At 55.6% G+C, this 115343-nt stretch carries 108 protein-coding genes (2 of these 108 only partly in view); 74 read left to right on the top strand and 34 right to left on the bottom strand.

Annotation, left to right across the window (positions count from 1 at the left end):
* The 8 genes from ABNV41_RS06960 to ABNV41_RS06925 all read left to right on the top strand — a co-directional run.
* Nucleotides 1-651 carry the end of a Ppx/GppA family phosphatase gene (locus ABNV41_RS06960; protein WP_050819526.1) on the top strand. 840 nt of this gene lie to the left of the window's left edge, so 651 of the gene's 1491 nt are visible here — the last part of the coding sequence; its start codon lies beyond the left edge, outside the window; its stop codon occupies nt 649-651.
* Nucleotides 652-821: 170 nt separating this feature from the next.
* Entirely contained in the window at nt 822-3140 is a 2319-nt protein-coding gene (locus ABNV41_RS06955) for an adenylate/guanylate cyclase domain-containing protein (protein WP_050819527.1), read from the top strand.
* Complete coding sequence (locus ABNV41_RS06950; protein WP_349934509.1) at nt 3137-4033, top strand: ABC transporter permease; 897 nt, start codon at nt 3137-3139, stop codon at nt 4031-4033. Before ABNV41_RS06955 ends, ABNV41_RS06950 begins: the two co-directional genes overlap by 4 nt.
* Before the next feature lies 1 nt (nt 4034).
* A complete protein-coding gene (locus ABNV41_RS06945; protein ID WP_003628257.1) occupies nt 4035-4736 on the top strand; it encodes an ABC transporter ATP-binding protein in 702 nt (233 codons plus the stop codon).
* On the top strand, nt 4736-5686 hold the full coding sequence (locus tag ABNV41_RS06940; protein ID WP_050819530.1) for an MlaD family protein: 951 nt from the start codon (nt 4736-4738) through the stop codon (nt 5684-5686). The genes ABNV41_RS06945 and ABNV41_RS06940 overlap by 1 nt, the downstream gene beginning before the upstream one ends.
* On the top strand, nt 5683-6621 hold the full coding sequence (locus tag ABNV41_RS06935) for a hypothetical protein (RefSeq protein WP_050819531.1): 939 nt from the start codon (nt 5683-5685) through the stop codon (nt 6619-6621). Before ABNV41_RS06940 ends, ABNV41_RS06935 begins: the two co-directional genes overlap by 4 nt.
* A gap of 28 nt (nt 6622-6649) precedes the next feature.
* Nucleotides 6650-8026, top strand: coding sequence for a discoidin domain-containing protein (locus ABNV41_RS06930; protein ID WP_349934508.1), 1377 nt, complete (start codon nt 6650-6652; stop codon nt 8024-8026).
* A gap of 122 nt (nt 8027-8148) precedes the next feature.
* A complete protein-coding gene (locus tag ABNV41_RS06925; RefSeq protein ID WP_080986771.1) occupies nt 8149-9183 on the top strand; it encodes an ion channel in 1035 nt (344 codons plus the stop codon).
* A gap of 5 nt (nt 9184-9188) precedes the next feature.
* On the opposite strand, the gene ABNV41_RS06920 is transcribed toward ABNV41_RS06925, so the two are convergent.
* Both ABNV41_RS06920 and ABNV41_RS06915 read right to left on the bottom strand, forming a co-directional pair.
* Nucleotides 9189-11393: an FUSC family protein gene (locus ABNV41_RS06920; protein WP_050819533.1), complete on the bottom strand. Its 2205-nt coding sequence runs from the start codon at nt 11391-11393 to the stop codon at nt 9189-9191.
* 111 nt (nt 11394-11504) lie between these two features.
* The gene (locus tag ABNV41_RS06915) at nt 11505-13691 is read right to left on the bottom strand and encodes an FUSC family protein (protein ID WP_349934507.1); all 2187 of its coding nucleotides are present in this window, start codon (nt 13689-13691) and stop codon (nt 11505-11507) included.
* Nucleotides 13692-13932: 241 nt separating this feature from the next.
* On the opposite strand from ABNV41_RS06915, the gene ABNV41_RS06910 reads away from it, so the two are divergent.
* Together ABNV41_RS06910 and ABNV41_RS06905 are read left to right on the top strand one after the other, a co-directional pair.
* Nucleotides 13933-14307 carry a YidB family protein gene (locus ABNV41_RS06910; RefSeq protein ID WP_050819535.1) on the top strand — a complete coding sequence of 125 codons (375 nt, stop codon included), beginning with the start codon at nt 13933-13935 and terminating at the stop codon, nt 14305-14307.
* A 73-nt stretch (nt 14308-14380) separates the two neighbouring features.
* Nucleotides 14381-14908 (top strand): hypothetical protein, encoded by a 528-nt coding sequence (locus ABNV41_RS06905; RefSeq protein WP_050819536.1) that lies wholly within the window; start codon nt 14381-14383, stop codon nt 14906-14908.
* 28 nt (nt 14909-14936) lie between these two features.
* Here the strand turns inward: ABNV41_RS06905 and ccmI are convergent, their stop codons facing one another.
* Genes ccmI through ABNV41_RS06870 form a run of 7 tightly spaced genes read right to left on the bottom strand, consistent with a single transcriptional unit; the run spans nt 14937 to nt 20212 of the window.
* Entirely contained in the window at nt 14937-15668 is a 732-nt protein-coding gene (gene ccmI / locus ABNV41_RS06900) for a c-type cytochrome biogenesis protein CcmI (RefSeq protein WP_003625194.1), read from the bottom strand.
* Complete coding sequence (locus tag ABNV41_RS06895; RefSeq protein ID WP_050819537.1) at nt 15665-16156, bottom strand: cytochrome c-type biogenesis protein; 492 nt, start codon at nt 16154-16156, stop codon at nt 15665-15667. The genes ccmI and ABNV41_RS06895 overlap by 4 nt, the downstream gene beginning before the upstream one ends.
* The gene (locus ABNV41_RS06890; RefSeq protein ID WP_050819538.1) at nt 16153-16734 is read right to left on the bottom strand and encodes a DsbE family thiol:disulfide interchange protein; all 582 of its coding nucleotides are present in this window, start codon (nt 16732-16734) and stop codon (nt 16153-16155) included. The genes ABNV41_RS06895 and ABNV41_RS06890 overlap by 4 nt, the downstream gene beginning before the upstream one ends.
* The gene (locus ABNV41_RS06885; RefSeq protein ID WP_050819539.1) at nt 16731-18716 is read right to left on the bottom strand and encodes a heme lyase CcmF/NrfE family subunit; all 1986 of its coding nucleotides are present in this window, start codon (nt 18714-18716) and stop codon (nt 16731-16733) included. The genes ABNV41_RS06890 and ABNV41_RS06885 overlap by 4 nt, the downstream gene beginning before the upstream one ends.
* A gap of 37 nt (nt 18717-18753) precedes the next feature.
* Nucleotides 18754-19284: a cytochrome c maturation protein CcmE gene (gene ccmE / locus ABNV41_RS06880; RefSeq protein WP_050819540.1), complete on the bottom strand. Its 531-nt coding sequence runs from the start codon at nt 19282-19284 to the stop codon at nt 18754-18756.
* The gene (locus ABNV41_RS06875; RefSeq protein ID WP_003622625.1) at nt 19281-19442 is read right to left on the bottom strand and encodes a hypothetical protein; all 162 of its coding nucleotides are present in this window, start codon (nt 19440-19442) and stop codon (nt 19281-19283) included. Before ABNV41_RS06875 ends, ccmE begins: the two co-directional genes overlap by 4 nt.
* Entirely contained in the window at nt 19439-20212 is a 774-nt protein-coding gene (locus ABNV41_RS06870; protein ID WP_006116085.1) for a heme ABC transporter permease, read from the bottom strand. Before ABNV41_RS06870 ends, ABNV41_RS06875 begins: the two co-directional genes overlap by 4 nt.
* Nucleotides 20213-20383: 171 nt before the next feature.
* Between ABNV41_RS06870 and ABNV41_RS06865 the strand changes: the two genes are divergently transcribed.
* The gene (locus ABNV41_RS06865; RefSeq protein WP_003622630.1) at nt 20384-20677 is read left to right on the top strand and encodes a YciI family protein; all 294 of its coding nucleotides are present in this window, start codon (nt 20384-20386) and stop codon (nt 20675-20677) included.
* A 2-nt stretch (nt 20678-20679) separates the two neighbouring features.
* Nucleotides 20680-21099, top strand: a complete 420-nt coding sequence (locus tag ABNV41_RS06860; RefSeq protein ID WP_050819541.1) for an EVE domain-containing protein — start codon at nt 20680-20682, stop codon at nt 21097-21099.
* A gap of 108 nt (nt 21100-21207) precedes the next feature.
* Here the strand turns inward: ABNV41_RS06860 and ABNV41_RS06855 are convergent, their stop codons facing one another.
* Both ABNV41_RS06855 and ABNV41_RS06850 read right to left on the bottom strand, forming a co-directional pair.
* On the bottom strand, nt 21208-21543 hold the full coding sequence (locus ABNV41_RS06855; RefSeq protein ID WP_003622634.1) for a TIGR01244 family sulfur transferase: 336 nt from the start codon (nt 21541-21543) through the stop codon (nt 21208-21210).
* 115 nt (nt 21544-21658) lie between these two features.
* Nucleotides 21659-22336, bottom strand: coding sequence for a hypothetical protein (locus ABNV41_RS06850; protein WP_087651406.1), 678 nt, complete (start codon nt 22334-22336; stop codon nt 21659-21661).
* A 226-nt stretch (nt 22337-22562) separates the two neighbouring features.
* Here ABNV41_RS06850 and ABNV41_RS06845 point away from each other — a divergent pair, with 226 nt between their 5' ends.
* A complete protein-coding gene (locus ABNV41_RS06845; protein WP_050819543.1) occupies nt 22563-23420 on the top strand; it encodes an EcsC family protein in 858 nt (285 codons plus the stop codon).
* A 69-nt stretch (nt 23421-23489) separates the two neighbouring features.
* Here the strand turns inward: ABNV41_RS06845 and ABNV41_RS06840 are convergent, their stop codons facing one another.
* Nucleotides 23490-23666, bottom strand: a complete 177-nt coding sequence (locus ABNV41_RS06840; RefSeq protein ID WP_196332539.1) for a hypothetical protein — start codon at nt 23664-23666, stop codon at nt 23490-23492.
* A gap of 15 nt (nt 23667-23681) precedes the next feature.
* Entirely contained in the window at nt 23682-24656 is a 975-nt protein-coding gene (locus tag ABNV41_RS06835) for a D-glycerate dehydrogenase (protein WP_349935078.1), read from the bottom strand.
* A 177-nt stretch (nt 24657-24833) separates the two neighbouring features.
* Here ABNV41_RS06835 and aat point away from each other — a divergent pair, with 177 nt between their 5' ends.
* From aat to ABNV41_RS06815, 4 genes are all read left to right on the top strand, one after another.
* A complete protein-coding gene (gene aat / locus ABNV41_RS06830) occupies nt 24834-25475 on the top strand; it encodes a leucyl/phenylalanyl-tRNA--protein transferase (protein WP_050820373.1) in 642 nt (213 codons plus the stop codon).
* A gap of 93 nt (nt 25476-25568) precedes the next feature.
* Nucleotides 25569-26384, top strand: coding sequence for a DUF4412 domain-containing protein (locus ABNV41_RS06825; protein WP_196332540.1), 816 nt, complete (start codon nt 25569-25571; stop codon nt 26382-26384).
* Nucleotide 26385: 1 nt separating this feature from the next.
* Entirely contained in the window at nt 26386-27015 is a 630-nt protein-coding gene (locus ABNV41_RS06820) for a hypothetical protein (RefSeq protein WP_349935076.1), read from the top strand.
* Nucleotides 27016-27061: 46 nt separating this feature from the next.
* Nucleotides 27062-27613 carry a hypothetical protein gene (locus tag ABNV41_RS06815; RefSeq protein ID WP_050819547.1) on the top strand — a complete coding sequence of 184 codons (552 nt, stop codon included), beginning with the start codon at nt 27062-27064 and terminating at the stop codon, nt 27611-27613.
* Between the two features lie 29 nt (nt 27614-27642).
* Here the strand turns inward: ABNV41_RS06815 and ABNV41_RS06810 are convergent, their stop codons facing one another.
* Nucleotides 27643-30828 carry an AsmA-like C-terminal region-containing protein gene (locus tag ABNV41_RS06810; RefSeq protein WP_196332635.1) on the bottom strand — a complete coding sequence of 1062 codons (3186 nt, stop codon included), beginning with the start codon at nt 30826-30828 and terminating at the stop codon, nt 27643-27645.
* 116 nt (nt 30829-30944) lie between these two features.
* Between ABNV41_RS06810 and ABNV41_RS06805 the strand changes: the two genes are divergently transcribed.
* Nucleotides 30945-34022, top strand: a complete 3078-nt coding sequence (locus ABNV41_RS06805; protein ID WP_349935074.1) for a bifunctional [glutamine synthetase] adenylyltransferase/[glutamine synthetase]-adenylyl-L-tyrosine phosphorylase — start codon at nt 30945-30947, stop codon at nt 34020-34022.
* Between the two features lie 80 nt (nt 34023-34102).
* Nucleotides 34103-34591 (top strand): thioredoxin-dependent thiol peroxidase, encoded by a 489-nt coding sequence (gene bcp / locus ABNV41_RS06800; protein ID WP_050819550.1) that lies wholly within the window; start codon nt 34103-34105, stop codon nt 34589-34591.
* A gap of 39 nt (nt 34592-34630) precedes the next feature.
* Here bcp and ABNV41_RS06795 read toward each other — a convergent pair whose 3' ends face one another.
* Nucleotides 34631-35029, bottom strand: a complete 399-nt coding sequence (locus ABNV41_RS06795; RefSeq protein ID WP_050819551.1) for a hypothetical protein — start codon at nt 35027-35029, stop codon at nt 34631-34633.
* A 199-nt stretch (nt 35030-35228) separates the two neighbouring features.
* Nucleotides 35229-36497 (bottom strand): MFS transporter, encoded by a 1269-nt coding sequence (locus tag ABNV41_RS06790; RefSeq protein ID WP_087651402.1) that lies wholly within the window; start codon nt 36495-36497, stop codon nt 35229-35231.
* A gap of 236 nt (nt 36498-36733) precedes the next feature.
* On the opposite strand from ABNV41_RS06790, the gene ABNV41_RS06785 reads away from it, so the two are divergent.
* The 47 genes from ABNV41_RS06785 (at nt 36734) to ABNV41_RS06555 (ending at nt 77560) form a co-directional block, all read left to right on the top strand.
* Entirely contained in the window at nt 36734-38005 is a 1272-nt protein-coding gene (locus ABNV41_RS06785) for a DNA recombination protein RmuC (protein ID WP_050819553.1), read from the top strand.
* A gap of 3 nt (nt 38006-38008) precedes the next feature.
* The gene (locus ABNV41_RS06780; RefSeq protein WP_050819554.1) at nt 38009-38740 is read left to right on the top strand and encodes a response regulator transcription factor; all 732 of its coding nucleotides are present in this window, start codon (nt 38009-38011) and stop codon (nt 38738-38740) included.
* A complete protein-coding gene (locus ABNV41_RS06775) occupies nt 38727-40118 on the top strand; it encodes an ATP-binding protein (RefSeq protein WP_080986773.1) in 1392 nt (463 codons plus the stop codon). The genes ABNV41_RS06780 and ABNV41_RS06775 overlap by 14 nt, the downstream gene beginning before the upstream one ends.
* A gap of 97 nt (nt 40119-40215) precedes the next feature.
* Complete coding sequence (locus ABNV41_RS06770) at nt 40216-43389, top strand: efflux RND transporter permease subunit (RefSeq protein WP_050819555.1); 3174 nt, start codon at nt 40216-40218, stop codon at nt 43387-43389.
* Nucleotides 43386-44738 carry an efflux RND transporter periplasmic adaptor subunit gene (locus ABNV41_RS06765; RefSeq protein ID WP_050819556.1) on the top strand — a complete coding sequence of 451 codons (1353 nt, stop codon included), beginning with the start codon at nt 43386-43388 and terminating at the stop codon, nt 44736-44738. The genes ABNV41_RS06770 and ABNV41_RS06765 overlap by 4 nt, the downstream gene beginning before the upstream one ends.
* Complete coding sequence (locus ABNV41_RS06760; RefSeq protein ID WP_050819557.1) at nt 44735-46345, top strand: efflux transporter outer membrane subunit; 1611 nt, start codon at nt 44735-44737, stop codon at nt 46343-46345. Before ABNV41_RS06765 ends, ABNV41_RS06760 begins: the two co-directional genes overlap by 4 nt.
* A 104-nt stretch (nt 46346-46449) precedes the next feature.
* Nucleotides 46450-46884, top strand: a complete 435-nt coding sequence (rplK, locus tag ABNV41_RS06755) for a 50S ribosomal protein L11 (RefSeq protein WP_003622680.1) — start codon at nt 46450-46452, stop codon at nt 46882-46884.
* A 6-nt stretch (nt 46885-46890) separates the two neighbouring features.
* On the top strand, nt 46891-47583 hold the full coding sequence (rplA, locus tag ABNV41_RS06750; RefSeq protein ID WP_003622682.1) for a 50S ribosomal protein L1: 693 nt from the start codon (nt 46891-46893) through the stop codon (nt 47581-47583).
* Between the two features lie 279 nt (nt 47584-47862).
* Nucleotides 47863-48381, top strand: a complete 519-nt coding sequence (rplJ, locus tag ABNV41_RS06745) for a 50S ribosomal protein L10 (RefSeq protein WP_050819558.1) — start codon at nt 47863-47865, stop codon at nt 48379-48381.
* A 100-nt stretch (nt 48382-48481) separates the two neighbouring features.
* Complete coding sequence (gene rplL / locus ABNV41_RS06740; RefSeq protein ID WP_006116056.1) at nt 48482-48856, top strand: 50S ribosomal protein L7/L12; 375 nt, start codon at nt 48482-48484, stop codon at nt 48854-48856.
* A gap of 219 nt (nt 48857-49075) precedes the next feature.
* Nucleotides 49076-53248 (top strand): DNA-directed RNA polymerase subunit beta, encoded by a 4173-nt coding sequence (gene rpoB, locus ABNV41_RS06735; protein WP_050819559.1) that lies wholly within the window; start codon nt 49076-49078, stop codon nt 53246-53248.
* Between the two features lie 93 nt (nt 53249-53341).
* Nucleotides 53342-57517 (top strand): DNA-directed RNA polymerase subunit beta', encoded by a 4176-nt coding sequence (gene rpoC / locus ABNV41_RS06730; protein WP_050819560.1) that lies wholly within the window; start codon nt 53342-53344, stop codon nt 57515-57517.
* Between the two features lie 338 nt (nt 57518-57855).
* Entirely contained in the window at nt 57856-58227 is a 372-nt protein-coding gene (gene rpsL / locus ABNV41_RS06725; protein WP_003622698.1) for a 30S ribosomal protein S12, read from the top strand.
* 14 nt (nt 58228-58241) lie between these two features.
* Nucleotides 58242-58718 carry a 30S ribosomal protein S7 gene (rpsG, locus tag ABNV41_RS06720; protein WP_006116053.1) on the top strand — a complete coding sequence of 159 codons (477 nt, stop codon included), beginning with the start codon at nt 58242-58244 and terminating at the stop codon, nt 58716-58718.
* A 90-nt stretch (nt 58719-58808) separates the two neighbouring features.
* On the top strand, nt 58809-59999 hold the full coding sequence (gene tuf / locus ABNV41_RS06715; RefSeq protein ID WP_042786750.1) for an elongation factor Tu: 1191 nt from the start codon (nt 58809-58811) through the stop codon (nt 59997-59999).
* Nucleotides 60000-60107: 108 nt separating this feature from the next.
* On the top strand, nt 60108-60416 hold the full coding sequence (gene rpsJ / locus ABNV41_RS06710) for a 30S ribosomal protein S10 (RefSeq protein ID WP_007282720.1): 309 nt from the start codon (nt 60108-60110) through the stop codon (nt 60414-60416).
* Between the two features lie 10 nt (nt 60417-60426).
* The gene (gene rplC / locus ABNV41_RS06705) at nt 60427-61110 is read left to right on the top strand and encodes a 50S ribosomal protein L3 (protein ID WP_003622704.1); all 684 of its coding nucleotides are present in this window, start codon (nt 60427-60429) and stop codon (nt 61108-61110) included.
* A 4-nt stretch (nt 61111-61114) separates the two neighbouring features.
* Nucleotides 61115-61729, top strand: a complete 615-nt coding sequence (rplD, locus tag ABNV41_RS06700) for a 50S ribosomal protein L4 (protein WP_003622706.1) — start codon at nt 61115-61117, stop codon at nt 61727-61729.
* Entirely contained in the window at nt 61726-62061 is a 336-nt protein-coding gene (locus tag ABNV41_RS06695; protein WP_003622708.1) for a 50S ribosomal protein L23, read from the top strand. The genes rplD and ABNV41_RS06695 overlap by 4 nt, the downstream gene beginning before the upstream one ends.
* A 16-nt stretch (nt 62062-62077) precedes the next feature.
* Nucleotides 62078-62908, top strand: coding sequence for a 50S ribosomal protein L2 (gene rplB / locus ABNV41_RS06690; protein WP_003628218.1), 831 nt, complete (start codon nt 62078-62080; stop codon nt 62906-62908).
* Between the two features lie 13 nt (nt 62909-62921).
* Complete coding sequence (gene rpsS, locus ABNV41_RS06685; RefSeq protein ID WP_012812769.1) at nt 62922-63200, top strand: 30S ribosomal protein S19; 279 nt, start codon at nt 62922-62924, stop codon at nt 63198-63200.
* A gap of 6 nt (nt 63201-63206) precedes the next feature.
* Nucleotides 63207-63617, top strand: a complete 411-nt coding sequence (rplV, locus tag ABNV41_RS06680; RefSeq protein ID WP_003622713.1) for a 50S ribosomal protein L22 — start codon at nt 63207-63209, stop codon at nt 63615-63617.
* A gap of 3 nt (nt 63618-63620) precedes the next feature.
* The gene (gene rpsC / locus ABNV41_RS06675) at nt 63621-64298 is read left to right on the top strand and encodes a 30S ribosomal protein S3 (RefSeq protein ID WP_003622715.1); all 678 of its coding nucleotides are present in this window, start codon (nt 63621-63623) and stop codon (nt 64296-64298) included.
* Nucleotides 64299-64316: 18 nt separating this feature from the next.
* Nucleotides 64317-64733, top strand: a complete 417-nt coding sequence (gene rplP, locus ABNV41_RS06670; RefSeq protein ID WP_035351612.1) for a 50S ribosomal protein L16 — start codon at nt 64317-64319, stop codon at nt 64731-64733.
* Nucleotide 64734: 1 nt separating this feature from the next.
* Nucleotides 64735-64971, top strand: a complete 237-nt coding sequence (gene rpmC, locus ABNV41_RS06665) for a 50S ribosomal protein L29 (protein WP_003622719.1) — start codon at nt 64735-64737, stop codon at nt 64969-64971.
* Between the two features lie 13 nt (nt 64972-64984).
* Nucleotides 64985-65254: a 30S ribosomal protein S17 gene (rpsQ, locus tag ABNV41_RS06660; RefSeq protein ID WP_042786748.1), complete on the top strand. Its 270-nt coding sequence runs from the start codon at nt 64985-64987 to the stop codon at nt 65252-65254.
* 18 nt (nt 65255-65272) lie between these two features.
* A complete protein-coding gene (rplN, locus tag ABNV41_RS06655; RefSeq protein WP_012812770.1) occupies nt 65273-65641 on the top strand; it encodes a 50S ribosomal protein L14 in 369 nt (122 codons plus the stop codon).
* Nucleotides 65641-65961 (top strand): 50S ribosomal protein L24, encoded by a 321-nt coding sequence (gene rplX, locus ABNV41_RS06650; RefSeq protein ID WP_003622726.1) that lies wholly within the window; start codon nt 65641-65643, stop codon nt 65959-65961. Before rplN ends, rplX begins: the two co-directional genes overlap by 1 nt.
* A 10-nt stretch (nt 65962-65971) precedes the next feature.
* Nucleotides 65972-66541, top strand: coding sequence for a 50S ribosomal protein L5 (gene rplE / locus ABNV41_RS06645; protein ID WP_050819562.1), 570 nt, complete (start codon nt 65972-65974; stop codon nt 66539-66541).
* Between the two features lie 80 nt (nt 66542-66621).
* Nucleotides 66622-66927, top strand: a complete 306-nt coding sequence (gene rpsN / locus ABNV41_RS06640; RefSeq protein WP_003622728.1) for a 30S ribosomal protein S14 — start codon at nt 66622-66624, stop codon at nt 66925-66927.
* Between the two features lie 9 nt (nt 66928-66936).
* Nucleotides 66937-67335 (top strand): 30S ribosomal protein S8, encoded by a 399-nt coding sequence (gene rpsH / locus ABNV41_RS06635; protein ID WP_349935073.1) that lies wholly within the window; start codon nt 66937-66939, stop codon nt 67333-67335.
* Between the two features lie 10 nt (nt 67336-67345).
* Nucleotides 67346-67879 carry a 50S ribosomal protein L6 gene (gene rplF, locus ABNV41_RS06630; protein ID WP_003622732.1) on the top strand — a complete coding sequence of 178 codons (534 nt, stop codon included), beginning with the start codon at nt 67346-67348 and terminating at the stop codon, nt 67877-67879.
* The gene (rplR, locus tag ABNV41_RS06625; protein WP_042786744.1) at nt 67879-68241 is read left to right on the top strand and encodes a 50S ribosomal protein L18; all 363 of its coding nucleotides are present in this window, start codon (nt 67879-67881) and stop codon (nt 68239-68241) included. The genes rplF and rplR overlap by 1 nt, the downstream gene beginning before the upstream one ends.
* Before the next feature lie 15 nt (nt 68242-68256).
* Nucleotides 68257-68832 (top strand): 30S ribosomal protein S5, encoded by a 576-nt coding sequence (rpsE, locus tag ABNV41_RS06620; RefSeq protein ID WP_006116042.1) that lies wholly within the window; start codon nt 68257-68259, stop codon nt 68830-68832.
* Nucleotides 68825-69010, top strand: a complete 186-nt coding sequence (gene rpmD, locus ABNV41_RS06615; RefSeq protein WP_003622738.1) for a 50S ribosomal protein L30 — start codon at nt 68825-68827, stop codon at nt 69008-69010. The genes rpsE and rpmD overlap by 8 nt, the downstream gene beginning before the upstream one ends.
* 1 nt (nt 69011) lies before the next feature.
* Nucleotides 69012-69500 (top strand): 50S ribosomal protein L15, encoded by a 489-nt coding sequence (rplO, locus tag ABNV41_RS06610; RefSeq protein ID WP_050819563.1) that lies wholly within the window; start codon nt 69012-69014, stop codon nt 69498-69500.
* A gap of 135 nt (nt 69501-69635) precedes the next feature.
* Complete coding sequence (secY, locus tag ABNV41_RS06605) at nt 69636-70994, top strand: preprotein translocase subunit SecY (protein ID WP_003628215.1); 1359 nt, start codon at nt 69636-69638, stop codon at nt 70992-70994.
* On the top strand, nt 70991-71659 hold the full coding sequence (locus ABNV41_RS06600) for an adenylate kinase (RefSeq protein WP_087651398.1): 669 nt from the start codon (nt 70991-70993) through the stop codon (nt 71657-71659). The genes secY and ABNV41_RS06600 overlap by 4 nt, the downstream gene beginning before the upstream one ends.
* A 113-nt stretch (nt 71660-71772) precedes the next feature.
* Entirely contained in the window at nt 71773-72150 is a 378-nt protein-coding gene (gene rpsM / locus ABNV41_RS06595) for a 30S ribosomal protein S13 (RefSeq protein WP_006116037.1), read from the top strand.
* Nucleotides 72151-72216: 66 nt separating this feature from the next.
* Nucleotides 72217-72609: a 30S ribosomal protein S11 gene (rpsK, locus tag ABNV41_RS06590; RefSeq protein ID WP_003622750.1), complete on the top strand. Its 393-nt coding sequence runs from the start codon at nt 72217-72219 to the stop codon at nt 72607-72609.
* A 109-nt stretch (nt 72610-72718) separates the two neighbouring features.
* Nucleotides 72719-73738 (top strand): DNA-directed RNA polymerase subunit alpha, encoded by a 1020-nt coding sequence (locus ABNV41_RS06585; RefSeq protein ID WP_349935072.1) that lies wholly within the window; start codon nt 72719-72721, stop codon nt 73736-73738.
* A 34-nt stretch (nt 73739-73772) separates the two neighbouring features.
* The gene (rplQ, locus tag ABNV41_RS06580) at nt 73773-74198 is read left to right on the top strand and encodes a 50S ribosomal protein L17 (RefSeq protein ID WP_050819565.1); all 426 of its coding nucleotides are present in this window, start codon (nt 73773-73775) and stop codon (nt 74196-74198) included.
* Between the two features lie 175 nt (nt 74199-74373).
* The gene (locus ABNV41_RS06575; protein ID WP_050819566.1) at nt 74374-75435 is read left to right on the top strand and encodes an ABC transporter substrate-binding protein; all 1062 of its coding nucleotides are present in this window, start codon (nt 74374-74376) and stop codon (nt 75433-75435) included.
* Nucleotides 75432-76196: an ABC transporter permease gene (locus ABNV41_RS06570; protein WP_050819567.1), complete on the top strand. Its 765-nt coding sequence runs from the start codon at nt 75432-75434 to the stop codon at nt 76194-76196. Before ABNV41_RS06575 ends, ABNV41_RS06570 begins: the two co-directional genes overlap by 4 nt.
* Complete coding sequence (locus tag ABNV41_RS06565; RefSeq protein ID WP_080986774.1) at nt 76184-77002, top strand: ABC transporter ATP-binding protein; 819 nt, start codon at nt 76184-76186, stop codon at nt 77000-77002. The genes ABNV41_RS06570 and ABNV41_RS06565 overlap by 13 nt, the downstream gene beginning before the upstream one ends.
* Nucleotides 77003-77085: 83 nt before the next feature.
* Nucleotides 77086-77319 (top strand): hypothetical protein, encoded by a 234-nt coding sequence (locus ABNV41_RS06560; RefSeq protein WP_050819569.1) that lies wholly within the window; start codon nt 77086-77088, stop codon nt 77317-77319.
* A gap of 64 nt (nt 77320-77383) precedes the next feature.
* Nucleotides 77384-77560: a DUF1328 domain-containing protein gene (locus ABNV41_RS06555; RefSeq protein ID WP_003622765.1), complete on the top strand. Its 177-nt coding sequence runs from the start codon at nt 77384-77386 to the stop codon at nt 77558-77560.
* 85 nt (nt 77561-77645) lie between these two features.
* On the opposite strand, the gene ABNV41_RS06550 is transcribed toward ABNV41_RS06555, so the two are convergent.
* The 5 genes from ABNV41_RS06550 to ABNV41_RS06530 form a co-directional block, all read right to left on the bottom strand.
* Nucleotides 77646-79211, bottom strand: coding sequence for an efflux transporter outer membrane subunit (locus ABNV41_RS06550; RefSeq protein WP_050819570.1), 1566 nt, complete (start codon nt 79209-79211; stop codon nt 77646-77648).
* Complete coding sequence (locus ABNV41_RS06545; protein ID WP_050819571.1) at nt 79211-82519, bottom strand: efflux RND transporter permease subunit; 3309 nt, start codon at nt 82517-82519, stop codon at nt 79211-79213. The genes ABNV41_RS06550 and ABNV41_RS06545 overlap by 1 nt, the downstream gene beginning before the upstream one ends.
* Entirely contained in the window at nt 82516-85707 is a 3192-nt protein-coding gene (locus ABNV41_RS06540) for an efflux RND transporter permease subunit (protein WP_087651396.1), read from the bottom strand. Before ABNV41_RS06540 ends, ABNV41_RS06545 begins: the two co-directional genes overlap by 4 nt.
* Nucleotides 85704-86939 carry an efflux RND transporter periplasmic adaptor subunit gene (locus ABNV41_RS06535; RefSeq protein ID WP_050819573.1) on the bottom strand — a complete coding sequence of 412 codons (1236 nt, stop codon included), beginning with the start codon at nt 86937-86939 and terminating at the stop codon, nt 85704-85706. Before ABNV41_RS06535 ends, ABNV41_RS06540 begins: the two co-directional genes overlap by 4 nt.
* Nucleotides 86940-87113: 174 nt before the next feature.
* The gene (locus ABNV41_RS06530; RefSeq protein WP_050819574.1) at nt 87114-88508 is read right to left on the bottom strand and encodes an MFS transporter; all 1395 of its coding nucleotides are present in this window, start codon (nt 88506-88508) and stop codon (nt 87114-87116) included.
* Between the two features lie 112 nt (nt 88509-88620).
* On the opposite strand from ABNV41_RS06530, the gene ABNV41_RS06525 reads away from it, so the two are divergent.
* From ABNV41_RS06525 to ABNV41_RS06515, 3 genes are all read left to right on the top strand, one after another.
* The gene (locus ABNV41_RS06525) at nt 88621-88926 is read left to right on the top strand and encodes a CsbD family protein (protein WP_003628207.1); all 306 of its coding nucleotides are present in this window, start codon (nt 88621-88623) and stop codon (nt 88924-88926) included.
* 110 nt (nt 88927-89036) lie between these two features.
* Nucleotides 89037-89684 carry a ribonuclease HII gene (locus ABNV41_RS06520; protein WP_080986775.1) on the top strand — a complete coding sequence of 216 codons (648 nt, stop codon included), beginning with the start codon at nt 89037-89039 and terminating at the stop codon, nt 89682-89684.
* Entirely contained in the window at nt 89681-90784 is a 1104-nt protein-coding gene (locus ABNV41_RS06515) for a site-specific DNA-methyltransferase (RefSeq protein WP_003622780.1), read from the top strand. Before ABNV41_RS06520 ends, ABNV41_RS06515 begins: the two co-directional genes overlap by 4 nt.
* Nucleotides 90785-90844: 60 nt before the next feature.
* On the opposite strand, the gene ABNV41_RS06510 is transcribed toward ABNV41_RS06515, so the two are convergent.
* Genes ABNV41_RS06510 through ABNV41_RS06490 form a run of 5 tightly spaced genes read right to left on the bottom strand, consistent with a single transcriptional unit; the run spans nt 90845 to nt 98496 of the window.
* Nucleotides 90845-91513: an ankyrin repeat domain-containing protein gene (locus ABNV41_RS06510; protein WP_087651394.1), complete on the bottom strand. Its 669-nt coding sequence runs from the start codon at nt 91511-91513 to the stop codon at nt 90845-90847.
* Nucleotides 91514-91536: 23 nt separating this feature from the next.
* Nucleotides 91537-93681, bottom strand: a complete 2145-nt coding sequence (locus ABNV41_RS06505) for a hypothetical protein (RefSeq protein ID WP_050819576.1) — start codon at nt 93679-93681, stop codon at nt 91537-91539.
* Nucleotides 93678-96473, bottom strand: coding sequence for a DUF4159 domain-containing protein (locus tag ABNV41_RS06500; protein ID WP_050819577.1), 2796 nt, complete (start codon nt 96471-96473; stop codon nt 93678-93680). The genes ABNV41_RS06505 and ABNV41_RS06500 overlap by 4 nt, the downstream gene beginning before the upstream one ends.
* Nucleotides 96470-97453, bottom strand: coding sequence for a DUF58 domain-containing protein (locus ABNV41_RS06495; RefSeq protein ID WP_050819578.1), 984 nt, complete (start codon nt 97451-97453; stop codon nt 96470-96472). Before ABNV41_RS06495 ends, ABNV41_RS06500 begins: the two co-directional genes overlap by 4 nt.
* Before the next feature lie 5 nt (nt 97454-97458).
* Nucleotides 97459-98496 (bottom strand): MoxR family ATPase, encoded by a 1038-nt coding sequence (locus ABNV41_RS06490; RefSeq protein WP_155467988.1) that lies wholly within the window; start codon nt 98494-98496, stop codon nt 97459-97461.
* A gap of 82 nt (nt 98497-98578) precedes the next feature.
* Between ABNV41_RS06490 and ABNV41_RS06485 the strand changes: the two genes are divergently transcribed.
* From ABNV41_RS06485 to ABNV41_RS06465, 5 genes are all read left to right on the top strand, one after another.
* The gene (locus ABNV41_RS06485) at nt 98579-99184 is read left to right on the top strand and encodes a DUF1285 domain-containing protein (protein ID WP_050819580.1); all 606 of its coding nucleotides are present in this window, start codon (nt 98579-98581) and stop codon (nt 99182-99184) included.
* Nucleotides 99181-100374 (top strand): CCA tRNA nucleotidyltransferase, encoded by a 1194-nt coding sequence (locus ABNV41_RS06480; protein WP_050819581.1) that lies wholly within the window; start codon nt 99181-99183, stop codon nt 100372-100374. Before ABNV41_RS06485 ends, ABNV41_RS06480 begins: the two co-directional genes overlap by 4 nt.
* A gap of 57 nt (nt 100375-100431) precedes the next feature.
* Entirely contained in the window at nt 100432-102225 is a 1794-nt protein-coding gene (locus ABNV41_RS06475; protein WP_050819582.1) for an ABC transporter ATP-binding protein, read from the top strand.
* A 172-nt stretch (nt 102226-102397) separates the two neighbouring features.
* A complete protein-coding gene (locus ABNV41_RS06470) occupies nt 102398-103603 on the top strand; it encodes an HlyD family secretion protein (RefSeq protein WP_087651391.1) in 1206 nt (401 codons plus the stop codon).
* Nucleotides 103600-105177, top strand: a complete 1578-nt coding sequence (locus tag ABNV41_RS06465) for a DHA2 family efflux MFS transporter permease subunit (RefSeq protein ID WP_050819584.1) — start codon at nt 103600-103602, stop codon at nt 105175-105177. Before ABNV41_RS06470 ends, ABNV41_RS06465 begins: the two co-directional genes overlap by 4 nt.
* Before the next feature lie 75 nt (nt 105178-105252).
* Here ABNV41_RS06465 and ABNV41_RS06460 read toward each other — a convergent pair whose 3' ends face one another.
* From ABNV41_RS06460 to carB, 8 genes are all read right to left on the bottom strand, one after another.
* Nucleotides 105253-105765, bottom strand: coding sequence for an RNA pyrophosphohydrolase (locus ABNV41_RS06460; protein ID WP_050819585.1), 513 nt, complete (start codon nt 105763-105765; stop codon nt 105253-105255).
* Entirely contained in the window at nt 105762-106853 is a 1092-nt protein-coding gene (locus ABNV41_RS06455; RefSeq protein WP_050819586.1) for a divergent polysaccharide deacetylase family protein, read from the bottom strand. Before ABNV41_RS06455 ends, ABNV41_RS06460 begins: the two co-directional genes overlap by 4 nt.
* A gap of 20 nt (nt 106854-106873) precedes the next feature.
* Nucleotides 106874-108319, bottom strand: a complete 1446-nt coding sequence (locus tag ABNV41_RS06450) for a S41 family peptidase (protein WP_087651390.1) — start codon at nt 108317-108319, stop codon at nt 106874-106876.
* A gap of 178 nt (nt 108320-108497) precedes the next feature.
* Complete coding sequence (locus ABNV41_RS06445; RefSeq protein ID WP_050819588.1) at nt 108498-109964, bottom strand: murein hydrolase activator EnvC; 1467 nt, start codon at nt 109962-109964, stop codon at nt 108498-108500.
* Nucleotides 109965-111503, bottom strand: a complete 1539-nt coding sequence (gene gpmI, locus ABNV41_RS06440) for a 2,3-bisphosphoglycerate-independent phosphoglycerate mutase (protein WP_050819589.1) — start codon at nt 111501-111503, stop codon at nt 109965-109967. It lies immediately after the preceding gene.
* Between the two features lie 160 nt (nt 111504-111663).
* A complete protein-coding gene (locus ABNV41_RS06435; protein ID WP_087651388.1) occupies nt 111664-112860 on the bottom strand; it encodes a threonine ammonia-lyase in 1197 nt (398 codons plus the stop codon).
* 1 nt (nt 112861) lies between these two features.
* Nucleotides 112862-113335, bottom strand: a complete 474-nt coding sequence (greA, locus tag ABNV41_RS06430; RefSeq protein ID WP_080986776.1) for a transcription elongation factor GreA — start codon at nt 113333-113335, stop codon at nt 112862-112864.
* A gap of 149 nt (nt 113336-113484) precedes the next feature.
* On the bottom strand, nt 113485-115343 hold the 3' portion of the coding sequence (gene carB, locus ABNV41_RS06425; RefSeq protein WP_050819592.1) for a carbamoyl-phosphate synthase large subunit. The gene runs 1396 nt beyond the window's last position; the window shows 1859 of its 3255 coding nt (coding positions 1397-3255); the start codon falls outside the window, past its right edge — the gene reads right to left on this strand; its stop codon occupies nt 113485-113487.

The raw sequence follows: 115343 nt of genomic DNA, 5'->3' as shown, positions 1-115343 counted from the left end.
CCGGACAAGATCGTCTTTTGCGTGGATGGCCTGCGCGAGGGCTGGTACATGCTTAACGTTGCGCCGGATATTCTGGCCCAGAACCCGATGGACGTGGTGGCGCGTGAAATGTGTGCCCGTTTTGGGCGCAGCAACTCGCTTCCCTATGCCTTGATGCAGTGGACAGATTTTTTGCGGCCGGAGGAAACGGCGGAAGAAAAATATCTGCGTCATCTGGCATGTTATCTGTCTGATATCGGCAGCCACGATCACCCGGAATATCGGGCCGAGCAGACGTATTGGCGTATCCTGCGTGTGCAAAGTGGCGGGTTTGATCATCCTTCTCGCGCATGGTTGGCGCTGGCGCTGGCTGTTCGTTATGCCGCAGATCAGCAGGCCCCTTTTCTGGCAACATCTCGTGCACTGTTGAGTGATCAGGACTGGAAAAGTGCTGTGGTGCTGGGGTTGGCCCTGCGTCTGGCGTATTCTCTCTCCGGCGGTGCTGGGCGGTTGCTGGAAGGCACATCCCTTGAATGGGAGGAAGATGCGCTGGTGCTTATTCTGACATCTGCCCGCGTGGCGGTAAAAGGGGAAAGCGTGCGCCGCGGGTTGGAACGTCTGGGCCAGGCCTTGGGTGTTGCAACACGTTTCGAGATTGAACTGCTTGGTTGATATGCCCTAGACAGGATACAGGTGCGGGGTGGACAACCCCCACCTATCGGGGCACATTACGGTTTATACATCCTGATATGGTGCAGTGGCGCGGTGGGTTGGCTGGTTTGCTGTAACTGTGCGCCAGAATCAGGTTTTGAATAACCGGTAAAGCAGCGGAACCTTATCTCGTGGCTTCTGAAGAGATCATAGATCCCACAGTCCAACACGATGCTTCTGTCCGAAGAGTTCTGCTGCATCTTGTTCTACCATTTGTTGTTACGGTTATGGCCGTGCTGGCCATTGCGCTGGTAGGTGTCAATTCATACCGTACCACCAAGGAGGGTGTTTCCACCCTTACGCACCAGCTTATGGGTGCTGTGCAGCAATATATTGTGCAGCAGGTTACAGATTACATTCTGCCAGCCGCTACCGGTAACCTGATTGCCTCTGGCATGATCGAACATGCCCCAGCACAGGTGGAAGACAAGGTTTTCTATTCCTACGGCAGCACCATGCTGCGCAAGATCCCGCAGCTTCAGTCCTTTTATCTGGCGGATGATGAAGGGCATTTCATGCTCATCGCCCGTGCAGCGCAAAAGGGCGTGCAGGAACATGTGCGTCTGATTGAAAAAAACGGCCACACATATTTCCATCATGCGTTCTGGGATGATAGCGGGCAGAAAATTTCCGAAACGGAAGAAGATGCCAAGGGGTATGACCCTCGCACGCGTGATTGGTACAAAAATACAGCCGGCACAGATAAGGTAACATGGACCAAGCCGCATCTGTTTCCCACCACCAGCCAGTTTGTCATGACCAGTTCCCTACGGTTTAAGACAGATGCTGGCCATACAATGGTGTTTGCCACCAATATTTCGCTCAACGAACTCAGCTCGTATCTGGATCAGATCAAGGTTGGTAAGACCGGCTCCGCCATGATTGTGGATAGCCGGGGCCTGTTTATTGCCGGCAAAAACCTCACGCAGCAGGCCAAGGCCGCTGGGTGGGACCCGGATAAAATGGTGCTGGACCGCAAGGCCTACCCGGTGTTTGCATTGGGGTATGATCACTACCGTGTGCGTGGTGTTGGGCCGCGGCATGTTACGTGGGATGGCACAGATTACATCACCATTGCCGCAGCTTTGCCGCGCTATTCTGATAGCTGGATTTTGCTGATGGCCGCTCCCGAAAGTGATTTCGGGTCCTTTGCACGCCAAAGCAGCCACCAGAGCTTGCAGTTTTTGGCCATTATCACAGTTTTCTCGCTTGTGCTTGCAGGGTTGCTGGTGCGGCAGGTGCGGCGCACAGAGTCCAGCACGCGCCTGTTGGTGAAGCAGAAAGAGCAGATTCAGCGTGAAAGTTCTGCTGTGCAGCAGGTGGCCGTTGCCCCGCGTCTGTTTGACCCCACTGTGGAACCCCTGAGCCTGACAGAGCAGCTAACGCTTGTAACAGGTGCTCGGCGTGCCACGCTTTGGCGCTTTTTGCACGATGGTGCAGCCATGGTGTGTGAAGATGCGTATGACCAAACGCAAAACACACATTCTGGCGGGTTTGAAATGGCCCGTACAGAATTAGGACCATTCTTTTCCGCCATTGAAGAAGGCAATGCGTTCTCGGTTGAAAATGCAGCCGTAGATCCGCGCACCACGCGGTTTGAACGTTTGACCATGCGTGAGCTGGGCACAAAGGCATTGGCCGTTTGCCCTGTACATGGCCCGCATGGGGTAGAAGGTGCGATCATGCTGGAAGATCCGCATCTGCAGCCGCATCTGCTGTACTTCCTTGATCTTATGGCCGGCGTGGCCGCCCTGCGCTTTGCGGCACAGGCGCAGTTGCTGAATACGCAAACTGGCAAGATTGTAGATGCCGGGCAGCAGGTGGCCACGCTGGATGTGCCCGCGCCCAAATCTGATAATATGCTGATGAGGGCGCCAGAAGCCGCTGCCGTTACATCTGCCAGCATTTATCCATCTGTTGCTGTGTTGGTCATCACGTTCTCTGACCCCGTGGTGGAAGGGGAAAAAGAAACAGAGGCCCTGATTGCACTCATCAATCAGTTGGCGGCAGATGTGCAGTCCGTCGCGCAGGAAGAAAAACTGTTTGCCGTGGAAGTGGCCGGCCACCGTATGATCTGCATGGCAGGCTGCCTGCCCACGCCAGATGTTACGGCCATTGTGCGCGTTGCAGATGCTGCACTTAAAATGCGTGAAATCTTTATGGCATCACTGGCCGCGGCAGATCTGGAACCGGTGTTTACCATGGGTATTGATTACGGCCCGGCATTTGGTGGTGCGGTAGGGAACGAACCCAAGGTGTTTAACCTGTGGGGGCAAACGGTCTCTCTGGCCGAGCTGATGGCACAGGGCGCGGCAGACCCCGGCACCATTCAGGTAACAGAGCGTGTTTATGGTGTGCTGCGTGACAGATACCTGTTCCGTAGCCGTGGGTCCTTCTTTGCGCCGCATCTGGGGCTGGGGCGTGCCTATACATTGGCGGCAAGGCGATGAGTGGGAGCCAGCAGACAGGCGGCCCCAACACGCCGTCGGATGATGAACCAGATCTGATTCTGCAAACAGATGCGCACAAGCCCGCCAAGCGCGTTCCATTGCATGAATGGATACGCAGGAAGCTGGCATGGATCGGCCGGCTTGTGCGCAGGCAGGTCCGTTTTTTTCTGGTTGTTCTGGGGGCAGGCTGGGGCGTTATTTTTGAGAGCTTCCGCTCTCACGCATGGCGCCGCACCGTGCGGTACGAATTTGTAACCACCATGAACAACATTATCGGCGGTGGTGTCAGTGCTTCACTGTTTGCCGGTATGCTTACAGGTGTGGCGGCTGTTTCTCAGGTCATTTACTGGTTGGGTCTTACGGGCCTTGCCAAAATGACAGGCTCCATTCTGGTAAATGTGGTTATCCGTGAAATTGCGCCCATTCTGGTCGGTATTCTGCTGCTGGGGCGCAATGGCATGCTGTCTGCCACAGAGCTGGGGCTGCTGACCATTGGTGGGCAGGTGCGCTCCATGCAGTCTGTGGGGATGGACCCGTTCCTGATGCTGGTGCTGCCACGCACGCTGGCGTTTACCGTGGCCGGGTTTACGCTGGGTATTCTGTTCTCCATATCATCGCTGATAACCGGGTATGTGATGAGCCGTATTTCCGGCGTGATCACCAACCCGATCTGGACATTTCTGGATGATGTGGCTGCGGCCATGTCTGTTACGGATTATGCCGTTATTCCGCTTAAGTTCATCATGGTTGGTTTTGTGGTGGGGCTTGGTGGCTGCCTGACGGGCCTGACCGCCACCAATGAAGATTCACTGCGCACCTTGCTGCCACGCGGCTTTTCCCGCGGGATGCTGATTGTGATGATGGTGAGCGTTCTGTTCAGTCTGGATCTGTAAGATGGAGACGTATTCAGCAGGCCCACTTCTGGAACTGAATAAGGCAGTGCCCTCATTTGAGGATAGCGGCTTGCCGCCAGTCCCCTTCAACATGAAGCTGATGCCCGGCGAATGTATGATTGTGGAAGCGCGAGACCCAAGCCGCGCCACCATGTTTGCAGATTTGTGCAGCGGCATGGTGGAGCTGGAAAGCGGGCAGGTCAGCTTTATGGGGCTGGATTGGGCCAACCTGCAGGATCGGGAGCTTAACGCTCTGCGCGGGCGTATCGGGCGCATTACCCGCCGCGCCAGTTGGGCCGAGTTTATGCCCACACATCTGGGTATTATTTTGCAGCAGTTGCACCACACCACCCGCACTTTGGATGATCTGGTGGCAGAGGCTGTGCGGCGTTCAGAAAGTTTTGGTCTGCCAGGTGTGCCCACGGTAAGCCCATCCCTGCTTTCAGATACGGATCTTACGCGCGTTTCATGCGTGCGGGCTTTTATGGGGCAGCCGCATTTGCTGCTTTTGGAAGACCCGCTGGAGGGTGGCCCGCCCGAACTGTACACCTCTTTCCTGTCTTCAATTACAGAAGCGCGGGATAGAGGGGCAGGCGTAATCTGGCTGGTGCGCAGCAATGCCGTTTGGCAAAGTTACCGGCAGGGTATTACCTCCACATGGCGTCTTGCTGATGATGGCCTAGTAGCAGTACGGATGGCATAATGTTCCAGCTCCGCTTAAGACAGAAAGTGAAACCTCTTATTTCTCTGCGTTATGCAGATGAATGGGTTGGGTTTCTTGTTCTTCTCAGCCTTGTTATTTTTGCAGGCGCGGTGATTGAAGCCGGCGTGCTGCGAGATTGGCTTACCCCACCTGCGCGCTTGCGCGTGGTGCTGCCAGCTTCTGGCGTGGGTGGCCTTACGGTTGGGGGCGATGTGCAGCTTATGGGTGCCCATGCCGGTACCATTCGTTCCATCAAGCTCAACCCATCGGGCAACATGTATGCACTGGTGGATCTGGACCCGCAGGCCAAGCCGTTTATCCGGCGTGATAGTTCGGCCATTATTCGTAAACAGCTTATTGTAACCGGCGCCGCTTATCTGGATCTCAGCCGTGGGCATGGGGAGCCTATGGATTGGAGCTACGCTGTTGTAAGCGCAACGCCAGCCCCCAACCCGGCAGACCAGATTACCGCCACGCTTAACAGTATTCAGGCAGAAATCATGCCCGCACTGGCAAGTGCGCGGCATATGATGGCGCAGCTTGATGGCACCATTAGCGATATGCACGCAGGCAAAGGCACCGTTGGGCAGTTGATGACGAATGATCAGCTGATCAAACAGGCCGAAGCTACCATTGTTTCGCTCAATGGGGTGATTGACCGCCTGAAACCGATTGAAAACCAGATTTCCGGCATCATGAACAAAACCGATGCCACGGTGGCAAACCTGAAAGGGGCCTCGCGCGATCTGAAGGGGGCCACACCGCATCTGCCGGGTATTGCGGCTAATCTGGATGCCAGCACCGCAGATCTGCCAGCATTGCTGGCGCAGGCGCAAACCACACTTTACGGGCTGGAAAAACTAACAGACCAACTGCGCGGCATGTGGCTGCTGGGGGGGCAAAAAGTGGTACGGCATAACCGTCTGTCACCAAAGCAGGTGCGACCATGAGGTACTTTTCTCCCGCTGCGGCTGTTTTGTGCCTGCCTTTACTGCTGGCCGGGTGCGGTGGTGCTGCACAGGATAAACCCACCGCGCAGGATGATGCCGCGTGGGATCAGGCCATGACAGCCGGGCGAGATTCCTTTGAGCTCGGGCGTTATACCGTAGCCGTTACGCAGTATCGCAAAGCCGCAGATCTGGCTTTGCTGCGGGATGATGTAAGCGCGATAACCGAGGCCGGGTATGATCTGGCCGTGGCGCAACTGGCAGCAAACACGCCGGATAAAGCGTTGCAAACAGCACAGGCCACACGGCAGGCCGCCGGTGTGCGTGGGCAAACGCAGCTTTATTCGCTTGATCTGGTAGAGGCTGCTGCCCATTACAGGTTGGGCCATTACAGTTCGGCCATATCATCTGCCACGCAGGCCATGCAGTCATCCGATAGTGCTTTGGCAGGCCGGGCGGCTTTGGTGCTGGGGCTGGCGGCAGATGCGCAATCCGATAGCGCCAATCTGCAAAAAGCTGCGGCCTATCTTGGCAGCCTTAAAAAGCCGCTTTCTGCCACGCAGCAGGCAGATCAGGCGGAAATTCAGGCCCGTGTGCTGCGTCAATCCGCACCACAGCAGGCAGAAGCCTTGGCCGTGCAGGCAGCAGATCTGCGGCGTAACGATGGATCTTACCGTGATATGGCGCGTGCACTGGCACTTGCTGCGCGCATTGCTTCTGCTCAGGGTGACCAGCAAAAGGCCCGTGCGTTGTGGGAGCGTGCAGCACAAAGTGCAGCAGCGCAGTCTAGCGGCTTGAACCGGATGGATGCGCAAACACTGGCGCATGGTTCCATCAACAAAGGCAATTACGTACCGCCTGAAGATGAAGCCGCTGCATGGGCGCGCGATGCCGGGGGTATATCCCTCCGTCCGTTTGAAGATAAAGACGCACAGTAAAACGTGTAAGGCGTAAGTGGCTGGGGCAATGCAGCGGAACCTGATGATTGCACGCTGTGGTGCCCATTCCCTGCACCCGGAATGGCTGAAAGGGGGCGTGCCAGAATGGGATCTGGTGTTATGCCCCTTTCAACCGGTGGATATGCAGGGCCATACCGGCCAGGTGGTGCCGGGCCATAAATGGGATGGCCTGTATCGTTTTCTAACAGAATGGGATGGCTGGAAGCAGTACGACTATATCTGCTTCCCTGATGATGATCTGCGCGGCACGGCAGAAACGTGGAACCGCTTTTTTGCGACCTGCAAACAGTATAACGCCAAATTGGCAGCGCCGGCGCTTACCCCGGGTTCTTTCTGTAGCCACCTTTCCACATTGCAGAATACAAACTTTGTGGCGCGTGCCTCTACATTCGCAGAAATCATGGCCCCCTGCATGCAGCGAGATTTTTTGCATCAGGCACTGCCAACTTTTCGCTTTTCACGCGCAGGCACAGGGTTCGGGCTTGATCTGCTGTGGCCCATGATGCTGGGTTGGCGCGATATATGGATCATGGATGCCACCCCGGTAGAACATACACGCCCGGTAGGGCAGCAGCGCTCTTCCGCATTGGGGGAAATCAGCCAGTATGTTTTTCGTTTTATAGCGGGTTTGGGCGTTGTGGGGGCTACGTGGTCTTACGGGGGATATACCCCACAGGGCACATATCTGGATTACCGTGATAGCCGTTTTGCAGAACTTTATCGGCAAGGTTATGCCTATGTGCAGCAGCACTATCCGCAATATTGGGCGGAGGTTTGTGCGTTTCAGCCCAGCGCACCCCCGCAGGTAAGTGCGCAGGCGCTTGATAAGCTGGAACAGGCCTTGTTTCATTTAAACAAGGATACTGGGAACATTCTTTCTCGCCATCGGCCAGCCATGTTGTCCACCGTATCTCAATGGTCATGGTCTCATGATGCCGCGCGTGAAGCCTCTGGTGGCAACGATGGGCTGATAAACGGCGGCTACGGTTTTCATACAGATTTTGAAGATGATCCGTGGTGGCAGGTTGATCTGGAGCAGATGTGCAACGTGCAGGAAGTTGTGCTGTACAATCGGCTGGATCAGAAAGAATGCTGTGTGCAGCTAAATATTCTTGTTTCTCATAATGGCACGGATTGGCACACGGTTTTTGCCAAACGGGATGATACGCATTTTGGCGGAGCGGATTCCCAGCCTTTGCGTGTGGTTTTGCCCAAACCTGTTATGGCCCGTTTTGTGCGTGTGCAGGCGCTTGGGCACACGGTGCTGCATCTGGATCAGGTAGAAGTGATAGGCACACGCGGCAGTATGAGAGCGCAAAACGGTTTTTTTGAAAAACTTATCTATAAAACCACACGTTTTCTAAACGCACGGCGTTCTGAATAAAAGCGTGGCATTTTATTATGTTTTTTATGGGAACTTGCAGGGGTTCCATGCAGAAATGTTGAGGCACACTCAGGCTGTGCCGTGTATCACCGCACTATAGGGCGCATCCCCATATCGGGCCGGTGCGTGGAGCGGTGATTATGAAAAGACTATTGCGAAGGTACAGAAAGAAAAGCCAGCTTGATAAGGAAATTCGCCACACGCCGCTGGAGGATGTGGGCGGATCTTCCACAGCGCAGAAAAAGAAGGAAGGCGGGCGTTTTTCCTTAAGCACGCGTGAAGCCGCCAAGCGTTTTAGAGCCCACGCGCTGGTGGAAGAAAAAGGCCACCACGATGTTGTGCGTGTGGGGCTGAAAGATAGCGCATGGACAGATCTGTACCATCACGCCCTGACAGCAAGCTGGCCGGCATTTACGGCTGTGGCTGTGTTTTCTTACCTGCTTATCAATTTTATATTTGCGCTGCTGTATATGGTCGCACCAGACCAGATTACGAGTGATAGCCAGCATACGTTGCTTTCACTGTTCTTTTTCAGTGTGCAAACCCTTTCCACCGTGGGTTACGGGGGCATGACACCCGTAGGCATTTACGCCAATGCCATTGTCTCATTGGAAGTGTTTATCGGCATGATGCTGACAGCCGTGGCAACGGGGTTGCTCTTTGCCCGTTTTGCCCGGCCGCGTGCGCGTATCATGTTCAGTAATACCGCTGTTGTCAGCAGTGAAAGTGGTATTCCTGCGCTGTGTATTCGCATTGCCAATTTGCGTGTCAGCGTTATTCTTTCTGTGGATGTAGAAGTGGCGCTTTCCCGCTTGGTTATGGGGGAAAATGGGCATCTGGTGCGCAAGTTTGATCAGCTCTTGCTTGTGCAGTCTCATGTGCCAGTGTTGCGGTTTGCTTTTGTTATGGCGCATGTGATCGGGCCGGACAGCCCCTTACACGGCAAGACAATGGCGGAACTGGAGGCCGAAGAAGCCGAAATTATTGTAACAGTGACCGGCACGGATGAAGCCTTGGGCCAAACCGTATTTGCCAGAACGGCTTACAGGTTTGACCGTGTGCGCAATAACCATCGGTTTGTAGATATTGTGGTGTCCCGCCCTGATGGTCGCATTGCAGTGGATTACACGCGCTTCCATGATGTAGAGCAGCACTAAGGGTTTTAGGCTGCCAGCCGGTCTGGGGCGTTGGTAAGATGAAAGCGCCGGGTTACATCCATAAATGTGGCATGGGCTGTAAACTCATGCCGCAAGACTTCCAGTGCCCCTATGGCCCGCACAAGATCTATTTGTTGAGAGAGATTTCGTTCTGCCATGGCAGCCGGTAAAAGGGCCTGCATGGCTTGGGCAGAGGCAAGGGCAGGGGCCTGCGTGTAGCCTTTTATGTGGCTGATTGTTTCCAATACATGTGTAATCTGCTGGCATTGATTGGCAGATAAAAGCTTGTGAGACAGCACATTGTGCAGGCGCAAAATCAGCAGGCCGGTTGTCATCGCGCTCATGGCGCCTGTCAGATAGGCTTCCACCAAAGCGTTTGGATGGGTGCCAGCATGGCGAATAATCTGGGCTAGCCTATCACCCGAACGGGCAATCCACTGGGCAGATGTAAAGGTCATGCGGCCTTTGGCCATCAGGCGCAGATCACGCACCATTCTGCGGCGGAGCCTCCACCGTTCTCCTGCAGGATCAAACGGCAACACAAGGCGGAAAGCCCATATCCCCAGCCCAATACCAAGAACAACTGCGGGGGTAGTGTTAAACCACGTTATTTCATCCATGCGGGTGTGGTTGGCTGGCCCCACCATAAAGGGCAGAAAGTTGTTATAGGCCGCCGCTGTGCCTGCAATGCTGCCTGGGGCACGTAAGGCCAGCCCGCCCACCAGCATGGGAAAAAAGAGTGATGCCAGCAGAGTTTCCACCCCAGATTGCTGAGGCAGTACCACAAAGCTGAGAATGAACGAAATAACAGCCGCCCATACCGCGCCACGGAAAAAGCCGCTGGCCGCATGTACAGGGTCTTCAAATGAAGAAAAGCGCGTGGTGGTTACAGCCACAAACATGGCAAGGGTAGAACCATCGGGCCATGCTGTTACTTCCCATAACAAGCCGCCTGCGCAAATGGCGGCTGCAGAGCGGATGCCGTTATTGGTGGCCAGCAGGACATCTTTTTCAGGGTGACGGTCAAATCGAAAGTGGTCGGCTCTGCTGGGGGCTTGGGTGGCAATAAAGTGTTCCAGAACGAGGTCTAGTTCCATCAGCAGTTTGGCGAGGGCGGATTCCAGAATACGCCCTTCCAGCAGGTCGCGCCGTTGCTGCCGGGTGGCGGGTGCATTCTGCTGTTGCAGGAGTTGAAACCGTATGAGCCTCTCAATGCCGCGTTGTTGGCTGCGGGTGCGGTAAAGCCGGATTTGAGCGCGCGCCCGTGTGGCAGAGCTTATGGTGGCATCCTGTTCCAGCTCTGCCGGTAAGGAGGTGAGAAGCGCGCAAATATCATCAATAGCTTGCTGGAAGTCTGGTGGTACGGGGGCGGCGGCCTGCATGTGAATATGCAGTGTCATCCCACGGGCCAGAAAGGCAGAAACGGCATTCAGGCTGGCGCGTGCGTGGTCTCCCGCATGGTTGTGGGGGCCCATTTCAATTTCACTGAATTCTGTCTGATCTGCCAGTGAAGGAATACTTCCCAACAAGGCGCGGGAGCGCAACAGCCCATCGGGCTGGTTGCGCAACAGCCCTTGCACACCTGCACATGCCCCTTGTAGCGCGCCCAGTAGGCGCTCTCGCATTTCCTGTTGGGCCACGTGTTCAAGGCGCGGGGCAAACAGGGCGGCCAGCAGGCTTTCACACACAATACCCAGCGTAATGTAAGTGGTGCGGGAAAGCGCAATCATAAACACGTTGTCGGGCTGATTAGCGGCGCTTAGCACAATAATGGTGGTGGTGAAGGACACCAGAACCAGCGCGTAAGAGCGAAAGTTGCGCAGGAATGTTGCAATGGCACAGCAACCACCTGCCCATAGGGCAAGAAACGGAAACACAAGCCCCGGCTCCTGCGGAAGCGCAGCCAAAAATGCAATGCCGGCTACTGCGCCAATGCAAGTACCAATTAACCGCCATTTGGCTTTGGAAAGACTTTGCCCGCGAGAGTTCTGAGCCACAATCCATGTGGTCATGGCGGCCCATTGGGGGCTGTCCATTTCCATCCACAGGGCCAGGCTTAAGGCTATAAAGGCCGCCACGGTGGTGCGGAGGGCAAAGCCCAGATCAGCCGGGGCCGGGGCAATCAGCCATGCCAGCGGAAAGGATGAGCCGCTGTGTATTCTGGCATGCAGGCCACGATACCACTGTAATGGAAATGAAAATGAAACCACGCAGCCAGATGCCCCAGATTGAAGATGTTGTTATAACAATTTCTTGAGCATCTGACAAAAAAAGAGCCGGAACAAAAGCCCGGCTCTTTAACAGCTTGATTTGAAGGATGTTTACACAGCGCGATAGGGCTTGGAGGCATCCAAAAACACGGCGTTGGCGTCCAATTCGTGCGAGACCACAATCAGATATGCAATGGCGCGTGTCAGTTCGATACGGGTGGAAATATTGGGTTCCATGGCTTCCATGCGGCGCAGGGCAGATGTTGCAACCCGTGCAGCGTGTGCCGTGTGGCCATATTTACCTGTAAAGCGGCTCATACGTTTCATAACAATTTCGATGGCGCGCTTGGCTGGTGGCGGAATCTGGTTGCGCTTCAGCAGCATACGCAAACGGATAATATTCAGCCCGATGGTCATGGCTGCCAGCGTGCCCTGCAAACACCCTTCAATAGTAGGGGAAGGCGTAGGGCCAGCATGGCGGATCAGGCGGGCAAACCTATCAATATTGCGGCCAATCCAGTCTCGCGTTTCGGGCATGGGCTCGGCCGATGCCAATGTGCGCAGATCATGCAGCATGGTGCGGCGCATGCGCCAGCGTTCTGCATTATTGTTAAAGGGCAGCACGGCGCGGAAAATCAGCACAGCAAAAAACACGCCCAACAACACAGCCGCAGTGGAGTTAAACCACGCCACTTCGTTCTGCCGGCCTTGGTTGAGCGGATGCACAAAGTTGGGCAGCAGCAGCGTATAGGCCGCAGAATGCAGTGCTGTGCCAGCATTACGGGCAGCAAGGCCGCCGGCAATCATGGGCAGGGCGAGTGAGCCCACCAGCATTTCGTAATCTGCCTCTGTGGGCAGTACAAGAAACACCAGAAAGAATGAAACAATAGCCGCCCATATGCCCCCCACCATGAATTGTGAGGAGGCAACAACAGGATTTTCTCGGGTTGCAAACAGCCCGCAAACAATGGCCACAAAGGTAATAAAGCCCAAACCAGCGGGCCACGCCGTACACTCCCATACCAGCCCGGCAGCCGTAATGGCCACCATGGCACGCACGCCATTATAAACGGCTTCGCGCTTATCTACGTGGGCTTGCAGACGGAAGTGGAAGTGATCCCCACGGATAAAATGCTGGCTGGCATCATATTCCCGGATAGCCTGTTCTAGTTCACCCAGCAGTTCATCCAGTGCGTTGTGCAGGATGCGGCCATCCAGCAGGGCGGGAATATCTGTATCGTTTGAGGGGTTGTCATCAAACGCCGTGTCAATTTCCTGCGAAAGCGCATCCACCACACGTTGATGGCATTCAGCGCGCAGTAATTGCAGATCATGCAGCAATTCCTGCACGCTTTCATCGGAATCCAGCCGGTTGGGAACGGTTGTCAGAAACTCGCTCACATGGGCTGCGGTCTCGCGGAAAGCGGGCTGGTCTGTCTGCACATATTGCAGGCGCACAGCCATACCCAAACCGCGCGAAAGCAATACGGAAACCGCAGCCAGTGCGGCACGCGCGTGGTCCCCTTCATGCCCATGGGGGCCCATTTCCACTTCGGAAAACTCGATCTGGTCATTAATCGAAATCAGCGGGCCAAACATGGCGCGGGAACGCACCAGGGCTTCCTCATCCCCCGCCAGCAGGCTGGAAACCGAGGTGGACACGTTGGAAAGTGCTGTGCGCAGTTTATCGCGCATGTTGCGGCGTGCTGTTTCTGCCAGATTATGGGCAAACAGGCCTGCCAGCGTGCCCTCACACACAATACCCAGCACAATGTAAGATGCGCGGGACATGGCTGTCATAAACACGTTTTCTGGGTGCGGAATGGCGCCAATGGCAATAATGGCGGTGGTATAACCGGCCAGCACCAGTGCGTAGGAACGGAAGTTACGCACCAATGTGGCCATGGTGCAGCATACGCCAACCCAGATGGACAGAATGGGGAAGAACAGCCACGCATTCTGGTTAAAGGCCGAAATAAGGGTAATGGACATCACCACCCCTATGGCCGTGCCCACCAGACGCCATCGGGCTTTGGAAAGACTTTCCCCGCGGGAGCCTTGGGCCACAATCCAGACAGTCATGGCGGCCCATTGTGGGTCATCCAGTTCCATCCACAGGGCAATCACCAACGCCAGAAGGGCTGCGGCCGTGGTGCGCACGGCAAAACCGATAGCGGCAGGGGTGGGGGAGATCAGCCAAGCAAAGGGCATTTTTCCGCGTTCACCCGGCCTGTGCAGGGGGCGGAAATTGCGCAGGGGGCCGATCCGGTCAAGGATAAACAGAGGGAGACTGGGCACGGCGACTATTTTATCCTGACAACGAAAAACAGGGAGGAACGCCGCACAGGGTAGCCTGATTCCCTGCTTTTTCCTTGTGGGTTCAGACGCATATCAGCTATCAGTCTTCCGGCGATGAACGCGCGTGGGATCGGAAATTATTTATAAATCTTGCGCATATAAGCTATCATGTTCCCAGATAGAAAAATACTGTGAATATACTATGCTCGCAGTAGAGCTAAGATAAACGAAAGTAGGCGCGATGTCTGATTTCCTTCAAAACATTCTTGGTAAGGTAGAAAGCGCTCTGGGCGTAGATGTGCAGGGGGCATTGCAGCAGCAGTTGCAGTCTTTGCTACAGCCGCAGAATCTGGAAGCGCTGCTTACGCGGGCAGATCAGGCCGGTCTGGGTGATAAAGTGCGTTCATGGGTCAGCCAGGGTGGCAACGTGCCCGCCACGCCAGATGAAATTCGCGCCATTCTGGGCAGCGATATGGTGCATAACCTGATTGAAAAAACCGGCCTGCCAGCAGATACCGTGCTGACAGCTCTGGCACATTTTCTGCCAGCCGCCGTGGATAAGCAGACCCCACAGGGCGTGCTGCCAGAAACTGGTGCAGAAACCAAACAGGCGTAATATTTTCTGCACGCCTGCAATGCGCATGTGTTGAAGGCGTGCATCCTGCGTATGAATCCGGTAGAATTACGCCATGGATTTGGGCGAACGCATTAAACGCATGGATAGCTGGCTGCTGGATGATGTCTGCCAGCCTTTGGCAGATAAGCTGCCAGAACGTCTGACCGCTTTTGAAGTGGGGATGAGCTGCCAGCTTGGCTCTTTGCTGTTATCTGCCGTTTCCATCATTGCCGTGTTTGTTGTGACCGGCATGAATGATTTTGGAAACATGATCTTCAACGTGCTGGTCTGGGCGTTGTGCGTTACGTTTTTTATTGGGTTGGGCCGCTTGCGTGTATTGGTGCAGCCGGGCAAAGCCAACCCCTTGCGCTACATGCTGATTAGCGTGCGCATTATCTCTATTCCGTTTACATTTTACGTGATTTATCAAGCCATTACATCGCCGGTTACGTTTAGTTCGGCTATGTGGTTTAACGCGTTTTCCAATATTGTTTTTGTAGTGGGGCTGTATTTTATTTCCTGCCAGCCCCGTCCGCCCCAGCGCCGGGCGAAGGAAGAAATCTGGAGCCGTGTTATGGCCCCAGAAGGCAGCGGTCTTTAACGCTTAAAATGTAATGGGAAACAGCCGATCAGGGGTTATCCTGATCGTGCTCTCCCTGTGCAATACGTGCCTGCACGGCACTGCGCCATGTTGCATCCTGCGGGGCGGCATCCAGCGCCTTGCGGAAAAGGGCGAGCGCTTGCGGCGTAACCTGATGATTGGTGCGCGTAATGGCTTCTGCCGTGCGGGCAGCCAGTTCAGCATCAAAACCCATATCTAAGGCATGGTTCCACGCATCCGCAGCTTCAGCATAATGCTCGCGGGAGGCCTCAACCTGCCCAAGCAGCAGATACCCTTGGCGCAAGGCAGGGTCACCCGGCGGCAGTGTGGCCAAAGTCTGCTTCAGGCGAGCCACCAGCATATCATTTTTTGTGTCCTGCATATGCTCGGCAGCAAGGCGAGGCCCAAGTGGCTGTGCAGGCAGGGAAGGCACGCCGTTTGTCAGATACAGGCCTACGGCCAGCACAGGGGCAAGCCCAAGGCCAATCCAACCCACCGTGGCGGCGCGAGAATTATCGGCGGAGGATGGTGCCTTATCCGCCGCCAGAATACGGCGCTGAATTTCCAGCCGCGCAATTTCATGCTCCGCCGGGGCTATCAGCCCGATTGTGAGGTCACGATCTACCTCAGCCAACTGGGCTTCGTGCAGGGCAAGGGCGGCGCTGCGTTCATCCCGCACGGTGCGGGTACGTTTCCATAAAGTAGCGCAGGCAGGAGCCAGAGCCAGCAGGCTGAGCAGGGCAATGGAAAGCCAGATCATGGGGCGTTATCCTTATCCTTTGTCAGCTGGGCCAGCCGGGTTTTTTCTTCTTCTGTCAGCGGAGGCGGAGAGGGCGGAGCAGCTGCACGACGGCGATAAAAGATAAAGGCCGAGACAAGCCCCAGCAGTAGCGCCAGAACGGGCATGCTCCATAACAACAAGGTGCTGAACGAAAACGCTGGTTTCAGACGGATGAAGTTGCCATAGCGGTTTACCATCCAGTCCATGATCTGCTGGTTGTTTTCACCCTTGGCAACGTGTTCACGCACTACGCGGCGCAGGTCTCGCGCCAAGCCGGCACTGCTGTCCTCAATGGATTCATTCTGGCAGACAAGGCAGCGCAGTTGCGAGCCAATGGCCTCGGCCCGTGCTTCATCCTTGGGGTTGGGCAGCATTTCCATGGGGTCATCCACCGCCAGCACCAGCGCAGGTGCCGCAATAAGGGAGAACCCAACACAGGAGGCTGCCAGAAAACGGCGCATGTTCATGGCGTTTTCAACTTTTCAACCAAAGGTAGCAGCGTCTGGCTCAGAATATCGTCCGTAAGTGGGGCTGCCGTGTGCCAGCGGATAACGCCGCCGGGGCCGATAAGGAATGTTTCCGGCACGCCAGAAATCCCCCATTCAATCCCCACACGGCCTTCATGGTCACTCCCAAGGCGGGAGAACGGGTTGCCGGAATGTTTAAGAAAGTTTTCTGCGTTTTCTGGCCTGTCCTTGTAGGCAATGCCCCACATGGTCAGCTTATCTTTCAGCGTCATCAGGGTTGGCATTTCCGCAAGGCAGGGAATGCACCATGAGGCAAAAAAGTTCACCAGCACAGGCTGCGTCAGGTTACGTAAATCCTGCGTATTAAAGCCCTGCATGGGGGCCTGATCTGGCAGCGTAAAATCCGGCACCGGGCGGTTCAGCACCGGTGCGTTGATATCATGCGGGTTGAAGGAGCCATGCTCCATGCCGGAAAGCATTTTCCAAAACGCAACGCCAACAACGCCAGCACCTGCCAATGGCAAAGCCATAAGTAGCCGACGGCGGGATGCATTGGGAGGTGTTTCTGAATTGCTCATGATGCTGCACTCATTTCGGCAGAAGATTTGGCACGCTGCGGCGCACCCACACGCACACGACGGTCAGATAGCGAAAGCGCGCCACCAAACGCCATAACCAGTGCACCCAGCCACATCCACGGTGCCAGCGGGTTGTAATGCAGGCGCAGCACGTAGGTGGGGTTGCTATCCGGCCCGTGTTTGTCACCCAGCACACCATATAGATCTGCCAACAGGTTGGTATGGATGGCAACATCGGTTGTGGTCTGATTTTGAGTATTAAAGCTGCGTTTGGAAGGGTGCATAACGGTAATAAGGTGCCCGTTACGCCGCACTTCCAGCGTGCCCACCATGGCGGTGTAGTTTGGCCCCGGTTCCTGCTTTACGTTTGTAAGTGTCCAGTCATACCCAGCCAGATGTTCTGTGGTGCCAATGGGCACTTCCACAATTTTATGCTGGGCCTGAGACATGGCAGAAAGCCCAAGCACCGTAATGCCCACGCCAATATGTGCAATGGCCGTGCCAATAATGGCACGCGGCAACATGCGGGCACGCTGCACGCTTGTGGCAAACGGCGCACGGAACAGGCGCACACGTTCCACAACATCCGTAATGGTGGATGCAATAATCCAGATAGCTGCGGCTGCGCACAGAATGGGCAGAACGCCTGAAAGCTTAAAGGCCGCAACGGCGCAGGCAATGGCGGTGATAACAGCTGCCACCCATAGCTTTTGCAAAATAGGCCAAAGCTGCGCGCGCTTCCACGGCAGCATGGGGCCAAACCCCATGAAGATGAATAGCGGCAATGCCAGCGGAATGGTGGTGGCATCAAAAAACGGCTTGCCCACAGAAATGGTGCGGTCAAACAGCAGGGACATAAACGGCGGATACATTGTACCCGTGAGCACCACAGCGCAGAGCGAACACAGCAGAATATTGTTCAGCACCAATGCCCCTTCGCGCGAGACTGGGGCAAACAGCCCGCCGGAAGTAAGGGATGGCGCGCGATAGGCAAACAGCGCCAGAGAACCCCCAATCACCACCGCCAGAAGGCCCAGAATGAACACGCCACGCGCAGGGTCATTTGCAAAGGCATGCACGGAGTTCAGGATGCCCGAACGCACAAGGAAGGTGCCGGAAAGCGAGAACGAGAACGTGCCAATAGCCAGCAGCACGGTCCAGATTTTAAGGGCTTCGCGCTTTTCCACCACAATGGCGGAGTGAATAAGGGCGGTGCCTGTCAGCCACGGAATGAGGGAGGCATTTTCCACCGGGTCCCAAAACCAGTAACCGCCCCAACCCAGCACGTAATAAGACCACCAGGACCCCATGGCGATCCCGCAGGTAAGAAAGCACCAAGCGGCCACAGCCCACGGGCGCACCCACCGGCCCCATGCAGCATCCACCCGGCCTTCCAACAGGGCGGCAATGGCAAAGGCAAATGGCACGGCAAAGCCCACATAACCCGTGTAGAGAATAGGCGGATGAAAAGCCAAGCCGGGGTCTTGCAGCAGAGGGTTCATGCCTTGCCCATCCATGGGGGCAGGCCAGATGCGGGCAAACGGATCAGACGTGGTCAGGCAGAACAGTTCAAACCCGGTAGCCACCAGCCCCAGCACGCCAATAACGCGGGCACGCAAAGCGGAAGGCAGGTTGCGCCCAAAAGCGGCAACAGCCGCGCCGCACAGGCCCAGAATAAGCGCCCATAAAAGAATGGAGCCTTCGTGGTTCCCCCATACGCCGGTAATCTTATACAGCAGCGGTTTGGAAACCGCGCTGTTGGCCGCAATGTTCTGGACAGAAAAATCATCCGTAACAGCGGCGTAAACCAGACAGAGGAAAGAGGTTAGCAGCGCAATAAGCTGGCCAATGGCAAGGCCGGGGGCCAGTGCCATTAGCCGCACATCGCGGCGGCGTGCACCCATAAGGGGGAGAATACCTTGTATGGCAGCAAGCACGCAGGCCAGCGCAAGGGCGTAGTGTCCGAGTTCGGGGCTCAGCATGTCAGGGGGTAGGCTCCCGCTTTTTCAGGTCTGTATATTAATTGGTGGCAGGCTGGGTGGCGGTGTTTTTGCGGGCATCCTGCACCGTCATTTTGTTCCAGCTATCCGCACTGGGGGGCGGGCCAAAGCGTGGGTCCCACTTTCCGGCCTTTTTCAGGGCCTCGGCCACTTCCTTGGGCATGTAGGTTTCATCATGCTTGGCCAGCACTTCGGTGGCGGCAAAATCATGCGAGGGCTGCACCGTGCCAATGGCCACAACACTTTGGCCTTCACGGAACAGGTCTGGCAAAATACCTTCGTAATGCACGGTTACTGCGGCCTGACCATCGGTCACGTTAAACGTGGCAACAGGTGTTTCACCCTTGCGCTCACGATGGACAGACCCAGCCACTACCATGCCGCCCAGCTTGACGGTTCTATCCTTAGGCGGAGGAGAGGCCATAACCTGCGAAGGTGTTACAAAAAATACGATATCGGAAGAAAAAGCCCGCAGGATCAAAGCTGCGGCGGTGCCAAGGCACGCCACGCAGGCAATGACAAGCCAGAGGCGACGGGTTTTGCGGGTCATGATTGTGGAGCGGCTCCTGCCTTGCGGGGGGCTTTTTGTTCAAGGGTGGCCAGCCGGATGCGGTCGCGCTTCAGGCGCAGGGCGGCGCCAACGGAAAACACAAGCGCCATAATGGCAAACAGGCCGTAGCTGGCGGCAATATAAGGCAGATGGGTCATGCAGCGTTGCCTCTACGGCGGGGGGAGGACAGCAGGGCGCGAATACGGCTTTCCATTACGGCGGCGCGGGTGCGGGCCACAACAATGGCAGCAAAGCCAAGCCCCATACCCAAGGCAGACAAAGCCAGAGGCCACAGCATGGAAGAAGACATAGTGGGCGCGCCCGTAAGGGTAATGCTGTCTGGCTGGTGCAGGGTATTCCACCACTGCACGCTAAACTTGATAATGGGCAGATCAACCGCACCGGCAAGGGCCAGAATGGCGGCGGCCTTATAGCCACGCTGCGGATCATCAAATGCCCGAATAAGCGCGATATGGCCCAGATACAGGAAAAACAGCACCAGAACGGAGGTCAGCCGTGCATCCCACACCCACCACGTGCCCCACATGGGCTTGCCCCAAAGGGACCCCGTAGCAAGGCACAGTGCGGTGATGGAAGCGCCCACAGGGCCAATTTCCACCGCAGCCAGATCAGCCAGCGGGTGCCGCCATACAAGGGAGAGTAGGCCGCATATGGCCAACCCGGCATATCCGGCAGAAGCCAGCATGGCGGCAGGCACATGCACATACATAATGCGCACGGAATCGCCCTGCTGCCAGTCTGCGGGGGAGAAAAACAGCCCCCAGCCCAGCCCCGTAAGGGTAAGGATTATGGCAGGCCACGTAAGCCACGGCTGAAGGCGTGCCCCCAGCTTAAGAAACTGGCCGGGATTGGCATACCGATGGAAAAAATTGCCGGTACGCGCGACAAAGGTCGGAGAGGCGCTCAAAAGTCAGTCCGTTCCATCTGTATCTGGTTCAATCCTGTGGTCTTCCTCTTTCACCTCCCGTGCGGAAGTGGGAAAAGGACTACCTGTGTCCCCTTTTACAACATTCCGTGCCTCTTGACACGATGCAGTTGTTCATGGGCGTCTTGCCCACACAACACAACGGAGGAAATTATGCTGTTTGCCATTACCTGTACGGATCGCCCCGGCGCGCTGGAACTGCGCAAGGCTACACGTGCGCAGCATCTGGCATTTCTGGAAGCCCATAAAGACGGTATCCTGTTTGCAGGCCCACAGTTGGATGCCAACGGCAACCCCTGCGGCAGCCTTGTTTTGCTGGAAGCGCCAGACCGCGCCACGGCAGAAGGTTTTGCGGCGGCAGACCCGTATGCAAAGGTAAACCTGTTTGAAAGCGTGATTATTCGCCCGTTGCGGACCGTGTTCCGTGATGGCCAGATGGCCGAATAATCATGGCCTATTGGCTGGTGAAAAGTGAGCCAGATGCCTTTAGCTGGGATGAGCAGGTGGCCAATGGCGTGGAGCCATGGACAGGCGTGCGCAACCATCAGGCTAAAAAGAACCTGGCGGCCATGAAGGCAGGAGACCGCGCTTTTTTCTACCATTCCAACGTGCAGCGGGCCATTGTTGGCGTGGTGGAAGTGGTGCGTGAAGGCTACCCGGACCCAACGGCAGAAACCGATAAATGGGTATGTGTGGATGTAAAAGCCATAGCCCCCATGCCCACGCCGGTAACGCTGGCGCAGATCAAGGCAGAACCTACGCTGGAAGATCTGGCTTTGGTGCGGCAGTCCCGCTTGTCTGTCTGCCCCGTATCGGCCGAACACTGGCAGATTTTGTGCGACATGGGCGGGTGGCAGGAGCCAACCTGAAACACAGCCCGTGTTCACGATATTTTGTAGTTTGTGGGTCAATACAAACCAACAAAAAAGGCCGCTCCATAAAGGGCGGCCTTTTTTGCAAGCAGTGCAGAGCAGAAATTAGCTCTGAGTTGCCAGTGTCCATGCCTGAGCAGAGCGGTTGCCAGAACGGCAATAGGCAAAAATCGGGCCCGGCAGGGTGTTGATGGCTTCCTGCGTTTCAATCACGGCATCAGAAGAAGGCGTGAGCGGTGCAGAAACCGGAATGGCAATAAAGGAAAGACCCGCCTTGCGTGCGGCTTCACCAATGGTTTCAGCAGAAGGCTGACCGGCTTCTTCACCATCCGGGCGGTTGCAGATAATGGTTTTGAACCCAGCATCCCGAATAAGCGGAATATCTTCCACCGTAATCTGGGGGGAAACTGCAAAATCGGGGGAAACAGAATGATACTGCATGAGACTATATATCCTAAAAGCTAAGCTAAAAAGAACAGCCGCAGAATGCGGCTTTTGGGCCTGAATGCAAGATCAAAGCAGCCAGACCCAAAAGCGTAGGCACTGGGTATCTGTTTTAGCGGTGAATGAAGTACATATCGGAATACAGGTTTTTCAGCGCAGCATGGTCTGCCAGACAGTGGCGCACCAATAGGGCGCGCAGGCTGATAGCGGCCTGCTGCACGGCTGGGTCTGTGCTATTTGGGTGCAGGGCTGGGTAATGCTGCATACAGGCTTTTAGCGTGGGGTTGTTCATATCCACGCCAGAGCGGATCTTTTCTTTCAGCTCGTTATAGTAATCGGAAACTTCTTTATCAGAATCCCACAGAGGCACGGAGGTATCCACCTTTCCGTTGTGCATGAAGTAAGCCACCGTGAAAAAGCCTGTTTCAGGCGCTGCCGTGCCGGATTGAACTGTCATGCGGCAAGAGCGTTGTGAATATGGTGGGAAGCTTACGTCCGGCATGGCGGAAGAAGCCTGCACCTGTATGGCTGGCGCAGGTGTGTTGGGGTTGGGAGAGGCATCCTCAACATCAGCACCACCGGCTTCATGTGCCTTTTCCCATGCTTTGGCCACCAGAACGTGGAAACGGTCAGACTGGCACAGATCTGGTGCAGTGCGTGCTTCAGCCAGCCGGGTTTCATATGTCTGTTCCTGCGGGGTGGCGCAGGCTGCGGTTGCAACAACAGCCGCCAGCGGTGCCAGCCGCAGAAAGCGCCGTACAGAACGCTGGATGGGTGAAGGATCGGTCATATCAGGATACTCCGCAATAAGGTGTGCGCCTGGATGGAGAACGGTATTTCTGCTTTGGAGTGTGTAAGGGCTTTATGCAAGCCTTACAACGGCGCGGGCCGCGTATGCAGGGCGGATAAGGTGCTGGGTGCTGTTTTTCGTGCCCTGTGCCTGTTATGATTACAACGGAATAGAGAAAAATAAGGCGCCAGAGTGCGTCGCTGCTTCGTTCACAAACGGGCGTGGCATGCAGCAGGCAGGAGAGGCACGGATGAGCACACAAAAAACAGCAGGGAATGCCCTGGCCCCCATGCTTTTGGATGGGCACGAACTGGCAGAACTGGAACAGGCTCTGGCCGATGTGGAATCTGGCCGGGGCGTTCTGGTGCGTCTGGCAGACCTTATGGGCGGTGCCGTTGGGCATGCCGCACGTTTGGGCCTGCGCGGTTTGGGCATGGCCCCCAATATGGAAGAAAAAATGCGCGGGCTGGCAGAAACAGCCATTGCGCGTGCGTTTGATGTGGCCATTGTGGGCATGAAAGGCCCTGCAGATAGCCAGATGGCAGAAGCCCGCTGGCGTGGCCCGGCCTTGCAGGCCGCGGTAGCTGTTTCTGGCGCAGTGGGTGGCTTTAGCGGTTTGGCTGGTCTGGCCCCAGATATTGGTTTTACAACGCTGACAATCATGCGTGAAATTGCACGCGTTGCGCGGGAGGAAGGGGAAGACCTATCAGACCCGGATGCCCGCCGCGCCTGCCTGGAAGTGTTTGCGCTTAAAGCCTTCCCTAACAGCAGAACAGGCGAAGAAAGCGAACTGGGCTATTTCTCGGCCCGCGCCGTGCTGCGTGGCCGCCCGGTTGTGATGCTGATTGCCGAAGTGGCCTCTCATTACGGTTTGGCGCTTGGGCAGAAAATTTCTCTCCAGCTTATGCCTGTAGCAGGTGCGCTGTGTGGGGCCTCTTTGAACACGGCGTTCTTCAACCATTACCGTGCGCTGGCCCGTGCACATTTCACCATTCGTCGGCTGGAGCGGGAACATGGGCCGGTTGTGCGTGATACTGCCATGTCCATGCGTGAAGATCTGGCTGAACGAGGAGCAGAAGCCTAAGCCATTTTGAGCGCAGGCTAGAGAGCTGCAAAAAAGGCCAGCACCTTTACGGGCTGGCCTTTTTGCTGGTCAGGCGGATTTCTTCTGCACCTTACGGGGCGGTTCGCCCTCCAAAAACGTGGTAAGAATGGCAAACCCAAGCAGGGTGATGCCAATAACCTCGGCCGCCAGATGGTAATGCGGTGCCCAAAAGATTACGGCAAAGCACACCGCAATGCCAATCAGGCAAGACAGACGCATGTTCATGGCAAAAGCGGCTCCTTATGGCGTAACGGGGGAAGGCATGGGCAGGCCTTTTGCCAGAGCCTCCACATTGTCTAGCGCCAGCATGCACATGGCGGTGCGTGTTTCTATGGTGGCGCTGCCTGCGTGTGGTGTCATGAAGATATTGGGCAGCGCTGTCAGCCGTGGGTTGGGGTTTGGTTCCTGCCGGTAAACATCCAGCCCGGCCCCAAACAGATGCCCAGATTCCAAAGCCTCTATCAGCGCATCTTCATCTACCAAGGAGCCGCGCGCCGCATTTACAAACACACTGCCCTTGGGCAGCAGAGAAAATGTCTGGCTGTTCATGAGAGGAGGCGCGGAAGGTGAGCCCGGCATGTGCAGGGTGAGCACATCGCAATGGGGCAGCATGTCTTCCAGCTTTTCAAAATAGGTGGCGCCGGCTTCTTCCGCCGCAGAAAGGCGGCTGCGGTTGTGGTAGAGAATGGTCATGTCAAAGCCGCGCGCGCGCTTTGCCACAGCCTGCCCAATGCGGCCCATGCCCACAATGCCCAGACGCTTGCCGGTAACACGGTGGCCCAACATGCCGCCCATACCAAGGCCATGATGCCAGCCGTTTTTCATGAGCGTATAATATTCGGCAGCCCTACGGCAGGCGGCCAGAATCAGCATCATGCTTAAATCAGCGTTACAGTCTGTCAGCACATTTGGAGTGTTGGAAACCGCAATGCCGCGTGCATGCAGGGCGGGAAGGTCCAGATGGTCCAGCCCAACGCTTATGGTAGAAACCAGTTTTACGCAGTCTGGCAGCGCTTCCACATCCTTGCCTTTAAGCGGGGCATTATTGGTAACCACAACAGCAAAAGGCTGAAATTCTTTGGCTAATTCCAGAAGGGCCGGTGTTTTCAGGCTTCTTTCTGGCGGGGGCGGGGCTGTAAATTCTGCTTTAATACGATCTTCCGCAGCATCTAACAGGCGGATGGAGCGGATAAGGCGAGGTGCTTCTGTGCTCACAGGCAACTCCGTAGGCTGGTGAGTCGGTGGTTGTCTGGCGCAAGTTTGTGCCCAATGCGGGGTGGCATCAAGCGGGGGCAGACAACATATGGGCTATGACACTCCATAACGGCATGCAAAGCCAGAGGTTGCCTTGCCGTGCGGGATGATGGGTTGCAGGAAGGGAGCACGCAGCAGATGACACAGGAACTTACCCCCCAGATCATGCTGGGTGCATATGCGGCGGGGCTGTTCCCTATGGCATCTGATGCAGCGGATACTACCCTGCGATGGTATGATCCGGACCCGCGCGGTATTTTGCCGCTGGATGGTTTTCATCTCCCGCGCCGTTTGCGCCGCACCGTGTTGTCTGGCCAGTTTGACGTGTGTGTGGATCGGGATTTTCCTGCCGTTATGCGCGCTTGCGCAGCCCCTGCACCGGGGCGAGAAACCACATGGATAAATGGTGAGATCTACCGCCTGTTCTGTGCCTTGCATGACATGGGTTTTAGCCACAGTGTGGAATGCTGGCAGAACGGTGAACTTGTGGGCGGCCTGTATGGCGTAGCCCTTGGCGGTGCCTTTTTTGGGGAAAGCATGTTCAGCCGCACAACAGATGCCTCCAAGGTGGCCTTGGTGCATTTGGTGGCACGCTTGCGCCTGTGCGGGTTTGTTGTGCTGGACACACAATTTGGCACCGAACACCTTGCCCGCTTTGGGGGTGAGGAAATACCGGCAGCCGAATATAAAGCCATGCTGGAAAAGGCCGTAAGCATGCAGCCGCGCTGGCAGGAGAATATTCCGCCTGATGTGCTGGCAGCAGAAATCCGAAACATGTAAGTAACTGCCATATTCCGGCCCGTGGCATGCCCTAGTGTTGCAGCATGTTGCTTGCGCCCAAGGTAAATAGCCACGCGCGGGCCCGTAATTTGAATGACTGGAATGGATGATATCATGAGCACACGCCTGTATGGTCGTATGCGTTTTTTTTGCCTGATGGGTGTTCTGGGGGCGGCGGTGCCTGTTGTGGGCACGGTGTTTTCCGGGCAGGCACGGGCACAGGTTGCGCTGGACCATCCGCGTTTAACGCCCGCGCGTGATGCCATTATTGATTACAGCTTTCAGCCCCAGCCCACAGCGCAGGATTTGCAAAACGGCGCCAAGCCGGACACACCCGTGCCAACGCGCCATGTGCAGGTCATGTTCTCTGGTGATGGTGGGCTTATGCGCATCAACTACATGACAAGCATGGAAGGAGATGAAAGCCGCGGGGCCGTGATTATCAACCGTGCCTCGCAGGAGGTGCTGGTGATTTTGAATGACCGGCACATCTATACCCGCCTTGTGCAGCAGGAAGGTATCCGCAATCCGTTTTTGCTTGATCTGTCCATGCAGTTTACGCGCAAGGGGAGTGATGTTGTGGCCGGGCAACCTTGCACCGTCTGGGCGGCACAATCTGCCCAAGGGCAGGCCACGGCCTGCGTCACGGATGATGGTTTTATTCTTTCCCAAACCGGTATTGATGTGGATGGGCTGAATGGCCGTATCCGCGCCATGAAGGTATCTTACGAGCCTGTGCCAGACAGCGTGTTTCAGCCACCTGCAGGCTTTCAGGAAGTTAACCCACATAGTGGTAACAAGAACAATGGAGGTTCGGCAGGTGCTGCACCAGCACAGCCTGCGGCACCCTCTGGCGTAGGGCCGATGATATCTGCCCCAGCTACAAATGGCACGGAAGGAACCCCGTAAGATGGTTGCAAAACGTTTGTTTGCAGGTGTGGGGTTTGTGCTGTTGGCAACTGCTGCGTCCGGCACAGTCGCCCACGCCCAGATACAGCCCCAAACACCAGAGCCAACACAGATAGCCCCGGCGGATGCACCAGTGGTAACGCCATCTGTTGATGCAGATGTGTTGTATGAGCTCAACTCCGCCCAAGGTGATGCCCACACCCAGCAGCGTATGCGCTGGCAGGTCAGTTCCCTACGCCAGCGGCTGGACCCGCAGAATTCTGATGTGTTCATGATTACATCATGGACAGATCACACCCTTACGGTGGTGGATACCGCACGCAAGCGCGCCAGTGTCATGCCCGTGCCCGGCCCACAGCAGATTACTCCTCCAGGGCAGCCCGCAGCGGCTGGCACCTATGCACGATTGGGGAATTCCGTTGTGGCGGGTGAACAGTGCACATTATGGCGCACAACGGATGCCGATGGGCACCCAACAGATGCATGCTATACGCCAGACGGCCTGCTTTTGCAGGTTGCACAGCAGGGGCAGGTTACGGTGCGCGCGCTGAGTGTAAGCCGAGCCACCCAGCCAGATAACGTGTTTGCCATTCCGTCCGGGCTGAAGCGGGAAGCCCCTGCACACCCATAAGGTTTGATGTTTCGGGCGGCAGAAAACGGAAAAAGAGAACGTCGCCATGAAAATCCGCCCCAGCTTTGCACTTTTTTATCTGTTTTTAGCTGGGGTAAGCCTGCCTGTGTTTGCGCTGGCGGATGATGGAAGTTCCGGCACGGTTTCCGTATGTTTGCGCGCAGATATTGCGCAGCCCCCACAAGCCATGCAGGTGGTGGCATCCGGCACCGTGTTTACAGCACAAACCAAAGCCGGTGGCCGCAAAGGTGGGGAAGAAAATGAGGCGCTGGTTACCACCGAAACCGTAACCCTTACCCATATGCAGCCATGTATGGATGCAGATGCCTCCTCCGTTATCTCGCACACGCGGCGCTGGCTGGTTTCCCCCGTGCAGCCACAATCTGGCGTGGTGTTTCATGCAGTGGGGGAAGTCAGCGGCAATGGTCTGGACACCGCGTTTGATGATGAAGGCACATCTTTTCGCGATATCGTGCGGGCAGGGGGTATTACCGCTACAGTGCACAGCCCGCTGACAGATGCCGTATCCCTGATGGAAGGGGCGGCTGATCTTCCCCCCAATGCGGATGGAGAAGACCCTGCTATTGATGATAAATAACGCAGTCTTCTAAAGGGGCTGCCTCCGGGTTAAAAAATCCGGCGCAGCGCCCCGGGCAGGAAGATGGAATAGGGGTTTACGTGCAGGGACGGGTTGTTCATCTGCCCAGCCACGCCAAACGTTACGGCAACAAGCCCGCCATCTTTTTCCGGGCTGAACATCCAGCCAATGCCCGGCAGCTTTCCGGGTAGTTTGTTAATGGCAAAAATAGGCACCACAGTGCCGCGTAAATCTATGCTGTTCTTATCCAGATTTACATCGCCTTCAAGCGTTGCGCCCAGCGCATTGTTGCCGGTTCTGCCATCGTGAATATTCAGCACGCCATCTTTGAATGTTACGGGCAGCACAAGGTGTGTCACCATGAATTCTGATGTCTTGTGCGCTGCCAGCCAACCGTAAAACGAGATATTCCGTGCCATACGCAAGGCCGTTGGGGCTTTTTTGAGCACAAATGGCGTAACGGTTATGCGGCCATTAAACGGGGCAGAGGCCTCCGTATCATCAAAAGATCCGCTAAGAACGGCATGGCCACCTTCAATATCTGGCAGAATGTTAAAGTCAGACAAAAATGCGCCCATGTCCGGGATGGAAACGCGCAGGTCTCGCCCCGCACCTTTGGGGGTAAGTGTCATGCTAACGGGGGTTGGCCCGTGCATGGCAAAGTACATTTTTTCCAGCCGCTGACCGTTATCCTCAAAATAGGCTTTGACAGCTTTTAAGGAGGGCTTTTCCGGGTTGTAGCGCAGTGTGTTGGCTGTCAGGTCAATCGCCCATGCTGTTCCCGGCGGGCCGTGCAGTTTGCCTGTTGCAGCCTCTGGCACATGGTAGCCAGTGCTGGCGGGCTGTGCGGGTTTGGGGTCTGATGGATCACCCGTCACCAAGGGAGAAAGGTCCAGCATGTCTGCATATACGCCAACATGAATGACCGAACCCGTTACACCTTTTTGCGGCAGTTCCAACATGGCGTGGCCGGTGGAATTGGCTACGCGGAAGGAAGATATAATCAGTTGGGGTGCATGGTTGGGGCGCAGGCGGGCTTTGCCGCGCACATCCAGATCCGGCCCAGTGGCCAGAATACGATCTACCGCAACAATCTGGCCATTCTTTAGCCCCAGCGTGGCATTGGCCTGCGCTGCACGGCCCGGTGCCTTGTGCCACAGTGGAATACGGATTTGGGAGTTCTTGAGGTTGAGGTTGATATCCACCAGCCCATGGTGATCCCCATACTGGCGATAATCCACCACAGCATCAGCCGAACCACCAAAGTGGTCTCCCGTTGCAAAACCAGCGGCTGTTGCCGTTTGCGGCGTGATGCGGGATGTCAGATGCGCCTGTTCTAACAGCCCGGTGGGCGGCACCTGCCGGAAATCTGTTGAATAGGAGATATTGGAGGGCAGGCCACCTAATACGCCATGCCCGGCAAGGGAGAGGCCATCTGCCGTGGCATCCAGCTTGATATCAGCACGTCTGACACCACGCCCAGCCACCACATTATCAAGCGATGCCTGTGTAATATCGGCATGGCCCTTAATTTCCATGTCATCAATGCTGACATCGTCTTTCAAGGGCAGGCTGAGCATGAGCTGAAGTTTGGCGCGCCCGCGCGGGTTACGAATATCCAGCGGGTGGCGGGCAAGCAGATGCAGGCGTGGTTCGGCCAGAAGGGCCATAACATCCTGCAACTTGCCATCCAGCTGCGTGTTGATAATGCCGGTCTGGTCTTTTTTGGTCAGGCCCACAATGTCCATGCTGCCGGGGCCTGCGGCAATGCGGCCCGTGCCATTTTGGCCCACATTTTTGCCAGCACGGTCAACAAGCTGATAGCCGTGGTCAAACTTGATGCTCAGCTTGTCCAGACCATCCACATCCATATGGGCATCCATACCCCGAAGCGGAGAAATGGGCCGCAGCCAGTGGATGGTCAGCCCCTTGGCATCCAGCCCGCCAGCAATGTTGCTGACATCCACACCATTCCAGCCCGTTTTGCTGGATAGGGAAACAACGGTGTGCAGGTTGTAGGCCACACCATCTGTAATGTTTTTGGTTACCCACTTTTTGCCGCCCTTGGCCGCCTTGTCTGGCCAGTAATAAACCAGATCAGGAAAGTACACCTGCGGAATATCGGCAGTAACCTGCCCGGAAACGGTGGTGGGGTTTACCAGATCCGTGGCATCCACTTGCCCGGATACGGCCAGATTAAGCCCTCTGGATTCATCTTCCGGAAGGTCTGGATTGCGCAGGTTTGCGGTAATGTTATGGACAATAATATGCGCAGGTGTGCTGCCATCTTTAAGATGGTCCAGCCGTAGGGTAATATTGGCAGAACCACCGTTTAAAAAGTAACGCGCCCCGGCGGCGGTTACCTTGCCGCTTTGTGCATCTGCATGCAGGTCCATCGCTCCCGGCATCAGCCAATCCGAACCCGGCGCAGGCAGGAAATTGACATCAGACGTGACCGCTATAGGCGTTCTGATGTGTTGCAGATCATGCGAGATATGGGAAAAGCTGGAAGGCTTAACGGCATTGGTTGCCAGATGCCACGTAATGCCCTTGCCATCTGAATCTGGCAGGCTGTTGGCTTTTACCTCTATATGGCAATCAGGGTTTTCTTCCCCCGTTACGGCAAATTGCACGGCACCTGTCAGGCCCTTTTTGCCTTGGGCCAAGGCCATATGCAGCGTGGCATCCAGCGGAGAAGCCACCCAGTGCGTGCCAGTCAGCTGGTCATTCATGCGCACAATGGCGTGGGAGATAACGGCACGGTCCAGCCCGGCGGTATCTACGCTTCCGCTATCACTTGCCCCAGCAGAAGGCGGGGTATCAAAATCAAACCCCACAGCCCCGTTTTTGCCGCGGCGGAGGGCAAGGTTTACGCCTTCCAATTCCACTGCGCGCAGGGCAATGCCGCCGTGCACCAAGGCCAGCGTATCCAGCGTAACGTGGGCCTCATGCACGGTATCAACAACTGTGCGGTCCGGCCCTTTAACCGCAATATCCTGCAGAACAAGCATGAGCGGCGATGTAAGGCCATCGCGCATACCGTTCCATTCCAGATAAGCGCGGCTAAGCCCCAATGTGGCAACAGGAGGCTGCTTTTTGCCGCCAGAAATAACGGTAACAGGCAAAAAGGGGCGCACCAGCGGCGTAACATTTACTGGCCCCAGCGCCATACGCGCAAACAGCAAGGCTGTACCCACAAGCGGCAGCCCAACCATGGCATAGGCACCATAGACCAGAAATCGCCGGGTTTTTGTGCGCCGTGGGCGCGTGGTGTCTTGACCGTTGGAAGTCAACGCAGCAAGCCTTTATTGTTCACAGCACGGGCCAGATCATGACGCAGGCAGACCATTCCCTTTTTCGAGACGTAAGGCAACCTAGAGGGCATGGTTCCCGCATGTGGCCAGATGCAGACTGGCCCGCCCCGGCTGATAAACGTGCGGCCGAACTGTTTACGCAGGATATGCTGGCCTTGGCGCAGGAAGCGGGCATTGCAGAATCCGTCATGATACAGCCTGGCGCGCGGGAACTGCTGGCCTGCCTTGGGGGCAACAGCCCGTATCTGGCTGATCTGGCGCGTGAAGATGTTCTGGCCTTTGCAGCCCTGCTGGAACAGGGGCCGGACATTTGTGTGCAGGATGCGTTTGCAACATGCGCGGAGTTTGACACAACATCGGGGCGAGAGTGTGTCGCTGCTTTTTTGCGGCACACAAAAAAACGCATAGCTTTTATTTGCGCTGTGGCGGATCTGGGCGGCTTCTGGTCTTTGGAAGAAGTTACGCATGCCCTTAGCCGTCTGGCTGATACCGCGCTGGATCTGGCTGTCAGGCATTTGCTGTGGTGTGCCTTTCAGGCTGGGCAGCTGGCTTTACCAAACCCGGAACAGCCCGCGCAGGGCTGCGGCTTTGTAATTCTGGCCATGGGCAAGCTGGGCGCGCGGGAGCTGAATTTTTCATCCGATATAGACCTGATGGTGCTGTATGATCCCACAGCGTACCCTCAGTCGGACACAGTGCGGCGTGTGTTCGTGCGTATGACTAGCGATCTTGTCAGCCTGATGGAAGCACGAGATGCCAATGGATACGTTTTTCGCACAGATTTAAGATTACGGCCTGATCCATCCTCCACCCCTCCGGCTGTAACAGTGCAGGCGGCCACTCTGTATTATGAAAGCCTTGGCCAAACGTGGGAGCGCGCGGCCATGACAAAAGCGCGCCCCGTGGCGGGGGATCTTACGCTGGGGCGGCGTTTTCTGGCGGCTATTCGGCCATTCATCTGGCGCAGACATCTGGATTTTGCGCTGATTGATGATCTGCATGACATGAAAGCCCGGATTGACCGTTACCGTAAGGCGGGCCGCACAGATTTAAGTACCCTGCCGGATGCCGTGCTGGCAGATCCTTCCGCCAGCATAGAATGGCTGCTGGGCCATAACCTCAAGCTGGGACAGGGCGGTATTCGTGAAATTGAATTTATCGCGCAGGCCATGCAGCTTGTCTGGGGTGGGCGAGAGCCTGCATTGCGGGACAAAACCACCTTTGGTGCGCTCAAAAAACTTGTAGGTTCAGGCCGTCTGCCACGGGAAGAAGCCGAGGTTCTGGCCCGCACCTATCGCTTTTTGCGTGATGCAGAGCACCGCTTGCAAATGCGGGCCGACCACCAAACCCACAGTCTGCCAGAAACGCGGGAAGGGTTTGAGGCTTTTGCCATCTTCATGAATTATCCAGACGCCGAAGTTCTGGCGCTGGATATGTTGCCCCGTATGCGTGAGGCACGGCGTATTTTTGAGCGCCATTTTGTGTTGCATTCCGCCCAGCCGGAAGAAGTGGAAGGCAGTGTGCTGGTGCCCGGCCCGGAAGATGGGCAAACGGCAGAACTGTTGCAAAAGCACGGCTTCCCGCCCGAACAGGTGGAGGAAGCCACACAGGTGCTCACCCGTTGGCGCGGTAATGGTTTGCGAGCGCTAAGGTCTGAACGTGCACATGCGTTGTTGCGTGTGTTGTTGCCAACATTGCTGGCCAGTTTTGGCGCACGTAGCAATCCGCTGGCCTGTTTACGCCGGTTTGATGCCTTGCTGGCGCGGCAACACGCCGGGGTGCAGCTTCTTTCCCTGTTTGAACGCAATCCGGCGTTGGTGGACCGTATTGCCAATATCTTTGATGCCTCGGTTTTTCTGGCAGATTATTTAGCAGACAAGCCCTCTGCGTTGGAAGGGTTGTTGGAATCCGAGCCAGAGGAAGGGCGCACGGTTGTGGCGCGCCTTCAGCATCTGGCGGAGGAAATGGCAGATGTTGAAGAGCTGGTAACAGCTCTGCGCCCGCTTTTGCGTGGTGAGGAGTTCCGCCTCTCCGTTGCCTTGCTGGAAGGCCGCATGACGGAAAACGAGGCCGAAAAGCAGCGCACGGTGCTGGCAGATACCATTATCACCATTGTGAAACATGCGGTGGAGGTTGAGCACGCGCGCCGCTACGGGCATGTTCCGGGTGGTGGCATGGCCATTGTGGCACTCGGCAAAGCTGGCTCGCGCGAGATGATGCCGCGGTCGGACCTTGATTTGCTGATGGTGTTTGATCACCCCGAAGATGTGCAGGCCAGCGAGGTGCCGCAGGCGGATACAAAAGCAGAGCGCCCGCTATTTTCTGCCCCACGGTCTGTAGGGGTGGCGCAGTATTACACGCGGCTTGCCCATGCCTTTATTGCCGCGCTGACAGCTCCGGGGCCAGAAGGGCCCTTATACGCGGTAGATATGCGTTTGCGTCCCTCTGGGGCAGCGGGGCCGGTTGCTGTCTCACGCCCCGCTTTTTTGCGTTATCACACAGAATCCGCATGGACATGGGAGTGTATGGCTCTCACCCGTGCGCGTATTGTAGCGGCTCCAGTAGAATTGAAGCGTGTTTTACGGCAAGATCTGGAGGCCATTCTGGATGGCCGTTTGCGCGCCCAGCCAGCATCTCGCGCAACACTGCTGAAAGATGCCTGCGCCATGCGCGCACGTTTGGCGCGAGACCTGCCAGCATCTTCTGTATGGGATGTAAAACGGCGGCTGGGTGGGCTGATAGATGTGGAGTTTATTGCCCAGATTTATCAGCTGATTGGCGCAAAGAGTGCTGTGCGGGATGTAAGCACGCGTTTGGCGTTGGGGCGGCTGGAAAAGGCAGGCTTGCTGAGTGCGGAAGATGCCCAGTTCTTAAAGCAGGCCGAGTTGTTCTGGCGTCAGCTTCAGGCCGTGTTGCGGCTGCTGTGTGGGGCAACGCCGCCTGTTGATCTGGAGCGAGATCTGGCCCCGGCATCGTTAAACGTGCTGCTGAAAGCCATGAAACTGGAAACCCTGCCGGATCTGATTGAAAAGGCAAACATTCTGGCGCGTGATGTGCATGCAGTTTTTGCCCGGCTGGTTGGCTCGGTGGAATAAGCAGGGCTTGGAGCCGGAACAGCTTGCTGATCCTGCACGTTCAATCTGGCGTAAGAGATTTTAAAAGAAGGAAACCAAGCATGACGGAAAAACACACGCTTAAGGTAGGGGATGCTGCTCCGGCATTTGATATGGAAGCAAGCGGTGGCCGTAAGGTGACGTTGGCAGATTTTAAGGGCAAGCCGTTTGTTCTGTATTTCTACCCCAAGGCAGACACACCCGGATGCACAAAGGAAGCCTGCGGATTTAACGAGGCCCTGAAAGATTTTGATAAGGCCGGCCTGACCGTTATTGGCGTTTCGCGCGATCCGGTAAAAAAGCTGGATGCCTTTGCAGCCAAATATGACCTGACATTTTCCTTGGCATCAGATGAATCTGGCAGCGTGACAGAGGCCTACGGCGTGTGGGTGGAAAAAACCAATTATGGCCGCCAGTATATGGGTATTGAGCGCACAACTTTCCTGATTGGGGCGGATGGTAAAATTGCACATATCTGGCCCAAGGTGAAAGTGCCAGGCCATGTTGAAGCTGTGCTAGAAGCTGCCCGCGCATTGGCGGGCAGCGCCTGATTTTTTGGTTTCAGGCTTCAGCTGTAATCGTCTGGCAGATTACCATGTCTGGTAATATCCACGGGGGCCGTAATAGCCATAACCCGGGCCGGGCATAACAGGTACGGCGGGTACCACGTAAGCTGGCGGCGGAGGTGGTGGAGGCGGTGCGTACGCTACCGGCGGCCCGCCAGCCATTGTGGCGCCTGCCAAGGCCCCTACGGCCAATCCGCCAATAAGAGCCCCGGCAATAGCACCACCACCGGGGCCACGATGATGATAATAGCCGCCTCTGGGGCCACCCCAACCGGGGCCACCCGGTCCGCCACGCGGGCCACCGCCCCAACCGGGGCCGCCCATCATATGTGGGCCGGGTTGCGCCTGCGCCGCGGGCACGCTTGCCAAGCCAAGACCGGCAATAACGGGCAGGGCCATCAGAAGTTTGGTTATCTGGCGCATGAAATGAGCCTCCTTGAAACAGGATTACACCTGCGTTCTTTGTCTCATCTCAAATAATGGCGCGTCTTATGGCAAATTAAAGGCGTATCCGCGGCGTTATTTTGTATGCTTATTTTATGAAACCCCAAGGCACGTACTTGGAGTGCTCATAATCGGCATACTGCATATTCAACGTAAGCAGTATGCCGTGTGCAAGGTTTTAGTGGGCTGGGGTGGTAATGCGGTCTGCCAGTTTCAGGCGTAAAACCGTAAACAGGGTAACCGCCGCGCAAATGGAAACATAACCGGCAAACCAGCTTTCATGGCCGATCTGCTTGCACCACAGGGCAATATATTCCGTGGTGCCCCCAAAAATGGAAACCGTAAGTGCATAAGGCAGAGCCACCCCCAAAGCGCGAATACGGGTTGGAAACAGTTCTGCCTTAACAATGGCGTTAATGGATGTGTAGCCAGACGCAATAAACAGCGCCGTAACAATCAGGCCAAACGCCACCCATGGGGATGAAGCAGTGGCAAGCACATGCAGTAGCGGAATGGTGCCAAAAGTGGCGCCAAAGCCAAAAAACAACAGCAGCGGCTTGCGGCCAATCTTATCGGAAATGGCGCCAAAAACAGGTTGCATGGCGGCAAAAACAACCAGACTGGCGGTAGAAATAAGGGTTGCCGTTTCCTTGGGAAAGCCCAGCGTGTTGGCCAGATATTTCTGCATGTAAATGGTGTAGGTATAAAACGCTACGGTGCCCCCAAGTGTTAGGCCGCATACTGTTAGCACTGCCCGCCAATGGTGCAGAAGAACGCGAATACCGCCTTTTTCTTCTTCCGTGTGTGCGCTTTTAAAGCTGTCGCTTTCCGTCATCTGGCGGCGCAGCCAGAACACCAGCACAGCGCCCAAGGCACCTATCAGAAACGGCACGCGCCAGCCCCAGCTTGCAATCTGCTGTGGTGTCAGCAGCACGTATTGCATGAGCAGGAGCAGAACAAGCGCTAAAAGCTGGCCCATAACCAGCGTGACATACAAAAAGCCAGACCAGAATCCGCGATGTTCCGGTGTAGCCACTTCTGCCAGATAGGTGGCAGATGCCCCGTATTCGCCACCAAGGCTCAGGCCTTGCAGCAGGCGCGCAATTAACAGTAGCAGCGGGGCGGCAAGGCCGATCTGGTCATAAGTCGGGCACACGGCAATGGCCAAGGACCCTAAACACATAGTGAGCACGGAAATGGTGAGCGCACTGCGCCGGCCATATCGATCCGCCGCCATGCCCAAAAGCCACCCGCCCACAGGGCGCATGAAAAAACCCACAGCAAATACTGCGGCTGCATTTAACAGTTCTACGGTAGGATTTCCGTGCGGGAAAAAGGCATGCGCAAAGTAAATGGTAAAAGAGGAATAAACATACCAATCAAAATATTCCAGCAGGTTACCTGCGGAACCTGCCACAATGCCGCGAATGCGCTGTGCCGTGTTCACTCTTATTGTTCTCCTGTCTGGAAAAGGCACGGTGTTATTTAAACCCGCCACCTGAGTGACATGTTTTGAATGGCCTGCCACGCAGCGCATGTTCTGCACGCAGGGCAGGCGAAGGGGCAGGTCATACCACTGCCTGTGGTCGATTGTCATTACGGTGCCGCGATAAAGCTGTTCTGGTGGGCAATCTATGCGTTTCTGGCGCTTGCTCTTGCTGCGGACATAAGACAAAACGAGGCATGAGTTCCATAATTGTTCTTTTGAGTGTTGCTGTGTGCGCCCTGTTGCTTGGGGCGGGCCTTACCATTTTGCTACGCCCTAAATCCGGTGGTGGCACGGATGCAGACCTGCTGGCGCGGTTGTATGTTCTGGTAGAGCGGGAGGCCGCAACTGCGCGTTCTGATATTGCGGCCCAGCGCAACAGCATGGTGGAAATGGAACGCGCCATGGGTGGACGCATTGAACGCATGCGCACGGAGTTGGCGGAACAGCTTGGCGCGCTGGCCGGAGGGCTGGGCCGAGAACAGGCGGAAGCCCGCGCTGCACAGGCCGAAGCCCTGCGTAATCTGGCAGATACATCTGCCCAGCAGCTTGCCTCTATCCGCCGTGCCGTTACGGAACAGTTGCACGAAGCTGTAGAGCAGCAGATGCAAACATCGTTCCAGCGTGTGCTGGAGCAGTTTTCTGCCATGCAGAAGGCCATGGGTGAGGTAAGGGCCATGACAGGCCAGATAGGAGACCTCAAACGCCTGTTCAGCAATGTCAAAACCCGTGGCGGCTGGGGGGAAGCCCAGCTACGCGCCATTCTGGATGATGTGCTGCCGCCCGGTACGTATGAAAGCAATGTGCGGATTGGTAACGGGAATGACGTGGTGGAATTTGCCATACGCATGCCGGTTAAATCCAGCACGCCGCCCTTGTTGCCAGTAGATAGCAAGTTTCCCACAGAAGCCTATGAGCGGTTGTTAAATGCTGCAGATGAAGGCGATACAGCAGCAGAAAAGGCCGCTCGCAAATCTCTGGAAAACACCATGCGGCTAGAGGCGCGCAAGATTTCCAGCAAATATATTCACCCGCCTAAAACGGTGGAGTTTGCGGTACTATATCTGCCCACAGATGGGTTATATACAGAAGTGGCACGTATGCCGGGGCTTATTGATGATCTGGGGCGGCAGTTTCGGGTTATGGTTATGGGGCCTGCCCTTATGCCAGCCATGTTGCGCACGATCCATTTGGGGTACGTTACACTTGCGCTGGAAGAGCGGACAGAAACCATAGCGCGCCTGCTGGGGGCCACGCGGCAGGAAATGATCAAGATGGATGGCGTGCTGGATAAACTGGCGCGCAATGCACAGGCTATGTCCTTTTCTATCGAGGAAGCCCGCAGGCGTACACGTTCGGTCAGCCGCAAGTTGCGTGAACTGGATGAACCGGAAGACAATGCCGCCGGAACAGAAGAGTCTGAAATTGAATTTACTGGTGTTGATTCAAATGGGACGGCATCAGGGTAACAGATGAATGGAACAGCAGATATGCTCAAGGAAGATACCGATTTTTTCTCACCCAATGGGAAAACGGTGCTTCTGGTAGAAGATGATGGCACCATAGCCGAAGAAATTGCAGCTGAACTGACAGCCCGCGGTTTTAAGGTGCTGCATGAAGCCACAGGAGATGCCGGGCTGGAAGCCGCCTTGAGGCTGGAGGCCGATGTTATGGTGGTGGATCGTCTTTTGCCCGGTCTGGATGGTTTGAGCGTTATAGAAACCATGCGCCAGCAGGGCATACGCCTGCCTGTTCTGGTGCTTTCGGCCCTTTCTGCGGTGGATGATCGGGTAACCGGCCTTAAGGCGGGTGGGGATGATTATCTTACCAAGCCTTTTGCCATAGAAGAGCTGGTGGCCCGTATAGAGGCCCTGTTGCGCCGGCCGGATGATACGCGCAGCACCAAGCTGCATCTGGGCCCAATTGATATGGACTTGATAGAACGCCGTGTCTGGCGCGATGGGCGGGAAATTGAGCTGCTGCCGCGTGAATTCCGCTTGCTTGAATACCTTATGCGCAGGCCGGGGCAGGTGCTTACACGGTCCATGTTGCTGGAAGATGTGTGGCAGTATCGGTTTATTCCACGCACCAATCTGGTGGATGTGCATATCGGCAAGCTGCGGCGGAAAATTGATGGGCCGGGAGAGGAACCGTTGATCGAGAGTATTCGCGGAACGGGATTCCGGCTGCGTGTTCCTGACTGAGCTTTTTCGCACAGCTACCTTCCGTATCACCCTTATGGCGCTGGCCGCCATGGCGGGGGTGATGGTCATGCAGTTTGGCTTGGTTTACGCGCAGCTTGAGGCTGTGGAATCTCGCCGTTCCACCGAGTTGCTGAAAGGTGAGGCCGAACTGCTGGCCCAGATGTCTCCCGAACATCTGGAATATGTGATTCGCCGCCGCGCCACGGATGATCTGCGGCTTATCATTAACAGTGCCGGGCTGTTTGATTCTGGCCATGCCCTTATTGCTGGGGATCTGCGCACATGGCCAAAGGGGTTGAAGGCTGATGGCAAGCCCCATAACGTAGAAATCTACCCCGAAGAAGGGGATTCGTACCCCTTGCGTGTGCTGGCAGAAACACTGCCAGATGGCACCATTCTGGTGTTGGGGCGCAGTTTCCATCTGCTTTCCGAACAAAAGCTCATGCTGCGCCACACCATGTTGGTGGCGGCTATTCCCACTTTTGTGTTCGCGCTGTTTCTGGGAATTGTGCTCAGCCACCGTGCACTTTCCCGCGTAAAGGAAATGCACGAAGCCATAGACCGCATTATGGCCGGTGATATCCATGAACGTCTGCCCGCCGCCAAGGAGCGGGATGATCTGGAGCGCCTGGCAGGCAGTGTGAACCGCATGTTGGACCGGCTGGAGCGGCTGATGGACGATATGCGGGAGGTGGGAAACGATATTGCGCATGATTTGCGCACCCCTCTTTCCCGCGTGCGTGCCAGATTGGAGCGCGCCCTTTCTGCAGGCACAGACCCGGTAGCGTTAGAGGCCGCGGTAGGGCGGGCGGTGGATGATCTGGACCAGTGTCTGGGTATTATCACAGCATTATTGCGCATTGCAGAAATAGAGAATAGCCGCAGAAAAGCGGGCTTTGGGCAGGTTCTTTTAGCCGATCTGGTGGCAGACGTATTTGATTTGTATGAACCCATAGCTGAAATGGAAGATAAAGTGCTGGTTGCAAAGGAGGGTGAAGCCCCCTGCTTTGTATGGGGAGACCGGCACTTGTTGATCGAGCTTTTGGCCAATCTGGTTGATAACGCCATCAAATTCACACCAGAAGGTGGGCGCATTGTTTTGGGTTCACAGCGTATCAACGGGGCGGCAACCCTGTTTGTTATGGATACGGGTGTAGGTATTGCCCCGACAGAAAGAGAAGCAGTGCTTTCACGCTTTTATCGGTCGGACAAAAGCCGCCATGTGCCGGGTAGCGGGTTGGGGCTTAGCCTTGTGTGTGCCATTGCGCATCTGCACGAAGCCCACCTTACCATTGAAACAGGGGCGCAGGGTGTTGGCACCTGTTTCAGAATTACCTTTCCATCCGCTTTTTTACAAAAGGTTGAAGATTGCACGTAATGATGTTGGCGGGCCGCAGATATGTATGTAACGATAAAACCATGTCAAATCTGCCTGTCTGCAATGCAGCGTCTCTAACCGTGCAAGGTTGGAGCGCATGAACGAAATTGTCGTTACCGCGCTTAAAAAGCCGTATACGTTTGTGGTGCTTTCCATCCTGATTCTGGTGTTCGGAATCAGGGGGATATTCAACACGCCTACAGACGTATTTCCCAGCATTCGTATTCCTGTTGTGGCGGTGGTGTGGACGTATACGGGCCTGATGCCCGAGGATATGTCTGGCCGCGTGGTGTATTATTACGAGCGCGCCCTGACCGCGACCGTAAATAATATCGAGCATATCGAGAGCCAGTCGTATTACGGCCGCGGGATTGTGAAGATCTACTTCCAGCCCGGTACGGATACATCTGTGGCGCAAACCCAGATTACCTCGGTATCGCAGACAGTTATCAAGCAGATGCCCACAGGCTCTACGCCACCGCTGGTGCTGGCTTATAACGCGTCCTCTGTGCCGGTTGTGACGTTGCAGGTGTCTTCCACCTCCATGACGGCCTCACAGATTTACGACATGTCCTCCAACCTTATCCGCCCGGCGCTTGTTTCTGTGGCGGGGGCTGCCATTCCCAACCCTTACGGGGGGCAGCCGGGCAATATCATGGTGGATCTGGACCCGGTGAAACTGCTGGCGCACCGGCTTTCTCCGGTAGATGTCTCACGCGCGCTGAACAGCCAGAACATTGTGCTGCCAGCGGGTGACCAGCGCATTGGCCCGTTTGACTGGATGGTTCAGACCAACGCCTCTCCCAAAAACATGGAAGAGCTGAACATGATCCCCATCAAACAGGTGGGGGATGCCGTGGTGCGCTTGCAGGATGTGGCATGGGTGCATGCAGGTGGGCCGCCACAAACCAACCTTGTGCTGGTTAAAGGGCAGCAGGGCGTTCTGATCGTTATTATGAAAAGCGGTGATGCCTCTACGCTGGATGTTGTGGCGGGGGTTAAAAAGCTGCTGCCGGGCATTGTAAAAACCCTGCCCGAAGGTGTGAGCATCAAGATCCTGAATGATGCCTCCACCTTCGTGAAGGAATCCGTGCAGGACGTGGTGCGCGAAATGCTGACAGCCGCCTGCCTGACCGGGCTTGTGGTGCTGCTGTTTCTGGGCTCCTGGCGTTCCACCGTTATTATTGCCACCTCCATTCCGCTGGCCATGCTGTGCTCTGTTATCGGGCTGGGCTGGGCTGGGCAGACCATCAACGTCATGACACTGGGTGGCTTGGCGCTGGCCGTGGGTATTTTGGTGGATGATGCCACGGTGATGATCGAAAATATCGATGCACACCTTGAGATGGAGAAGGATCTGGAAACGGCCATTATTGATGCCGCCAACCAGATTGTTATTCCCACCTTTGTGTCCACCATGTGCATTTGTATTGTGTGGATGCCGCTGTTCCAGCTGACGGGCGTTGCAGGCTGGCTGTTCATGCCAATGGCAGAAGCCATCATTTTTGCCATGATCGCCTCTTTCATCCTGTCCCGAACACTGGTGCCCACCATGGCCAAGTACATGCTGGCGGCACAGGTGGCAGCCCATGCACATGGCCCGCAGGAACCCAAAACCATTTTTGGCCGCTTTCAGCGTGGGTTTGAGCGCAAGTTTGAGCAGTTCCGGCATCGCTATCACGAACTGCTTTCGCATCTGGTGGCAACGCGTGGCACTTTTGTACCGGTGTTTGTGCTGTGCTCGCTTGGCTCTCTGGGGCTGCTGTTCTTTGTGGGGCAGGATTTCTTCCCCGAAGTAAACTCCGATGCCATTGCCCTGCATATGCGTGCGCCTATTGGCACAAGGCTGGAGGAATCCGGCAAGATTTCTCAGTTGGTGAATGATGAGATCGAACGCACACTGCCGGGGCAGGTGGAAGGGCTGGTTGATAACTGCGGCCTACCATTCAGCCCGCTGAATCAGGCTTATATTCCAACGCCAACCGTGGGCACGCAGGATTGCGATATTACGGTTTCGCTTAAAAATCCGGCATCCCCTGTGGCGGAATATCGGCGGCTTTTGCGTCATAACCTCAACATGAAGTTCCCCGGCACGCAGTTCTCCTTCCTGCCGGGGGATCTGACAGCCAAAATCCTGAACTTCGGTCTGCCATCTCCTATTGATGTGCAGGTGGTTGGGCGCAACCTGTCGGAAAACTTCCGTTTTGCAAACCGTCTGGCAGAACGCCTGCGCCATGTTACGGGCCTGACAGACGTGTTTGTGCAACAGCCCATGACAACGCCAACCCTGATGGTAAATACCCGCCGCACCTATGCGTTGGGCACCGGCATTACAGAATCCGATGTGGCCAATAACGCGCTGGTTTCTCTGTCCGGCAGTTCTCAGGTCGGGCAGGTGTATTGGCTGGATACAAAAACAGGTGTCTCGCATCTGATTGATATTCAAACGCCAGCCCCCTTCCTCCAGACCATGAATGATCTGGAAATCACGCCTGTTGATAAAGGAGATGGGAACCCATCTGGCCAAGACCCGCAGATTCTGGGTGGGCTGAGCAAGATCGACCAGATCGGCACCCCGGCGGAGGTGGCGCATTACAACATCATGCCGGTGTTTGATATTTACGCCACAAACGAAGGGATAGATCTTGGCACCGTTTCGCGCGAGGTGGCGCGTATTGTAGATGAGGCTCAGGGAAATCTGCCGCATGGTTCCTCCCTCAGCGTGCTGGGGCAGGCTGTCACCATGAACAGTGCCTATGTGCAGTTGCTGGGTGGCTTGGCCATGTCCGTGCTGCTGGTTTACCTGCTGATTGTGGTGAACTTTCAGTCCTGGTTGGACCCGTTCATTATTATCACCGCATTGCCCGGTGCGCTGGCTGGTATTTCATGGAGCCTGTTTCTGACGCACACCACGCTTTCTGTGCCAGCACTTACAGGGGCCATTATGTGCATGGGCACGGCCACGGCCAACGCCATTTTGGTGGTGGCCTTTGCGCGTGAACGGCTGGAAGAGCACGGTGATGCCATTAAGGCCGCGCTGGAAGCCGGGTTTGAGCGTATTCGCCCCGTGCTGATGACAGCCTCCGCCATGATTATTGGCATGTTGCCCATGTCTTTAAGTAATTCGCAAAACGCACCCTTGGGTAAGGCGGTTATGGGCGGCCTGATGGTGGCAACTGTTGCCACGCTGCTGTTCGTGCCCTGCGTATTTGCCATGCTGCACACACGTAAAAAACCGCATGAAACCGAACAAGAGGAAGCTGCCGCATGACCCAAGAGCATCCAGACGCTTCAGGGCCTCAATCTCCCACGCCGGCTGGCAGCACACGTAAACGCAAGATCGGGTTTGTGGCTGTTGGCGGGGTTGCTATCCTGCTGGCAGTGGTGGGTATTGTTCAGCGCCACACGCAGTATGTTAATCTGGCGCACGAAACGGCACATAACGCTATTCCATCCGTGCAGGTTATCTTTCCCCAGCCGGGGCCAGATGAACGCACGCTTTCCCTGCCAGCCAATATAGCCGCATGGTATCAGGCGCCCATTTATGCGCAGGTCTCTGGCTATGTGAAAATGTGGTACAAAGACTTTGGCGCCAAGGTGAAGGCGGGCGATGTGCTGGCCGAAATTGATACGCCGGGGCTGGATGCTCAGTTTGCCGCTGCCAAAGCCAACCTGAATGTGGCGCTGGCGCGGTACAAGCTAGCCCAGATTACAGCAAAACGCTGGAAGGCCCTGCAGGGCACGCAAGCTGTTTCTCAGCAGGAAGTGGACGTGCAGGCCGCCAATGCCGAGGCCCAGAAGGCCGAGGTGGAAGCTGCCCAGCATGATGTAGAGCGTTATGCTGCGTTGGAGGCGTTCAAAAAGATTGTTGCGCCGTTTGATGGTGTCGTCACATCGCGCTTGGCGGATGTGGGAGATTACGTCAACGCTGGGCGAGGGGATGTAGATGCCCACGGCAATGCCACTGAGCTGTTTAGTGTGGCAGACGTGCATGCCATGCGTGTGTTTGTGGCCGTGCCGCAGGATTATGCAGATATTATCTCCCCTCGGCTGGAGGCAGATTTAAGTATCCCGCAATATCCTGAACGCACATTCCGGGCACATTTTTTGGCCACAGCTTCGGCTTTTAATGCCTCTACCCGTACCGTCACCACAGAACTGACACTGGATAATAAATCAGGAGAGCTCTGGCCCAATTCCTACGCCACAGCCACGTTCCATGCCCCCGGTGATACGGATGAGCTAATTCTGCCGCTGGGCGCCATTGTGTTCAGGGCGGAAGGCACACAGGTTGCGCTGGTGGACGATACCAACCACGTGCATCTTGTCAGTGTCACGCTGGGCACCAATTTCGGCACAACGGTGCAGATTCTGCGCGGTGTGAAAAAAACGGATCGGGTTATCAATAACCCCTCTGCTGGTCTGCTGGATGGGCAGGAGGTGCGCATTGTTAAAGGCACTCCTGGCTATAACATGCCCAGCACACCGCCTGCGGCCAAAAAGCAGGAACCCCAAAAGCCAGTTTCCCCCACAAAATCCTCCGAACAGGAGGAAGGCGATGATACCCGCGCGATGCCCGATGACAGTGCAGATGCATCTGAAGCCGGGGCCCGCCCATGAGGAAGGGAAACATTCTGCCGCGTCACGTTACGCATATTTTGTTGGTGGGGGTGGCCACATCAGCCTTGGCTGGGTGTGATATGGCCCCGCGTTACAAGCCCGCGCAATTTGTGCTGCCCGATAACTGGAGCGGGCAGGGGGTGATGAAGCCAGCGCATCCATCGGATGATGCCATTCGCCCAGATTGGTGGACAATGCTGGGTGATCCGGTGCTGAACCAGTTAGAAGATCAGGCCATGCGCCTGAACCCGGATTTGCAGGCGCAGGCTGAGGCGTTTATGCAATCGCGCGATATGGCGGCGGAGGCTAAATCTCACCTCTATCCGCAGTTAAACGGGGCTGCGAGCGGGGAAAAATATAAAGGCTCGCAACACAGGCTTTGGCGTGGGGCTGGGGCAACCGGGCCGATGTATATGTCGTCCGAGCAGTATTCAGCCACAGCCACGTGGGAGCCGGATTTCTGGTCTGCCATCCGTAACCGTATTCGTATGGCCAAGCAGGGCGTGCAGGAAAACGCCGCAAATTACGCCTCGGCACGCTTGAGCCTACAGGCCGAACTGGCGTCGGATTACGTTATTCTGCGCGGGTTAGATGCGCAGGATGCTGTGTACAAGGATTCCATCCGGTATTACCAAACAGCCGTGCAGGTTACGCGCATGCGTTTGGCCGGAGCTATTGCGCCGGGCATGGATGTCTCCCGCGCAGAAGCCCAGCTTTACACAACACAGGCGCAGGAAACAGATATTCGTACCCAGCGCGATGTGATGGAACATGCCATTGCCGTGCTGGTCAATCAGGCCCCGGCCTCGTTCCATATCGCGCCGGTTACCAAGCTGACATTTGCGGATAAAGAACCACCCGTGGCGCTGCCCTCTACCTTGCTGGAACGCCGGCCAGATATTGCCGCGGCAGAACGGCGTATGGCTCAGGCTAATAGGGCCATTGGTGTTTCCCGCGCGGCGTTTTATCCGCACGTTACATTTAACGCCATGACAGGCTTTATGGATAACGGGTTCGATCTAGCCTCATTGTACAACGCTATGTACCAGTTTGGGGCGCAAGCCGTGCTGCCGTTATTCCAGGGTGGTTTGCGGCGTGCAGAATTGCAGCGCACGTGGTCGGGCTATCGGCAAACGGAAGATCTTTACCGTGCCACGGTGCTGGATGCCTTTCAGGAAGTGGAAGATAACCTCACGCGCACCAATCGTTTGAAAACGCAGGTAAAGCAGGAAAGCAACGCCGTAGATGCCGCCTTGCGCACGCAGGGCATGACAATGGCGCTATATACCGGCGGCCTTACCAATTATCTGGATGTTGTAGTGGCGCAGGTGGCGGCACTGAACGCGCGCATTTCATTGGTGCAGGCCCAAACCCGGCAGGTGGATGCACGTGTGCAGCTTGTGCGGGCCCTTGGGGGCGGGTGGTCTCGCAGCCAGTTGCCGCATGGTGAGGAAACCATCATGCCTTTCAAGCCCTTACAGTATGAAAACCTGCGCCATGCAGCGCCACTGGGCGGCATTAGCACCCAGACAGATCCGGTTTCCAATGATCTGACGGGCGGCATGAAAAACACACAACCACTTGACACACGGCCAGCGCCCCGGTAAGCGCGGCACTTCTGATCGGAACGCGGGAGATTCTTGTCTGCGCCCTGTGCGTGGTGCGGAATCGGAAGAACCGCGGTCCGGGTTCATTTTGAGGAGTCCCGGATATGGCCAAAAAAGTTGTTGGCTACATCAAACTTCAGATCCCCGCTGGTAAGGCTAATCCTTCCCCGCCGGTTGGTCCGGCACTGGGTCAGCGCGGTCTGAACATCATGGAATTCTGTAAGGCATTTAACGCCAAGACCCAGGGTCTTGAGCCGGGTATGCCGATTCCGGTGGTTATCACCGCATATGCAGACCGTACGTTCAGCTTCATCACCAAAACCCCGCCGAACACCTACTTCCTGCTCAAGGCCGCCAAGATTTCCAAAGGCAGCCAGACAGTTGGTAAGGGTGGCAGCGTTGGTAAGGTGACCATGAGCCAGCTTCGTGAAATTGCTGAACAGAAACAGCAGGACATGAACGCAAACGATCTGGATGGCGCAGTGCGCATGCTGATCGGCTCTGCCCGCTCCATGGGCATCGATGTGGTGGAGGGCTAATCTATCATGGCAAAGAACAAGCGTCTCGCCGCTGCGCGTGCCAAGGTTGAAGCTGGTAAAGCTTACGGTGTTGATGAAGCTGTTGCGCTGGTAAAAAGCAATGCAACAGCCAAGTTTGACGAAACCGTTGAAATTGCACTGAACCTGGGTATTGACCCGCGTCATGCAGACCAGATGGTTCGTGGCTTTGTTTCCCTGCCGAACGGCACGGGCAAAACCTTGCGCGTTGCTGTATTTGCACGTGGCCCGAAAGCTGAAGAAGCTCAGGCTGCTGGTGCAGATATCGTGGGTGCAGAAGACCTGATGGAAAAAGTGCAGGCTGGCGAAATCAACTTCGACCGCTGCATTGCTACGCCTGACATGATGGCCCTGGTGGGTCGTCTGGGTAAGATCCTCGGCCCACGTGGGCTGATGCCGAACCCCAAGCTGGGCACCGTGACCATGAACGTAAAGGGTGCTGTTGAAGCGGCTAAGTCTGGTCAGGTTGAATATCGCGCTGAAAAGAGCGGTATCGTGCACGCTGGTGTTGGCAAGGCTTCCTTCAGCGAAGACAAGCTGGCTGAAAACGTACGTGCATTTATTGATGCCGTGCAGAAGGCCCGTCCGTCTGGCGCAAAAGGTGCTTACATGAAGAAGGGCGCTCTGTCCTCCACCATGGGCCCGGGCGTTCAGCTGGACCTCTCTGCCTTCGCTGGCTGAGAAAGAATGACGCTGCGCCAGCTTTCGGGTTGGCGTGGCGCATGAAGGAGTGGTTACGGCTGCTCCTTCTTCCTGTCCGAGACCGTGCGCAACTGCGGTTTTAATCAACCTTCGGGTTGGCGAACGGTAAGACGGGAATGCTGGTTACAGGTCGTATTTACGGCACGCCAGATATTCCGTTTCAAGGACAGGCGAGCGGGTTCCGCTATGTATGGTGGAACCTAAAGGGCAACCCGTTCTGTTGGGCGCAAGCTTGATGGAACAAGACGGAGACGGGATTTGAACCGTACGGAAAAGAAGGCCTTTATCGCCTCTCTGGCCGCCGTTTTCGCCCAGACGTCCATGGTTGTGGTCACCCGTAATGACGGGCTGACTGTGGCTGCTGTGACGGAACTGCGGCGTAAGGTGCGTGCAGCGGGTGCGAACTATAAGGTCGCTAAAAACCGGCTGGCAACTCTCGCCCTGGATGGGACCCAGTTCAACGGCATCGCACCGATGCTGCAAGGCCCGACCGCGCTTGCGTGGTCTGAAGACCCTGTGGCTGTGGCTAAGGCTGTCGTTGAGTTCGCCAAAACAAATGACAAGCTTGTGCTGCTTGGTGGTTCTCTTGGTTCTCAGGTGCTTGACGCCGATGGAATCAAGGCTCTGGCCGAGCTGCCGTCTCTTGATGCGCTGCGCGCGCAGCTCGTGGGTCTTATCTCCACGCCAGCTACGCGTATCGCCAGCGTTACTCAGGCGCCGGCAGGCCAGCTTGCACGTGTTTTTGGGGCCTATGCCAAAACGGGTGAAGCTGCCTGATTTCATTCCCTTGTATGAGGGAATGTTCAAGAATTTTGCGCTGCCTTCGTGCTTGAAGGTTGCGTTCTGCTAACCAGTATCTATATTAGGAAGTCAAACTATGGCTGATCTTGCTAAGCTTGTTGACGAACTGTCCGCTCTGACCGTTCTTGAAGCTGCTGAACTTTCCAAGCTGCTCGAAGAAAAATGGGGCGTTTCCGCTGCTGCTCCTGTAGCAGTTGCTGCTGCTGCACCTGGTGCTGCTGCTGCTCCGGCTGAAGAAAAGACCGAATTCACGGTTGTTCTGGCCAGTGCTGGCGACAAGAAGATCAACGTGATTAAGGAAATCCGCGGCATCACCGGTCTGGGCCTGAAAGAAGCTAAGGACCTGGTTGAAGGTGCGCCGAAGACCGTTAAAGAAGGTGTCAGCAAGGACGAAGCTGACAAGATCAAAAAGGCTCTTGAAGACGCCGGGGCAACCGTCGAAGTCAAGTAAGTTTGCCAAATTTCTGATGCATGGCATCGGAGAAATGGGAAAAAAGGTTTTCGGGTGGGGGCGCTGTGCCTCTGCCCGTTTGCCTGTTTCGGGTTGATCTGAAACAGGAGCCGGGTAAAACCGGTATGGGCTTGAGACCAAAATTAGGTCGGACCATCAGGCTCGCGGGAAGACCACGGGCATGATGGTCCGAGATAAATGGGCGGGGCAGGAGCGACGATGAACGCAATCACTAAATCGTTCACAGGACGGAAGCGGATTCGCAAAAGTTTCGGGCGGATTCCCGAAATCGCCCCGATGCCGAACCTGATTGACGTGCAGCGTGCGTCTTACGAGACATTCCTTCAGGCAAATGTATCGCCTGATGCGCGTACTCCAACAGGTTTGCAGGAGGTATTCCGTTCCGTTTTCCCCATCAACGATTTTGCGGGGCGGGGGCGTCTGGAATTCGTTAGCTACGAATTTGAAGAGCCTAAGTATGATGTGGAAGAGTGCATTCAGCGTGGCCTGACATATGCTGCACCGCTGAAGGTTATTTTGCGCCTGATCGTATGGGATGTGGACGAAGATACGGGGTCTCGTTCCATCCGCGATATTAAGGAACAGCCGGTTTATATGGGCGATATGCCGCTCATGACAGACAACGGCACCTTTATCGTAAACGGTACGGAGCGCGTTATTGTCAGCCAGATGCACCGTTCACCCGGTGTGTTCTTTGATCATGATAAAGGTAAGACGCATTCTTCTGGCAAATATCTGTTTGCTGCGCGCGTTATTCCTTACCGTGGTTCTTGGCTGGACTTTGAGTTTGACGCCAAAGATCTGCTTTACGTTCGTATTGACCGTAAGCGTAAGCTGCCTGTTACCACGCTGCTGTATGCGCTTGAAGGCGCCGCATCTGAAGCTGCACGCAAAGCGAAAGCAGCTGAAGGCGGCGATGTTGACTCTATGGAAATCAAGGGGATGGATGCCAATGAAATCCTCGCCTATTTCTATAATGCTGTCACATTCATAAAAACACCTAAAGGCTGGGCCCGTCCGTTTGATGCGGACTCCTTCCGTGGTCTCAAGCTGCTGGCACCGCTGGTGGATGCAGAAACCGGTGAAGTGGTGGCGGAAGCCGAAACCAAGCTGACGGCCCGCATGGTGCGCAAGATCGCGGAAAAAACGCGTGAAGTGCTGGTGGGTGAAATCGATCTGCTTGGCCGTTACATTGCCCATGATATCGTCAATATGCAGACTGGCGAAATCTATGGTGAGGCTGGTGAAGAAATCACCGAGGCACGTCTTGCTGCCTTGGAAGAAGCCGGTATTACGGAACTTCCTCTGCTGGCGATTGATGCAGCTAACGGTCCGTGGATCCGTGATACACTTACGGTAGATAAAAACAGCACGCGTGATGAAGCGCTGATTGATATCTACCGTGTGATGCGCCCTGGTGAGCCGCCAACGGCTGAAACCGCCGAAGCCATGCTGAACGGCTTGTTCTTTGATCCTGACCGCTATGATCTTTCCGCCGTTGGCCGCGTGAAGATGAACATGCGTCTGGACATGGATGTGCCGGACACAGTGCGCGTGCTGCGTAAAGAAGACATTCTGCGCACCATTAAAACACTGTGTGACCTGAAAGACGGTCGCGGCCAGATTGACGATATTGATAACCTTGGTAACCGCCGTGTTCGCTCGGTTGGTGAGCTGATGGAAAATCAGTACCGCATTGGCCTGCTGCGTATGGAACGTGCCATTCGTGAACGCATGGGTTCTGTGGATATTGATACGGTTATGCCGCATGACTTGATCAATGCCAAACCAGCTGCTGCTGCTGTACGTGAGTTCTTCGGTTCTTCTCAGCTCAGCCAGTTCATGGATCAGACCAACCCGCTGTCTGAAGTTACGCATAAGCGTCGCCTCTCAGCGCTTGGCCCGGGCGGTTTGACCCGTGAGCGTGCAGGCTTTGAAGTGCGTGACGTTCATCCAACGCATTACGGCCGTATCTGCCCAATTGAAACGCCGGAAGGCCCGAACATTGGTCTGATCAACTCTTTGGCAACCTATGCCAAAGTGAACAAATACGGCTTTATTGAAACGCCTTACCGTCTGGTGAAAGACGGTGTGCTGCAGGATGGCTGGAAGTACCTCTCCGCTATGGAAGAGGAAAAGCTGGTTGTTGCGCAGGCCGATGCCAAGGTGAACGATCAGGGTGCGCTGACAAGCGATCTGATCTCTGTGCGTCGTAACGGTGATTTCCGTCTGGTTCCGCCAACAGAAGTTACAGCGTGTGACGTTTCTCCCAAGCAGTTGGTGTCTGTTGCTGCGGCGCTTATTCCGTTCCTGGAAAACGATGACGCGAACCGTGCACTGATGGGTTCCAACATGCAGCGTCAGGCTGTGCCGCTGGTGCGTTCCGATGCGCCGCTGGTTGGCACAGGCATGGAAGCTGCTGTGGCGCGTGATTCCGGTGCAACAATTGTCGCCAAGCGCGATGGTGTGGTTGACCAGATTGACGGTGCCCGTATCGTGGTGCGTGCAACCAACGCAGCAGGTTCTACGCAGGGTGTGGATATCTACCGTCTGCGCAAATATTCTCGCTCCAACCAGTCCACCTGCATCAACCAGCGTCCGCTAGTTCATGTTGGTGACAATGTGCGGGCCGGTGATATTATTGCTGATGGTCCTTCCACGGAGCTGGGTGAACTGGCGCTGGGCCGTAACGTGCTGGTCGCGTTTATGCCTTGGAACGGCTACAACTTCGAAGACTCCATCCTGATTTCCGAACGGATTGCCAAGGATGACGTTTTCACCTCGATCCATATCGAGGAATTCGAAGTCATGGCGCGTGATACCAAGCTGGGTCAGGAAGAAATTACGCGTGATATTCCGAATGTGGGTGAAGAAGCCCTGCGGAACTTGGACGAAGCTGGCATTGTTTACGTAGGTGCCGAAGTTAATCCGGGTGATATTCTGATCGGTAAGGTGACGCCAAAGGGTGAAAGCCCGATGACACCGGAAGAAAAACTTCTGCGTGCCATCTTTGGTGAAAAAGCCTCCGATGTGCGTGATACGTCCTTGCGTCTGCCGCCTGGCACGTCTGGTACAATCGTTGATGTGCGCGTGTTCTCCCGCCGTGGTGTGGATAAAGACGAACGCGCTATGGCTATTGAACGTGCGGAAATCGAACGTCTGGCCAAAGACCGTGACGATGAACGCGCTATTCAGGAACGCTCTTTCTATAGCCGTCTACGTGAAAAACTGCTGGGTCAGGTTGCTGGTGCTGGGTTCAAGGGCATTCGCTCTGGAACCGAAATCACTGATGCGGTTCTGGATGAGCACCCGCGTGCTACGTGGCGCCAGATCGTTGTCGCCTCTGACAGTGTAATGGCCGAGCTTGAAACCCTGCGGCGTGAATTTGATGCGGCTATTGCCCGTATTCAGGCACGTTTTGAAAGCAAGGTTGAAAAGCTGCAGCGTGGTGATGAACTGCCACCTGGCGTGATGAAGATGGTCAAGGTTTTTGTGGCTGTTAAGCGTAAGCTGCAGCCCGGGGATAAAATGGCCGGTCGTCATGGTAACAAGGGTGTGGTTTCCCGCGTTGTGCCAGTTGAAGACATGCCGTTCCTGGAAGATGGCACGGCTGTTGATCTGGTGCTGAACCCGCTGGGTGTGCCTTCACGTATGAACGTGGGGCAGATTCTGGAAACCCATCTGGGCTGGGCTTGTGCCAAAATTGGCCGTGGCATTGGCGATATGGTGGATGAATACCAGCGTAATGGCGAAAAACGTCAGGAACTGCTGGATCGCCTGAAGGATGTGTACGGGGATAAGGTTTACAGCGAAGACATTGCAAATATGAGCAATGATGAGCTGGTTGAACTGGCCAATAACCTGCGCAAAGGCGTGCCGATTGCAACGCCTGTGTTCGATGGTGCTTCCATTCCGGATATTGAAGCCATGCTTGAAAAAGCTGGTGTTGATAAATCCGGTCAGTCTCAGCTGATTGACGGACGCACAGGTGAGCCGTTCGAGCGTAAAACCACGGTCGGTTACATCTACATGCTCAAGCTGCACCATCTTGTTGATGACAAGATCCATGCACGTTCTATCGGCCCATACTCGCTGGTTACACAGCAGCCTCTGGGTGGTAAGGCGCAGTTTGGTGGTCAGCGCTTTGGGGAAATGGAAGTGTGGGCGCTGGAAGCATACGGTGCAGCTTACACTCTGCAGGAAATGCTGACTGTGAAGTCGGATGACGTTTCTGGCCGAACCAAAGTTTATGAATCCATCGTGCGTGAGCAGGATGATTTTGAGGCTGGTATTCCGGAAAGCTTTAACGTTCTGATCAAGGAGCTGAAGTCTCTGGGTCTGAACGTGGAACTGGAGCAGGGGGCCGAGTGACGGTGAATTTCGCCACCACTATCCGTTCTTATTTCAAAGGGGAGGCCGGGGTAGAAACCTCGGCTCCCCGTTTCCCGCTGGGGGCTTCGGCACATGAATGAGCTCATGAAAATTCTTGGCCAGACCGGCCAGGCGATGACGTTTGATCAGATCAAGATTCAGCTGGCATCGCCCGAACAAATCCGTTCCTGGTCTTATGGCGAAATCAAGAAGCCCGAGACTATCAACTACCGTACATTCAAGCCAGAACGGGATGGCCTGTTCTGTGCACGTATCTTTGGTCCGATCAAGGATTATGAGTGCCTTTGCGGTAAATACAAGCGGATGAAATTCCGCGGTATTATCTGCGAAAAGTGCGGTGTTGAAGTTACGCTGGCCAAGGTGCGTCGTGAACGCATGGGCCATATTCAGCTTGCCAGCCCCGTTGCCCATATCTGGTTCCTGAAGTCTCTTCCCAGCCGTATCGGCCTGATGGTTGATATGACGCTGAAAGATCTGGAAAAGGTGCTTTACTTTGAAAGCTACCTGGTTCTGGAACCCGGCACGTCTCCGCTGAAGCAGTACTCCTTGCTGACGGAAGAACAGTACCTTGATGCCATGGATGAATATGGCGATGAGGGTGTTGAAGTCGGCATTGGTGCAGAAGCCATTAAAAAAGTTCTGGAACGCATTGACTGCGATGCCGAAAAGGTAGAGCTGCGCCAGGAACTTAAGGAAACAACTTCAGAAGCCAAGCGCAAGAAGCTGGTTAAGCGTCTGAAGCTGATTGAAGCATTTGCAGAAAGCGGTTCCCGCCCAGAATGGATGATTCTGGATCTGGTTCCGGTTATTCCGCCGGATCTGCGTCCGCTGGTGCCGCTGGATGGTGGTCGCTTTGCTACGTCTGATCTGAACGATCTGTATCGTCGCGTTATCAACCGTAATAACCGTCTGAAGCGCCTGATGGAGCTGCGTGCGCCCGATATTATCGTGCGTAACGAAAAGCGTATGCTTCAGGAAGCTGTGGATGCGCTGTTTGATAACGGGCGTCGTGGTCGGGCTATCACGGGTGCTAACAAGCGTCCGCTGAAATCCCTGTCCGATATGCTTAAAGGTAAGCAGGGTCGTTTCCGTCAGAACCTGCTTGGTAAGCGCGTCGATTACTCCGGCCGTTCCGTTATTGTGGTGGGGCCAGAACTTAAGCTGCACCAGTGTGGTCTTCCCAAGAAGATGGCGCTGGAACTGTTTAAGCCGTTCATTTACGCGAAGCTGGAAAAATACGGCCACGCCACCACCATTAAGGCTGCAAAGCGGATGGTGGAAAAAGAGCGTCCGGAAGTTTGGGATATTCTTGAAGAAGTTATCCGCGAACATCCGGTTATGCTTAACCGTGCGCCTACGCTGCACCGTTTGGGCATTCAGGCGTTTGAACCGGTGCTGGTTGAAGGTAAGGCTATTCAGCTGCACCCGCTGGTCTGCACCGCGTTTAACGCAGACTTTGACGGTGACCAGATGGCCGTGCACGTGCCGCTGAGCCTTGAGGCCCAGCTTGAAGCGCGTGTGCTGATGATGTCCACCAACAACATCCTCAGCCCGGCAAATGGTAAGCCGATTATCGTGCCTTCTCAGGATATTGTTCTGGGGCTGTATTACCTCAGCCTTGAAACCCCTGAATTCAAGGTCACGCCTGATCGCTGCGAGTATGACGAGACAACAGGTGCTTTGACTAAAGAAGGTGCGCCGTCTTTCTCTTCTATCGGTGAAGTGGAATATGCACTGAGCGCCGGTGCACTGAAGCTGCATGATAAAATTCGTGCACGTTTCCAGAAGGTTGGCGAAGATGGTAAGGTCACCTACGAAACAGCCGTGACCACCCCCGGTCGTGTGCTGATTGCGCAGATCCTGCCTCAGCATAAAGCTGTGCCGTTCTCCCTTATCAACCGTCAGCTCACCAAAAAGGCTGTGTCTGACGTTATTGATACGGTGTACCGTCATTGTGGTCAGAAAGAAGCCGTTATCTTCTGTGACCGTCTGATGGCTCTGGGTTTCCGTCACGCTGCTAAGGCCGGTATTTCCTTCGGTAAGGATGACATGATCATCCCGCCCGAAAAGAAAGAACTGGTTGATCGCACGGCTGCCGAAGTGAAAGAGTTTGAACAGCAGTATCAGGATGGTCTGATCACGGCTGGCGAACGCTACAACAAGGTGGTGGACGCATGGTCACGTTGCACGGACGAAGTGCAGGCGGCCATGACCAAAGAAATTTCTCGTCAGGAAGTTGGTAAGCAGATCAACTCCGTATGGATGATGAGCCACTCCGGGGCTCGTGGGTCGCCGGCTCAGATGAAGCAGCTGGCCGGTATGCGTGGTCTGATGGCCAAGCCGTCTGGTGAAATTATTGAACAGCCGATTATCGCCAACTTTAAAGAAGGCCTGTCGGTTCTCGATTACTTCACCTCTACCCATGGTGCACGTAAAGGTCTGGCTGATACCGCGCTTAAAACCGCTAACTCCGGGTATCTTACCCGTCGTCTGGTGGACGTGGCGCAGGACAGCATCATTATTGAAGAAGATTGCGGCAGTGAACGCGGTCTGACAGTTCGCGCAGTTATGGACGGTGGGGAAGTTGTAGCTTCTCTGTCCGAACGTATTCTGGGCCGTACTGTTGCTTCTGATGTGATTGTTCCGGGCACCGGTGAAGTTATCGTGCCGCGCAATCATCTGATTGATGAAGCCGATGCGGAACGTATTGAAAAGTCTGGTGTGGAAACGGTTCATATCCGCTCCGTGCTGACCTGTGATAGCCGCGTTGGTGTTTGTGCCCGCTGCTATGGGCGTGATCTTGCACGCGGCACGCCGGTAAATATCGGTGAAGCTGTGGGTGTTATCGCTGCTCAGTCCATTGGTGAGCCCGGCACACAGCTGACAATGCGTACCTTCCATATTGGTGGTGCGGCACAGCGTGGTGCAGAACAGTCCATGATCGAAGCTTCTCGCGATGGTCAGGTTGTGATCCGTAACCGCAACGTTGTGCATAACAGTCAGAACGTGCCGATCGTGATGGCGCGTAACTGTGAAATCCTGCTGTCTGACGAAAACGGTGTGGAAAAAGCCCGTTACCGTGTGCCGTATGGTGCACGTTTGCTGACGGAAGAAGGAGCAAAGGTTGCACGTGGCCAGAAGTTGGCTGAGTGGGATCCGTACACCCTTCCGATCATCACGGAAAAAGCCGGTAAGGTTGAATACCTGGACCTGATTGATTCCATCACGCTTGTTGAGCGTATGGACGAAGTGACCGGCCTGACATCCAAAGTGGTGGTGGACTACAAGCAGGCAGGTAAAGGGGTGGATCTGCGCCCACGTCTGCAGCTTAAAGATGCCAACGGCGATGTGGTGAAGCTGGATAACGGTGCAGATGCCCGTTACTTCCTCTCTCCCGAAACACTTCTGTCTGTTGAAAACGGCACGGAAGTGAATGCCGGTGACGTTCTGGCCCGTCTGCCACGTGAAGGGTCCAAAACCCGCGATATTACGGGTGGTCTGCCCCGCGTTGCTGAACTGTTTGAAGCACGCCGGCCAAAAGACCACGCTATTATCGCGGAAATGGAAGGTCGCGTTGAGTTCGGGAAGGATTACAAGTCCAAACGCCGTGTTATCGTGAAGAACGATGAAACGGGTGAGGAACAGGAATACCTGATCCCGAAAGGCAAGCACATTTCCGTTCAGGAAGGTGACTTTGTGGAAAAAGGTGATCCGCTGGTCGATGGTCCGCGGGTGCCCCACGATATCCTGAAGGTGATGGGTGTTGAGGCTCTGTCCGATTATCTGATTAACGAAATTCAGGATGTGTATCGTCTTCAGGGTGTGAAGATTAACGATAAGCATATTGAAGTTATCGTGCGTCAGATGCTTCAGAAAGTTGAGATTCTGGAGCCGGGTGACACGACATACCTGATTGGTGAAACCGTTGACCGTATTGAGTTCGAGGCTGAAAATGCCAAGTGTCTCAAGGCAGGTGAACGGCCAGCTCAGGGTATGCCGGTGCTGCAGGGTATCACCAAGGCCTCTCTGCAGACGCAGTCCTTCATCTCTGCTGCATCGTTCCAAGAAACCACACGCGTGCTCACAGAAGCTGCTACGGCAGGGAAAGTGGATAAGCTGATGGGCCTGAAGGAAAACGTGATTGTCGGGCGTTTGATCCCGGCAGGCACGGGCAGTGTCATGAAGCGTCTGCGGGCTATTGCCGCGGAGCAGGATCGCCAGCGTGTTGGGCGTTCTGCGGCCGAATAAACGTTGCGAATATGCCGCAAGAAAAAAGGATCAGGGGAAACTCTGGTCCTTTTTTCATGTACAGCAGACGCAATTCTTTAAGAATCGCAGGGTAAAACTTGACTCCCGGCGGGGGGAAGGTTAGGTAGCAGCCCTCGGCTCTGGATATCCCTGTGGATAGAAAGAGCAATTAGGTTTTCTGTGTGAGTCTAGCATGCGGTTGGCTTCCGGGGTGGAAGCGGGGCCGGATGCCAACATAGCCCCATACAGGCAAATGCCTGATGGGATCTTTTTTAATGAAAGTCGGCAGTCAGAAATAATGGCGGCCGGCCGAACTGTGTAAGGATCGGGAAAGGCGCATGCCGACCATCAACCAGCTCATTGCCAAGGGGCGCAAGCCTGCGGTCAAGCGCAACAAGGTGCCCGCGCTGCAAGGATGCCCCCAAAAGCGCGGTGTTTGCACCCGCGTTTATACCACGACGCCGAAAAAGCCGAACTCCGCACTGCGTAAAGTCGCTAAGGTGCGTCTGACGAACGGCTATGAGGTGGTCAGCTATATTCCAGGTGAAGGTCATAACCTTCAGGAACATAGTGTTGTGCTGATCCGCGGCGGTCGTGTGAAGGATTTGCCGGGTGTGCGCTATCACATCCTTCGTGGTGTTCTGGATACGCAGGGTATTGCCAAGCGGCGTCAGCGTCGTTCGCTGTATGGCGCCAAGCGTCCGAAATAAGAGGAAGAACAGGTATGAGTCGCCGTCATCGCGCAGTAAAGCGCGAGATCCTTCCCGATCCGAAATTCGGAGATATCGTTGTCACGCGCTTCATGAATGCGCTGATGTACGATGGTAAGAAGTCTGCTGCAGAAAGAATCGTATACGGTGCTCTCGATGCCATGGTGCGTCGTAGCGGTAACGGTGCTGATGCAGTGGTGCTGTTCCACAGTGCGCTGGATAACGTAAAGCCGGCTGTTGAGGTGCGTTCTCGCCGTGTTGGTGGGGCAACCTACCAGGTGCCGGTTGAAGTTCGCGCAGACCGCCGTCAGGCGTTGGCGATCCGTTGGGTGATTGATGCAGCGCGCAAGCGTGGCGAAAACACCATGCAGGATCGGCTTTCCAATGAGCTTCTGGATGCCGTCAACAACCGTGGCGCAGCCGTGAAGAAGCGGGAAGATACCCATCGTATGGCGGAAGCTAACAAAGCATTCAGCCACTATCGCTGGTAATGAAAGAAGCTGCTGCATTTCCTCTTGCAGTGAGTTTGCAGGGCTTATAACAACTGCATCCCGAATGGTTTTTGGGGCATGGAGTAAAAAATGGCTAAGGCTAAATTTGAGCGGAATAAACCGCACTGCAACATCGGCACCATTGGTCACGTTGACCATGGTAAGACCTCTCTGACGGCTGCGATCACCAAGACGCTTGCTAAGAAGGGCGGCGCTGAATTTAAGGCGTATGACCAGATCGACGCTGCTCCGGAAGAACGCGCTCGCGGCATCACCATTTCCACAGCTCACGTGGAATATGAAACCGACAAGCGTCACTACGCGCACGTTGACTGCCCCGGACATGCTGACTACGTGAAGAACATGATCACGGGTGCAGCGCAGATGGACGGCGCAATCCTGGTTGTGTCTGCTGCTGACGGCCCGATGCCGCAGACCCGTGAACACATCCTGCTTGCTCGTCAGGTTGGTGTGCCGGCTCTGGTTGTCTTCCTGAACAAGGTTGACCAGGTTGACGATCCGGAACTGCTTGAACTGGTTGAAATGGAAGTTCGTGAACTTCTGTCTTCCTATCAGTTTCCTGGCGACGATGTGCCGATCATCAAGGGTTCCGCTCTGGTAACTCTGGAAGATGGTGATCCGGAAATCGGTGAAAACCGCGTTCGCGATCTGATGGACGCAGTTGACTCCTACATCCCGCAGCCGGAACGTCCGGTTGACCGTCCGTTCCTGATGCCGATTGAAGATGTGTTCTCCATCTCTGGTCGTGGCACCGTGGTGACGGGTCGTGTGGAACGCGGCGTGATCAATGTTGGTGACGAAATTGAAATCGTTGGTCTGAAGCCGACCACGAAGACAACCGTAACCGGCGTTGAAATGTTCCGTAAGCTGCTTGATCGCGGTGAAGCTGGTGACAACATCGGCGCTCTGCTGCGTGGCACGAAGCGTGAAGATGTGGAACGTGGTCAGGTTCTGGCAAAGCCAGGCTCCATCACGCCGCATAAGAAGTTCAAGGCAGAAGCTTACATCCTGACGAAGGAAGAAGGTGGCCGTCATACGCCATTCTTCACCAACTATCGTCCGCAGTTCTACTTCCGTACGACTGACGTGACGGGTGTTGTGCATCTGCCAGAAGGCACCGAAATGGTGATGCCGGGCGACAACTGCGCCATGGAAGTTGAGCTGATTGCTCCGATCGCCATGGACGAAGGTCTGCGTTTCGCTATTCGCGAAGGTGGCCGCACAGTTGGTGCTGGCGTTGTTTCCTCCATTATCGAGTAATCGATAGAGGATATTGAGCCTAAGTGGCCCCGACCGATTCATTTTGGTCGGGGTCTTACTTGGCGGCCGGGATTCCCCGGATAGGTAAAGTGTTGGACTAAAAAACAAATGGACAACCAGAACATCCGCATTCGCCTGAAAGCGTACGATCATCGGGTGCTGGATAACAGCACGAAAGAGATCGTAAATACGGCGAAGCGTACGGGTGCGCGGGTTCGGGGTCCTATCCCGCTGCCTACGCATATCGAACGGTTTACGGTTAACCGTTCTCCTCACGTTGATAAAAAGAGCCGCGAGCAGTTCGAAATTCGAACTCATCGCCGTCTGCTCGACATTGTTGAGCCCACTCCGCAGACCGTGGACGCTCTCATGAAGCTCGACCTCGCCGCTGGCGTTGATGTCGAGATCAAACTCTAAGGTCCAGACGATGCGCACCGGATTGATCGCAAAGAAGTTGGGCATGTCCCGACTGTTCAAGGAAGATGGCACGCATGTGCCTGTTACCGTCCTGCATGTTGATGATGTGCAGGTGGTTGATGTCCGTAACCAGGAACGGGATGGCTACGTAGCTGTTCAGCTGGGTATGGGTAAAGCCAAGGTGAAAAACGTAACCAAGCCGAATCGTGGGCATTTTGCTCGCACGAAGGTGGAGCCCAAGCAGGCGCTTCGCGAATTTCGTGTGGCTGATGATGCCGCTCTTGAGGTTGGTGCTACCCTTTCAGCTTCGCACTTTGTTGTTGGCCAAAAGGTTGACGTTACGGGTGTAAGCAAAGGTAAGGGATTTGCTGGCGCAATGAAGCGCTGGAATTTTGCTGGTCTTGAAGCCACGCATGGTGTGTCTATTTCGCACCGTTCGCATGGTTCGACCGGTAATCGCCAGGATCCCGGCAAGACCTTTAAGAATAAGAAGATGGCTGGTCATCTCGGTGATGAACGCGTGACCACCTTGAATCTGGAAATCGCAGCGGTCGATCCGGAAAAGAATCTGATCATGGTTCGTGGCTCCGTGCCAGGAGCGAAGAACGGTGTTGTTCTGATCCGTGACGCCATTAAAAAAGCCCGCCATGGTGACGCGCCTTATCCGGCCGGCCTCGTGAAGGCGGAGGGCTGAGGTCATGGAAATCGAAATCAAGACGCTAGACAACAGCAGCGCTGGTTCTGCAACGCTTCCGGACGAAATTTTCGCCGTAGCACCGCGTGCAGATATCATGGCTCGTGTTGTGCACTGGCAGCTGGCAAAGCGCCGCGCTGGCACACACAAGGTGAAGGGCATGGGCGAAGTGTCCGGCACCACCAAAAAGCCATATCGCCAGAAAGGCACAGGCAGCGCCCGTCAGGGTTCATTGCGTGCGCCGCAGTATCGTACCGGTGGGGCAGTGCATGGCCCGGTTGTGCGTGACCACGGTTACGATCTGCCGAAAAAAGTGCGTCGCCTTGGTCTGATCTCTGCGCTTTCTCAGAAGGCAAAAGACGGCAAGCTGATTGTGCTGCAGTCTGCTTCTGGCGTTGATAAAACCAGCGAACTGGCAAAGAAGCTGAAGTCTCTGGGTTGGACATCTGCACTGATCGTGGATGCAGCCGTGGATGAGAACTTCGGTCGTGCCGCCCGTAACCTGCCCAAGATCGACATTCTGCCGACCATTGGTGCGAATGTTTACGACATTCTGAACCACGAGGTGCTTGCTATTACGCAGGCCGGCCTTGAAGGACTGAAGGAGCGCCTGGCATGACGAATATTCTTGCCATTCGCAAGAAAGCCGAGCGTCTTTCCCGTGAAGCGATGTACGACATTGTGCGTACACCTGTGATCACGGAAAAAGCTACGGCGCTTTCTGAAAAGAACCAGGTTGTTTTCAAAGTGGCAATGTCCGCTACGAAGCCTGAAATCAAGGTTGCGGTGGAAACGCTGTTCGGGGTCAAGGTTGTTGGTGTCAACACCTTGGTTCAGAAGGGGAAAACCAAGCGCTTTAAAGGGCGTGTTGGGCAGCGTTCTGACGTGAAGAAGGCGTTCGTTCAGCTTGCGGAAGGTCAGTCCATTGATCTTACCGCCAAGCTGGCGTGACCGAAGGTAGAAATTCATGGCTCTGAAGCACTTTAATCCTGTCACGCCAAGCTTGCGTGGTACGGTGCTGGTTGATCGTGCTGACCTTTGGAAAGGTAAGCCGGTCAAACAGTTGACCGAAGGTAAAAACAAGACAGGCGGCCGTAATAATAACGGTCGTATCACTTCCCGTTTCCGTGGGGGTGGTCATAAGCAGTCTTACCGTTATGTAGACTTCAAACGTCGTAAGTTTGATGTTCTGGGTACGGTTGAGCGTCTGGAATATGATCCGAACCGCACCGCGTTTATTGCGCTGGTGAAGTATGAAGATGGTGAGCTTGCATATATCCTGGCTCCGCAGCGTCTGAAGGTTGGTGACAATGTCATCGCTGGTGCGCGCGTGGATATTAAGCCTGGTAATGCTATGCCGCTGGCTTCCATCCCGGTGGGAACGATTATCCATAACATCGAGCTGAAGCAGGGTGCAGGCGGTAAGCTGGCACGTTCTGCTGGCACATATGCCCAGCTCGTTGGTAAGGATTCCGGCTACGCCCAGATCAAGCTGCAGTCTGGTGAGCTGCGCGTTGTTCGTGGTGAGTGCATGGCTACTGTTGGTGCTGTGTCCAACCCGGATAATATGAACCAGCATATGGGCAAGGCAGGGCGTTCCCGTTGGTTGGGTCGTCGTCCTCACAACCGTGGTGTGGTGATGAACCCCGTTGATCACCCACATGGTGGTGGTGAAGGCCGTACCTCTGGTGGCCGTCATCCGGTTACGCCGTGGGGTAAGCCAACCAAAGGGTACAAAACTCGGGTCAACAAGCGGACGGACAGTCTGATTATCCGTCGTCGAAAGACCGGCAAGTAAGGGGCAATAGAAGATGGCACGTTCCGTCTGGAAAGGCCCGTTCGTCGACGGGTATCTGCTGAATAAAGCTGAGGTATCCCGCGCGTCGGGTCGTAACGAAGTGATCAAGATCTGGTCTCGTCGTTCTACAATTCTTCCGCAGTTCGTCGGTCTGACGTTCGGTGTTTATAATGGTCAGAAGTTTCTGCCCGTACAGGTTACGGAAAACATGGTCGGACATAAGTTCGGCGAATTTTCCCCGACCCGTACATTCCACGGGCATGGCGCTGACAAGAAGTCTAAGCGGGGCTAAGCAGAGATGAGCAAGCCGAAGCATCCGCGCACACTCGCGGAAACAGAAGCGCAGGCAGTTACGCGCAACATCCGGGTTAGCCCCCGCAAGCTGAACCTTGTGGCTGGCCTGATCCGCAACAAGCCTGCTTCCCAGGCTGTTGCAACGTTGACGTTCTCTAAGCGCCGTATCGCTCAGGAAGTGAAAAAGACGCTGGAAAGCGCAATCGCTAACGCTGAAAACAATCACCAGCTGGACGTTGACCAGCTGGTGGTGAAGACAGCTGAAGTTGGAAAATCCATTGTCATGCGGCGTTTCCACGCCCGTGGCCGTGGGCGTTCTGCTCGCGTTGAAAAGTTTTTCAGTCACCTGAAGATTGTTGTAGCTGAACGGGCTGCTGAGCCTGAAGCAGCTTCTTCCGAACAGAAGGCGGCCTGAGGTATGGGACATAAAGTCAATCCAATCGGGCTGCGGCTCGGTATCAACCGCACGTGGGATAGCCGGTGGTATGCCGATTCCGACTATTCAAAGCTGCTTCATGAAGATCTGAAGCTGCGTGCATTCCTGCGCCGCAAGCTGGTTGGCGCTGGTGTGTCTCGTGTCGTTATCGAACGTCCGGCTAAAAAGCCCCGCGTTACCATTTACGCTGCTCGTCCGGGTGTCGTGATTGGTAAAAAGGGCCAGGACATCGATGCGCTCCGTAAAGAGCTGACACGTATGGCTGGCACGGAAGTTGCGCTGAACATTGTTGAAATCCGCAAGCCGGAAATCGATGCAACCTTGGTTGCAGAAAACATTGCTCAGCAGCTGGAACGCCGTGTGGCTTTCCGTCGTGCCATGAAGCGTGCCGTGCAGTCTGCAATGCGTCTGGGCGCACAGGGCATTCGTATTAACTGCTCTGGTCGTCTTGGCGGTGCGGAAATCGCACGTATCGAATGGTATCGTGAAGGTCGTGTGCCTCTGCACACCCTGCGTGCCGATATCGATTATGGCACAGCCACAGCAAAGACCACCTATGGCACTTGCGGTGTAAAAGTCTGGATCTTCAAGGGCGAAATTCTTGCTCATGATCCGATGGCTCAGGATCGCCGGGCGGCCGAACAGGCTCCTCAGCGCTGAGGAGAGGGATAAAACAACATGCTTTCCCCGAAGCGGACAAAATTCCGTAAAGCCCACAAAGGCCGTATCCACGGCCTTGCAAAAAGTGGCACCACGTTGAACTTCGGTACGTTTGGACTGAAGGCTCTTCAGCCGGAACGTATTACGGCACGCCAGATCGAAGCCTCTCGTCGGGCTATCACACGTGCCATGAAACGTGCAGGTCGCGTCTGGATTCGTATTTTTCCTGACCTTCCGGTCTCGACAAAACCTGCAGAAGTGCGTATGGGCTCCGGTAAGGGTTCCCCCGAATACTGGGTGGCCCGTGTGAAGCCAGGTCGCATTCTGTTCGAGATCGAAGGTGTGCCCCCTGAACTGGCGCGTGAAGCGCTGGCTCTGGGTGCAGCAAAACTGCCGATCAAGACCAAGTTTGTGACCCGAATTGGAGATGCGTGAGATGGTAAAGGCAACTAAGCCAGCCGATTTGCGCGCCAAGACTCCAGACGAGCTTGAAGCTCGTCTGGTTGAATTGAAGCGTGAGCAGCTTAATCTGCGTTTCCAGCAGGCCACGGGTCAGACTGAAGCGCAGAGCCGTATGCGTGCGGTGCGTCGTGAGATTGCACGGATCAAGACGATTGCGGTGCAAAATGCAAAGACTGCAGCAGGTGCAAAAACATCTGCTGCCAATGCCTGAGGAGAGTTAGCCGATGCCAAGGCGCGTCCTGACCGGGCGTGTGACCAGCGATAAGATGGACAAGACCGTTACGGTTCTTGTCGATCGTCGCGTCATGCATCCGCTCTATAAGAAGTTCATTCGTCGCTCTAAAAAATATGCGGCGCATGATGAAGAAAATATCTGCAAGGTTGGTGACTCCGTGCGGATTGTTGAATGTCCGCCTATTTCACGCCGCAAGACGTGGACTGTGATTTCCCGCAACGGCGAAGTCGTTGGTGCGGAAGCCGGTGCATCGGCTTAACGTAAGGATATTTAGGTTATGATCCATCCCGAGACCAACCTTGACGTAGCCGATAATTCCGGTGCGCGTCAGGTGCAGTGCATCAAGGTGCTGGGCGGCTCCAAGCGGAAGTCCGCCTCGGTCGGCGACGTGATCGTCGTTTCCGTTAAAGAAGCTATCCCCCGCGGGAAAGTGAAGAAGGGCGACGTTCACCAGGCTGTTATTGTGCGGACTTCCTATCCAGTCCGTCGGCCTGATGGTAGCGCTATCCGTTTCGATAAAAACGCAGCCGTGCTGATTAACAAGCAGCAGGAACCGATTGGTACGCGTATTTTTGGACCGGTTGTGCGTGAATTGCGTGCGAAGAAGTTCATGAAGATCATCTCTCTCGCGCCGGAGGTGTTGTAATGGCTGCCCGTATTAAAAAAGGCGATACGGTTGTCGTCATCAGCGGTTCCTCCAAGGGGACGCAGGGGGAAGTTCTGGAGGTTCGTCCTTCCGAAAACCGTGCGGTTGTACGTGGTGTGGCGCTGATCAAGCGTCATCAGCGTGCGCGTCGTATGGGTGAAGAAAGCGGGATTATCACCCGTGAAGCGCCTATTCACCTTTCTAACCTGAAGCTGATTGACCCGGCCTCTAAAAAACCAACACGCGTTGGTTTCCGAGTGCTGGAAAACGGCAAAAAAGTTCGCATCGCTAAGGCGACCGGCGAAGCTATTGAAGGTTGAGGGGCTACGAATGAGTGCGAAACAGGAAGGTCGTTCCCTGCCGCGCCTTCAGCAGCGGTATGAAAGCGAACTGCGTGCCAACCTGCGTGAGCAGTTTGGTTACAAAAACGAAATGCAGGTGCCTCACCTTGAAAAAATCGTCCTGAACATGGGCGTGGGTGAAGCTGCTGGCGATCAGAAGAAGCTGGATGCTGCTGTTGCAGATATGGCTCTTATTGCTGGTCAGAAGCCTGTTAAGACTGTAGCGAAAAAAGCTATTGCGGGCTTCAAGATCCGTGAAGGTCTGCCGATTGGCTGTAAGGTCACTCTGCGCCGTGCACGGATGTATGAATTCCTTGATCGTCTGGTAACCATTGCTATGCCACGCATCCGCGATTTCCGCGGTCTGCCGGCTACCAAAGGTTTTGACGGTCGTGGTAACTTTGCTCTGGGTTTAAAAGAACAGATCATCTTTCCTGAAATCGAATACGATAAGGTAGATGAAATCCGCGGCATGGACGTGGTGTTCGTAACCAGCGCAAAAACAGATGCAGAAGCCAAGGCCCTGCTTAAGGCGTTTGATCTTCCCTTCTTGGGATGATACAGACCCTTCTGGGTGTTTTAATGTGTGATCTTGGAAAACCGTCGAAGGTTTTCGAAGGGTTCCGGAGGTAATGTTGTATGGCTAAGACTTCTGCCATTCTGCGTAACGCAAAGCGCGCGCGCATGGCGGCACGGGATAAAGAGAAGCGGGTAGCTCTCAAAAATATCGTTATGGATCGTTCTCTTCCCGTGGAGGATCGGTTTGATGCGTCTTTGAAGCTGGCTGAACTGCCGCGCAATGGTTCGCGCGTGCGGGTTCGTCTGCGTTGCAAACTGACAGGTCGTTCTCGCGGTAACTACCGCAAGTTTGAACTGTGCCGTATTGCTTTCCGTGATCTGGCATCTGAAGGCCAGATTCCGGGCGTGGTTAAAGCAAGCTGGTAAGGGCGCGAGATGTCACTTTCTGATCCTTTGGGTGATATGCTCACCCGTATTCGTAATGCTCAGCGTGCGCGTCACAATGCTTGTGTTGCTCCGGCTTCCAAGCTGCGCGTGAGTGTTCTGGAATCTCTGCAGCGCGAAGGCTACATTCGTGGCTATAAGCGTGAAGACGTCCGTAAGGGTATTGCTCAGCTTCATATTGAACTGAAATACACTGACGGTGAGCCGGTTATCCGCGAAATTCAGCGCGTTTCACGCCCTGGTCGTCGCGTATATTCCAAAATTAAAGAGCTTCCTCGTGTTTGTGCGGGTCTGGGTGTTTCCATCCTTTCCACGCCGCGCGGTGTTCTTTCCGATGTTGAGGCTCGTGCTGCCAATGTTGGCGGTGAAGTCCTCTGCCGTGTTTTCTAAGGAGGGGTAAATGTCACGCGTAGGCAAGTATCCTGTTGAAGTGCCGGCAGGGGTAACCATTGCTATTGCAGATGGTGTTCTGAAGGCCAAAGGGAAGTTGGGGGAGTTGGCTCTGCCACTTTCTTCACACGTTTCCGTTGATGTGCAGGATGGTAAGGTTGTTGTGCAGCCAGTGGGCACCGCTGCTCAGGCTCGCATGATGTGGGGTACAACACGTGCCCTGATCGCAACGGCTGTTAAAGGGGTTTCGGAAGGTTTTTCCAAGGCTCTGGAAATTAACGGCACAGGTTACCGTGCAGCTGTGCAGGGTTCCAATCTGGTGATGAACCTTGGGTTCTCCCATGATGTTGTGTATCCGATTCCTGCAGGCATCAAGATTTCTACGCCGCGTCCGACGGCTATTGTGGTGGAAGGGATCGATAAGCAGCGGGTTGGGCAGGTTGCTCTTGATATCCGCAGCTTCCGTAAGCCTGAACCTTACAAGGGCAAAGGTGTTCGGTACGAAACGGAAACCATTCGTCGTAAGGAAGGCAAGAAGAAATAATGAGCACTCAGCAGGAATTGCGGAACCGCCGTCGGGCGCGTCTCCGTTTTCAGCTGCGCCGTAAGGCAGGTGGGCGCCCGCGTCTGTCTGTTTTCCGGTCTGGCAAGAACATTTATGCTCAGGTGATCGACGATGCGCAGGGCCGTACTTTGGCCTCAGCGTCCTCCTTGGATAAGGAGCTGCGGACGGATCTGAAAAAAGGTTCCACGCAGGAAAGCGCTGGCGCTGTCGGTAAGCTGGTTGCACAGCGCGCCGTTGCTGCAGGTGTATCTCAGGTCGTGTTCGACAGGGGGTCTTATCTTTATCACGGGCGCGTCAAGGCCCTGGCAGAGGCGGCCCGTGAGGGCGGTCTCTCCTTCTGAGGAAAGGATCACGGAATGGCTCGTGAACCAAGAGAAGGCGGTCGAGGCGGCCGTGAGCGTGAGCGCGAAGGGGATGAACTGGTTGACAAGCTGGTAACCATCAATCGCGTTGCGAAAGTGGTTAAGGGTGGTCGTCGGTTTGCTTTCGCTGCTCTGGTTGTCGTTGGTGACCAGAAGGGGCGTGTTGGCTACGGTGCAGGTAAGGCCCGCGAAGTTCCTGAAGCAATTCGTAAGGCTACGGAACGTGCCAAGCGTGGCATGATTCGTGTCCCTATGAAGGAAGGCCGTACGCTGCATCATGATGTTGCCGGTCACTTCGGTGCTGGTAAAGTTGTGCTGCGGTCAGCTGAAGCCGGGACAGGGATTATCGCTGGTGGTCCGATGCGTGCCGTGTTCGAAAGCCTTGGCATTAACGATGTTGTTGCGAAGTCTCTGGGCACCCGGAACCCGCACAACATGGTTAAGGCAACTTTCGATGCGCTGGCACGTTGTGCAAGCCCACGTTCTGTAGCTAGCCGTCGCGGTAAGAAGGTTGCTGAAATCTTCGGTAAGCGTGAACAGGCTGTTGCTGCGGAGGCCGCTGATGTCTGATAAAAAAACCTTTAAGGTTGTGCAGATTGCGTCCGGTAACGGACGTAAGCCTGGGCAGCAGGCAACTTTGATCGGTCTGGGTCTGAATAAGATTGGCCGTGAACGCGTTCTGGAAGATACTCCGTCTGTTCGGGGTATGGTACGCAAAGTGGCCCACCTGGTGAAGGTGGAGGATTGAAATGAAGCTGAACGAACTTCGTGATAACGAAGGTTCCCGTTACCGGAAAAAGCGTCTTGGGCGCGGTATTGGTTCCGGTAAGGGTAAGACGTCTGGTAGGGGTGTAAAAGGCCAGAAGGCTCGTGAAGGGGTTTCTCTGAACGGGTTTGAAGGTGGTCAGCTTCCTATCTATCGTCGTCTGCCGAAGCGTGGTTTCAAAAACATCTTCCGTAAGGTTTACGCTCCCGTAAATCTTGGCGCGGTGGAAAAAGCCTTGGCTGATGGCAAACTGGCAGCAGGCGCAGCTGTTACTGAAGAAGCTTTGAAAAAAGCTGGTCTGGTTGGCACTGGCAAATATGCTGGCGTGCGCATTCTGGCCGAAGGTGAGCTGACAAAAGCTGTTACGTTTGAAGTCTCTGGTGCATCAGCTTCTGCTGTTGCAGCAGTAGAAAAAGCCGGAGGTAGTGTTAAGCTGCTGCAGCCAAAAGCTGCTGAAGCCAGCGCTTCCTGATGTTGCAAAAAGGAGAGCAGTGTTTGCACTGTTCTCCTTTCTTGTTCCTTCTCAGAATGTTGTCTGAATTTTTCAGGCGATTGTGCCAGCGTCTCCACAGCCGTGGTGGCGCTGTTTGTATGAAAGGACGGATGCATGGCTTCCGCGGCCGAACAACTGGCTGCCAACTTTAATGTAGGCTCTTTTGCCAAAGCGACTGAACTTAAAAAGCGAATTTGGTTTACACTGGGTGCGCTGATTGTTTACCGCTTAGGCACATACATCCCGGTTCCGGGGGTAGATGCCACAGTTATGGGGCAGCTTCTGGCGCAGCATCAGGGTGGCATTCTGGGCATGTTCAACATGTTCACGGGGGGTGCGCTTGGGCGTATGACCGTGTTCGCACTGAACATCATGCCATATATCTCTGCGTCTATTATTGTGCAGCTTATGTCTACTGCTGTGCCTTCTCTTGAGGCTCTCAAGAAAGAAGGTGAACAGGGGCGTAAAAAGCTTAATCAGTACACACGTTACCTCACTGTTCTTATCGCGCTGTTTCAGGCGTATGGGATAGCTGTGGGGCTGGAGAACGTGCACAGCGCTGCTGGCGCTGCTGTTGTTCATCCAGGCATGTTCTTTTTGCTTTCATGCGTTACCACGCTTGTTGGCGGAACCATGTTTCTGATGTGGCTGGGTGAGCAGATTACCGCGCGCGGCGTGGGGAATGGCATTTCGCTCATTATCTTTGCTGGTATTGTGGCCAACCTGCCGCATGCATTGGCAAGCCTCTTTCAGCTTGGTTACACGGGCGCACTTTCACCGTTTTTTGTGCTGCTTTTCTTGGTTCTTGCAGCGCTTACCATCATGTTCATTGTGTTCATGGAACAGGCACAGCGTCGGGTTGTTATCCAGTATCCAAAGCGCCAGATGGGGCAGCGGATGTTTGGGGGTGACACAACCCATATGCCACTGAAAGTGAATACGGCGGGTGTTATCCCACCGATTTTTGCCTCTTCAGTGTTGCTGATTCCGGTTACGATTGCTGGCTTTATGAACGGCAAATCATTGCCGGGCTGGCTTTCTTTTCTGGGGCAGGAACTTGGGCAAGGGCAGCCGCTGTATATGCTGTTCTATGCTGCCATGATCGTGTTTTTCTCATATTTCTATGCGGCCGTTACCTTCAACCCGACGGAAACAGCCGATAATCTGAGAAAGCAGGGGGGGTTTATTCCTGGTGTGCGCCCTGGTGCGTCTACGGCGTCGTACTTTGATAAAATTCTCACCCGTCTGACCACGATTGGTGCGGCGTATATGGTGGCAGTCTGTCTGTTGCCTCAGATCCTGATCAGCCACTACAACGTACCGTTCTATTTTGGCGGAACGAGTCTGATTATTATTGTGTCTGTAACCATTGATACGGTCACACAAATTCAGTCTCATCTGGTGGCGCACCAGTATCAGGGGCTTATGCGTAAATCACGCGGCGGCAGGAAGCAGAGGATCATCAGACGATGAATATTATTTTTCTGGGCCCTCCCGGCGCGGGAAAAGGTACGCAGTCCAAACTTCTTGAAGAGCGGTATGGGCTGATTCAGATTTCTACGGGCGACATGCTGCGCGCAGAAGTGGCCAAGGGATCTGAAACAGGGAAGCAGGCAAAAGCTTTGATGGATGCCGGGAAACTGGTGCCGGATGAGTTGATTATTGCAATGCTGAAAAGCCGGATTGCGCAGGCAGACTGCCAGAATGGTTTTATTCTGGATGGTTTCCCGCGTACCTTGGCGCAGGCTGAAGAGCTGGACAGCATGCTGTCTTCTGATGGGAAGAAGATCGATATCGTTCTTTTCCTGGATGTGGATGAAGAAATTCTGGCAGATCGGATTTCCGGTCGCTTTACTTGTGGTAACTGCGGCAAGACGTACAACGAGGTCTCTAACCCACCGAAGGTGGAAGGGGTCTGTGATTCTTGCGGCAGCCATGAGTTCAAGCGCCGGGCGGACGATAAGCGGGAAACCGTTGTTGAACGGCTGAAAGAGTACCGGAAACTCACGGCTCCGATTCTGCCGTTTTATGAAAAAACCGGACGGCTGCACAAAATTAACGGCATGCTGTCGGCCTCTGAAGTGACAGGCGAAATCGAAGATGCGCTTGCCAGCGAGGGGCTGATCACGAAAAAGTGATCCGTTTTCGTTGACTTGTGGCGGTGGCCGGTATATTTCGCGGCCACCAAGTGAAATCTGCCCCAAGGGCTATGAGCGTTCGTGGTTAAGGCGGGCGAACAGGAGTATAAGGCGTGGCACGTATTGCCGGCGTGAATGTCCCGACCAACAAACGGGTTGTTATCGGGCTTCAGTATATTTACGGGATTGGCGCAACTAAGGCTGCTGAAATCTGCAAGGCTCTGGAAATTCCGGAAGCAAAGCGGGTTAACGAGCTGAGCGATGACGAAATCCTGAAGGTGCGTGAACTGATCGACAGCAAGTATCGCGTTGAAGGCGATCTGCGTCGTGAAATCGCAATGAACATCAAGCGTCTGATGGATCTGGGCTGCTACCGCGGTCTGCGTCATCGTCGCGGTCTGCCTGTGCACGGTCAGCGCACACACACCAATGCCCGCACGCGCAAGGGCAAGGCTGTGGCGATTGCAGGCAAGAAAAAAGCAACGCGCTAATCCAACTGGTTAGGATGTCTAACCCTGCTGCGGCAGGCTCTGGGCAGGGACTGAGGTAGAAAAGACATGGCGAAAGCCGCAACTCCGCGTATTCGCAAAAAAGAGCGTAAGAACATTATTTCTGGCGTGGCGCATGTGCTCTCCACGTTCAACAACACCATGATCACCATCTCTGATGCACAGGGGAATGCCATTTCCTGGTCTTCCGCTGGCGCACAGGGTTTTAAGGGGTCTCGGAAATCTACGCCTTATGCGGCGCAGGTTGCGGCGGAAGACGCTGGTCGCAAGGCTCGCGAACATGGTATGGAAACTCTGGAAATCGAAGTTTCCGGTCCTGGGTCAGGGCGTGAAAGCGCACTGCGTGCTTTGCAGGCTGTTGGTTTCACCATCACCTCCATCCGCGATATGACGCCGGTTCCGCACAATGGCTGCCGCCCGCGTAAGCGTCGCCGCGTCTAAGTCCTGAGCAGGAAGGCAGCTTATCAATTAGGCTGTCTTCCGGTTGTTGTGTCCACTTCAGAGAAATCGCTGCGATTGCAGTGGTTTTTCGTATTGAAAGGCCGGTACCTTGGTCCTTCAGAAAAACTGGCAATCTCTGATCAAGCCTGAAAAGCTTGAGGTCGAATCCGGTGTGGAGCCAGCACGCATCGCAACCGTGGTTGCAGAACCTCTGGAACGCGGGTTCGGGATGACACTGGGGAATGCGCTGCGGCGTGTTCTGCTGTCCTCGCTTCAGGGTGCGGCTGTTACTGCTGTGCAGATTGACGGCGTGCTGCATGAGTTCTCGTCTGTTGCAGGCGTTCGGGAAGATGTCACGGACATCGTGCTGAACATCAAGCAGCTGGCACTGCGTATGCATGGCGAAGGGTCAAAGCGTATGATGCTGACGGCCACAGGCCCCGGCGAAGTGCGTGCCCGTCAGATCCAGACCGGCCATGATATCGAGATCATGAACCCCGATCTCGTTATCTGCACGCTGGACGATGGCGTTAAGCTGGGCATGGAATTTATTGTTAACATGGGTAAAGGCTATGTGCCTGCCGCGGCTAACCGCCCGGAAGATGCACCAATTGGCCTGATTCCGGTGGATGCAATTTATTCCCCCGTAAAGCGCGTGTCTTATAAAGTTGAGCCTACCCGTGTTGGGCAGGTGACCGACTATGATAAGCTGCTGCTGACGGTTGAAACCAATGGCGCTGTAACGCCTGAAGATGCTGTGGCTCTGGCTGCACGCATTCTGCAGGATCAGCTCCAGCTGTTCATCAACTTTGATGAACCGCGCCCTGTGCAGGCTGAAGAGCCTGAAGATGATCTGCCGTTCAACCGTAATCTGCTGCGCAAGGTGGATGAGCTTGAACTGTCTGTTCGTAGTGCAAACTGCCTGAAGAACGACAACATCATCTACATTGGGGATCTGGTGCAGAAGAGCGAGCAGGAAATGCTCCGTACTCCGAACTTTGGCCGGAAATCCCTGAACGAAATCAAGGAAGTTCTCACCTCTATGGGGCTGTCCTTGGGTATGAATGTGCCGGCTTGGCCGCCGGAAAATATTGAAGAGCTGGCAAAGCGGCTTGATGAGCCGTTTTGATCTGACTTTTCACACAGTACGTAGGAACTAAACTATGCGTCACGGGATTGCCGGCAGAAAGCTCGGCGTTACTTCTTCTCACCGCGCAGCCATGTTTCGCAATATGGCTGTTGCACTGATCAAACACGAACAGATCATCACCACGCTGCCTAAAGCAAAGGAACTGCGTCCGGTTGTTGAAAAGCTGATTACGCTGGGCAAGCGGGGCGACCTGCATGCACGTCGTCAGGCTTTTGCCATGCTGCGTGATGATGTGATCGTGAAAAAGCTGTTTGCTGCTATTGCAGAACGCTACAAGGCTCGTAACGGCGGTTATACGCGCGTTCTGCGTGCTGGCGTGCGTTATGGCGATGCAGCACCTATGGCTGTTATCGAACTGGTTGATCGCGATGTTTCTGCCAAAGGGCAGGACAGCGGCCCGCGTCCGGAAGCAGAAGAAAAGCAGGATCTGGCTGCATAAGCCACCTATCCGGTTTTTAGAAAAAAGGCTGGCCCAGAAATGGGCTGGCCTTTTTTTATGCGTTTATGACACCGTTAGTGATGCGATTTTATATCGTGAAATTGGTTGGAAAATTTACACCATTTCTACTTGCTATATTGACAATATAGCCGTGTAGCACGTTAGTAATTGCAAAATGAACGGCGCAAACAAACACGGTGGCATTATGAGGCGAGTTTTTCTGCGGATTATGCTGGTGATCAGCCTGCTTTTTGTAGGGCTGACACAGCAGGCACGGGCCGGAACCCCGGTGCGTATTGGGTATATTCCTGTTCTGGGCTCATCCGCCCTGTTTGTTCTGGATGGTGAAGGTTGGGCCAAGCAGGCCGGGTTGGACTTGCAGCTTGTGCGCTTTGGCTCTGGCCCGCAGGCTATTCAGGCTTTGGTATCCGGGCGGATTGATGCCTACGTGGCGGGTGTGCTGCCGTTGTTGCAGGCACGTGCACATGGCGTGGATGTTAAGGTTGTAGCTTCCGGTTCGGTTGAAGAGTTGGAACTGGTGGCGCGTGGTCCATTGGCGCAAATGGTGCCAGAGGGACAGGAAGGCGGTCTGTCTGCTCAGGTCATTAAGGATGGCTTTGCCAAGTTCAAGCAGGAACAGGGCCATCTACCACGAGTTGCAGCACAGCCAGCTGGTTCTGTGCCGGATATCATGCTGCGTTATTGGCTGCAAAAACGCCTCGATATTGCGCAGCCGGCCTCTGTTATCAACATTGCTGGCGTAGATATTGATGCCGCACAGCAGGCTTTTCTGGCTGGCGCGGTGGATGCCGCTGTATTGCGTGAACCTTCTTTAACCGTTGTTAAAACCCGCATTCCAGATGCACGTATTCTGGCCACAGGGCATGATATGTTGCCAGATCAGCCGGGTTCCGTGCTGGCTATTGTCAAACCAACAGAAGTGCCTTGGGCAAAAACGCTGACAGGCCTGTTTGTTAAAGCCAACACTCTGGTGGCCCAGCACCCGGATGAAGCTGCTCCTTTTGTGCGCACGGCACTGGGTGGCGGTATGCTGAAGGAAGAAGTGTTGCAAAAAGCTCTTGCGCGCTCTGCCCAGCATTTTGTGAGCGATCCTGCGCGTATTGTAGAAGGCGTGCGCCAGTTGCAGGATTTTGAGGTTGAGCAGGGGCTTTTGCGCAAAGCCGAGCCAGTGGATGGCCTGTTTGATCTGGAGATGTGGAAGCAGAGCCAGCAGTGAGGGATAAAGTTTCGTTTTCAACAAAATGGGCGTTAGGTCTTACTGGGCTTATCGTCTTTTTTGGAGGATGGGAGGCAGCAGTCCGCACAGGGTTGCTGCCTTCTGGTATGGTGCCTGCTCCCAGTTCACTTGGGCCAGCCTGGCTGGATGAAGTGCGCGGGGGCTTTTGGCAGCAGGCCATTCTGGATAGTCTGCATCATTATCTGTTGGGCCTGCTTATTGGTTCCGTGCTGGGTGCTGGGTTAGGCATTCTGTGCGGCATGGTGGCCGTTGTAGATGGCTTGCTGGAGGGCATAGTGCGGCTTCTGCGGCCAGTGCCCGGCTTGGCGTGGGTGCCTTTTGCCATTTTGTGGTTTGGTCTGAACACATCTGGCGCCACTTTTGTTATCGCCATTTCAGTTTTCTGGATCAACTTTTACGCAGCGCATAGCGCCGTGCGCGGGGTGGACCCAGAGCTGTATGAACTGGCAGCCGCTTTTGGGCATGGCAGCTTTTTCGGCCGTTTATTCAAAGTGGTGCTGCCTGCGGCTTCACCCGGCTTGATGTCTGGCTTACGCACAGGCTTGGGGCAGGGCTGGATGTCTGTTGTGGCGGCAGAGCTGTTTGGTGTGCCGGGTATTGGCGCGCGGATGATGCAGGCTTCCAGCTTGCTGGCAACCGATGTTGTGGTTGTTTACATGCTCACCATGGCGCTGCTTTATGCGGTAACTGATTTCCTGTTCGGGTTTGTAAGAAAGCGCGTGCTGAGGTGGCAACCATGAGCGAAAAACATAGCGTTGCCAGTTTGGAGAATGTTGGCCTTTCGCATGATGGTGGGGCCAATTTTGTACTGCGCAATGTGAGCCTGACATTGGAGCAGGGGGAGTTTGTTGCGCTTTTAGGCCCATCTGGCGTGGGCAAATCCACACTGTTGCGCGTGTTTATGGGGCTCATGCAGCCTACAGAAGGCACAGTAGGTGGTTCGGCCTGCACAACGGATGCAGAGGAAACAGGCACCAAGCGGCGCAGGCGTGCCTTGGTGTTTCAGGATGCGCGGCTGATGCCGTGGCGCTCTGTGCTGAAAAATGTAGAGTTCGGGCTGGAAGGCTTGGGCCTAACGCGTGAAGAAAAGCGCACACGCGCTATGGATGCTCTCAAGCTGGTGGGGCTGGAAGATGCAGCAGACCGGTGGCCCCGCCGTATGTCTGGCGGCCAGCGCCAGCGTGTGGGGGTTGCACGTGCGTTTACGGTCAACCCTGATCTGCTGTTGATGGATGAGCCCTTTGGCGCGCTGGACCCTATTACACGCAGCAGCTTGCAAGAAGAACTCCAGCGTATCTGGCAGCAAACACATAAAACCGTGCTGTTTGTTACGCATGATATTGAGGAAGCTTTGCGCCTTGCCACACGTGTGGTGGTGCTGGCAGGTGGCCCACCAGCGGGCATTACGGGTGAAATTGCCATTACGATGGATGAACGAAACCCCGAAAGCACGGTTTTTAGAACCTATGCCGCCCGTTTGCGGGCCATGATTGCAGGGGAAAAAGACCCCGGTGGCGCTCCGTACTGGCGTTCTGCTGAAATTTAGTTGAAAAGCATATAAATAAACACAACACGGCATCCTTTACGGGGTGTCGTGCGTTCACATGCAACAAAACGGGGAGACATCGCATGAGCGATGACAACACAAAGGATTACGCGCTGGAAGAAGGTATTGGCCGTGTTCAGGATGGTGCGGAAGGCTTGTTCAGCCAGCTCCCCAGTTATGATGAAATGAACCCGGGCAAGCGTTGCGCTGCAACAGAAGCAGTGAAAGATGTGGTGATTGACCGGCCATTCCTGGTCCTGCCGGTTGTGGGGATTTTCAGCTTTATTGTTGGTGGCCTGCTGCGTCGGCGACGTTGAGGTTTTTTAATAGATGTCTTTCAGTCAGAACAATTCTGCCTGAGAGTATGAAGGAGATGATTACATGCTGAAGCTGGCACTGTTTTTTCTGGTTATTTCCCTTATTGCAGGGCTGTTCGGTTTTGGCGGCATTTCCACTGCAGCTGCGGGAATGGCAAAAATCCTGTTCTTTATTGCAATTATTCTTTTTGTTGTTTTCCTGGTGGTGGCCTTGCTGGCTGGGCGCGCCATTACAAAATAACCGCTCCTGAATAATCAGAGCATGAAAAAACCCCCGGTCTGGAAAGGCCGGGGGTTTTTGTTTGTGCTGCAGAATTATGCAGACCCTAGTTTTTGTCCTTCTGAATAAACGAAGGCAGAAGCGGATTATCTGTTTGCATGGAATCTTTGCTGGGCAGGGAGGATGCATCCCACCCACCGCCAAGAGCCTCAATCAGCGTTACGGAATCCAGAATACGGCTTTGCTGGATTTGCAGCGCAGTTTCCGCGTTGGAAAGGGCCGTTACTTCCGCCGTAATCACCGTGGTGTAAATCTGGGTGCCAGCCATGTACTGGTTGAAGGAAATCTGCACAGCCTTGTTGGCAGCTTCTACCGCAACAGCCTGCTGGTCGGCCTGGTCTGCCAGCACGCGCAGGTTGGCAAGCTGGTCTTCCACCTGTTGCAGGGCAGTTAGCACTGTCTGGCGGTAGGCAGCTACGTAGTAATTATAATTGGTTTCGGCTTCACGCACGGCGGCGGTGCGTGCACCGCCTTCAAACAGGGTTTCCGTGGCGGAAGCACCAAGCGCCCAAATACGGTTGGCCACCTGCACCAGTGCCCCCACTGGGTCACCACTGTAGGAGTAACTGGCTGTCAGTTTTACGTCCGGGTAAAAGGCGGCAAGGGCTGCGCCAATCTGGGCGTTATATTCTTCCATCCTGCGTTCTGCGGCAGAAACATCAGGTCGGCGTTGCAAAAGTTCGGAGGGCACAGCAACGGGAATGGCCGGAATATCCCGCGTAAGCGCACCATGTGGGATGGAGAGATCTGCCGGGGCCTTACCCATTAAAATGGCAATAGCGTGCTCATACCCAGCACGCGCGGCATCTGTTGCTGTGGCTTGGGCGCGGGTTTGTTCAAGCTGCGTTTTGGCCTGCATCAGGGTGGTGGGGTCGGCCGTGCCAGCGTCGTACTGGTTTTTGGTAATCTGGTAGGAGCGTTCGTAAAAATCTACGTTCTTTTGCAGCAAGTCGTGCAGGCTGTCCTGATACCGCAGGTTGAAATAGGCGGTGGCCAACTGTGCCTGATAGGAGAGCTTGGCATTGGCCAGATCCGCCGCAGAGGCCTGAGCCTCGGTTACCTGAGCTTGAATCTGGCGGCGGATAGCGCCCCACAAATCCAGATCCCACGATGCTGAAGCACCCATGGCATAGGTGTTTTCTGTGGTGTTGGAGGCAACGGAGGAGGTTGTATCTCCGTAATTGATAATCGTGCCCGATGAGCGTGACCCACGGCCAGAGCTCTGCCGGTTGAAGGAGAGGGCACCACTTAAGGTCGGATACAGTTGTGCCCGGATGGCGTTAATGGCGGCGCGGGCATTGCGGTATCTGGCCTCATACTGCGCCACGTTCTGGTTGTTGATTTCAACCTGAGATTCAAGCTGGTTCAACAACGGATCATTATACAGCGTCCACCACGCACCTTTGGGAATGGCGGCCAAGCTGGGCTGCGCGTAGTTCCAGCCGGCAGCAGGCCGCAACTCCTTGAACTTGGGAGAGATAATGGCTGTGGGCCGCTTGTAATTGGGGCCAACCATGCAGCCCATCAGCACCAGTGGCGCCATAAGGCTGGCAGCACGGCGGGACAGTTTTTTGTGTTTGAGCATCATGCTGGAAAAAGAAGGCGAAACCATCAGCTATCCTGCCGGGAGGTGCGAGAAAAGAAAGAGCGCAGGCGTATTTTCTGAACACGCAGCCGCCACGTATCAAGCGTAAGATAAATAACAGGGGTAGTGTAAAGCGTAAGGGCCTGACTGACGAGCAACCCACCCACAATGGCAATGCCCAACGGGTGGCGCAGTTCTGCCCCATAGCCATTGGTGATCATAAGCGGGGCCGCCCCCAGTGCTGCGGCAGCGGATGTCATGATAATGGGGCGGAAGCGCAGCAGGCAGGCTGTACGAATGGCCTCAAGTGAAGACATGCCATGTTCGCGTTCTGCCACAAGGGCAAAATCCACCAGCATGATGGCGTTTTTCTTCACAATGCCAATCAGCAGGATCACCCCGATCATGGCGATGAGCGAGAACTCTTCACCAGCTAGTTGCAGCGCCAGCAGCGCGCCCACACCTGCAGAAGGCAGGGTGGAAAGAATGGTGAGCGGGTGCAGGTAGCTTTCGTACAGAATGCCCAGCACAATATACACGGCGCATAGGGCAGCCAGTATCAGCAGGGGCTCATCATTCACGGCTTTCTGGAACTGTGCGGCATTCCCCGCAAAGCTGCCGTGGATGGTGGAAGGCATGTGCAGCGTAACCTGAGCCGCATTGATAATCTGTGTTGCCGTGCTGAGTGAAACCCCTTTGGCCAGATTGAAGGAAATGGTGGAAGCCACCGCCATACCCTGATGGTTGACCGAAAGAGGCGTGCGTGTCTGCACAATCTGCGAAACCAGGGTAAGCGGCACCATGCTTTCTGAGGATGTGCTGACGGCAGACCCGTTAGAAGCCCCGGCACCCCCAGCCAGTGCATTGGCAATCTGGTTTTTGAAGGATTCCGAACTCAGCGAGGATGCTGAACTGTTGCCAGCTGCATCCAGCCCGGTCGTGTTGCGCACACGTATGGTGTTGGATTGTGTGCCACCGCCTGCCGTGCCGCCGGCCACACTCACCCATACCTGCATCAGGCTATGGGGGTTGGACCACAGCACCGGATCGGCTTCCATAACCACACGATACTGATTGAGCCTGTTGTAGATGACAGACGCCGCACGCTGGCCGAAGGCATCATACAGCGTGTTGGAAAGCAGCTGCGGCGTGATGCTGACACGTGCGGAGGTATCGCGGTCTATATCCACGCTCATGGCGGAACCGCCTTGCTGCACGTCGGATGAAAGATCTGTCAGTTCCGTATGATGGCGGAGCTCGCTTAGCAGTTTTTCAGTCCACGTATAAAGCTCGGAGGCGTTTTCACCTTCCAATGTATATTGGTAGGAGGCATTGCTCTGCCGGGCACCTGCACGTACGGCGCCCGGTTCCATCAGGAAGAAATCAGCCCCCACCAGCTTGCTCAGCCGCTTGCTGATACGGTTGATCAGGTCTGTTGGTGTATCGGAACGCTTACTTTTGTCCTGCAACTGCAGGAACAGATTGGCTTGGTTGGATGAACCACGCCCGCCGATAAAGGAGGAAACACTCTGCACCTCCGGCTCTGCCAGAATAGCCTTTTGCACGTCAGCCAGCTTTTTGCTGAGTGCGCCAAAAGAGATGGACTGATCGCCCTGTAAATGCCCCATGAGCAGGCCCGTATCTTCCACCGGGAAGAAGCCTTTGGGCATAAGGATAAACAGCGCCACAATGAGCACCAGCGTAAAAGGCAGGCTCAGCAGCACCAGCTTGTTATGCCGCAGCGCCACATCCAGTGAATGCGCATATCCTGCCTGAAGTTTATCCAGCGCATGCGTAATGCGTGCCGCCACGCGGGCAGAAAGCGGAGGGTGTTCCTGTGTTTCAACTGCGGGAGCACGTGGGGCCAGCAGGTAAGCGGCCATCATGGGCGTAAGGGTGAGAGACAGCACCATGGAAATAATGATGGTGATGCTGACCGTCATGGCGAATTCGTGGAACAACCTTCCCGCAAGGCCACCCATCAGCAGAATGGGCAGAAAAACCGCAATCAGCGAAATGGAAATGGAGAAAACGGTAAACGCCACTTCGCCACTGCCTTTTATGGCAGCCTCACGCGGGGGAAGGCCTTGTTCTATGTAGCGGGCAATGTTTTCCACTACCACAATGGCATCATCCACCACAAAGCCGGTGGAAACCGTAAGCGCCATAAGGGACATGTTGTCCAGCGAATAGCCAAACAGCGCCATCACCCCAAACGTGGCCACAATGGAGGCTGGCACCACAATGGCGGGAATAAGCGTCATTCTGACAGAGTGCAGAAACAGCAGCACCATCAGCACAACCAGTACCACGGAAATAACCAGCGTAAGCTGTGTATCCGCCAAAGAGGCACGGATGGTAAGGGAACGATCAAGCCCCACATGCAAATCCACCCCACCGGGCAGGGCGGCCTTGAGCATGGGCAGTTTGGCGTTGATCTGATCCACCGTATGGATCACGTTGGCCCCAGCTTGTGGGAACACAACGGCAATAACGGAGTCCTGCCCGTTGTAATAGCCAGCGTTGCGTAGGTCTTCCACGCTGTCACGCACTTGGGCAATATCCGCCAACCGCACGGGCCGGTTATTGCGCCATGCAATAATCAGATCCCGATAATCCTGCGCCTTGCTGACCTGATCATTCGTATCCAGCGTAAAGCGCATGCCGCCTTGGTCAATAATACCTTTGGGGGTATGGGCATTGGCTGAGGCCAAGGCTGCGCGTACGTCTTCAAAGCTGATGCCGTAACGGTAAAGCGGCAGGGGGTTTATTTCTGCACGGATAGCCGGCAGTGCACTCCCGCTGATTTCTACCTGCCCAACGCCCGCCACGGAGGAAAGATGCTGCACCAGCACGTTGGTGGCGTAATCATAAAGCTGCGGGCGCGTATGTGTATCTGATGTCAGGGTTAAAATCAGAATAGGCGCGCCGTTGGGGTTGGCTTTACGGTACGTTGGGTTTTGCCGCAGGGAGGAAGGCATATCTGCATGGGCGGCCTGAAGGGCGGCCTCCACATCTCGCGCAGCGCCATTGATATCGCGCGAGAGGGAAAATTGCAGCATGATGCGCGTGGTGTTTTGTGAGGACTGTGACGTCATTTCCGTCACATCCGCAATCTGGCCCAGATGCCGTTCCAGCGGGGCCGCTACGGAGCTGGCAATTTCTTCGGGGCTGCCACCGGCCTGCGTGGCCTGCACCATAATAACCGGAAAATCCACATTCGGCAGGTCAGATACCGGCAATGTGCGGTAGCCCAGAATGCCCCCCAGCAACATGGCCACCGTAAGCAGAATGGTGGCCACGGGCCGGTCAATAAACAGCCGGCTTATGCTCATGGCGCGGAATGTCCATCAGCCGGAGGTGGGGCAGAAGGCTGGTTGTGCCGATGCCGCATGGCATTGAACTTATGGGCCAGCGTATCCAGCGCCAGATAGATAACCGGCGTGGTGAACAGCGTCAGCAATTGGGAGAGTGCCAACCCGCCAATAATGCTCAGCCCCAGAGGGTAACGCAGTTCCGAACCCGTGCCGTGTGAGATTACCATAGGTACGGCGCCCAGCATGGCGGCAAGGGTTGTCATCAAAATAGGGCGAAAACGCAGTGTGGCGGCGGTGCGGATGGATTGCAGGGAGTCCATGCCATGCTCGCGCTCGGCTTCCAGCGCGAAGTCGATCATCATGATGGCGTTTTTCTTTACAATGCCAATCAGCAGCACAATGCCGATAATGCCCATAATATCCAGATCCACCCCCGCAATCATCAGCGTCAACAGCGCACCAATGGCGGCGGAGGGCAGGGTGGACAGAATGGTAACCGGGTGCACAAAGCTTTCGTAAAGAATACCCAGCACGATGTACACGGCTATCAGCGCCGCAGCCACAAGGAACAGCTCGTTGCTGAGCGAGCCTTCAAACGCTGCCGCCGTGCCTTGGAATGATGTCTGGAAAGCAGAGGGCAGCCCTATTTCCTTTTCCACCTTGCGGATGGCGGCCGTGGCATCCCCCAACGCGTAACCATCGCTCAGATTGAAGGAAATGGTGGTGGCGGGGAACTGCCCAAAATGCGTAAGCAGCAGGGGCGCTGTTTCCTGCGTAATGGTGGTAACGGCAGCCAGCGGCACCAACCCGGAGGTGGGCGAACGTGTGGGGCCAGAAACACTTTCCCCCGAATTGCCGCTAATACCCGGCAGGTAAAGCTGGGAGAGTGAGGTAAGGTTGGTCTGGAGCCGAGGATCCGCTTCCAGAATAACGCGATACTGGTTGGACTGCGTATAGATGGTGGAAATCTGCCGCTGGCCAAAGCTGTCATACAGCACGTTATCAACGGTTTGCGGCGTGATGGAATAGCGCGCCCCGGTGGCTCTATCCAGCGTTACCTTTGCCACCAGGCCAGATGCCTGCAAATCCGATGTTACATCAGAAAGCGCAGGTTCCTGCTTCAGGCGATCCAGCAGCTTTGGCACCCATATTTTAAAGGCGCTGTATTCCGGGTTTTCCAGCAAAAACTGGTATTGCGTGGCCGTAACCGTTGTATCCAGAGAAAGGTCCTGAATAGGCTGCATATACAGTTTGATACCCGCCACCTGTGCGGTTTCATCTGCCAGCCGGCGGGCAATCTGTGCCGCAGTGCTTGTGCGATCATCATGCGGTTTGAGGTTGATGAGGAACCGGCCCTGATTGAGTGTTGCGTTCTGCCCATCCACCCCGACAAAGGAGGAGAGCGAGACCACATCCGGGTCCTTCAGCAGCACTTTGGCTAGTTCCTGCTGATGCTGCTTCATGCTCTCGAAAGAGATGGTTTGTGAGGCAACGGAGATGCCTTGAATAACCCCCGTATCCTGCGCGGGAAAAAACCCTTTGGGGATAACCCATGCCAGCACGCCCGTAAGCACCAGCGTACCTACAGCCACGCACAGGGTGAGCACGCGATGGGCCAGCACCACATCCAGCATGCGGTCATACCCGGCAATCAGCTTTTCCGTATAGTCTTCCATTCGGGCAGACCAGCGCTGGAATGCCGTAGTGGCAGACCCGGCATCATGCACACGTTCGGAAAGAATGCGCGCGCACATCATCGGCACCAGCGTAAGTGAGACCACGGCTGACAGAATGATGGTAACAGCCAGCGTAAGCGCAAATTCATGGAACAGGCGGCCCACCACATCGCCCATGAACAGCAGCGGAATCAGCACCGCAATGAGCGAGATTGTAAGCGAGATAATGGTAAAGCCAATTTCCCCGGCCCCTTTCAGGGCGGCTGTCATCCGGTCTTCTCCTGCTTCCACGTAGCGGGAGATGTTCTCAATCATGACAATGGCATCATCCACCACAAAGCCGGTGGCAATGGTCAGCGCCATGAGGGACAGATTATCCAGCGAGAAATCCAGCAGATACATCACCGCCAGCGTGCCGATAATGGAAAGCGGCACAGACAGGCTGGGAATAATGGTGGCTGGGATATTACGCAGGAATACAAAAATAACCGCCACAACCAGCGCGAGGGATAAAAACAGTTCACCCTGCACATCGGAAACAGAGGCGCGGATGGTGGTTGTGCGGTCTGTTAACGGGGTAATATCAATGCCCGGAGGCAGCGTTTCCCGCAGGGCAGGCAGGGTCGCCTTTACGTTGTCCACCACAGAAATCACGTTGGCGCCGGGCTGGCGCTGCACGTTCATGATGAGCGCAGGTGTCAGGTTGGACCACGCCGCAAGCTGCGTGTTTTCTGCGCCCACAACCACTGTTGCCACATCACGCAGGCGAATGGGGCCGTTGTTCTGATAGGCGATAACCTGATTAAGCAGCACATCTGCGCTGGTAATCTGCCCATCCACCTGCAACGTGGCGGCCTTTTGCGGGCCATCAAACGTACCGGTGGGAGAGTTTACGTTCACGTTGCCAATGGTGGTGCGCAACGTGTCCAGATCCATGCCGTAGGAGGTCAGCTTGGGAATGTTCACGCGCACCCGAATGGCCTTGCGGTTACCACCAGAAAGCGTAACAAGCCCCACGCCGGAAATCTGGCTGATCTTTTGTGCCAGACGGGTATCCACGTAATCTTCCACTTCGGGAAGCGGAATGGTGGAGGATGTAATGCCCAGCGTAAGCACAGGTGTATCTGCCGGGTTTACCTTGGCGTAAACCGGAGGGGCTGGCAGATCTGTTGGCAGCAGAGAGTTGGCCTGGTTGATGGCGGCCTGAACTTCCTGCTCCGCCACATCCATAGAGGTATCCAGCGCAAAGCGCAGGGTAATAACCGATGCCCCACCAGATGAGCGTGATGTCATCTGGTCCAGCCCCGGCATCTGGCCGAACTGGGTTTCTAGCGGTGCGGTAACGGAGGTGGACATCACATCCGGCCCGGCGCCGGGGTAGAATGTTTCAACCGTAATGGTTGGGTAATCTACCTGAGGCAGGGCGGAAACGGGCAGAAAATGGTAGCCCAGCAGGCCAGCCATAAAAATGGCCAGCATAAGCAGAGTAGTGGCAACCGGCCTGCGAATAAAAAGGGCTGATGGGTTCACTTTGCCGCGTGATCCGATGCTGGAGTGGTTTGTGCAGGAATGGTGACTTTAATGCCGGCGCGCAGATGGTCTGTGCCATCTGTTACCACTCTGTCACCATCCTTTAGGCCGGTAGGCACAACAATGTTGTTGCCATCCGATGTGCCGGTGGTAACGGGCCGTACCTCAACAGTGTTATCGGCCTTTACAACGTAAACAAACTGGCCGGTGGGGCCGGTTTGCACTGCTGTGGTGGGCAGCAGCAGCACGTTATTAAGTGTTTTGACCAACAGGCGCGCATTTACAAACTGGTTGGGGAACAGATGCTCATCCGTATTGGGGAAGATGGCACGCAGGCGCACGGTGCCGGTGGAGGTATCTATCTCACTATCCAACGTGCTGACGGTGCCATCAGCAATTTTTTGCGTGTTGGAACTGTTCCATGCCTCTACAGGGAGAGACTTCTGGGTGCGTAGCTCTTCCGCCACTTCCGGCAGTTGGTCCTGCGGCAGTGTGAAGATGACGGAAATAGGCTGCATCTGCGTGAGAATGGCTAAGCCGCCAGATTGGCCCGCTGTAACGTAGTTGCCCTTATCCACGGCGCGGATGCCAATCCGGCCATCTACAGGCGCAATAATATGGCAGTAGGTGATCTGGAGCTTCTGGTTATCCACCAGTGCCTGATCGGATTTTACAGTGCCTTCCAGCTGCTGCACAACAAACTGCTGATCCTTGGCCGTTTTGGCATCAATACTGTCTTGCCGGATCAGGCGCTGGTAACGCGCGCTATCTACACGGGCCTGTGCAAGCTGGGCCTTATCTGCGGCAAGCTGGCCTTCATATTGGGCCAACAGCACCTCATAGGGGCGGGTGTCTATCAGTGCCAGCAGATCGCCTTTGTGTACGTGCTGCCCTTCCGTAAACAGCACGTTCATCAGGTAGCCTTCCACGCGGGTCTGCACCGTTACGTTGGTAATGGGGACCACCGTGCCTAGCTCTGTAAACACCACGGGCATGGAACCACTATGCACCGTTTGCACGGCCACGGGCTGCGCTTGCGATGCATCCGCAGTGTGGTGTTTGCCTTTTTTATGCGTTCCGCTGCTGGTATCTCCGTGCGGGCGCAGGAACGCAAAGGCCAGTACGCACGCACCTGCCAGAGCTATGCCTGCAAGTAACATCCGTTTTTTACGGGGAGGGCGCGGAGATGGTGAAGACGGAGAAGCGGGAGAGGCTGGCTGATGTTCATCCATGTGGCGCGCTGCGTATTACCTGAAAATAAGGAGTGTTGGTTCAGACAGGAAAATAAAGGCCAGAATAAGGTTTTATAATCCATCTGAAGGAATTGATATGTGCCGGAAAGCAGAAAATCCTGCTTTCACCGTAAAACGTACCACATGGATATGGGAAGGGCTTGTTACGTTTTTTTAGTGCTTGTTGCCGCTCATGGAGGCCCCGGCAGAAGGCGCAAGGCGTGCAGCAAAAGGCACCGCCAGCAGAGATACAGCCCCAGTTACCAGAAAACCGGCGGAAAAATCACCCAAAGTGGGTGTGGTGTGGCCATATATTTGCCCCAGCACCGTAAGCGTGCCCGCAGCAATACATATGCCAGCAGAAAGCATGATCTGCTGCATGGTGGAATACAGGCTGGTTGCTGCACTCATGCTGCTTGCAGGCACATCCGCGTAGGCAATGGTGTTGTAGGCGGAAAACTGGATAGCTTGCGCAGCGCCCGCACATGCTAAGATAAGTGAGAAAAGCCACAACGCATGCGGCAGCCGAAAGCTGGCCACCAATGTAAAAACAACAGCCGCAGAAACACCATTAAACATAAGCACTCTGCGGAAGCCCCAGCGTTTGAGAATGGCTGGCACAAAGGGGCGCGTTAGTAACGCCCCAATAGGCGCTGTAAATGTGACCAACCCGCTTTGTGCGGCATTCAGCCCCATACCGATTTGCAGGAAAGACGGCATAAGAAAAGGCAGAGACCCAACAGCCACGCGTGAGGCTGCGCCCGCAAAAACCGAAATCCGAAACGTGGGAATACGCATCAGCCGGAAGTCCAGCAATGGCGCGGGAATGCGAAAGGCGTGGATGCAGTAAATGGCCATCAAAAGGCAACCAGCCCCCAGCATGGCCAAGCGCAAAGAGATAGAGCCTTCAGCGTGGCTGAACAGTTCTGCAAAAACAGAAAGCAGAGCCAACCCGCCACCGGCTAACACCATACCTTTCAAATCAAATGGCGGGGGTGAGGGTTCATAAATTTGTGGAATGAAGCGCCACGTCAGCCCCAGCCCAACCAACCCGATGGGAATGTTGAGGTAAAAGTTCCACCGCCATGAAAACCACGTGGTGATAAATCCACCTACCGCCGGGCCTAGCAAAGGGCCAAGCGTGGCGGGCAGCATCATCCACGTCATGGTGCGTACAAGCTGATCACGCGGTGTGCTGCGGATAATCACCAGCCGCCCTATGGGCACCATAAGGGCACCGCCAATACCTTGCAGCGTGCGCATGCAGGCCAGAAAGGGCAGGGAGTTTGCCTGCGCACAAAGCAGAGAGCTGGTTACAAAAATGCAGATGGCCACCATTAGCACGGAGCGGCTGCCCAGCCTGTCTGCCAACGCGCCAGAAGCCGGTATGAAAATGGCCAGACCAATAATATACGATGTAAGTGCAACAGAGGTTGCAACTGTATCAACGTGTAAACTGTTAGCGATAGAAGGCAGAGCTGTTGCCAGAATGGTGCCATCAAGCTGTTCCATAAACATCATGGAGGCAACGATCAGGGCGGTGAACTGCGCTTTGGTCGGGCGTGGCATGCCTAGTCAGAAACGTGTTTTTGCGGTCTGATGCAACCTATGATCCTGCAAGCACTGTTTTGTTACGGCAAGCAGGCGGGCAGGATTGCACTCAAAGTTTAAGGAAAAAGTCATGGCTGAAGATAAAATCAAAAATGTTGAAAGCAAGGTTGAAGGCGCAGCAACAGATGCCAAAGGCCATGTGAAGGATGCCGTGGGCGGTCTGACAGGTAACATTGGCATGCAGGCTGAAGGCAAGTTCGATCAGTTTGCTGGCCACATGCAGCAGGATTTTGCAGACCTGTACGAAGAAGGTGAAGGCGTGCTGGAAAAGGCAGCCACCTTTGTGCGTGATAAACCCCTGCTTTCATTGGGTATTGTGTCTGCCATTGGCCTTGTTCTGGGCTGGCTGATCTTCCCCCGTCGCAAGCGTTCTTGAAAAATTAGTTTACCGGGACTCTTGCGCTCCTAGGTAAAAAAATGCTTCTCCTTCTCTGCGGAGTCGCAGTTGATGCGACTCGGTTAATTTAGCCGAGTCGCATCAAATGGATGGAAAGAGGGGCAATGCCGGACTTTACGCGGGAACAGCAACTGGGCGGCCGAGTGGCCGGGGTGGATGAAGTGGGCCGTGGCCCGCTGGCAGGCCCCGTGGTTGCTGCCGCAGTGGTGTTTGGCGCTGGTGTACCTGCTGATCTTGCCGCCGTTATTGATGATTCCAAAAAATTAAAACCAGCTGTGCGCGAAGCCATAGCGGAACGCCTGCCACAGGTGCCGGGTATTGAAATCGGCATTGGGGCGGCCTCCACTGCGGAAATCGATAAGCTGAACATCCACCATGCAGCCCATCTGGCCATGCAAAGGGCGGTAGGCCGCCTGCCGCGCCTGCCAGACCATGTGCTGGTGGATGGCAACAAGCTGCCGGATTTTGGCTGCGCTGCACAGGCCATTGTGGGCGGAGACAGGGTGAGCCTGTCTATTGCTGCGGCATCTATTGTGGCCAAGGTGGTGCGTGATCGCGCCATGGCCCGGCTGGATGCACGCTGGCCTGATTACGGCTGGGAGAAAAACGCGGGCTACGGCACGGCTGTTCATCGCAAGGCGCTGATCAGCGTGGGTATTACACCGCACCACAGAAAGACGTTCGGCACAGTGCGCCGGCAGCTAGAAGAACATTATTCGGCGGAGAAGCAGGTATGAGCGGCGCAAAATCAGCATCCATGGAACTCCCTCTTGATCAGATCCTCCGTGGTGAATGTGTGGAGACCATGCGCTCCCTGCCTTCTGGCTCTGTAGATTGCGTGTTTGCAGATCCGCCGTACAACCTTCAGCTGCGTGGGGAACTGCGCCGCCCAGATGATACGCTGGTGGACGGCGTGGATGATGATTGGGACAAATTTTCCGATCTGGAAGAATATGACCGCTTCACCCGTGCATGGTTGGCAGAAGCCCGCCGCGTGCTGCACAAGGATGGCACAATCTGGGTGATTGGCTCCTACCACAACATCTACCGCATTGGCGCCATTTTGCAGGATCTGGGCTTCTGGATTCTGAATGACATTGTGTGGCGTAAATCCAACCCCATGCCCAATTTTCGTGGTCGGCGCTTTACCAACGCGCATGAAACCCTCATCTGGGCCGCGCGTGGGCAGGATAGCCGCTACCGCTTTAACTATCAGGCGATGAAGGCCCTGAATGATGATGTGCAGATGCGCTCAGATTGGTATCTGCCCCTGTGCACAGGCAATGAACGCCTGCGGAATGAACACGGCCTGAAGCTACATCCCACCCAAAAGCCGGAAAGCCTGCTGCACCGCGTGTTGCTGGCCTCCACCACAGTAAACGATGTTATTCTGGACCCATTCTCCGGCACGGGCACCACGGCTGCCATGGCGCGCCGTTTGCGGCGGCACTTTATTGGTATTGAACGCCACCCGGATTACGTAGAAGCTGCCATGGCGCGTGTGGCTGCTGAAACACCGCTGGAAGCCGATGCCGTGCAGACCACACAGGACAAGCGCGAAGCCCCGCGTATTCCTTTTGGCTCATTGGTGGAGCAGGGAGTGATTGCCGCTGGCACAGTGGTGTGTGACAAAAAACGCCGTGTGCATGCCACAGTTTCACCCGATGGCACGCTGGTAAATGGCACCAAGCGCGGCTCTATTCACAAGCTGGGTGCGCAGCTTACAAACGCCCCATCCTGCAATGGCTGGACATTCTGGCATTTTGAACGGGCAGGGGAACTGTTGCAGCTTGATGTGCTGCGGCAGGAAACACTCCAGAAAACAGCGCAGGCCTAACTGCGCTTCTTTCTAACAATCAAGAAAATACTTTAAAAACAGATATAAAAAGGCAGCGTTTTAGCTGCCACCAAAGCCCAAAAAGCCAACAGAAGGCTGCGCGGTGCCGCCGGTGCTATCGTAACGCCGTTCTTGAATGCGCTTCTGTTCTTCCTGTTCATAACGGGCATTGTTGATGCCGCCAGAAACAACAGGTTCCGCGCCCCCATCATCCATGCCGCCACCGTAAGAACGCGGATTATCAGCCGGTGTGCGGAGGGAGAGCAGCAGGAAGGTAATGGGGTTCCGGTTGAGGTCGATAGACATATCCAGCGGTGTCTGGCCCAGAATATTATGTCCGTTCAGATCTGCCCCACGGTTAATGGCATCTTTTGCAGCAGAAATGCTGCCACGGTTGATGGCATCAAACAGAGCGGCTGTGGGTTCCACATCCTTGTTGGATTTATCCCCGTCATCTTCATCCAAACCGGATGCACCGGGAATATTGGTGGGTGGGGCGGCCCGTTTGGCAGCCTGTGCATCTTCCGCCTTTTTGGCGTCTTCAGCTGCGGCTGCTTCATCGCCCCCTTGTGCCTGTGCCCAGACAGGAGAGGTGGCAAAGCAGGCAAAACTGCCCATAAGCATGGCAGAAGAAGCAAGGCGGCAGAAACGGGTCATTGTCTGTCCATCATTACACGTATGCGTCATGCTATCACACCGTATAATGGTGCGAAAGTGGAGAGACCGCACACCTCGCTCTTTCCCTGCTGGTATCAATTCCGGCCTTCACGCCACCATCCAGCAAAAAGGAAGGTGAGGGATAGCAGCAGCATGCTCCATGTTGGCAATAACGGCTCTGCACTTTTACCCGTAACAATATGGGCGCCACGCTGCGGAAAGGCCAGCCAATCTGCGGCGTGCAGAGTGGTAGATTCTGCCATCCGAATGGTTGGTATGGCCAGATGCCCCGGCGCACCCAGCCAGAACACCCCTCCGCCCGATTGTTGCGCCATAGGTGCCAGCTTGGTGGCCGTGGCCCGTAAATCCGTCATTTCACGGATATCGCTTTGCACAGGGGCTGCGTAGGCGGTGTGCGCACCATCCGTTATCTGCCAGATGCCTGTTTCGTTTGCAGGCAAGGTTGCCGTTTGGCTGCCATCCTGCGGGGCGGCATGCAGGTGTAGCGTTGTATGTGTGCCCGAAGGTGCCGTAACGGTTACATCAGGTGGTGTGGCTTCGGTGCTGATGCTGTGGCGTGTTACGGTTAACACGTTGTCGGTAATGCTGGCGGCCAGTTGTTCTTCTTCCAGCTCTGGCTCTTTCATGAGCCAATGGGAAATCCGGCGCAGCAATTCCGCCTGCGGTCCGCCACCACCTTCCCCGCGAGACCAAAGCCAGATCTGGTCAGAAAGCAGGAGGGCCACACGGCCCTGATCCACCCGGTCCAACACCAGCAGGGGGGCAGCATCTGGCCCGCTCATCAGCACTTCACCATGTGTGCTATCTGGCTTGAGGGCGCGGTACCATGGGCCCCATGCACCGGCAACGGTTGTTGTGCTATCCGGCACATTTGCATCTGGCGCGCCAGAGAGAGCTGCCGTTACAGGGTGTTGGCGGCCCTGAGCCGTTAACCGGGGGCGGAACTGGTGTTCCACCATACCAGTTTCCAGTGGTACATGTGCGGGCAGCACATCGCCCACAGGGGTTTCCTGAAGTGATCCGGGGCCTACAAACTCCGGCCCGGCTGTTAGCAACAGCCCACCACCACGGCGTACAAAATTGGCGATGTTTTCCAAATAGCTGTGGGGCAGAATGCTACGGTTTTCAAAACCATCCAGAATAATCAGGTCAAACTGGTTGATCTTGTCCTGAAACAGTTCCTTTACGGGAAAAGCAATCAGAGCCAGATCAGATAGCGGCGTGCCATCATCTTTTTCTGGTGGGCGCAAAATGGTGAAGTGAATGAGATCCACCGCAGGGTCGGCTTTCAGCAACCTACGCCAGACACGTTCCCCTTGGTTGGGGGTGCCGGAAATCAGCAAAACCCGCAGCCTATCCCGAATGCCCATAATATGGGTGATGCTCTGATTATTCAGTTGTGAGACTTCCCCCTCTAAAGGAGAAACCGAAAGACTTATGAGCATCTGCCCCGGTCGGGCAACGGGAATACTGATATCCTGCGGCGTGCCTGTGACAACAGGAATAACCACAGGTTCTTCCCCATTTACACGCAGGGTCAGTTCTGCTGGCGTGCCGGCGTGCGTGTTGGGGCCGGAATCTTCTGCCAATACGCGCAAATGTGCAGGTTGCCCGGCAATAGCGTAGGGCGGTGCTTCCAGTATCTGGAGCTTGCGGTCTGTTTCCTCACCTTTGGCAGTTAGCACCACATGCAGGGGCAGGGTGGTTTGTTCCCCCGTAGCGGTGCGCGGGCGCAGGCGATCAGGCAGGTTGGCCGGAACATCAGCTACCTGACCGTCTGTAACCATCATGGCACCAGCAAGCTGATCGGGCGGGATATCTGCTGCGGCCTGATCTAATGCTTCAAACAGGCGTGTGCCATCGTGCCCGTTCTGGCGCACTGTAATGGTGCGAATATTCAGCCCATCCACCTGCATATGCGCCAATGCATCCGCAGCCTGCCGGGCAATAGCCGCCCGCTGCCCGATAGACATGGAGGGAGATTGATCTACCAGCATCAGGGCGGTTTGGGGCAGGCTATGCCAGCTTTCGCGCAGGTGCTGCGGGCCCGCCAGCCAGAACAGAAGTGAGGCAAGAGCGGCCAGGCGTAATAAGGCCCCGCGCGCGCCGTTATACAGGCTCCACGCACAAAGAAGCACGCCCGCAACGCCAAGCACAGCCAGTAGCCATAAAGGCAGCAATGGCGCAAAACCGATAGATTGCATCAAACTGTTCATCATGGCCGGTCTTCCAGCCGTTTCAGAAGCATGGGCACGTGTACCTGGTCCGCCTTGTAGCTGCCGGTAAGCGCGTAAATGACAATATTCAGCCCAAAGCGATAGGCCTGCAAACGCTGCTCCGCCCCACCGGGAATAACCGCAAAGGGCGTGTTGCCAGATGGATCAACCGCCCACGCATGTGCCCAATCTGCCGAGCCGATAATGATGGGGCTGACTTCATCATTCCCCGCATCACCTTCACGCGCCACCCATATGGGCTGGCCAGCATAGCGGCCCGGAAAATCATGCAGCAGGTAAAAGGTATGTGCCAGCAGGTGATGGTCATTCATGGTCACAAGTGGTGGCACTGTCAGCCCTGTTGTGGCACGGCGCAGGGCGGCGCGTGTGCCCGGGGCATCGCCGGCAAAGCTGGCATCATCTGAGGTGCTGTCTGGTGTGTCCTGCCCTTGGGTATCAATCAGCAAAATACCACCATGCGCCATAAAGCGGTTGAGTGCGGCTATCATGGCGGGGGAGGCATGGGCATCTGGCGTAATGGGCCAGTATAGCAATGGGTAATACGCCAGATCATCCGTTTCGGGGTGCACGCCATCAGGGTGGCCCAGCACGGCAGATGTGCGGGCATTGGTGAAATCTGCCAGCCCCTGAAGCCCTTGGCGGGAGGCTTCATCTACATCTGCGTGCCCCGTTAAAACGTAGGCCAGACGTGTTTCAAGTGCTGCTCCGGGCACGGAGGGCGTAGCTTGCGGCGCAGGGGCAGGTGACTGTGTATCTGCTGCATGGGCAGGAACAGCCATACCAAGCAGCATGCCCCCCATAACCATGGCGGCCACGTTGGTGCGTTTAGGCGCCAAAAATCCCTTACGCATCAGTAGCGCCAAAGCACCATCAAGCAACAACAGAACAAGAGCAGCCAGAAGGCAGAAGCGCCCAAGCGGCACATCCGGCTGTTGGCCTGCGGGGTCTGTAATAACCCCCACAGCACTTTCAGAATGCAGCGCGGCAATATGATCTGCTGCATTCAAGGCGCGGCGGCCGGAACCGGGGCCATACAGGCCGGGTGGGTGCGCGGGGGATACATCCGTGGTGGCAAAGGCAGAGGCTTTCAGGCCCCGAGCATATGGTGGCGGAGGGCCAGCAACGCCTGCGCCATCAAGCGTAAGGGCAGGCTGCAATATGGCATCATCCGCAGGTACGCTCACGCCGTTTGCGTGGTCTGTCAGCCGTTGCAGCATGGAGACAAACAACCCGGAAAGCGGCAGGTTAGACCAATCCGTGGTGCTGCTGACATGGAACAGTACAATCTCTCCCTTGCCCAACGTTGCGTGTGTTACCAGTGGCGTGCCATCTGCCAGCCGGGCCCATGTATGTTCGGTCAGTGTAGCGGAGGGACGGGCCAGAACCTGCCGTGAGACCGTAACATCATTGGGGGGCACCAACCCGGCAAAGGGAGAGGTTGCATCAAACTGGGCAAGTTTTTGTGGTGTGCCCCATGTCATGGAACCGCCAAGTTGGCGTGCGCCATCCAGCAAGGCAACGGGCAGCAGGTCTTGCGTAGGTGGCTGGGTGTTTTCGCTTTCTGCGCTTTCGGCAGCCTCATCATGCTGGGCGCCGGCAAGGGCTGGGCCAGCAAAGCGGATAAGCGTGCCGCCATTTTTCACCCATTCGCGCACTTTTTCCCGTGTTTCCGGGTCTGCCAACGTGCCATCTGGCGCGATTAAAACAGAAAGTGGGCGGCTTAAAAGAGCCGTTGGCGTGCCTTCATGCAATTCGGCAGAAGGTGCAAGGGCGCGACGCAGATAGAACAAAGACCCCACCAAAGGTGTATCTGCGCCACCAGAAGCCAGAAGGCCGACCGGATGCAGGCGGCTGCTTTCATCCATCAGCACCGTGGTGGCCGCGCTGGCCGTGCCTGCAAGTGTAAGTGTGTCTATACGGTTACGCACAGCGGCTGGCAGGTTTACCGAAATATCGGCATAGGCGGATTGTGCGGGCAGGGTTACGGGCACAACAGCCAGCGTGCCACCATCTTGCGTGTGTGCAACAACGTTAAAGGCGCGTGGAGCCGCCGTTGGCATTGCCACCAAGCGGGCCATGACGTTACTGCCTTTATCGGCCATTGGCACCAAAGCCACAGCATTTTGGTGTGGAAAGCGCACTTCGCGCACATGGCCTAAACTTTGCAGGGTGTGCGTAAAGGCATTATCGCCGGAGGTGGCTATGCCATCCGCCAGATACAGAACGCTGCCAAATGTCTGTGCTGTCAGATGTTCCAGTGTATGAGCGGAAGCTGAGCGATCCACTTGCCAAGGTTCGGGTCGCAGCGCGTTCAAGTGCTGCCGCACCTGTGCAACTGGCAGAGGGGCGAGGTTTTCTGCAGCGGATGTTTCTGCTTCTGGTGCGGTTGTCAGCAACAGCACAGGGCGTTTGGCGCGTTCGGCATCATCCAGAAGGTTTTGTGCAGCAGCTAGCCGTTCGTTCCAGTCTGCGGCGCTGAACATACCGTTATCTATAACAAGCAGCACCGGGCCAAAGCCTTGCTGGGCGGCATTATGCCCCGGCAGCACAGGCCGGGCGAGGCCAAGCACCAACAAGGTAACGGCCAAAAGGCGCAACAGCAGCAACCAGAGCGGAGAGCGTGCGGCTTCGGTCTGGCGTGGTTTCAGGCTGGCCAGCAGTTTTACGGGCGGAAATGCCTGTTGGCGTGGGCGCGGCGGTGTTGCACGCACAAGCCACCACACCAGTGGCAGCGTAAGAAGCCCCAGCAGGGCAAGGGGAGCCAGAAATATCATACCCGGCGGCCCATCAGATTATGCAGGGCCAACAGTGTGGGTGTGGCTGGGGTATCTGTTACATGGCAAAGATAATCATGCCCAAGGCTTACGGCCATTTGTTCAATCTGGCCGCTGCGTGCTGATGCCAGATGGGTGTAATCTGCACGCAATGTTTGCACATGCGGCAGCTCTATGGGCGGTTCGCCTTCCAACCCCGTAAATTCAACACGCCCTTCATAGGGGAGTGAAAGTTCGGCCGGGTCTGCAATATGCAGCACATGCGTACGCACACCACGGGCCGCGCATTGATGGAGCAGCCCACGCAGGGCGTCTGTTTCGCACAGCAGATCACTGGCCAGCAGCAAATGCGCGTGGCGCGGTAATGCGGCTGCGGCGGGTAGGGCATTTTTTTGCGGTGTGGATGCCTGAAACACCAAAGCTAATGCCAGACGTTCCAGCAGGCTGCCACCAGAAGGCAAATGCACCATGCCGGAGGAGGAAAGCAGGCGAATGCGCTCTCCTCCACGGGCAAGAGCGGCGGCCATTGCCAGCGTAAGCAGAATGGCGCTTTCCAATTTGGTGGGAATGTTGGTGCGGGATTGCCAGTTCATGGAACCTGAAAGATCACACCATAACAGAATGGTTTGTGCGCTTTCGGCTTCTGTTTCGCGCACATAGGCGTGGGTGCTGCGGGCAGATTGTCGCCAGTCTATGTGCGCGGCAGGTTCCCCCGGTTGGGCCGGGCGATATTGCCAGAAGGTATCGCCCCATCCCGCACGCTGTTGCGGGTGCTGCCCGGCTGCTAGCGTGGCGGCTGTGCGGTTGGCCTGCACAATCAGATCGGGCATGCGTGCTGCCAAAGCCTGCGCCTGTTGGGTAAGGGCGGCAGGTTGCCCGATGGCAACAGACGCATCTGCCTGCGTGGCAAAATGCGGTGCCTGTGTGGTGCCAGCCTTATTGCGGCGGAATGCGGCGGTAAGAAAAGATGGGCCGCGCAATGGCTTTAACCCAGCTGTTGCAGAAGGCGGGAGATTACATCCTGAATCTGCACACCTTCAGCACGGGCAGCAAAAGTCAGCGCCATACGGTGGGCCAGAACAGGCTGTGCCAGTGCCGCAACATCATCCAGACTGGGGGAAAGCCTGCCATCCAGCAAAGCACGCGCACGCGTGGCCAGCATAAGCGTTTGGGCAGCACGTGGGCCGGGGCCCCATGCAATCTGTTCACGCAAGGTGGCATCCTGCGTGGTTTCTGGCCGGGCGTTGCGTACCAGATTGAGAATGGCATCCAGCACTTTTTCACCTACCGGAATGCGGCGCACCAGTGCCTGTGCTTCCAGCAGGCTTGCAGCGTCCATCAGGGTTTGAGGCTGTTCTGTTTGTGCACCAGTGGTGGCCAGCAGCATCTGCCGTTCCGCTGCTTCATCAGAGAAGGAGAGCGGGATTTGCAGCATAAAGCGGTCAAGCTGCGCTTCTGGCAGCGGGTAGGTGCCTTCCTGCTCCATAGGGTTCTGGGTGGCCAGAACATGGAAGGGGCGCGGCAAGGGGTATTCCGTTCCGGCCACGCTTACGCGGTGTTCCTGCATGGCCTGCAACAGGGCAGACTGCGTGCGCGGGCTGGCGCGGTTAATTTCATCCGCCATCAGCAGTTGGCAAAACACGGGGCCGGGCACAAAACGGAAACTGCGATGGCCTGATGCATCTTCATCCAGAATTTCACTGCCCGTAATGTCGGAGGGCATAAGATCTGGCGTAAACTGCACGCGGCGCGAATCAAGCCCCAGCACTGTTCCCAAAGTTGTGACCAGCAATGTCTTGCCCAAACCGGGAGCGCCCACCAAAAGCGCATGCCCACCAGCCAGAATGGTGGCAAGTGTTTGGCGAATAACCTGTTTTTGGCCAAAAACAATGCGAGAGGTTTCCTGCTGCACGGCTTGCAGCCGTTCGCAGATACGGTCTGCCTCCCGCACTTCGGGAGGAGAGGAGGGCTGTTGCGCGGGCTGCGATGCGTCTGATGCGGTCATGGTTCCAGTGTGAAGCACATACGGGGCTTACATCAAGCGGGGTATCATCCCTATATCATCAGGATGACGGTATGGACACGTATTACAGGATGATAGGCCAGTGAAAGGCGAACACGCAGTGAGTGGCGACAGTCTTGCCTGTTCGGGGCATCAGGAAAGCCCGGAAAGAAAAAGGCATGACTTGGGATATCTGCCTTTTCTGGTGCGGCGTGATGGTGTGTGGCTTTATCGGGGCACGCCCATAAAGCGTAAGGCCATGCTGTGCATGTTTGGCTCCATGCTCACGCGGGATGAAAAAGGGGCATACCTGCTGCGCTCCCCTTTTGAGACCGGGTATATTGAGGTGGAAGACGTGCCTTTTCTGGCGGTAGAGCTAGATTGGACGGGCTGTGGCAAAATGCAGCGCCTGTGTTTTCGCACCAATATGGATGAAGTGGTGGTGGCCGGGCCGGAGCACCCGATTCGGACAGATTGGAACATGCCACCAGAAGCCTGCCCGGAGAGCTGCCCCCCTTACATTCGGCTGCGGGAAGGCGATAACCGGCACTTTCCGCTAGAGGCGCGTTTATCTCGCCCGGTGTGGTACGAACTGGCAGCTTTGGCAGAGCCGGGCATGTGCCAGGGTATTCCCTGCATGGGCGTTTGGAGCTGCGGCTGCTTTTTTCCGCTGGCCAGGCAAACATCCGGCACAGATTGCGACGCATGACCCCAACTTTATTGGACCGCTTGGAGCCTGCGCGCCTGCATGCGCTGGAGCAGATATGGGCCGTGCTGCCTGAAGCGCGTCTTGTCGGTGGTGTGGTGCGTGACCTGATGGTGGAGCGCCCCATTGCGGACGTTGATCTGGCAGTGCCACAACCGCCCGAGGAGGTCATGCAGCGCCTGAAGGCGCAGGGTATGACAGTTGTGCCCACAGGGCTGGCGCATGGCACGGTCACGGCGGTGATCGATTCCGCGCCCTATGAAATCACAACCCTACGGCGAGATGTGGAAACAGACGGACGCCACGCCGTGGTGTGCTGGACAGACAACTGGCAGGAAGATGCCGCGCGCCGTGATTTTACAATCAACGCCATGTCCTGTGACAGCACGGGCACTGTGCACGATTATTTTGGCGGCCAGCATGATCTGGCAGATGGAACTGTGCGCTTTGTAGGCGATGCCACGCTGCGGATACAGGAAGATGCCCTGCGTATTTTGCGTTTTTTTCGCTTCTGGGGGCGCTACGGGCGTGGGCAGGCAGATGCACAGGCCATGCACGCCATTACCGCACAGGCAGAATTGCTGAACGGCCTGTCTGTTGAGCGTATATGGTCTGAACTCAAGCGTATTCTGGCTGGGCCGAAGGTGCTGGAAGTTGTGTATCTGATGCAGCAGGCCGGTATTTTGCCTGTTCTGCTGCCAGAAGGTACAAATGTGCCTTTGTTTGCGCAGTTAATGGCGTGTCATCCGCCAGCAGATGCCCTGCTGCGGTTGGCAGCTTTGGTGCCAGCAAAAAGTGCGGATCTGGCGCGCCGCCTTAAATTCTCTCGCGCTGAAGCCGCGCGTCTGAAGGCCATGCAGGCTGAACCCGTGCCTTTGCCCGATATGTATGATGCGCAATTACGCCACTTATTGGCAGATACCTCGCCGGATATTTTGGCTGCACGCAGTTGGCTGTATCAGGCGCGGCATCTTGAGGTTTTGGGCACAGAACTGCGCCAGCGTCTGGCGCAGCTTGAAATACCTGTGTTCCCCCTAGCAGGGCGAGATCTGCTGGAGGCAGGTTGCCAGCCGGGGCCGCATGTTGGGCAGGTGCTGAAAGATGTGCGCAACTGGTGGCAACAGGGCGGCTGCACAGCGGATAAACAGGCCTGTTTGGCCCATGCGTTAAGGCAGGTGAAAGCGTTGCCATAATAAAACCATGCGCCAGCCTCTTACGTGAAAGGGTGGGAGGCTGTTAGAGAAGAGCGCATGACGTCACAAGCATCTGCTTCCTCTACCCGTTCGTCCCGTTCATCCCGCGATTTGTTGCCGGATGATACCCGCGTGCTTCTGAGGAGGTTATGGCGGGAGCAGGTGCGCCATTATCCCGGTAACCTTACGGCTGTTGTGCTGCTTACGGTGTTAACCGCCGGGCTTACGGCGCTGTATCCGCTGGTTATCCAGCGCGCGCTGGATATGTTTTCTAGCCACGATTCCCGCATTCTGTATCAGGTGCCGTTGCTGGTGGTGCTGATTACGGTTGCCAAATCCATTTCCCAATACGCGCAAACGCTGGCGTCTCAAGGGTTGGTGCTCAAGGTTATTCGCGGTTTGCAAAGCGAGATGTTCGCGCATCTGGTGCAGGCAGATATTACCGATGTAGAGCGCGAGGCTCCGGCCAAGCTGGCAGCTCGCTTTACCACGGATGCCGTTTCCATCCGTGAAGCCATGATCCGGGCCGTGAACTCGCTGGGTGATGTTGTGACCGTGGTGGGGCTGATTGCCTCCATGTTCTACATGGATTGGGAGCTTAGCCTGATTGCCGGGCTGCTTTACCCTATTGCCGCAGTGCCTATTCAAAAACTGGGCAAGCGTGTGCGCCGCGCTTCTGGCGGCATGCAGGAACGGATTGGGGAAACAGCCGCATTTCTAACGGAAAGCTTTAGTCAGGCGCGCACCGTGCGCGTGTATCGGCTTGAACAGCGCGAGGAAGAGCGCGCTGCTATTTCTTTTGATCATCTGCATCAGGCCATGTTGCGCATTACGCGGGGCCGTGCGCGTGTTGACCCCTTGCTGGAAGCACTGGGTGGCTCAGCCGTGGCGGCCGTATTGGGTTTTGCAGGCTGGCGTGCGGCTATGGGTGGCGCCACGTTGGGAGATTTTTCTGGCTTTGTGGCTGCTTTGTTGCTGGCAGCGCGCCCTCTGCGTGCATTGGGCGCCTTGAATGCTGCCTTGCAGGAAGGTTTGGCCGGGCTTGTGCGCATTTTTGAAATTATTGATGAAAAACCGGCTGTGGCCGATAGCCCGAATGCTGTGCCTCTTTGCGCTGGTCAGGGTGATCTGGTTTTTGAAAACGTAGGTTTTGTTTACCCAGATGGGCGGGTTGGCCTTTCTGGCCTGAATTTTGAGGCCAAGCCCGGCTTTACTGTCGCTTTGGTGGGGCCATCTGGGGCAGGTAAGTCCACCGCACTTTCTCTGGTGCCGCGCCTGCATGATGTAACATCTGGCCGCATTTTGCTGGATGGGCAGGACTTGCGTGATCTGACGCTGGCCAGCCTGCGAGATGCCATTGCCTATGTTAGCCAAGACCCTTTGTTGTTTGATCTTTCTGTGCGCGACAATATTCTGATAGGCCGCCCCACAGCTACGGAAGAAGAAGTGCAGGCTGCAGCCAAGGCCGCAGCGGCTGAAAAGTTTATTCTGGCTTTGCCCGCAGGGTATGAAACCATAGTGGGGCCGGGCGGGCAGCGCCTTTCTGGCGGCCAAAGGCAGCGTGTGGCCTTGGCACGTGCACTGCTGCGCAACCCGCGCCTTCTGCTGCTGGATGAGGCCACAAGTGCGCTGGATAGTGAAAACGAAGCCGCCGTGCAGGATGCCTTGGCAACCCTGCGCCAAGGGCGCACCACGCTTGTTGTGGCTCATCGTCTTTCTACCGTGCGTTCGGCTGATCTGGTGGTGGTGATGCAGGAAGGGCATGCCGTGGAATGCGGAAACCATGATGAGCTCATGGCGCAAAATGGCCTGTATGCGCGTCTGGTCAGAACGCAGGGGCTGGAACGCTAAGGCTAGCACTGCAGATCAGACGTAGCAAACTGCGTCTTTTTTACAGCAAAACATTAAAAACCCAGGTTGCACGTGCGCTGAATACCATGTGCGACTTGATGCCCGCCTGTGAACATGCCACAACTCTGACCGACCAGTTCGGTCAGAGAAAGAGTGACCGAAAAAGCAGGGTATGCGCCGTGCGTTTGAGATGGCAGGGAACAGTATGACAGACGACCACAACGACCAGTCTTCCGCAAATACCGGCGCACCAGCCAAGCCAGAAGAAAAGAAAAAAGAAAATCCCCGCCGCAAGATTATTCTCACTGGGGTTATTGCCGTACTGGCTGTAGGTGCCGGTGTGTACTGGTTTATGACTCGCAATGAAGTGGAAACGGATGATGCCTTTACCGCAGGGCGTGCCATTACCATTGCACCGCATGTGAGTGGGTATGTGACGGAACTGCTGGTGAACGATAACCAGTTTGTACGCAAAGGCCAGCTTTTGGCCCGCATAGACCCGCGAGACTGGAAAGCAGCGCGAGATCAGGCAGCCGCACAGGTTGAAAGTGCGCAGGCCTCCAAAAATGCCAGTGACATGATGCACATGGTGGCCATGCTGGAGTTCCCCGGTAAGCTGTTGCAGGCAAAAGGTCAGCTAGAAGCCGCCAAGGCGCAGGAATTTAAGGCGCAAACAGATTTCCGCCGCCAGCATGTGGTGGAACGTGCAGCAACCTCGCAGCAGGATATAGATTCCGCCCGCGCGGCGTTGGATGCCGCCAAGGCCCGCGTGATAGCCGCACAGGGTGCCGTGCAGATGGCCATGCCCGTGCAGCCCAATATTCAGAACGCCGCCATCCAGATCAGTCAGGAAGAGGCCGCGGTTAAAACTGCGCAGGCCCGGCTGGAAACAGCCAACCTGAATCTGGAATGGACAGAAATTCGTGCTCCGCATGATGGCTGGATTTCTCAGCGTAATCTGGAGCAGGGCAATTACGTGCAGCAGGGGCAGAATATACTGTCCATTGTACAGCCAGAAGTGTGGGTGGTGGCCAACTACAAGGAAACCCAGATTACCCGCATGAAGCCCGGCCAGAAGGTGGATATCAAGGTTGATGCCTATCCATCCCTCAAGGTGCATGGGCATATTGATTCATTGCAAAAAGGCACGGGCGCGCAGTTCAGTGCCTTCCCGCCAGAAAACGCAACAGGCAACTACGTAAAAATCGTGCAGCGTGTGCCTGTTAAAATCCTGATTGATGATGGTCTGGACCCCAACCAGCCGCTGGCACTTGGTATGTCCGTAGTGCCTACTGTGCATGTTGATACAGAAGGCCATTCTGATGCCCCGCCGCGTGATGGGGCAGAACCTGCAACTCCGGCCCCGGCTGCGCAATGAGCACACAGGCCGAAGTAGCCCCCGGCGGGTGGAAGCCGAAGCATAACCCATGGACTGTCGCCTTTGTTGTTACCATGGCGGCGTTCATGGAAATTCTGGATACAACCATCGTGAACGTCTCCCTGCCGCATATCGCAGGGAGCCTATCCAGCACGTATGATGATGCGACGTGGACACTCACGGCCTATCTGGTAGCCAACGGGATTGTGCTGACAATTTCTGGGTGGCTCGGTAAGGTTTTTGGCCGCAAAAACTACTTTCTTATCTGTATTGTTATGTTCACCGTATCATCGTTTTTGTGTGGTACGGCTACCAGTCTTGCAGAACTGGTTATTTTTCGTCTGATGCAGGGTTTTTTTGGCGGAGGGCTTCAGCCCAACCAGCAATCCATTATTCTGGATAGCTTCCCGCCCGAAAAGCGTGCCGCAGCGTTTGGCCTTACCGCCATTGCAGCGGTTGTGGGGCCGGTTATTGGCCCAACGCTGGGTGGGTGGATTACCGATAACTTCTCATGGCGCTGGATTTTCTTCATCAACGTGCCATTCGGGTTTCTTACCACCGTTGGTGTGATGGCGCTGGTGGAAGATCCACCATGGGCGCGTAAACAGAAAGCCCCGGTAGATGCCATTGGCATCAGCCTGATTACCATTGGTTTTGCCAGCCTTGAAGTGATGGTGGACCGTGGTGAGGATGCAGACTGGTTTGGCTCTACCTTCATTCGCATTATGGGTGTTCTGGCGTTTCTGGGCATTGGTGGCGCCATTTTGTGGCTGCTGCATGCCAAAAACCCGGCGGTGGATTTGCGCGTGTTCAAGGACCGCAACTTTGCGGTGGGCACAGCACTTATGGGGGCAATGGGCGCGCTGCTTTATGCATCCGCCATTATTGTTCCGCAGTTTGCCCAGCAGGTTATGGGCTACACGGCCACAATTTCTGGCTTGCTGCTTTCTCCGGGCGGGATTGCCGTTATCTTCCTGATCCCGATTGTGGGTAAGTTGATGACGCTGATGCCCGTGCGCAATGTGATTGCACTGGGTTTTGGGCTTATGGGCATCGCTCTGTTCTGGTCTGCCCATTTGCTGCCATTGCTGGACTTCCACCACCTCATGCTGTTCCGCATGAGCCAGACAGCCTGTTTGGCCTTTCTGTTTGTGCCGCTTTCTACCATTGCGTATTCCACCATTCCCGAAAAGCTGAATGCAGATGCCTCGGCGCTGTTCAGTATGGCGCGTAACGTGTTGGGGTCTTTGGCTATTTCTGGTGCTACGGCACTGCTTACAGAGCGGCGGCAGGCGCATCAGTCCTACATGGTGCAGTGGATGACACCGTACCATCAGCCGTATAATGATTATCTGGCACAGGCCAAAGGTGTTGCCACAGCCCACGGATACGCCCCTGGTGCCGCACAGGCTATTGCCCAGCATACCCTGTTTCAGGAATTTACCCGGCAGGTGGCCATGCTTTCTTACAACGAAGTGTTTATGATCTTGGGTATCGGCTCGTTCCTGTGCGTGCCGTTCTGCTTCCTGTTTTCTGCCATTACAGGCAGCGGCAAAACGACTGGCGCACATTAAAAAGCGCAGCAAAAAGCCAATAAAAAAGCTCCCTGACTATGGTTGGTCAGGGAGCTTTTTTATTGTGCGTTATGTTTATGCGCGGGGTTTTGCAAATTGTGCAAAATCCTGCACCAAGCGTTCATAAATCGGTTTTTTAAACCCGACATTCTGCTGGGGCAGAGTGGCAAGCTCTATCCATTGCCATGCGTCAAATTCTGCTGGGGTTTGGGCATCCAGCCGGATATCGGCATCTGTGCCCTCAAAAGCCAAGGCAAACCATTTTTGTGTCTGGCCCCGATACTTCCCACCCAATGCACGGCCTATAAGGTGCTGGGGCAGATCATACGTAATCCATTCTGGATGTTCGGCCAGAATACGCACTTTATCTGTGCCAATTTCTTCCGCCACTTCGCGCAGTACGGCTTTTTGGGGGTCTTCTCCGGCATCAATGCCGCCTTGGGGGCATTGCCATGTACCTTCGCTCAATGGGCCGCCAGCGCCGGGCATATCCGTGCGCCGGGCAATAAAAATGCGTCCATCAGCATGAAAGATCATGGCCCCCACATTAGGGCGATACGGAAGGGACGGAGAGCTTGCGTCTGTCATTGTTGCGGCTGGCCTTGCTGCTGCACACGTGGGTTGGAAAGGTTCACATGCATGCTGCCATCTGCGGCGGCTGGGCCGTAAGCAGACATATCTGGCGGCAGAACAATCTGGCTGACTGGCACCAACGCAATGCCCATGTCTTTGAGGTGCGGCAACCACGCGCGCAGGCAGGCCATGGCCACAGGCCGCAATGGCCCCAAAATGCCAATGGCACGCCCGTTCTGCCGTGCCATTTGCTGGAGTTTCAGCAACTGGATATCAATGTTGACAATATCCGTATCCGTGTTCACCACCACATCCGCGGTGGCAGTGCTGCTAGCCCCTTCGGTTTGTGTGCCGGGTGTGGCATCCAGATACAGCAGACCACGTTGGTCTATGGCCTTTACCAGAGATTTAAAGCTTTCAGATTGCGGGAAACTGCCACCATTCTGGCCTGCAAAGGCGTTGGTAACACCCACATAGCCCGCCAGATGAGAAAGCGCCCAGTTCAGATTATCCATGTTCTGCTGGGGTGAAAGCAGCAACCCAAGTGCCTTGGGGCCGGCATCTGTGTTCTTGGTGGCGTTATCCTGAATGGGGAGAGAAAGCAGCGTTTCATGCCTGTGCTGGCGTGCTGCGTTCATCAATTCTTCAGGGTTGGCGGCATAAGGTGAAATACCCAGAGAAACCGGGCCGGGCAGGGAGTTTATGGCTTCGGTTGTCAGGTCATCTGTCTGGTCTATGCCATCAATCAGCAATGCCACCATGGGGGTGCCGGGTGGCACATCCACCGCAGGGGCGGCATAAACCTTTTTGGGTGTGCGATCATGCGCACCCACTTTGGGGAGGGGAAAGCCCCCCGGCCCATTCTTGCTTTCCAGCAGATCAGCCTGCGGCCCCGGAATGGTGGTGCGCTGCGCGGGGGAGGATTGTTTGGCAGCAGAATCTGCCGAAACATCAATATCCTGCCCCTCAATGGAAAGGCCGGGCGGCCCCATAACCTGTAACCCTATGGCAAGCGCCACAGCAGCTGTGGCGCACCCGCCCCAAAAGCGGATAAAGGCGCGCCCGTTAGAGGGCAGTTGCTGCCAGAGCGATGGAGTGTGCATGGCCTTTCCCTTTCGCGCCCTTAGTGGTGCGTTGCACTATCCGTTTTGGCGGGTTGCTTGGCAGGTGGCAGAGATGCAGCCGGATCAGGAGAAGGCAGGCCCGCCATAAAGCGCACAATGCGCAGGCCTTCCTGAAGCTGGAAGTCTGTTGTGGGCTTGTCGTATTCAAACTCCGGCCAGTTTGCTGGCGGTTCGTTTGGAATATCCTTGGCAATGGCAGGCAGATCTGTGCGCGGCTGTGCTTTGGTCTGGTTGCCACCCTGATTTTTCAGAATATGTTCCAGATCAGCTTCGCGCAGGCTGAAGGCCGGGTCTTCCCGCGTTTCCTTCACCACAATATCGGGCGTGATGCCCAGCGCCTGAATGGAGCGGCCAGAAGGTGTATAGTAACGCGCGGTGGTCAGCCGCACGGCACCGTTACCCGGAATGGGGATAATGGACTGCACAGACCCCTTACCGAAGGAACGTGTGCCAACCAGCACTGCCCGGTGATGATCCTGCAACGCGCCGGAAACAATTTCGGAAGCAGAAGCGGAACCACCGTTAATCAGCACCACCAGCGGCAGACCATCAGTAATGTCGGTGCCGTGGGCATCCCAACGCTGACTGTCTTTGGGGTTGCGCGAGCGGGTGGAAACAATCTCACCCGAGCGAATGAAGTTGGAAGAAACATCCACAGCCTGATCCAGCAGGCCGCCCGGATCATTCCGCAGATCCAGCACCAGCCCGGCCAGCTTGCCACCAGCCTGCTGTTTAAGGCTGTTATAAGCCTTCAGCAGTTCTTTTTCCGTGGTTTCGTTAAACTGTGCCACGCGGATGTACCCCACCCGGTCATACAGCGCGGATTTGACCACATCGATGTGAATCACTTCACGCGTTAGCGTCACCACAATTGGCTTGGGTGTTTTTTCGCGCACCAGTGTCAGGGTAATTTTGGTGTTGGCCTTGCCGCGCATTTTCTTCACGGCTTCGTCCAGCGGGGTGCCGTCAATCGGGTGGCCATCTACGGCAATAATGTAATCGCCCGGCTTGATGCCAGCCCGAAAACCCGGTGTGCCATCAATGGGGGATACAACGCGGATATGCCCATCCTGCTGCTGAAGTTCCAGACCAAGGCCGCCGAACTCGCCCTTCATCTGCACCATCATGTCATCATACTGTTTTTGCGTCATGTAGGAGCTGTGCGGGTCCAGCCCGCTCAACATGCCATTCAGCGCATTTGTAATTAGATCACGGTCTGAAACAGGTTCCACATACTGTTGGCGGATCATGTCCATAACCGTGCCAAACAGTGTGAGAAGCCGGTATGTTTCAGCGTGGTTTGTGGTGGGTGTGGCATCTGGCGCAGTGGCAGCCTGCGCGGGGGAAGCTACAAGGGCAGAGCCAGAAAAGTGGCCCGGATGAAAAGCCAGGGCAAGGCCGGTTAAGGCAGTGGCGCCGAACATCAGACCTGTGCGGAACTTCATGCGATCGTCTCTCCTGTCGCAGGGCTGTATGTGGCCCTTGCGTGTTCTTCCTGTCTTTTCAGCCAGCACAATAGGGGTGTGGCCAAGGTTTTACGCGCATAACCAGATGTTCTGGCGTTGGTTGGGCAGAGTAACCTTTGTGCTCCTGCTTGGCAAAGTGCCAGCGTGTTTTCTGCCATTACAGAAATGGCGCGGGATTGATGGTTTTCTGCCCATGGCGCAACTGAATGAACAGTGTGCCAGAGCCTCCGGAACTGCCCATCTGTCCTATAGGTGCGCCCTTTGTCAAACTCTGGCCCATATCTACGGCCAGTCCGCTCAGGCCCGCCATGATAAAGCGGTAATGGCGGCCGCAATTCAAAATAAGCATTTGCCCATAGGTGCGGAACGGGGCTGCAAAATCCACAGTGCCAGCACAGGGCGCGCGCACGCTGGCACCGGGGGGCGTGCGATACGTCATACCCGTAGCGGGGCCAGATTCGGTGGCAGACCCCCAAGTAGAAATAAGCGCGCCCGCAACGGGCCGTAGGCCAGACCCGGCAGAGGGATGCTCTGCCAGCCCCGGGCCTTGTGTTTTTACCATAGCGGCCATTTTGCGGCGTGCGGCTTCTGCCCGCGCGGCCTCATGCGCACGTTCTGCGGCAGCTATTTCTTTTTGCAGGGCAGATTCGGCCTGTGCCTGAAGGGCATCCAGTTTGGAAACAGCATCCTGCAAACTGGCCGCGCGTTGTGTGGCGGCCTGTAGCTGATGCGTGGTGTTCACGGCAGTGGCAGACGCCTGTTTTTGTGCTTCCCGCGCAAGGGCTGCCTGTTGGCGCACGGTATCGCGCTGGTGGCTTTGGGTTTGCTCAAGCTGGTTTAATTCAGCCAGCTTGTTTGTAAGCGTGGTATTTAATGCAGCCAGCCGAGCCTGACGGGCGCGCATGCCTTCGGCTTCCTGCTCCATCTGCCGGGAAAGCCCGCGCAAAACCAAAAAGCCGGTAATGGCATCACCCTGCGGCATGGGGGCAGCCAGCAAGGTATCTGATGGATAAAGGGAAAGACGTTCCGCCAAAGGCAGAATAGGGGCAAGCGCATGGGCATCCTGCACCAAGGCTGCCTGAAGAGATGCCTGCTCCTTTTTCACATCCGAAATCTGATCTTGCAGATCAGCAATTTGCTGCTCGGTGCTTTGAAGTTGCGATGTAGCACTTACCGTTGCAGCAGAAAGTGCAAGCGCACGGTTTTTGGCTTCTGCCGCTGCGGCCTGAGCTGCCTCATTCTGGCTGCGAGATTGCGCAACTGCGGCAGCTTGGCGCGCTTTTTCCTGCTCCATGGCCTCATGCTGTGCATGGGCGGCATTTACGGCAGCCTGTGCTTCGCGCACTGAACGATCGGACATAACGGAAGGTTCTGCGGCCGTTTTGCTTTTGCGCGCATGTGTGCTGCGGGCTTTGCTTTCCCGCGCAGGGGTTTTGGCCGTAGTTTGTGTGGCATGATGTGCCGTGGCTGCTTTTTTATGATGTGTGGTTGCAGCCTGTAAGGGCATTGCCGGGTAGCCCGCCAGCAAAGCAGGGGCTGCAACCAGAAGCGCCGTATATCCGGCCAGTTTTCCCCAGTGGGAAGAAGGGCAGACAGGGGAAGAAAAAGGCCGGATACGTTTCATTCAGCGTTCAAGCAGGGAAGAACCCGTCATTTCCGCAGGTTTTGGCAGGTTGAGAAGAGCCAGCAGCGTGGGGGCAATATCTGCCAGCCTGCCGCCATCACGCACAGCAGATGCGCCCGAGCCATAGGCAATAAAGGGCACAAGGTTAAGCGTGTGTGATGTATGCGGGCCGCCGGTTTTGGGGTCTTTCATGGTTTCGCAGTTACCATGATCTGCCGTTACCAGCAGCGCGCCATGTTGTTCTGCTATGGCCTGCGCAATGCGGCCCAAACCAGTATCCACGGCTTCCACGGCCTTTACGGCAGCATCCAGCTTGCCCGTATGGCCGACCATATCCGGGTTGGCAAAGTTGAGAACAAGCAAGTCGTATTCACCACTTTTAATGGCCGCTACGGCTTTGTCCGTCAGTTCCGGGGCAGACATTTCCGGCTGAAGATCATAGGTGGCCACTTTGGGGGAGGGTACCAGAATACGATCTTCCCCTTCAAACAGCATTTCGCGCCCACCGTTCATGAAGTAGGTGACGTGCGGGTATTTTTCCGTTTCCGCCATACGGATCTGCTTGAGGCCTGCGCGGGAGACAACTTCCCCCAACAGGTTTGTCAGTTCCTCTGGCGGGAACAGAATGGACATGCGTTTGGAAAGCGTATCGCTGTAATGTGTCATGGCCACAGCGGCGGCAAACTGCACAACCTTGCCGCGTGCAAAGCCATCAAAATCAGGCTCCAGCAGGGCATCCATCAACTGGCGGATGCGGTCTGCACGGAAGTTGAAGGAGAGAATGCCATCTCCATCCTTCATGCCGGTATAGCCTTCCAGCACGGTGGGGATGATGAACTCATCCGAAATATCGGCCTGATAGGCGTTGCTTACCACATCTTCTGGCGTAGCAGCTTTTGGGCCTTCTGCGCTGACAATGGCGTTGTAGGCTTTTTCTACCCGGTCCCACCGTTTGTCGCGGTCCATGGCGTAGTAACGGCCGGAAATGGTGGCGAGTTTTACGGAAGAAGGCAGATCAGCGCGCAGTTTTTCCAAAAACTCCTGTGCGGAGCGTGGAGCCGTATCGCGCCCATCTGTAAACAGGTGGAAGGCCACTGGCACACCCGCTTGGGCAACAATGCGCGCAAGAGCGACAGCATGATCCTGATGGGAATGCACACCACCGGGAGAAACAAGGCCCATCAGGTGGCAGGTGCCGCCGCTTTTTTTCAGCGTGGTAATAAAGTTTTCCATCACCGGGTTGCGGGCAAGGCTGCCATCCCGAATGGCGGTGAAAATGCGCGGCAGTTCCTGCATCACCACACGGCCAGCACCAATGTTCAGATGTCCAACTTCGGAATTGCCCATTTGCCCTTCAGGCAGGCCTACATCTTCACCACTGGTGCGCACAAAGCTGTGCGGGCTGTTTTGCCACAGCTTGTCAAAATTGGGGGTGCGGGCAATCTGCACCGCGTTGTCTGACTGATCCTCTCGCCATCCAAACCCATCAAGGATGACAAGCATGACTGGTCTTTTCTGTGGGTGCGATGTGGAGGTCATAGGTTAAGCCTTTTTATGTTTTTTGTTTATGCGTGAATAATGCCACCAAATTGCATGAAGACAAAGAGGGCAAGTGCAGCAGGTGCCCATATGCCCAAACACAAAGGGCAGCCCCAATACTGGAGCTGCCCTTTGTAAAAGCCTTAACACCTAAAAGTTTTCAGGCGCGGCGCACAATGTAGGATTTGCCCAGTTCCTGCGTGATAAGGGCAGCGTGTTCTGGGTCTCGCGCTTCTATCATCACTTCCAACTGTGCTGCCTGCACGGAAGGGGCAGCAAACAGGCGCTGGTGCGAAACTTCAATAATATTGCCGCCAGCTTCCCCAATGCTTTTGGAAATATCGGCCAGAACACCGGGGCGATCTGGAATTTCCATAATCAGGCGCAAAATGCGGCCATCACGCAGCATAGCGCGCAGCAGGGTGTTGGCCAGAATACGGCTATCAATGTTTCCGCCAGAAACAGGCAGGGCAACCTTTTTACCGCGGAACATATCCGGGTAGGTCAACAGGGCAGCAAGCCCGGCAGCGCCTGCGCCTTCACTAACCTGCTTGGCGCCTTCAGCCAGCAGGGTAATGGCGTTTTCAATAGCGGATTCAGAAACAACCAGAACCTGATCAACCAGCTTGCGGATAACTTCATCCGTCTGGCGGCCAATTTGCAGAACGGCAATACCTTCCGCAATGGTTGCGCCCCCATTGGGGTGCGTAGCAGGGCCGGGGAAGGCGCAAAGGGAATCATACTTTTCCACCTGCACGCCAATCAGCTTGATATCCGGGCGCATGGCGCGGGCTGCCACGGCGCAGCCAGAAAGCAGGCCACCACCACCAATAGGCACCACCAGCGCATCCAGCGGCCCGGCATCCTGAAAAAGCTCCAGCGCGCAGGTGCCTTGGCCCGCCATCACTGCGGGGTCATCATACGGGTGGATAAAGGTGCGGCCTTCACGCGCCTGCAGGTCTTCTGCAAACATCAGGGCTTCTGCAAAGCTTTCGCCTTCCAGAATAACACGTGCCCCCCAGTTGCGGGTGCGCACCACTTTGCCTGCCGGCGTAAACTTGGGCATGACAATAACGGCATCAATACCCAGCAGGCTGGCATGGCGGGCCACACCCTGCGCATGGTTGCCAGCAGATACGGCAATGACACCACGGCTGCGCTCTTCGGGGGAAAGCAGTGCCAGTTTGTTGGCGGCACCACGCTCCTTGAACGACCCGACAGCCTGAAGATTTTCAAGCTTAAGGGTAATATCAGCCCCGGTTGCCTTGGAAAGCGCGTGGGATGCAATGGTGGGCGTGCGGATCACATTGCCACGGATACGATCTGCCGCGGCTGTGACATCCTCAAACGTGATCATATTAGATGAATTTGACAGAAAGGATTTCGTAAGTCCGATCTCCGCCCGGTGCGGGCACAGAAACGGTATCGCCTTCTTCCTTGCCAATCAGCGCCTTGGCAAGTGGGGAGGAAATGGAAATGCGATGTTGTTTGATGTCTGCTTCATGCAGGCCAACAATCTGGTACGTAATTTCCTTGTCCGTATCTTCGTCCACAAGGCACACAGTGGCCCCGAACTTGACCTGCTTGCCAGAAAGGGTTGTGGGATCAATAACTTCTGCAGTGGAAATAAGTTCTTCCAGCTCCAGAATACGGCCTTCAATAAAGGACTGTCGTTCCCGAGCTGCGTGATATTCCGCATTTTCAGAAAGATCGCCGTGGCTACGGGCTTCCGCAATGGCGCGGATAACTGCCGGACGTTCTTCTGATTTCAGCTTGCGCAGCTCATCTTCTAGCTGCAGCAGGCCCTTGCCCGTCATTGGAGTTTTCTGCAAGACGCATCCCCAGACTTAAAAAAGCAGCCGGAACCAGCGGGTTCCGGCGCAAAAGTTAAACAGTTACACGGGCAAGGCATAACCTGAAAGCAGGCTGCCACCCGAACATGGCTAAGGGGGCGCGGGCGGGTTATGCCCGCGCCTTTAGCTTAGAATGTTCCACTAAAGTATGACTGAAGTGGCGCAACATCAAGCGGTCCTTCACGCATTGCCGCAATTGCATGAATTGCAGCCCGCGCTCCGGCCATGGTGGTGTAGTGTGGAATACCCAGCACAAGGGCAGAGCGGCGGATATCAAAACTGTCTGCCACAGACTGCGCACCCTGTGCCGTGTTGATAACCATCTGCACCTCACCAGAGCGAATGGCATCCACACAATGTGGGCGGCCTTCCAGCACCTTATTCACAAGGTTTACCTCAATACCGGAATCGCGCAGCTTTTTGGCTGTGCCGCGGGTGGCCATGATACGGAAACCCATGGAAGCCAGCAGGCGGCCCAGCGGCGGCAGCTGGGGTTTGTCACTTTCACGCACGGAAAGGAACACCGTGCCGGAGGTTGGCAGCTTAACGCCAGCCCCAAGCTGGGATTTGGCAAAGGCACGCTCGAAAGATGTATCCAGCCCCATGACTTCACCCGTGGAGCGCATTTCTGGCCCCAGAATGGTGTCTACTTCCGCAAAGCGGTTGAAGGGGAATACAGCTTCCTTGACCGCAACATGCGGCACCACGGCCCGGTCATCCAGATTAAAGCCGGAAAGTTTGGCGCCAGCCATAACGCGCGCACCAATCTTGGCTACCGGCACACCCGTTGCCTTGGCCACAAACGGCACGGTGCGGGATGCGCGTGGGTTCACCTCAAGAACAAAGATTTCCTGATCCTTGATGGCGTACTGCACGTTCATCAGGCCCACAATGCCCAGTTCCCGCGCCATGGCTTCTGTCTGGGCTTTCAGCTCAGTTACAATCGCGGGGGAGAGGGTATAGGGCGGCAGGGCGCAAGCACTATCACCAGAATGGATGCCTGCTTCTTCAATGTGTTCCATCACGCCAGCCACATACACATCCGTGCCGTCTGCAATGCAGTCCACATCCGCTTCAATGGCTTCGTTCAGGTACCGATCAAGCAGGATCGGGCCAGAAGAAATATCGTGCCCGGCCATTGTCAGCACATCGCGCATATAGCGCTGCAGGCCGTTACGGTCGTACACAATTTCCATGGCGCGGCCACCCAGCACGTAGGAAGGGCGCACCACAACCGGGTAGCCAACCTTTTCGGCCACGGCTTCGGCTTCTTCTGGCGTGCGGGCAATGCCGTTTTCTGGCTGACGCAGGCCCAGCTTGTGCAGCATGGTCTGGAAGCGTTCACGGTCTTCTGCCCGGTCAATGGCATCTGCCGGGGTGCCCAGCAGCGGAATGCCTGCGGCTTCCAGAGCACGAGAAAGCTTGAGAGGTGTCTGCCCGCCATACTGCACAATGCAGCCCTTAACCGTGCCTTTCTGCTGTTCGCAGCGGATAAGGGAGATCACGTCTTCAGCCGTCAGCGGTTCAAAGTACAGACGGTCGGAGGTGTCATAGTCGGTAGAAACCGTTTCCGGGTTGCAGTTGACCATGATGGTTTCATAACCAGCTTCACGCAGGGCGTAAGCGGCATGAACACAGCAGTAATCGAACTCGATACCCTGCCCGATACGGTTGGGGCCACCACCCAGAATAACAATCTTTTCCCGGTCTGTCGGGTTGGATTCACAGGTTGGCGGCGCAAACTGCCCTTCGTAAGTGGAATACATATACGGGGTGGAGGATGCGAACTCACCCGCACAGGTATCAATGCGCTTGTAAACCGGCGTAACGTCAGCTTCTGCCCGCAGTTTGGCCACTTCTTCAGGCTGCGTGCCAGACAGGCGGGAAAGCTGCACATCCGAGAAGCCAAGGGCCTTCAGGCGGCGCAGGCTCTGGGCATCCTTCGGCAGGCCGTGATTTTCCACTTCCCGTTCTGCGTGAATGATTT

Source organism: Acetobacter sp. A11-2 (assembly GCF_040208445.1).
Classification (GTDB): domain Bacteria; phylum Pseudomonadota; class Alphaproteobacteria; order Acetobacterales; family Acetobacteraceae; genus Acetobacter; species Acetobacter oryzoeni.
This window is presented reverse-complemented; position numbering and strand designations above follow the sequence as displayed.

Coding starts and splice junctions, on each gene's coding strand:
- rpsN (WP_003622728.1), top strand. CDS start 66,622: ATGGCTAAGACTTCTGCCATTCTGCGTAACGCAAAGCGCGCGCGCATG.
- ABNV41_RS06475 (WP_050819582.1), top strand. CDS start 100,432: ATGACGTCACAAGCATCTGCTTCCTCTACCCGTTCGTCCCGTTCATCC.
- rplF (WP_003622732.1), top strand. CDS start 67,346: ATGTCACGCGTAGGCAAGTATCCTGTTGAAGTGCCGGCAGGGGTAACC.
- ABNV41_RS06550 (WP_050819570.1), bottom strand. CDS start 79,211: ATGGTTTCGCCTTCTTTTTCCAGCATGATGCTCAAACACAAAAAACTG.
- ABNV41_RS06815 (WP_050819547.1), top strand. CDS start 27,062: ATGAAAATCCGCCCCAGCTTTGCACTTTTTTATCTGTTTTTAGCTGGG.
- ccmE (WP_050819540.1), bottom strand. CDS start 19,284: ATGACCCGCAAAACCCGTCGCCTCTGGCTTGTCATTGCCTGCGTGGCG.
- rplP (WP_035351612.1), top strand. CDS start 64,317: ATGCTTTCCCCGAAGCGGACAAAATTCCGTAAAGCCCACAAAGGCCGT.
- rplO (WP_050819563.1), top strand. CDS start 69,012: ATGAAGCTGAACGAACTTCGTGATAACGAAGGTTCCCGTTACCGGAAA.
- rplR (WP_042786744.1), top strand. CDS start 67,879: ATGAGCACTCAGCAGGAATTGCGGAACCGCCGTCGGGCGCGTCTCCGT.
- ABNV41_RS06465 (WP_050819584.1), top strand. CDS start 103,600: ATGAGCACACAGGCCGAAGTAGCCCCCGGCGGGTGGAAGCCGAAGCAT.
- rpoB (WP_050819559.1), top strand. CDS start 49,076: ATGAACGCAATCACTAAATCGTTCACAGGACGGAAGCGGATTCGCAAA.
- rplN (WP_012812770.1), top strand. CDS start 65,273: ATGATCCATCCCGAGACCAACCTTGACGTAGCCGATAATTCCGGTGCG.
- ABNV41_RS06905 (WP_050819536.1), top strand. CDS start 14,381: ATGGATTTGGGCGAACGCATTAAACGCATGGATAGCTGGCTGCTGGAT.
- rpsL (WP_003622698.1), top strand. CDS start 57,856: ATGCCGACCATCAACCAGCTCATTGCCAAGGGGCGCAAGCCTGCGGTC.
- ABNV41_RS06525 (WP_003628207.1), top strand. CDS start 88,621: ATGGCTGAAGATAAAATCAAAAATGTTGAAAGCAAGGTTGAAGGCGCA.
- ABNV41_RS06890 (WP_050819538.1), bottom strand. CDS start 16,734: ATGAGCAATTCAGAAACACCTCCCAATGCATCCCGCCGTCGGCTACTT.
- ccmI (WP_003625194.1), bottom strand. CDS start 15,668: ATGATCTGGCTTTCCATTGCCCTGCTCAGCCTGCTGGCTCTGGCTCCT.
- ABNV41_RS06855 (WP_003622634.1), bottom strand. CDS start 21,543: ATGCAGTATCATTCTGTTTCCCCCGATTTTGCAGTTTCCCCCCAGATT.
- bcp (WP_050819550.1), top strand. CDS start 34,103: ATGACGGAAAAACACACGCTTAAGGTAGGGGATGCTGCTCCGGCATTT.
- ABNV41_RS06850 (WP_087651406.1), bottom strand. CDS start 22,336: ATGACCGATCCTTCACCCATCCAGCGTTCTGTACGGCGCTTTCTGCGG.
- ABNV41_RS06460 (WP_050819585.1), bottom strand. CDS start 105,765: ATGACAGACGCAAGCTCTCCGTCCCTTCCGTATCGCCCTAATGTGGGG.
- rpmD (WP_003622738.1), top strand. CDS start 68,825: ATGTCTGATAAAAAAACCTTTAAGGTTGTGCAGATTGCGTCCGGTAAC.
- rplE (WP_050819562.1), top strand. CDS start 65,972: ATGAGTGCGAAACAGGAAGGTCGTTCCCTGCCGCGCCTTCAGCAGCGG.
- rpsS (WP_012812769.1), top strand. CDS start 62,922: ATGGCACGTTCCGTCTGGAAAGGCCCGTTCGTCGACGGGTATCTGCTG.
- rplX (WP_003622726.1), top strand. CDS start 65,641: ATGGCTGCCCGTATTAAAAAAGGCGATACGGTTGTCGTCATCAGCGGT.
- ABNV41_RS06810 (WP_196332635.1), bottom strand. CDS start 30,828: ATGGTTGGGCTGCCGCTTGTGGGTACAGCCTTGCTGTTTGCGCGTATG.
- ABNV41_RS06455 (WP_050819586.1), bottom strand. CDS start 106,853: ATGCACACTCCATCGCTCTGGCAGCAACTGCCCTCTAACGGGCGCGCC.
- ABNV41_RS06470 (WP_087651391.1), top strand. CDS start 102,398: ATGCGCCGTGCGTTTGAGATGGCAGGGAACAGTATGACAGACGACCAC.
- ABNV41_RS06875 (WP_003622625.1), bottom strand. CDS start 19,442: ATGACCCATCTGCCTTATATTGCCGCCAGCTACGGCCTGTTTGCCATT.
- ABNV41_RS06945 (WP_003628257.1), top strand. CDS start 4,035: ATGGAGACGTATTCAGCAGGCCCACTTCTGGAACTGAATAAGGCAGTG.
- gpmI (WP_050819589.1), bottom strand. CDS start 111,503: ATGACCTCCACATCGCACCCACAGAAAAGACCAGTCATGCTTGTCATC.
- ABNV41_RS06795 (WP_050819551.1), bottom strand. CDS start 35,029: ATGCGCCAGATAACCAAACTTCTGATGGCCCTGCCCGTTATTGCCGGT.
- rpsC (WP_003622715.1), top strand. CDS start 63,621: ATGGGACATAAAGTCAATCCAATCGGGCTGCGGCTCGGTATCAACCGC.
- ABNV41_RS06825 (WP_196332540.1), top strand. CDS start 25,569: ATGACTGGAATGGATGATATCATGAGCACACGCCTGTATGGTCGTATG.
- ABNV41_RS06950 (WP_349934509.1), top strand. CDS start 3,137: ATGAGTGGGAGCCAGCAGACAGGCGGCCCCAACACGCCGTCGGATGAT.
- tuf (WP_042786750.1), top strand. CDS start 58,809: ATGGCTAAGGCTAAATTTGAGCGGAATAAACCGCACTGCAACATCGGC.
- rplQ (WP_050819565.1), top strand. CDS start 73,773: ATGCGTCACGGGATTGCCGGCAGAAAGCTCGGCGTTACTTCTTCTCAC.
- ABNV41_RS06545 (WP_050819571.1), bottom strand. CDS start 82,519: ATGAGCATAAGCCGGCTGTTTATTGACCGGCCCGTGGCCACCATTCTG.
- ABNV41_RS06695 (WP_003622708.1), top strand. CDS start 61,726: ATGACGAATATTCTTGCCATTCGCAAGAAAGCCGAGCGTCTTTCCCGT.
- ABNV41_RS06600 (WP_087651398.1), top strand. CDS start 70,991: ATGAATATTATTTTTCTGGGCCCTCCCGGCGCGGGAAAAGGTACGCAG.
- ABNV41_RS06885 (WP_050819539.1), bottom strand. CDS start 18,716: ATGCTGAGCCCCGAACTCGGACACTACGCCCTTGCGCTGGCCTGCGTG.
- ABNV41_RS06520 (WP_080986775.1), top strand. CDS start 89,037: ATGGAAAGAGGGGCAATGCCGGACTTTACGCGGGAACAGCAACTGGGC.
- ABNV41_RS06530 (WP_050819574.1), bottom strand. CDS start 88,508: ATGCCACGCCCGACCAAAGCGCAGTTCACCGCCCTGATCGTTGCCTCC.
- ABNV41_RS06780 (WP_050819554.1), top strand. CDS start 38,009: ATGAATGGAACAGCAGATATGCTCAAGGAAGATACCGATTTTTTCTCA.
- ABNV41_RS06435 (WP_087651388.1), bottom strand. CDS start 112,860: ATGATCACGTTTGAGGATGTCACAGCCGCGGCAGATCGTATCCGTGGC.
- secY (WP_003628215.1), top strand. CDS start 69,636: ATGGCTTCCGCGGCCGAACAACTGGCTGCCAACTTTAATGTAGGCTCT.
- ABNV41_RS06555 (WP_003622765.1), top strand. CDS start 77,384: ATGCTGAAGCTGGCACTGTTTTTTCTGGTTATTTCCCTTATTGCAGGG.
- ABNV41_RS06515 (WP_003622780.1), top strand. CDS start 89,681: ATGAGCGGCGCAAAATCAGCATCCATGGAACTCCCTCTTGATCAGATC.
- ABNV41_RS06845 (WP_050819543.1), top strand. CDS start 22,563: ATGCAGCAGGCAGGAGAGGCACGGATGAGCACACAAAAAACAGCAGGG.
- ABNV41_RS06910 (WP_050819535.1), top strand. CDS start 13,933: ATGTCTGATTTCCTTCAAAACATTCTTGGTAAGGTAGAAAGCGCTCTG.
- ABNV41_RS06840 (WP_196332539.1), bottom strand. CDS start 23,666: ATGAACATGCGTCTGTCTTGCCTGATTGGCATTGCGGTGTGCTTTGCC.
- rplL (WP_006116056.1), top strand. CDS start 48,482: ATGGCTGATCTTGCTAAGCTTGTTGACGAACTGTCCGCTCTGACCGTT.
- ABNV41_RS06930 (WP_349934508.1), top strand. CDS start 6,650: ATGCAGCGGAACCTGATGATTGCACGCTGTGGTGCCCATTCCCTGCAC.
- ABNV41_RS06505 (WP_050819576.1), bottom strand. CDS start 93,681: ATGATGAACAGTTTGATGCAATCTATCGGTTTTGCGCCATTGCTGCCT.
- rpsJ (WP_007282720.1), top strand. CDS start 60,108: ATGGACAACCAGAACATCCGCATTCGCCTGAAAGCGTACGATCATCGG.
- rpsK (WP_003622750.1), top strand. CDS start 72,217: ATGGCGAAAGCCGCAACTCCGCGTATTCGCAAAAAAGAGCGTAAGAAC.
- rplK (WP_003622680.1), top strand. CDS start 46,450: ATGGCCAAAAAAGTTGTTGGCTACATCAAACTTCAGATCCCCGCTGGT.
- rplC (WP_003622704.1), top strand. CDS start 60,427: ATGCGCACCGGATTGATCGCAAAGAAGTTGGGCATGTCCCGACTGTTC.
- ABNV41_RS06865 (WP_003622630.1), top strand. CDS start 20,384: ATGCTGTTTGCCATTACCTGTACGGATCGCCCCGGCGCGCTGGAACTG.
- rpsG (WP_006116053.1), top strand. CDS start 58,242: ATGAGTCGCCGTCATCGCGCAGTAAAGCGCGAGATCCTTCCCGATCCG.
- rpsE (WP_006116042.1), top strand. CDS start 68,257: ATGGCTCGTGAACCAAGAGAAGGCGGTCGAGGCGGCCGTGAGCGTGAG.
- rpsQ (WP_042786748.1), top strand. CDS start 64,985: ATGCCAAGGCGCGTCCTGACCGGGCGTGTGACCAGCGATAAGATGGAC.
- ABNV41_RS06500 (WP_050819577.1), bottom strand. CDS start 96,473: ATGATATTTCTGGCTCCCCTTGCCCTGCTGGGGCTTCTTACGCTGCCA.
- ABNV41_RS06535 (WP_050819573.1), bottom strand. CDS start 86,939: ATGGATGAACATCAGCCAGCCTCTCCCGCTTCTCCGTCTTCACCATCT.
- ABNV41_RS06860 (WP_050819541.1), top strand. CDS start 20,680: ATGGCCTATTGGCTGGTGAAAAGTGAGCCAGATGCCTTTAGCTGGGAT.
- ABNV41_RS06450 (WP_087651390.1), bottom strand. CDS start 108,319: ATGAAGTTCCGCACAGGTCTGATGTTCGGCGCCACTGCCTTAACCGGC.
- ABNV41_RS06480 (WP_050819581.1), top strand. CDS start 99,181: ATGACCCCAACTTTATTGGACCGCTTGGAGCCTGCGCGCCTGCATGCG.
- ABNV41_RS06760 (WP_050819557.1), top strand. CDS start 44,735: ATGAGGAAGGGAAACATTCTGCCGCGTCACGTTACGCATATTTTGTTG.
- rplB (WP_003628218.1), top strand. CDS start 62,078: ATGGCTCTGAAGCACTTTAATCCTGTCACGCCAAGCTTGCGTGGTACG.
- ABNV41_RS06895 (WP_050819537.1), bottom strand. CDS start 16,156: ATGAACATGCGCCGTTTTCTGGCAGCCTCCTGTGTTGGGTTCTCCCTT.
- ABNV41_RS06445 (WP_050819588.1), bottom strand. CDS start 109,964: ATGAAACGTATCCGGCCTTTTTCTTCCCCTGTCTGCCCTTCTTCCCAC.
- ABNV41_RS06785 (WP_050819553.1), top strand. CDS start 36,734: ATGAGTTCCATAATTGTTCTTTTGAGTGTTGCTGTGTGCGCCCTGTTG.
- rpoC (WP_050819560.1), top strand. CDS start 53,342: ATGAATGAGCTCATGAAAATTCTTGGCCAGACCGGCCAGGCGATGACG.
- ABNV41_RS06560 (WP_050819569.1), top strand. CDS start 77,086: ATGAGCGATGACAACACAAAGGATTACGCGCTGGAAGAAGGTATTGGC.
- rpmC (WP_003622719.1), top strand. CDS start 64,735: ATGGTAAAGGCAACTAAGCCAGCCGATTTGCGCGCCAAGACTCCAGAC.
- ABNV41_RS06935 (WP_050819531.1), top strand. CDS start 5,683: ATGAGGTACTTTTCTCCCGCTGCGGCTGTTTTGTGCCTGCCTTTACTG.
- ABNV41_RS06940 (WP_050819530.1), top strand. CDS start 4,736: ATGTTCCAGCTCCGCTTAAGACAGAAAGTGAAACCTCTTATTTCTCTG.
- rpsH (WP_349935073.1), top strand. CDS start 66,937: ATGTCACTTTCTGATCCTTTGGGTGATATGCTCACCCGTATTCGTAAT.
- aat (WP_050820373.1), top strand. CDS start 24,834: ATGACACAGGAACTTACCCCCCAGATCATGCTGGGTGCATATGCGGCG.
- ABNV41_RS06765 (WP_050819556.1), top strand. CDS start 43,386: ATGACCCAAGAGCATCCAGACGCTTCAGGGCCTCAATCTCCCACGCCG.
- rplA (WP_003622682.1), top strand. CDS start 46,891: ATGGCAAAGAACAAGCGTCTCGCCGCTGCGCGTGCCAAGGTTGAAGCT.
- rplV (WP_003622713.1), top strand. CDS start 63,207: ATGAGCAAGCCGAAGCATCCGCGCACACTCGCGGAAACAGAAGCGCAG.
- ABNV41_RS06575 (WP_050819566.1), top strand. CDS start 74,374: ATGAACGGCGCAAACAAACACGGTGGCATTATGAGGCGAGTTTTTCTG.
- rplD (WP_003622706.1), top strand. CDS start 61,115: ATGGAAATCGAAATCAAGACGCTAGACAACAGCAGCGCTGGTTCTGCA.
- ABNV41_RS06770 (WP_050819555.1), top strand. CDS start 40,216: ATGAACGAAATTGTCGTTACCGCGCTTAAAAAGCCGTATACGTTTGTG.
- ABNV41_RS06820 (WP_349935076.1), top strand. CDS start 26,386: ATGGTTGCAAAACGTTTGTTTGCAGGTGTGGGGTTTGTGCTGTTGGCA.
- ABNV41_RS06805 (WP_349935074.1), top strand. CDS start 30,945: ATGACGCAGGCAGACCATTCCCTTTTTCGAGACGTAAGGCAACCTAGA.